Here is a 115,343-nt window from a genome sequence, read left to right as displayed (position 1 = left end):
CGAATATTAGGAAGTGTTAACAACAATCTGCAAGATTTGGGGAAACTTTCTATTCATGAATTGATGAAATTTAAAGGTATTGGTGAGGCCAAGGCAATTTCGATTGCTGCTGCGCTTGAATTGGGTAGGAGAAGAGGAGTGGAAAATGTGGAGCAAATTACCCAAATAACATCTAGTAAACATATAAATGCTTTAATGAGACCTTTGCTGGTCGACCTTGATCATGAGGAGTTTTGGATTATTTATTTAAACCACGCAAATCGAGTGTTACATAAAATGCAGCTAAGTAAGGGTGGTATTAGTCAAACAATTGTCGATACACGTCTGGTACTTAAAAAAGCACTAACATTAAATGCTGTCGGAATTATTTTAGTTCATAACCATCCTTCAGGAACGCTAAAACCCAGTAAAGCCGATATCGAAACTACCCGAAAACTAAAGCTAGCGGCAAAAAGTGTTGATATCAAGGTGCTGGACCACATTATTATTGCCGATAGTGGTTATTGTAGTTTTGTCGATAGTGATTTAATGTAATCTTCAAATTACCCAATTAGCGGGAAGCAGTGACAAATTGCGTAAATACTGTGTTCAAAAGTAGTATTAAGAACAAAAATAGTAAGCAAAACACTATTTTTAAGCTTTCTAAGCCCGTATAGCGCATCTATGCTATTAATATACACACACAAACTAACCCCTCGCCTTCGATATGCTTTTAAGCATGTGTTTACTCGTGTACTTAAAATACCCATTGAATTCACCACCAGAGTTGAAGAGTTTATAGCACATGGCCCTTTAAAAATGACCTATACAAAACAACCGTTGCAAAATGAGTTTTTTGTAAAGAGTCATGAGCTTTTGTTTGATCATGGTGTGGGTGATGTTGAGATCAATGTACAGCAATGGGATCAAGTAGCTTGCTTTTTTTCAACAAATAGTGATAAAAGTATTTTGCCATATGATATTTTTGCCGCTACTTTTTATTTGCTAAGTAGATATGAGGAGTATATACCACATGTTAAAGACGAGCATGGGCGCTATCCGGTAAATGAAAGTTTAGCTTTTAAACATAAGTTTCTTGAACAGCCTGTTATAGATATATGGGCTTATAAACTACTAGGTATTTTACAAGAACGTTTTCCTGAGTTAAACGTAAAACAAACACCTTTTCAATTTACACCTGTTATATCGGTACCGTTGGTGTTTGGGTATCGAAAAGTGGGGATTTTGAGAACTATTTCAGGTACTTTTGGCGACCTGTTTCGATTTCGGTTGCGTAAGGTACTACTTCGATATGCGGTACTATTTGGTATCAAAAAAGATCCCTATGACACTTTCGATGATTTTATTAATCTGCATCTTACGTACAAGGTAAAAGCAATTTATTTTTTCCTGTTTGCAAAGTATGCTACCTACGATAAAAATATATCAGTTTATAGCAACGTATTTCGATCATTAATTAAATCGGTTTCTGATTATGCGATAACCAGTTTGTTGGTTTCTTACGAGGCTTTTTCAAATATCGATGTATTAAAAAAGGAACGTAAACGACTTTCAGACCTTATACATCGGCCAGTTGTTAGGGTAATGCAGCACTATAACAAACTCGATTTTCCCGATACCTATCGCAACTTGATTGATGCCGAAGTGAATGAAGATTATACCATGGGATACCCAAATACTATAGGCTTTAGAGCTGGTACATGTACACCTTTTTACTTTTATGATATAGGCGCTGAGATGCCAACACCACTTAAAATAAACCCTGTGGTTACTACAGATTTTGCTTTAAAAGAGATTGGTAATACCCAACAAATTATTGATAAAATAACAAGAATAGGTGAGGTCATTGAAGCGGTAAATGGTAATTTTGTTTTTAAATTACATAACACCACCTTAATAGAAAACGAGTGGAAAGGCTGGCGAGAAATATATATTAAAACATTACAACGCTTTGGTTCTAAAAAATAGAGTTACTGATATCTTTTTTGATTTGGATCATACCCTTTGGGATTTTGAAAAAAATTCTGCTCTTACGTTTCAAAAAATATTCTCTAAAAATTCATTGTCAATATCATTAGATGACTTTCTTAGAGTATACGTTCCTATTAATTTTGAATATTGGAAATTGTACCGAGAAGAACGTATTACTAAAGAAGATTTAAGGTATAGTCGATTAAAAAAAACATTTGATCTAATTAAATTTCCTGCAACTGATCGTTTGATACACCAACTTTCTCATGACTACATTGAAAAACTACCAGATAACGATCATTTATTTGAAGGTACCTATGAAATTCTAGATTATTTAAAACCAAATTACAAACTACATATTATTACTAATGGTTTCAGGGAAGTTCAACGTGTAAAAATGGAAACCAGTAAGATTAGTCACTATTTTAATATCATTGTAGATTCAGAATCTGTAGGTGTTAAAAAACCAAACCCCAAAATTTTCGAGTTTGCCCTAAAAACTGCTCAAGTACAACCACAAAACGCTGTAATGATTGGAGATAATATCGAAGCTGATATTCAAGGGGCCACTGCTGTTGGGATGCATGCTATTCATTTTGAACCCGATCTAAATAACCAAAGAGCTGATTTTCATGTCTCAAGACTGATACAGCTTAAAAATCACTTCTAATTAAATAGTATTTAATACTATTTTATCATCACGCCCGTTTTAATGCATATGAAGAATTTGCTGCGATCAATTTTAGTGGTACTCATTGTTTTTTGCGCTGCTGCATGTACAAAACAAGTAGATTTTGAACAAGCTAAAGACTTAAGTATTCAACCGGTGTTAACCGCAAGTTTGGTTACTTTTTCTGCTAGCCCATTACAATATGCTCAACCGGGAATCATACAAAACCAATCTATTGTTGATACTTTAGGTTTTGATGTTATCGGTGAAGATTTTTTTACTGAAAATGTTATTAGAGCAGAGCTTGCATTTAATATCGAAAATAGTGTTGAAGCCGATTTTAACCTTAATTTTTTATTGGTTGACGAAGATTTTAATCCACAATACCAGTTTGATATTCCTATACCACAGGGATCTCTTGCAAATCCCATAATTGTTGATAGAACAGAGGTTTTTGAAGATGCTTCATTGCAACAATTTACTTCATCAAGAAACATAATACTTACTGCCACAATTATAAACTCATCAGCAACACAGTTTGATGCTACCACCATGAGCGAGTTTATTTTAAAATCAAAGGCAACTGCCTTTTTTGATTTCGATTTATGAGAAAAATAATAACAGCGCTATTGTTATTAAGTTTTTGGTTTGCAGGTGCACAAAATAAAAACTTATTGTTTGGTTTCAGGGAAATACCACAATCATTAATGGTAAATCCTGGTGAGGAAGTTGATTATAAATGGTATACAGGTATTCCTTTACTTTCTGGGATCTCTGTGGATGGGGGTATCACTGGAGGAGTTTCCGTATATGATGTATTTGCTGTTGATGGCGTTGATATCAATATTAAAATCAGAAATGCAATTGCAAAGTTAGACCGAACAGATTTCACCTCAATTAATCAACAATTGGAAATATTTAATGTTGGCTTTAAGGTAGGCGGTCAATATCGTGATGACGTGCGTTATTCATTTGGAATGTATCAGGAATTTGATTTTTTTGGGTATTGGCCAAATGATTATGTGAAATTGGCTTTTGAAGGTAATGCTACCAACATTAATGTACCGTTTAGTTTAGGAGATTTAAATTTGAAGGCTGATTTACTTACGGTTTTTCATGTTGGGGTAAATAAAAGGGTAAATAACAAACTTACAGTAGGAGGCAGGTTTAAGATTTATTCGAATATTGCCAGTGCTTCAAGCACGAACAACGAAGGAACTTTTATTACAAGAGAATCAGATAATAACTTTTTTGAACATCGAATCAATGCCGATTTACTGGTACAAACCTCGGGAATTGCATCATTAAGAAGTGATAGTGATGCTAATCCACCAGTTGAAGGTGCTGATATCGTACCAACTTTTAGGAAAAGAGCTTTATTGGGTGGAAATCTCGGGATTGGGGTCGATGCTGGGTTTACGTACCGATTTGACGAGCAACTAAGTTTTGCTGCCAGCATACAAGATCTTGGTTTTATCAGGCACAGTAAGGACGTGGAATCTTATCAATTGCAAGGTAGCTTTGTCTATGACGGTTTTGAATTGCTATTTCCCGGTGCTCCAACTGTTAACCAACCAAATGTTGATTATTATGAAGATGTTGCTCAAGCATTAGAAGAAGCACTTCCTATTGATACGATAACAAAAGCATATACAAGATGGCGTGCGCCTAAGTTTAACGCAGCGCTGCGTTATGAATGGGGTGTCGCTAGAACAGGTGAAGATTGCGACTGTCGGCAAACAGCTAAAACAACATATTTAAATCAAGTAGGAGGGCAGGCCTTTATGATAGGTCGATCTAGAGGTCCTAAAGTAGCTGCTAGTTTGTTTTATTATCGTAGACTTTTTAATGGTTTACGTGTAAAGTTGGCCTATACGGCAGACCCATTTTCTGCAACTAACTTAGGTGCGGGGATGTCCGCACACTTGGGACCGGTAAACTTGTATTTAATGGCTGATAATTTATTAGGATATGCTAACTTAGCCGATGCTCAAAAAGTATCGGTACAGTTTGGTCTAAATCTTGTTGTGCCAACAAATAAAAAGTAACATTAATGAAAAAAGCAATCTTAGTATTATTTGCCCTTTTTGTTGGTTTTCCTCTTATAGGACAGACATTAAATAAATACAAATATGTTGTAATTCCCAAGCGTTTTGACTTTGTAAAAAAAGATGATCAGTATTTTACTAGTACCTTGACCAGACATCTTTTTAAACAAAAAGGTTTTGAGGTCTTTTATGATGATGAAATACTTCCGGAAAGCTACATTAAGGATCCCTGTAAAGGACTTCAAGTTTCTGTAGATAATTTGTCAGGCTTGTTAACTACGAGAATGGTGATCAGTTTAAAAAATTGCTATAAAGAACAAGTGTTTGTTTCACAAGAAGGAAAAAGTAAGGAAAAGAATTACAAAAAGGCCTATCACGAAGCAATTAAACAAGCATTCCAATCAGTTGAATTTTTAAGTTACACCTATGAAGAACCTAAAAAGGAAGAACTAAAAGTAGTTGTTGATGAGAAAGCTCCTGATGTTACAACCCCCGTTACAATTGTAGAAGACAATGGTCCTTTTGAGGAAATCGAAGTGCAGCCAAAAAGCGAAACAGGGAAAAAGGATATTGTTAAAGTAACTAAATCGGATAATAACACTACTTCTAAAACAAAATTTGCATTTAATGGTGATGTGTTATATGCTCAAACTATTGATGGAGGTTATCAACTGGTAAATTCAACACCGAAGATAGTTGCTAAAATATTTAAGACTTCTGATAAAAATTCTTTTCTTATCGATAGTGATTTGTATAAAGGGTTACTTAAAAAAGTGGAGAATAAGTGGTTTGTTGAAGTAGTTGAAAATGGAAAAGTGGTTAAAGCACAAGTGAAGATTAAATTTTAATAACCGTATTTTTCTTTCCAGCGATTTTTAAGAAAATCTCGATTTGCTTTCTCACGACTATTGTTTCCTGGTTGGTATATGGTGCTGCCTTTTATGTCTTCAGGTAAAAATTCCATTTCAGCAAAGTTGTTAGCGAAATCGTGTGCATATTGATATTCTTGTCCGTAACCTAGCTCTTTCATTAATTTGGTGGGAGCATTTCTGATGGGTAACGGTACTGGAAGGTCTCCTGTTTCTCTAACCATTTTTTGAGCATTGCCAATAGCCATATAACTCGCATTACTTTTTGGTGAAGTAGCCAAGTAGATAGTGCATTGACTTAGTATAATACGCGCTTCTGGATACCCAATGGTGGTTACTGCTTGAAAGCAATTGTTAGCAATTACCAAAGCAGTAGGGTTAGCAAGTCCTATATCTTCTGATGCGCTAATGAGCAATCTTCTAGCAATAAACTTTACATCTTCCCCACCTTCAATCATTCGTGCCAGCCAATAAACAGCAGCATTGGGATCACTACCCCTAATCGATTTTATGAAAGCTGAAATAATATCGTAGTGTTGTTCACCGGTTTTGTCATAACGCACGGTATTTTGTTGGACTTTTTGCAAGACCATATCATTCGTAATGATTACGGTATCACTTGCTTCTGAATTCACAACAAGCTCGAAAATATTTAGTAGTTTCCTTGCATCACCTCCCGACAACCTTAGCAGGGCATCAGTCTCTTTTAAAGTAATGTTCTTTGCCGCAATTAAAACATCTTCTTTAATGGCGCGATCTAGTAAAAATATCAAATCGGCTTTCCCAAACTCATTTAAAACATATACTTGACAGCGAGAGAGCAAAGCAGGAATTACCTCAAAACTCGGGTTCTCAGTGGTAGCTCCAATTAAAGTCACCCAACCTTTTTCTACGGCAGCAAGTAGTGAATCTTGTTGTGACTTACTAAACCGATGGATTTCATCAATAAATAGAATGGGGTTTTTTGCAGTAAACAGGCCACCACTCTGTTTTGCCTTATCAATTACTTCTCTGATGTCTTTAACACCAGAATTAATGGCACTAAGTGTATAGAATGGCCGTTTTGATTCTTCGGCAATAATATTCGCTAAGGTCGTTTTGCCAACACCCGGTGGTCCCCAAAATATCATCGAAGGAATAAAACCCTGCTTTATTTGATTGGTCAACGAACCTGTTTCACCCACCAAATGTTGCTGACTTATATAGTCTTCTAGTGTTTTTGGTCGTATACGTTCGGCTAAAGGTTCGTTCATTATGATATCATAGTAGACTTCAAAATAACATAAATAATTTGTTTCTATTACAGAGATATTTCATAATAATTAACAACCTGTTTAATGACATTTTTGCAGCAAAAAAACTTTTGGTGCTGTTTTTGGTATTTTTAATTTGTGAAACAAAAGGACCCTTTTCAATTTACAGCGGTAACCATAGCATTTCCCATGCTACTCGTATTAATAATTTGGGTAGTGTATTGGTTAGAGCTGCGCTTTTCTATAAACTTAAGTAGTTATGGGGTACGGCCCAGAACCTTATCAGGTTTGTCAGGGATTATTTTTAGTCCTTTTTTGCACAGTAGTTTATCGCATTTATACCATAATACAATTCCGTTATTTTTATTGTCACTCGGCCTCTTTTACTTTTATAGACCCATTGCAATAAAGGTGCTGGTACTGGGTATTTTAATATCAGGGTTGTTAACATGGTTAATTGGCCGTCCAGCGAATCATATTGGTGCTAGCGGGCTAATTTATGTGTTGGTGAGCTTTATTTTTTTTAAAGGAGTTAGGACAAAATATTACAGGTTAATTGCATTGTCGTTAGTGGTGGTATTCATTTACGGTAGTATGATTTGGTATATTTTTCCAGTAAAAGAGAATATGTCTTGGGAAGGACATCTGGCTGGTTTGATTACGGGAGTGATATTCGCATTTTTTATCAATGCAAAATTGTTTATACCCGAGAAGTATCATTGGGAAGGCGATAACTACAATGAAACCGAGGATCCTTTTTTGCAACATTTTGATGAGAACGGAAATTTTGTTCCTACTTCAGAAATGGAAAATGCTCATGATGAAGGCAATACTTCAATACGGTACAATTATCAATTTATTAAAAGCAAAAAGGAATCTTCTGACGAAGAGTAGTGTTACATTCGTTGTCTTACTGCTTCATACAAAAAGGCGCCACAAGCTACTGACACGTTTAAGCTTTCTATGTCACCTAATAAAGGCAGTTTAGCTCTGCGGTCAACAAGTTTTAAAACCGATGGATTGATGCCTTTTCCCTCAGAACCCATAATAATGGCAGCAGGAACTTTAAAATCAACATCATATACATTGTCATCGGTTTTTTCAGTAGCTGCAATAATTGCTATATCCATTGATTGTAGCAGGAAAACAGCATCTTTTATATGATCTACCTTACAAATAGGAATTTTAAATACTGCTCCAGCACTTGTTTTCACAGTGTCTCCGTTAATTGGCGCTGCTCCTTGTTTTGCAACGATAATTCCGTTAACACCGGTGCATTCAGCAGTACGAATAATAGCTCCAAAATTGCGAACGTCAGAAATCTCATCAAGCAAAAGAAACAAAGGCGTTTTACCAGTGTCTATAACGTTTTGAGCTACCGTTTCAAGATCTTGGTAAGCAATGGGTGAGAGGTTAGCAACAGCACCCTGATGATTTTTGTTGCTAAGTCTATTCAGTTTTTCAATAGGGACATAGCTTACTGAAATCCGATTTTTTCTCGCTGCTTGTTCTAATTCTTTAAAAAGCGATCCGCGAAGTCCTTTTTGTAAAAATACCTTTTCTATAGTATCTCCGGAGTGTATTGCCTCGATAATTGCTCGGAGTCCGAATATTTGAGTTGCCTTATTCATGGTGCAAAAGTAGCTTAAAATGCTTGTTAGAACCTTTTGTTCGCTAGAATATTCAAAAAAAATGAGATATTCGCATTAGATAGTGTACATATGAGATTTGGGATATATTTTTTAGCGGCGATTTTCATTTTTTCTTCCTGTGATTCTAATAAGAAAATGGAAGAGACTGCACCTGAAATGGCGGTTCAAAAAGTGTTTGAAAAAATAACTAGTGATCAATCTAACATTGCTTTTTCAAATACCATTACCGATCATATTGATACCAAAGAAAACTTATTTGACTACGATTTCTTCTATAATGGTTCGGGCGTTGGTGTAGGAGATATTAATAATGATGGCTTGTTAGATGTATTTTTTTGTGCCAATCAACAAGAAAATAAACTGTATTTGAACAAAGGAGATTTTGTCTTTCAAGATATTTCGGAAAAAGCAGGAATAAATAAAGGCAAAGGCTGGTCAAGCGGAGTGACTTTTGCCGATGTGAACAATGATGGTTGGCTAGATATCTACGTCTCTCAAGGAGGGCCTAATCGTGGCGAAGCTAGAAAGAATAGATTATACATTAACCAACATGATCTAACATTTGAGGAAAGCGCCGAGGCCTTGGGGTTAGCCGATTCTAGCATTAGTACACAATCGTCTTTTTTTGATTATGATAAAGATGGGGACCTTGATTGTATCGTTTCCAATGAAAATGAGTTATATGGTACTGATCCTTCGACTTTTTATAAAATTCTTACTGCTGATAAAGTATTGTTGAAGCAAAGTTCGGCTCATTTGTATCAAAATAATAATGGCATTTTTGAAGATATAACCGAGGAAGCTGGGCTGTTAAAACCTGCATTTGGTCTGGGTTTGTGTGTTGCTGATATTAACAATGATGGTTGGCAAGACATTTATATAGCAAATGATTATTATGTTCCAGATGCGATGTATATCAACAATGGAAAAGGAGGATTTAACAATAAGATTAAGGAGTATACAAAGCAACTTTCCTTTTACGGTATGGGCGTAGATATTGCAGATGCTAATGATGATGGTAGAGAAGATTTGTTTGTGCTTGATATGGCTTCGAGTGACCATTACCGGGCTAAAACACTAATGGCTTCAATGAATGTTGAAAACTTCAGCTTACTGGTAGATAGCTTGAAAATGCCTTATCAGTATATGTTTAATTCACTTCAATTAAACGAAGGTAATAATAGATTTACCAATGTGGCTCACATGTCGGGTGTTGCTAAAACTGATTGGAGCTGGGCGGTACTTATTGAAGACTTCAATTTGGACGGAAAAAAAGACATATTTGTCACTAATGGATATCGACGATATGCTTTGGATAATGATCTTAAGAACAAAATAAGGGCTGCTAAGGCCAAGTATAGAGGTCGTGTCCCTTTAAAGGTAAAAAAGGAATTGTACTACCAAATGCCATCTGAAAAACTTTCAAATTTAATGTACAGCGGTAAAGGAAATTTGCAATTTGAGGAAATAGCTAAAGAATGGGGACTTGGCGAAGCAACTTTTTCAAATGGTGCTGTAAGTGCAGATCTTGATAATGATGGTGATTTGGATATCGTTGTCAATAACATCGATGAGGCAGCAGGTATCTATAAAAATTTAAGCATTGAAAACAATAGTGGTAATTATCTAAAGGTAAATCCTCAAGGACGCCTTTCTGAAAGTTTTGCGAGCGTTTCTTTAAAATATCGGGATAAAGAAAAAATTGGAAAGAGTAAAAGAACAAGGGGCTATTTATCTTCCGTAGATCCATCATTGTATTTCGGTTTAGATTCAATAAGGAGTATTGATAGTGTAATAGTGACTTGGCCTTCTGGGAAAAGTCAAATACTTACTTCGGTAAAGACAAATCAAGTATTAGTTGTAAAAGAGGAAGATGCCTCTACAGTGTTATCACGCCCCCCTGTTGCTGCAAGCATTATAAAGCAGCTTGATCCCATCAATATAGGCCTGGACTTTGTTCATAAAGAAAATGTATTTAATGACTTTAAAGAGGAAGTATTGTTACCTTACAAACAATCCACCTTAGGCCCATTCATATCAAAAGCTGATGTTAATGGCGATGGACTTGAAGATGTTTTTTTTGGAGGTGCATCAGGGCAAGCTTCCCAGTTATATATTCAGACCAATAGTGGATTTAAAAATAAACTGATAACTGCATTCGAACAGGATGCTATATACGAAGATATGGAGTCAGTTTTTTTTGATATTGATAATGACGGAGATCAGGATCTTTATGTAGTAAGCGGTGGTAATGAGTGGGAATATAATTCAATCAACTATATAGATCGCTTATATATTAATGATGGTCATGGGAATTTTGAACGAAAAAAGAATTCGAGATTAAATGAGCAACGCCAAAGCGGTAAAGCGGTAAATGCAATTGATTTTGATAAGGATGGGGATCTTGATATTATAGTAGGTAATAGAATAGAGGCAAGACATTACCCAAAACCAGGTATATCACTTATATTTAGAAATGACAATGGAGAACTGAAAGAAGTTGTTGATACTGTTGCACCGGAATTTGCTTCTATGGGAATTGTAAATGATGTTGAAGTTGTAGATGTTGATAATGACGGCTGGGAAGATTTTATTGCCGTAGGCGAATGGGGCGCTCCTGGAATCTTCAAAAACCAAAATGGTAAGTTCGAAAACATTGCCTCTAAAAGTAATTTGGATAATGAAAAAGGGTGGTGGTTTAGTGTTACTGAAACAGATCATAATAAAGACGGATACCCAGATTTTGTTTTAGGTAATGTAGGTCTTAACATTAAGCACTCGGCAAGTAAAAAGAAACCTTTCAAGGTATTTGCGGATGATTTTGATGGTAACGGAACCTTTGATGTGGTGCTCAGTAAGAAATATAATGGAGAATATGTGCCTTCAAGAGGTAAAGAATGCTCTACAGAGCAAATGCCTTTTATTTCAGAGAAATATGGGACCTATGCTGATTATGCAAATGCCAGTATGAGTGATATTTATGAAAATAGGCTAGAGACAGCCTACAAGGCAGAAGTAAACACCTTTAGCTCTATTTTATTAGTAAGCAATGCCAGTGGAACCTATGAGATTAAACATTTGGACAGTAGATATCAAAAATTTCCAATTCTAAATGGTATTTCTACTGAGATGAATAATGACAAAGAAGAAGATATGATTCTCGTAGGTAATATTTATGATACTGAAGTGGAAACACCAAGATTGGATGGTTCTGGTGCTATTTTGGAATATAATAATAACATATTCACAAATTTGGGTGTAGAAGGAAATATTAAATCTGCCTTAGTGATTGATCATCATACTTTAGGGAAGTTGGTATTGTTCGGTATCAATAATGATGCTTTGCAGGTTAGGAGTATAGAATAGGCTATTCTACCCTAAAAGTCTTTCTAAGATGAATAGGTTTTCCGTAAGAAGTGTATCCATTCAGGATAATTTCAAAGTCACCCTTAACGTCAGAGGTATAGCAATCAAAATTTATTTCATCATCTTTTAGATTAAAGTTTGGATTCCAATACAATTGTGTTCTAAAATCAGGCGCTCTATTATCTTCAGTATTATCACTATAAAGTTGATTGAAATAGCGACGATCTTCCTGTGCAAAGTTACCCTTAGCAACTAAAATTGTTTCGTTCGTTATTAATGGTTGATTTTGCTGATCAAAGGTTTCTAAATAGATCATTCCCTTGAAAGCCTTGCTGCCTAATGAAAATCGATCACGTAACAAATAAACAGCTTTAACTTTTGTGGCATCAAAATCGAGAATAGTTTGTTGATCCTTAATATAAATACCATCCACCAGTACCAAAGGTGCTAAATACTCTATTTTATATCTTCTCGAGTTACTCAATGTATTTTCATCGATCCAGATAACATCCTTGCCATCTCTTTTTTTGATAGAGACATTAACAACAATCTCAACAAAAGTTTCCTTCATTGTCTTAAAGCGTTTGTATTCGTCTAATACAAAGCTTTCAGGAATATCGCTGCTAAATGGGTTTTCGGGTTCAGAACTAACCAGTGTATCTTTTTTGTTTATGCGATATGCATTTTGAATTTGATTATGAATACTTCTATTCTTTATGAGTATGCTATCGGTTGTTGATACCTTATGGTTGGCGAAAGTTAGGAGTTTGGTATTAATTAATCGGTCACTAAGTTTAGAATTTTTTAATGTATGAGTACTATTATCTTCAGTGATAAGTTGTACGTAAATATTGTCGCTGGCTATTGGTGATTTATAATACGAATAAAATGTTCCGCTTTGATCGGTTTTCGCATATTTTATCTCATTTCGCTTACCAGGAAGTGATACCGCCAATTCGACATTAGGTTTGGGTTGTTGCCTTTGATTATCGATTAACTGATAAGAAACTAATTCTCCTTTTTGCTCGGGTATTACGAGGGTGTCACCAATTTTTTTTGATATTTTTTTTGAGAGCTTAGCGTATTTATTGCTGTATTGAATGGGGTTTGTAGGGGCTGGAATATTTAGGTCATCTACTTTTCTAACAGAAATCGAGTAACTGCCTGCTCCCAATGTGCCTTTTAGGTTTTGGACAGTAAGTTGTAAATTACTTCGAGGGCTGAAACTATTTTTACCAATACTAATACCTACGATTGAGTCGCTTAAGGAAGCATTAGGTTTTTCTGTCATGCTTTCTTCACTGAGAGTTGTATTAGCATCGCTAAATTGATTTGTGCGATACGGATTCACCAGTAAAATATCAGATTGAAACAATTGATCAATATTTTCATTTGACATCCACCGGGTAAATCCTATGAGTTTATAATTTCCAGAATTTAGAGATGAAGGAATGAATAATTCGCCTTGACCTTTTCCTTTGTTTAAACGAATTTTTTGATTTAATATCGTTTCACCGCTTGAATTGATTAATTGTACATAACCGACTTTACTAATGTTGCTCAATTTGTAGGTGCTAGCGTCAATACAGTAAAAACTGTAGTATAAATATTCTCCAGGAAATAATACATTAGAATTTAAATGTAAATATGCGGTCTCCATTGGTGTGAGTTCTAAACTTCGAAGATCTTCAGCATTATTTATCAATACTTGACCATTTGCTTTGAAAACAGAAAGGCAGATAATTGCGGATGCTATATAAATACGTAATGTCATAGTTAATCAGTCCAAAATTCTGGTTTTACATTCGACCCGAGTGCCGTACAGTCTCCACATTCTCGCGCAGTAACAAAGTAAGGTCCTAATACGTCGGTCGGATTTTCATTTACACCGTAATAAACAATAAGTCCAGCTCTGATAGCGTCAATTAGGGGAGAGGTTGTAACGCCCATTTGGTGGGCTCCAAGGGAAAACAAAGGAGTTGCGCCAATTGCAGAACAGTCTAAAAAATAAGGTCGGTTTTCTTCTTGATTATAGAAATCATCTCTATTTATGAAAACACGCTTTTGTGTTACAGAAGCCACTTCGAAAAAACCGACAACCAAATTATCATCTGATATGCTTTCCAGATTTCCACTAAGAAATCCTGGCTGAACCTGGGAGAAGATGTTTTCTTGATCGGAAAAATCTTGCAATGTTTTCCAATAATTAGCTGCTTTTGCCGATTGGGTGTATTGAACCAAATTAACACTATATCGATGTGCCAGAAAAGGATCTTCGCGGCTTAAAAATCTAAATTCGAAAGCGTCATTACCATCATTAGATACGGTCTCATTTAATATGATGCTAAGTGATGAATTATTTCCAAAACATGTTTGTTGTTCTTCAATTCTGGGCTTAATGCCAACTTCAAAATCAGGGAACTGGTCATTTATAATATCAAATTCAAAAGGATTCCAATTGGGTGCAATAATTTTGTAAGTTTCTTGATATTCATATCTAAAAAACCTGGTAACACCGAACAAGGATGAGGTTGCTACTCGTAAAGCAATGCCTTCAATACCTTTGTCGTTAATAGTCGGTACCGCTAAAATTTCCTCAATATTTGCTGAACCAGCAATTTGTTCTTGTTCAGAGATGATTCTTCGGCCTCCGGGAGTTTCTACGTTAAGTTGATAGGTGCTTTCAGGGTTGGCGCTAAATGTATTTGTAGAGACATATATACCTGGAGATTGCTCGAAAAATGAAAATGAACCACCTTCACTGCTTAAAACAGTTACTTGAGCATTACTCAATGGTAGAAAAGTCTCTTCTTCAAACTTCTTGGAGAACGATAATTTAATGGTTTGCTGTATATTTTGATCAGTAATTGTTGCTTCGACAACCACTAAATTTTCAATTTCAGAATTTTGGGTTTCTAAAGGAACCTCTTCAAGACAAGATACCAAGAAAATAAAAAGCAGAAAATACGCAATGATATGTTTTTGTCTCTGTTTCATTCTGTCCAAAATTCGGGAATTACGTTGCTACCTAAAGCTGTACAATCACTACAGGCTCTTGCCGTCATTAAAAACGGTCCACCATCAGGAATTTGGCCTTCATTTAATGCGAAATATTTTAACCGTCCACTCAGTATCGCCTCTATTAGTGGTGATCTACCACCCGGTGTAACTAGAGGAGGAGAAACCAAATTACAATTGATTGCATATGGAGGAAGTTCTTCTCCTGGAAATAGGTCTTCATAATTAAAAAAAAGACGCTGTGATTGTACTGAGTTAACTTCAAACAGTCCTACTACTTTTTCCTCTTCATTATCTATCGAGCGTATATTTCCTTCGAGAAAACCAGGTTGCGTATCAGTAAAGATACTTTCGGAATTTGACAGGTCTTTCAGTGTTTGGTAGAAGCTTAGGTTTTCTGCGGAAATAGCTTTTTGTTTTACCAGAATGGAGTATCGATGTGAGATTGCATAATCAGTTCTTGGCAAAAAAGTTACCAAAAACCGATTCAGTGAATTACTACTCAAATCACTAGTGCTCCCAAGTATGATTGATCTTGAAAAACGATCCTCGAAGCATATGCGTTCTTCTTTTTCACGCAGCTCTATATCAACTTCTGGTGGACTAGTGGATACAACAATTGCATCAAAAGCATTCCATAAAGGTGCAATTACTTTGAATGTTTCATCGTATTCAAAACGATAATTTTGAGCGTTGAGATTGAGGTTTTCACTATCAACAAATACGCCAACACCTTCGATTCCCTTATCAGATACTATTCGTTCAACGTACAAGCGGTCGATTTTTGCTGTTCCTGAAAGCATTTCAGCACTCGATGTATAACGTAGGTTGTCGTTGGTGTTAATGTTTAATTGATAAGAAACATCAACCGTAGCATTAAATGGTGCTATTGAGTGATATTCTCCGGGGCTAATTTCTTGAAAAGAGAATATATTTCCACTAGAATCTTCTATTGAAACTTGAGCATTTTGCTCAAAGAGTATTTCTTCACTATTTAATAAAGAGCTTCTTGATAAAAAAATCTTTTGAGTGCTTAAACTGTCTGTTAACTCCGCCTGAACCACCAAGAAAGAATTTTGCTCACTTTGTGAAGATATAAGTGGTATTTCTTCAATACATGAACCGATTCCTAAACATATGATTAGGATTATAATTTGTGTTATGTTCTTTTTAAGATTCACTCCAGATTAAAACTTAATATTATAGGTAATTGAGGGAATTGGGATAGCAAAGATAGAGCTTTGCAATGCTTTTACTCGGCCTTCATCGGTAACAAAGAATATTGAGTATGGGTTATTTCTACCTAGCACATTGTATACGGAAAATGTCCAAAAGCTGTGTCCAGGTTTGTTTAGCTTATGATTACCTTCCATATTAAAACTCAGATCAAGTCGGTAAAAATCTGGAATTCTAAACTCATTTCGTTCGCTATAAATAACAAACTCTGAATTATTAAACTGGTAAGTCCCTATAGGGTAAGTGATAGGACGACCTGTTTGATACACAAAATTACCAGAGAAACTAAAGCGTTGAGAGATTTTAAAATTAGTGACAAGGCTTATATCATGGGGTTTGTCAAAATTAGCTGGAAAAAAATCACCATTATTAATTTCTTCTTCAGGAAAAGTACTTTGAAACTGCAATAACGAACGAGAATAAGTATAACTTAACCACCCATTGAGTCTACCCCAATTTTTCTTTACAAGAAATTCAATACCATAAGCCTTTCCTTTTCCTTGAAGCACTTCTGTTTCGATCGTTTCATTTAACAATAAATCAGCTCCAGTTTTAAAATCAAGGGCGTTATCAAATCTTTTGTAGTAACCTTCAAGGCTAATTTCAAATTGGTTTTCCTTTAAGTTTTTAAACAGGCCAAGTGAAACTTGATACCCATTTTGAGGCTTAATATTATTGTCTGATAGCTTCCAGGTATCAAGGGGTGAAGCTGTTGTATTATTTGATAAAGAGTGGATATATTGATATCCACTATTGAACCCTGCTTTAATAGAAAGGGTTGGAGTGACTAAATAACGTCCTGATATTCGAAATTCCGGACCAACGTAAGTTTCGATAATTTCGTTATTGCCTACTTCTTCATTTACGATTCGTGATTCATCACTACGCGGCACACCTTCTAGATATTCTCTTACCGTGGCCGGCCCTAATGAATTGAATATTGAAAAACGCGCACTAGCATCAATTTCAAGTTTATCATTGAGTTTGTAAAGATCACCAATATACAATGCTGACTCTAGTCCTTGTTCTTTAGGTATTGCTCTTGTTTCAACTTGTGATTCTGATCCTTGCGGTGCTATTGTACCAGGCTTTACTTGATATAGTTTAGTAGAAAGGCCATATTGCAATTTGTGTTTAGGACTGATTATATGATTAATGTGATATTTTAATTCAGTTTCGTTCACATTATAGTCCAAAATAAAGTCTGTATTTGAATCTTCCTCAAAATCAATTTCAAAGCGGTAATCACTGTTGTATGCCGATAGGCTTCCACGAGCTTTTTCACCAAGTTTATGATTCCATTTTGCATTGAAAATTCTGTTTTGATATGAAAAAAGAGAGTCCGCTGTAATATTGAATGCATCGCGACTGTAATAAGCTGAAGTACTCAAATTAGAATTTTCATTGAAATTATGGTCATATTTGGCAATAACGTCGAAAAAGTTAGCGCTGCTTCCGTTGAGTTGTGGATCATCTAGGCTTCGTAAAATCCAGTCAGAATAGGTGCCACGCGCGCCAACAACTAATGAACTTTTTTCTTTTTTTATGGGTATCTGTAACGCTATATTTCCGGTAACGGGACCAATTGACGCTTCCCCTTGAAAATTTTGTGTGTTGCCTGTTATTGATTTAATATCGAATACAGATGAAAGTCTACCTCCATATTGAGCTGGGATATTGCCTTTGTAAATATCAACACCTTTGGTTGTATAGGGATTTAAAGCTTGAAAAAGTCCGAAAAAATGGGAGGGATTATACAGTACTGCATTGTCAATCAGAAATAGATTTTGATCAGTTTTTCCTCCACGCACGTTATATCCAGCTGCGCCCTCACCCGCTTTAGAAATGCCGGGTAGGGTGGTGGCGACTTGAAATATATCTCGTTCACCAAAAACAAGCGGTATATTTTTCGATTTTTCACTTTCTACTCTTGTAGTTCCGGGACTTACTTCTTCGACATTTTTTTTGATATTAGCTTCTACAGTAACCTCATCAAGACGTTCTACTTTTTCATTAAGTAGGATATTAAATGTACCCGTACTAAATAAAAGAACTTCGAACGTCGCGTTTTCAATACCGAGTGAACGTGTAGTAATAATATTCTTTCCTAAGGGCAACTCAAGGGAGTAGTTTCCGTTTTGATCCGTTGTTATTTTTTTGTTGGAACCTTTAACGCTAACAACCAAATTGGGAATAGGTTCGTTGGTGTTTTGATTGTATACGGTTCCTGAAAGCTGTGCTGTATTAGAAGAGGCATTTTTTGATGTTTTGCCTACGGTCACCCTTTTGAATTGGGATTTGGTTTGTTCCCTATATTCTTCGACAAAAATAGGATTAGAGTATCTTTTTATCGTTGTCGGTTTAGTACTTGTTGTCGAGTCTGATCTTATAAAAAAGCCATCTGGGAGTTCGTTGTAAATGGCAACACCGTTGGTAAGAATAACTGTCTTATCGTCGTAGAAGTAAAAATTAAGTGAAGTGTCTTTTAATAGTTGTTGCAGCTGTTCATTCAGGTTTCCAGCATTCACTGTCTTAGGCGCGGTCAAGTTGTTTAGCCAATCCTCTGTGTAATAGAATGTAACACCGTATTTATTTTCAAGTGCAAGTAGTTGATCTTTAAATTTAGAAGTATTAGACTGTTCAATTTCTTGCGAATAGGAGGGGGAAAAATTAAAAAAGGAAACCAAAAGGAATAAACCACATAATTTCCAAAGTTGGGTATTCATCAAAATCTAGAGATTGGTTATTTAGCTGCTTAAGTTCACCTAAATATACGTATAAAAAAAGTCACCTTCAAGGTGACTTTTTTAAATTCTTATTGATTTAAGTGGTTGACGACTTTTATCAAATCGTTTTCTTTGGATATGTCAAGTTTATTATCACTTAAATAACTCTTTAAACCATCTTCCTTATTTTTAAGAAGAGCAACCATTTTTCTGTTTTTAAGAGGAATCTCATCAATTCTATTCACTCCTTTTTCCTGAATGTAGTATTCGATAAAGTGAGAAAATCTACTTGGTGAAGCTTTGACAAATGAGTTAGGAGATGCGGAACCTTCCGTAAACTTCACATTAATACGCTTAAATAATTCGTATTTTTTACCGTTGACTAAACTGATTAGATATCCGTTAAGTGTATTGTTCTTTTTGTCAACAAATGTTTTAAAACTCATGGGTTTGTTTTCCACGATTATGTTTATCTTTTTATCGCGACCTAAAGCTCTAATACCCTCAGTAGGAAGATTATTTTGCTTAATTTCTACTTCTTCATTAAGTGCATTATACCGGTAAAATATCGTTCCAACCTTTTCGCCTTCGTAGCTTAGTATTGTTGATTGGAATTCATTATTGGTATAAGGAGAACCTTGAAAATCTTCAGCGCGAAAAGTACGCTTGTTTAACGCCTGATTAACTGGGCCTAAAAATTGAGTTATGGCAGCTGCCGTTGTGCCCTGACTAGAGCCTCCTGAAGAAAGATTAGTTGCAACCTGACCCGAGTACTGAGCCTGTAGCGCTAAAGAGATGAACATTGAACAGCATACAAAAAGTGTTTTTTTCATGATAAAAATTTTTATAAAGATAGTAAATGTATGTTTTTTACAGAGTTGTAAAGTTAAATTCTTTTAGAAAGTAATCTTCGTGTTTTGTATTGCAGTGGCATTTTTGCTATACGCATAGCTTCTCCAATAGAAACCGTCACCTTTAAATTTCCATACTACTTCATGTTCTCTAGTTACCTCCCAAATTCCATCATCACCTTCCGTAATTAATATGTTTCCGTTGGAGAGTTTCACAGCACCCGAAACCTTCGGTGAGTACAAATCAGGATGTGTGAAGCTCCATAGAATAGTTGGCTCGTTATCCGTATCGATTCCTAATTGAAGAACTTCCGGTAACGCTAGTTCGTATACGGTGGATTGTTCTTTGTCATTGCCATTACCGAACACAAGTAATTTTGTATATCCGGATTCAGAATCCAAATTTGGAAAATGATTATTTGTAAAAAGTCTTGTACCCGCTCCATTTTGATATGCCTCCGGATTGCCAAAGCGATATACTAAGTCACCACCTTTATTATAAGTGCCTCCGCTATTTGTTTTGGCTTCTTCGATGGTTGTGCTATGATCAATTACCCATATTTCGTGGTAAAAATTTATACTTAAATATATAAGATCCCTTTGTGGGTCATAAGCAATGGCATTTCCATGGGTAATATCGCCATCTTCACGCTGGTTGTAGTTAATATCTATTTTATGAGGATTTTCACTAACTACTCCATAATTTAATTTCGTTGGGTCGTGGTCTTGTACTAAGTGATGCCATGCTTCCCATTTCCATACAATTTGATTAGTTCTTGGGTCTACTTCGATAATCCCATCAGGAAATAAATCATTTTGGAGTTTGTATCCATTTTCAATAGCGTCTGTTGCTGATTTTCTTTCCCATGTCATAAGCAAAATATTCCCATTAGGCATTATTTCTGCATCATGATGTAAAATTTTGGAATCGTCGCTATAGGTAAATGACCATTCGACATTGCCTTTTGAATCGATGATTTCAATTTTTCCTCCAAAGCCTCCAATCAGAATTTGTGGATCGTCAGATTCAAGCATGGCCAATAGCTTTCCGTTTTCCAATACTTTGCAATCGTTACCTAAGTCTCCGTTGTTTAGAGGCCAATCATATGTTATTTTCCCTTGTCTATCCATAAAGTAAACGCGATTACCACCAGCGTCATTTACAAGGATATGATCTTGACTTATCAAATCGTTGTTAAAAAATTCAACATTCCCAACACGCTCACCTGCATTTGGGTTATCAGTTGGGCCCTCCTCGCCATCGGTTGGGTTAGAATCCGGATTCTCAGGTTCCTCAATTGGATTTTCAGCCTCTGCTTCATTCCCCATCGAATCTTTGTTGCAGGCGGCTAAAATGATTGCTAGAAAAGAAACTAGTATGTATAGCTTTTTGTTATTCATACATTACTGAGTTGTGTGTTATTTTATTGGTGAAAAGATAAATAAAAATTAAAAAAGACCGCACTAAGGCGGTCTTTTTAACTTATTTGAATAATAAATTATTCACAAACTTTAAGTTCAATAACAGTAGCCACAGGTGGCGCGTCATTATCTCTTGGGAATGGACCCTCACTCGCAGCTGAATTTCCGTTCGGAGCAACAATGTTGAATGAGTTTTCATCATCCCAGTCTCCGTTGGTGTATGTCACCACAAGGCTTGTAGCACCGTCAGGTACTGTAAACTTCTGTGTTTCATCTTCACCTTCAGTTACAGAGAATCTAAGTCCTTCACCACCGTCAATAGTTACAGTGATAAAACCACCATTCCATCCATCTCCATAACTGTCATTCATTACAACAGTATATTCTCCAGGTACAGGTGCATCTAAATTAAGCTGAACACACGCTGAGGTATCAATAGTATCAAAATATTCTGAATCTATTTCATCAGTAGTTACAACCCTTCCATCTGCTGTTACCAATTCGTAACGTATTCTGAATTGGTCACCAACAGCTAAATCATCTTCTGTCAAATCATCGCCAAGTAAATCGGCAATCGTGTATGTAAAAGTCGTAGAAAGAACACCATCATCATTAGTCAGATCAGCAGCAGCAACTGTATCAAATAGCGCTTCATCTTCTGAAAGATTGGTACCATCATCGCCGATAGTTCGATCTAAAAATTCACGATACACATTTAACGTTTGAATTTGTACACCATCTTCATCGTCATCAATGGTAATAGTTACTGAGTAGTCTTCAATAACTTCTCCCTCTGTTAAATCAATTTCATTTGTACTTTCTCCGTCATCTATTTCAAAATCAATACCATCATCAACGGTTAAGATATATTGAAACGGCGATGCATAAAATGAACCACCAGTAACGGTTCCTGCTGAATTATCTGATCCAAAAGTACGTCCATCAGTTAAGTACAATACTAAATCAACTAATACTCTATCACCAGGTAGTACATCCGTCAAAGTAATGTTTAACGTTGTCAATGCTTCCTGCAATGTAAATGAGTAATCAGTCTCAGGAAAACCGCGATCGTTAGTATTAAACGCACTTGCCGGAAGTACGGCAATTTGAACTAATTCTGCCGAATCATCGCCATTCTGATCATTATTATCATCATACGTAAGTAATACTTCTACTCTGTCTAGAAGCTCACCACCTTGGCGGTCTTGCTCTTCTAATGTTAGGTTGAACGAATCACCCGTTCTAAACATGTCAAATGAACCGCTGCTTGCACGAGTACGAAGTACAGCACCACGCGTTGTTCCATCTACTACGTCGTCTACTAAAGCATCGCTATCACAAGAGGTAATTATAAGCAATGACCCCGCTAACATGCTAAGCAAACTTTTATTTAAGATTTTTTTCATTTTTTGTACTTTTTTAATTTGCTGATGGGAATGCTGGACCTGCAGGATTGGTATCCCAGAATACTTGCTCGGTCAAGGTTTCCTTTTGCGTTAAGTTTGAATTTGTTATCACCTCGTTTTGAGGATACAAGAAACTTCTTGGGAATACTCCTGGATCTGGCTCCCAATTTGGCAATAGCGTATTCGGATAACCAGTTCTTCTGTAGTAATTATAAGCTTCAGTAGCACCTCCGAATAGAGCTACCCAATATTGTTGTGCCAAGATGTTTTCTTTGTCATCTCCAGGATCTGCATCATTGTAAGCAGCAACAACTAAATCAATAAAACCATTTACATCAGTACCAGAAGGCGCGAATGTTGCATCAGCTGATCCGTCAAGACTTCCAAAGCCTTGAACTTTAGCGATAGATTTTTCTAAACCACTTCTTAAGAATGCAGCTTTTTCAGTTTCTGAGGTAGCAGCTTCAGCTCTCCAAAAATCAATATATGATGCAAGGATAATTGGTTCAATACCAGCTCCACCACCACCTAAACCTAGGCCAACAGATCCGAAAGAATCGTCATCGAAACGGCCTCCAGCAGGATAGACACCTACTGCGGTTCGTGTAAAGTTATCTGGAGGTGTACCTTCATCATTACCATGTGAACGACCCCAGTATCCTTGAGGAACACTACAATAAGTGAATCCGCCATTAATGTAATGCGGTGGAGGTGGTACTAGCGAGCATGCTAGCGTTTCCTCGTTTGGAGCTGCATCAGCACCAGGGGTAGCATTTTGTTGACGGTAGAAATAATACCGTATCCTTGGATCGTTGTTATCTAACATGTACTCCATCAACCAGTTTGATTGGTAGATGTTTGCTCCACTAGGTGTATAATCTGCAGCATAGTCCGGATGTCTAGTATCAGGTTGCAATTCACTTGTTCCGTACTGGAACTCGAAATCAGCAGAAGAATCTGAAATAAAATTGTTGTTTGCGATAACTGTATTAAACGCAGCAGTATTGCCAGTTGTAATGTAGGCTTTTAATCGCAATGAGTTAATTAATCTTATCCAGTTACCGGTATTTCCTCCGTAAAACATATCTGTTGCACCTTGGGTGGCTGGACCTGCAGCAAATAATGCTTCGGCTTCACTTAACAATTGAAGTGCTCCAGCATATACATCTGCACCAGCATCTAAATTAGGCGCTGGAAATTCAACAGGTTGCCCTGCCTCGCTTAAGGCAGCTTCACCTACAAAATCAACTAACAATAAAAGCATGTGGGCTTTTAATGTTTGGCCTACTGCAATGTGAAACGAATAATCGGTTTCAGATGCTGCATCAATTTCCTGAAGAGTAGCAACGTTGGTAAACATACCAACACTTACACCAGCTCCTGGGTCATTTACCCCACTACTGTAGGTTCTTGACCATACACCATTTAATGTAGAACCAGGATAATTATTAAAATAGTTACGCCCTCCCATATAATCGATACGGGTTAACTCAGCTCCTAAGTCGCTCAATACATCCATGTTGGAAACATATGCGAGCTGAACAGAGTTAAGAAGCAAATTGGGATCTGCTTGATCAGCCGCTAAGTCATTCGGACTAATACGACCATCTAATTCCGTGGTTTCACAAGAAGTAAAAATACCTCCTGCTATGACTGCCACGGTTATATATTTTAAAAACTTTTTCATCATTATATCTATTATACTTTTTCGTTATTAGAATGAAGCTCTGATGCTGAATCCATATCTTCTTGAACTTGGTCCGTTCAAGAAATCAAATCCTCTAGCGTTACCAACACCAGCACCTTGTACGTTAGGATCAAAATTAGCTCCATCAGGCGTGTTGTAAGCGTCATACCATAAATTGAATCCTTGTGCTGTAACAGTTAGCGATCCAAATGGTGTTTTGTCCAAGAACTTTTGAGGGAAAGAATATCCTAAAGATACTTCTTGAAGACGAATTACTGATGCATCGTACACTTTTGCCTCTACCGGTCCGAATAACAAGTTACTAAAGTAATAGGTAGAGTTGTTAATTTGAATATCGTTAGGCTGACCATTATCTTGACGTACACCAGGAACGATAAATGTATCAACACGATCTGCAGTTTCCTCAATCAAACCACGACCTAGTAAAGTGGCAACTGTACTTGATACGATGTCTCCACCTTTAATATGTTGTACTTGGAAACCTAAATTCCAGTTTTTGTATCGAATTGAGTTGATGTAGTTCATTGTAAAGTCTGGAACTGCATCACCAATAATTGGCACATTACCGTCATTATCTTGCTCGGCAATTACGTAGTTACCAGCTGCATTAACCAATAAGTTACCATTATCATCTCTTGCAAAAGCGGTACCAACAATACTACCTAAAGATTCTCCTTCAACAGCGGCATTACCACCTACGAACAATGCGGTGCTACCAGCATAGATAATAATGTCTTGCTCTTGTTCAACAACTTCTTCGTTGTTAGCAAAGAAATTCACACTTGTACTCCAAGAGAAATTCTCATTTTTAATCCAATCAATAGAAAGATCTGCTTCAATACCAGAGTTTTTCACTTCACCGATGTTACTGTTTGTAAAAGTAAAACCAGTAGAAGGTGATAACGGTTCGTTTACGATCAGGTCTTTAGTTCTTCTGTCAAAGTAAGTGAAATCTAAAGAAACACGATTTTTTAAGAAACGAGACTCAAATCCGAATTCATATTCTTGTAATAACTCAGGTTTTAAATCGGGATTTGCTCTAAAGTTAGAAATCTGATTTGTTGTGATTGAGCCACCTGCATCAAATACTTGAGTATCTTGTTCTACAACATCCACTGTTGGATAAAATCTTGGGAAGTCAAAGTTTGCAGATGTACCAAAACTAGCACGTAACTTCAAGTAGTTAAGACCATTTTCAGATCGTAATCCATCAAATGCTGCAGTTGGTAAAAATGATACACTGGCACTTGGATAAGTTCTACTCCTATTATCCTTAGTTAAAGTTGATACCCAGTCTGACCTTGTCGATAAATTGACAAATAACTTGTTGTCGTAGTCAAAAGTTGCTTGACCTAGAAGACCTACAATGTTTCGATTAAAGGTTGATTGTATTGGCAGTTGATTTTCGTAGTTAAAATGTCTTTTAACACCAAAAACAATCTGACCTGTACTTGCAACACCTTGTTGGTCAAATGCATCGCGACGTGCTGTTGCACCTACTGTAAAGGTCATGCCAATCTTGTCAGAAATATCATAGTTACCATTTAATGAAAGGAAGTGATCCCAAATGGTATTGTTATTGTCAAATGTATTTAAGAATCCGAAAATAGCTTGATTAAATTCAACTCCACCTTTGTTAGAGCTGTTAATGTTTCTTTCGTTATAAAAGTCGAAACCAGTTCTCCAAGAAAGATTCAAATTTTCGCTTAGTTCGTAATTTAAAGCAGCATTCCAGAAAACACGATTGGTAATTTGTCTGTTGGTAACGTTTTTAGCTGTCCAACGTGGGTTAATAATATCATTACCATTACGATAATAAATACTGGAACCGTCAACAGGGTTTTCAAATGGTAATCCTAATAAGTCAACACTTCTAGGGGTAAATAAAACATTACCATATACGGAAAGTCCTAAAGTACCATTACCTCTACTAGCCGCAATTGGAGGAGATTTATAATCAGATCTCGCATAATTTATTGTGGAAGTTACCGTAAACTTATTAGATAATCTTGAGCGACCACCAACGGAAATATTAAATCTGCTTAATGAGTTACCAGGTGTAAAACCTTCATCATCAAGATAACCCACATTCACGTTGTATGAGGTATTTTCATTTCCTAAACCAGTAATATTGACACTGGTTGTACTAACACCGCCAGGACGGAAGAAATTATCTACAGAATCATACGGTCTCCACTCGTATCTTTGGTTTGCAAATTGTTGCGCCAACGGGCTAGATCCTGTATTTGGTCCATCAGGATTTAAGAATGCTGAACTTGCGTATGGGTGAAGTAAAGTACCATCAGCATTATAACCTCTATTTGGGTCTGCATTTACACTATTTCCCCATCCATCAATTCCACCTTCATCGAAACTTGGTCCCCAGTTACTGAAAAACCAACCGAAGGCTTGATCGAAACCATTTCCGTATTGATCTTGGTAATCTGGAATTGATGCCATCTCATTTACGAAATACGATTGGTTAACTGTAATCTCGGTTTTTTTGGTGCCTCCTGAACTTGAAGCTGCTTTTGTTGTTATCAGAATAACTCCATTTTTTCCTAAAGTTCCATAAAGAGTTGTTGCCGCTAATCCCTTAAGAACTTCAACGCTTTCGATGTTGTTTGGATCAATATCTAAAAAACGTGAAGAACCAGTATTTCCGTTAAGGAAGTTCCCAGAAGCATTCGTGTCGTTACTAAATGGCACGCCATCAACTATAAATAAGGCTTGGTTACTACCACTAAATGAACTCAAACCACGAACGGTTACGTTGGTAGCAGATCCTGACATACCACCGGCAGCAGTAATTTGAACTCCCGATGCCTTACCAGTTAAGATTCTAGCTACATCACCTTCAGCTCTAGACTCAAGAGCTTCGGATCCAACGGAGGATACAGCATAACCTAAAGCTTTCTTCTCTCTTTTGATACCTTGTGCTGTAACAACTACTTCTTCAAGCGCTGTCGCATCTTCGTTTAACTGAACGTTTATGGTGTTTGATGCACCAACCGTACGTTCTTCAGTTTTCTGGCCTACATAAGAAAATACCAATGTCTGGCCTACACTAGCTTGAATGGAATAGTTTCCATCAAAATCAGTTTGAGTACCGGTTGCGGTACCTTTTACAACTACACTAGCACCTGGAAGAGGGAGTCCACTTTGATCGGTGACAACACCGGTTATGGTCTTTTCCTGCGCAAAGGATAGGTGTACTACAAACGCCAATAATAGCGTTAAAAATCCACTAAACTTTGTTTTCATTTTTTAAATTATTTGAATTAGCTATCGCCAAAAATCTTAATTTAATGTTAACCGCACAACTTTTTTTTCATAAAAATTAACTTTCTGTTAAGTATTTGTTATGTTTTGTTCATGTCAACGTGTTTTTTGAGAAAAACAAATATTTCCTATTATAATTTGAAGAATGTGCTAAATCTAACCTTCTTTTTGTTGCTCAGCATATCTTATTAAATGGTATGCTAATGTCTTAAGTAATTAGTGCAAGAATTAGAGGCTACAAAAGGAAGTTTGTGGAGCTTTGAAAAATTAATTTCATAGTGTTTGAATACTTCGAATAAATTTCTACCTTTGCAGCCCTCAAAAAGAGGGTTTTAAAAATATCATAAATTATTTATGCCAACAATTTCACAATTAGTACGAAAAGGAAGGGCCAAAATAACCAAGAAGAGTAAATCGGCTGCTTTAGATTCGTGTCCTCAAAGAAGAGGGGTGTGTACGCGTGTTTACACAACGACACCTAAGAAACCAAACTCAGCAATGAGAAAGGTGGCAAGGGTCCGTCTTACCAACGGTAAGGAAGTAAATGCTTACATCCCTGGGGAAGGTCATAATCTACAAGAGCACTCGATAGTATTGGTTAGAGGTGGAAGGGTAAAAGATTTGCCAGGAGTTAGATATCATATCGTTCGTGGGGCACTTGACACAGCTGGTGTTGAGGGTCGTACACAACGTAGATCTAAATACGGTGCAAAACGCCCTAAGAAATAATAGTATAATATAGTATTATAATAAGGTAATGAGAAAAAGAAAGGCTAAAAAAAGACCGATTCTTCCAGATCCAAGGTTTAACGATCAGTTAGTAACTCGTTTCGTAAACATGATGATGTGGGATGGTAAAAAATCGGTTGCTTTTAAAGTATTCTACGATGCAATTGATATTGTAGAAGAAAAGAAACAAGACGACGAGAAAACATCTTTAGAGCTTTGGAAAGACGCATTGTCAAATGTGATGCCTCATGTAGAGGTAAGAAGCCGCCGTGTAGGTGGAGCTACTTTTCAAATTCCAAGGCCTATACGTCCAGATCGTAAAATTTCTACCGCAATGAAGTGGTTAATTGGTTTTTCTCGTAAGAGAAACGAAAAATCAATGGCTGCTAAATTAGCTGCTGAAATATTAGCAGCTTCTAAAGAAGAAGGTGCTGCGGTTAAGAAAAGAATCGACACGCACAAAATGGCAGAAGCAAATAAAGCATTCTCTCACTTCAGATTCTAATAAAAATGGCTAGAGATTTAAAATTTACAAGAAACATAGGTATTGCTGCGCATATTGATGCTGGAAAAACAACAACTACCGAGCGTATTCTTTATTATACAGGTGTTTCTCACAAGATAGGTGAGGTGCACGATGGTGCTGCAACCATGGACTGGATGGAGCAAGAGCAGGAGCGTGGTATTACCATTACTTCCGCTGCTACAACTTGTACTTGGAATTTCCCAACTGAAAATGGGAAACCAGTTGCAGATACAAAAGGGTATCACTTTAATATCATTGATACTCCGGGTCACGTTGATTTTACTGTTGAGGTAAATAGGTCGTTACGTGTATTAGATGGTTTAGTGTTCTTATTTAGTGCTGTTGATGGTGTTGAGCCACAATCTGAAACTAACTGGAGACTTGCTGATAACTATAAGGTGCCCCGTATTGGTTTTGTAAACAAAATGGACCGTCAGGGTTCTAACTTCCTTGCTGTATGTCAGCAGGTAAAAGATATGTTGAAGTCGAATGCTGTCCCAATCGTATTAAATATTGGTGACGAAGCGGACTTTAAAGGTATTATCGATTTAGTAAAGAATCGTGCTATTGTTTGGCACGATGAAACTCAAGGGGCAACTTTTGATGTGATCGATATTCCTGAAGATATGAAAGAAGAAGCTCGTAAGTATCGTGCACTTTTAATTGAAGAAGTTGCGACTTACGATGAGAACCTTCTTGAAAAATTCATGGAAGATGAAGATTCTATTACTGAAGAAGAAGTGCATGCTGCACTTCGCGCTGCGGTAATGGATATGGCAATCATTCCTATGATCTGTGGTTCGGCATTTAAAAACAAAGGTGTACAATTCTTATTAGATGCTGTATGTCGTTACTTGCCTTCACCAACTGATAAGGAAGGTATTGTGGGTATGAATCCTGATACTGATCAAGAAGAGATTCGTAAGCCAGATGTAAATGAGCCATTTGCTGCACTTGCATTTAAAATTGCTACTGATCCTTTCGTAGGTCGTTTAGCATTCTTCCGTGCCTATTCTGGTCGTTTAGACGCAGGATCTTATGTACTTAATAATAGGTCTGGTAAAAAGGAGCGTATTTCTCGTATTTATCAAATGCACTCTAATAAACAGAATGCTATTGAATATATTGAAGCTGGTGATATTGGTGCTGCTGTAGGATTTAAGGATATTAAGACGGGTGATACCTTATCTGCGGAGAAATCTCCGATCGTATTAGAATCTATGGATTTCCCAGATCCGGTAATTGGTATTGCAGTAGAGCCAAAAACAAAGGCTGATGTAGATAAGTTAGGTATGTCTTTAGCTAAATTGGCTGAAGAAGATCCAACTTTCCAGGTGAAGACCGATGAAGCTTCTGGTCAGACTATTATTTCAGGTATGGGAGAGCTTCACTTAGATATTATTGTAGACCGATTAAAGCGTGAGTTCAAGGTTGAGGTAAACCAAGGGCAACCGCAGGTGGAATACAAAGAAGCAATTACTGCTTCTGCTGATCACCGTGAGGTTTATAAAAAGCAGTCAGGTGGTCGTGGTAAATTTGCGGATATCGTATTTACTATGGAGCCTGCACCAGAAGGTGAAAGCGGATTAATCTTTGAATCAATCATCAAAGGTGGTAACGTTCCTAAAGAATTTGTACCATCAGTAGAGAAGGGTTTCAAAGAAGCAATGAAGAACGGTCCGTTAGCTGGTTACGAAATGGATTCGATGAAGGTGACTTTAAAAGATGGTTCGTATCACGATGTGGATTCTGATCAACTTTCATTCGAATTGGCTGCTAAGCTTGGTTATAAAGCTGCTGCAAAAGCTGCAAAAGCCGTGATTATGGAGCCGATAATGAAATTAGAAGTACTTACTCCTGAAGAAAACATGGGAGATATTGTAGGTGACTTGAACAGACGTCGTGGTCAGGTTTCTGATATGAGCGATCGCGCTGGTTCTAAAGTAGTAAAAGCTACAGTGCCGTTATCTGAAATGTTCGGGTATGTTACAGCACTAAGAACATTGTCATCTGGTAGAGCAACTTCTACTATGGAATTTTCACACTATGCTGAAACTCCTTCAAATATTGCTGAAGAGGTTATTAAAGCGGCTAAAGGAGTTGAAGCTTAAATTAAAAGGAAATGAGTCAGAAAATCAGAATAAAACTAAAGTCTTACGATCACAACTTGGTAGATAAGTCTGCTGAAAAAATCGTAAAAACGGTAAAAACAACCGGAGCTGTAGTAACGGGTCCGATTCCTTTGCCAACACATAAAAAGATTTTTACAGTATTACGTTCTCCACACGTAAATAAAAAGTCGCGTGAGCAGTTTCAACTTAGCTCGTACAAACGTTTACTTGATATTTACAGTTCATCTTCAAAAACGATTGATGCGTTAATGAAGCTAGAGTTACCAAGTGGTGTTGAAGTAGAGATTAAGGTGTAAGTAAACTAAGATGGTACCCTGAGAGCGGTCGAAGGGTCTCATCATTTAAATGTCCCTTACGCTGTGGGCGGGGGAAAAACGGAAACAAAATAATATTCGGGATCGAATTTGTTTTGATCCCGTTTATTTTGGAATATAAGTTTAATAATTATTAATGTAGAGGATAGTATCTAGTACAATATCTAGATGCTAAAATCTCAAATCTAAATTTAAAAATGTCTGGGTTAATAGGAAAGAAAATCGGCATGACCAGCATCTTCGACGAGAATGGTAAAAACATACCATGTACCGTTATTGAAGCTGGACCGTGTGTCGTTACCCAAGTCAGAACCGAAGAGGTTGACGGGTATGAAGCTCTTCAACTTGGTTTCGATGACAAGGCAGAAAAACGTGCTCCTAAAGCGGCTAATGGTCACTTTAAGAAAGCAGGAACATCGCCTAAGTACAAAGTTGTCGAATTTCAAGGATTTGAAGAAGAGTATAAATTAGGTGATACTATAACAGTTGAACACTTTATCGAAGGAGAGTTTGTTGATGTTTCAGGAACTTCAAAAGGTAAAGGTTTTCAAGGTGTTGTAAAACGTCATGGTTTTGGTGGTGTAGGTCAAGCTACTCACGGTCAACATAACCGTTTGCGTGCTCCTGGTTCTATTGGTGCTGCATCATACCCTGCAAGGGTATTTAAAGGTATGCGCATGGCAGGACAGATGGGTAACCAGAAGGTAAAGGTTCAAAACCTACGTGTATTAAAAGTAGTGGCCGACAAAAACTTGCTTGTTGTAAAAGGGGCGGTTCCTGGTCATAAAAACTCATACGTAATCATTCAGAAGTAATGAAAGTAGCAGTAGTTGATATTAATGGAAAAGAAACAGGGAGAAAGGTTGAACTTTCTGATGCTGTTTTCGGAATAGAGCCTAATACACATTCAGTATATCTAGATGTGAAGCAGTACTTGGCTAACCAACGCCAAGGTACGCATAAGGCTAAAGAACGTGCTGAAATTGCGGGAAGTACTCGCAAGATCAAAAAGCAGAAAGGTACTGGTACTGCACGTGCTGGTAGTATTAAATCGCCAGTATTTAGAGGTGGTGGTCGAATCTTCGGTCCAAGGCCTCGTAACTACGGATTTAAATTGAATAAAAACGTAAAGCGTTTGGCTCGTAAATCTGCCTTAACATTGAAGGCAAATGAGAAGGCAATAACAGTAATTGAAGACTTTAATTTCGAAGCACCTAAGACGAAAGAATTTATCAAAGTTCTTGCGAATCTAGGTCTTGAAAACAAAAAGTCTTTGATTGTGTTGGGTGACTCAAATAATAATGTATATTTGTCGTCGCGTAATTTAAAACGCTCAGAAGTTGTAATTAGCTCAGAATTAAGTACTTACAAAATTGTTAATGCAAACAATGTAGTTCTTTTTGAAAGCAGTGTAGAAGGAATTGAGTCTAATTTAAGTAAATAGATCAGCATGAGTATCTTAATAAAACCGATTATTACTGAGAAGGCAAACGCTGATAGCGAGTTGCTCAACAGATATACGTTTTTTGTTGATCCTAAGGCTAATAAGATCGAGATCAAGAATGCTGTAGAAGCAACTTACGGTGTGACGGTTGAGAAAGTTAGAACCTTAAATTATCATCCGGAGCGTAAAGTACGTTATACAAAAACGGGATTACAAAGAGGTAAAACCAATGCAACAAAGAAGGCAATCGTTCAGGTTGCTGAAGGTGATGCTATTGACTTTTACAGTAATATATAAGTAAAGACACAAAATGTCAGTTAGAAAATTAAAACCGATAACCCCAGCTCAGCGTTTTAGAGTTGTAAATGGATTTGACGCCATTACAACTGATAAGCCGGAGAAAAGCTTGTTAGCTCCGAAAAAAAGAACTGGTGGTAGGAACAGTCAAGGAAAAATGACCATGCGCTACATAGGTGGTGGTCATAAGAAAAGGTATCGTATTATCGATTTCAAGCGCGATAGAAAAGATGAAGCTGCTGAAGTTTTATCAATTCAATACGATCCAAACCGAACTGCGTTTATCGCATTAGTTAAGTTCGAAGATGGTGAAAAGCGTTACATCATTGCTCAAAATGGTTTACAGGTTGGGCAAAAAGTAGTTTCTGGTAGCAATGTTGCTCCTGAAATAGGTAATGCAATGCCTTTAAGTGATATTCCATTAGGAACTATTATTTCTTGTATCGAGCTTCGTCCAGGTCAAGGTGCGGTAATTGCGCGTAGTGCTGGGGCATTTGCTCAGTTAATGGCAAGAGACGGTAAATATGCTACTGTTAAATTGCCTTCAGGTGAAACAAGAATGATACTTGTTAATTGTGTAGCCACAATAGGTGCTATCTCTAACTCAGATCATCAATTATTGGTGTCTGGTAAAGCAGGTAGAAACCGTTGGTTAGGTCGCAGACCAAGAACAAGACCAGTAGCAATGAACCCTGTTGATCACCCAATGGGTGGTGGTGAAGGACGTGCTTCAGGTGGTCACCCACGTTCAAGAAAAGGTCTTCCTGCAAAAGGATTCAGAACACGTTCTAAGACCAAAGCGAGTAACAAGTATATTGTAGAACGTAGAAAGAAATAATAAGATATGGCACGTTCACTTAAAAAAGGACCTTTCGTTCGTCACAGTTTAGAGAAAAAAGTACAGGCTAATATCGAGTCTGGAAAAAAGGCAGTTATCAAAACATGGTCAAGAGCCTCTATGATAACTCCTGATATGGTAGGGCAAACTATTGCAGTACATAACGGTCGTCAATTTGTACCAGTATATGTTACTGAGAATATGGTTGGTCATAAGTTAGGAGAATTCTCACCCACAAGATCATTCCGTGGTCATGCAGGTGCGAAGAATAAAGGAAAAAAATAATAAGTAGCTATGGGAGTTCGTAAAAGAGAAAGAGCGCAGCAAATTAAAGAAGCCAACAAACAAGTGGCGTTTGCTAAGTTGAATAACTGCCCTACATCACCAAGAAAAATGCGTCTTGTGGCGGATTTAGTTCGAGGTGAAAATGTAGAAAAAGCACTTGGTATTTTAAAGTTTAGCCAAAAAGAGGCGGCACGTAGAGTAGAGAAATTATTACTTTCTGCAATCGCTAACTGGCAAGCTAAAAATGAAGATGCAAGCATTGAAAATGCGAATCTTTTCGTGCAAGAAATTAAAGTAGACAGTGGTGCAATGTTAAAGCGTTTACGCCCGGCACCACAAGGTCGTGCTCATAGAATAAGAAAAAGATCTAATCACGTAACAATCGTGTTAGGTGCTAACAGTAATACACAAAGCTAAGACGTAGTATGGGACAGAAAACAAATCCGATAGGAAATCGCCTAGGTATTATCAGAGGATGGGAATCTAACTGGTATGGCGGAGACGACTATGGAGACAAACTTGCTGAGGATGATAAAATCCGAAAGTATGTGCATGCTCGTTTATCAAAAGCTAGTGTATCACGCGTAATTATTGAGCGTACGCTTAAACTTGTAACCGTTACTATCACTACGGCAAGACCAGGTATCATTATTGGTAAAGGTGGCCAAGAGGTAGACAAGTTAAAAGAAGAGCTTAAGAAAATTACCAGTAAGGAAGTACAGATCAACATTTTTGAGATCAAACGTCCTGAGCTAGACGCGCACTTGGTAGCTGCTAGTGTTGCAAGACAAATTGAGAATCGTATCTCATACCGTCGTGCAATCAAAATGGCTATCGCGGCTGCGATGCGTATGAATGCTGAAGGAATTAAAATTCAGATCTCAGGTAGATTGAATGGTGCTGAAATGGCACGTTCAGAGTCTTATAAAGATGGTCGTATTCCATTATCTACCTTCAGGGCAGATATTGACTATGCTTTAGTTGAAGCACACACTACTTATGGTAGATTAGGTGTTAAAGTATGGATCATGAAAGGCGAGGTGTACGGAAAGAGAGAACTTTCTCCGCTTGTAGGTATGTCCAAAAAGCAAGGCGGAAAAGGTGGTGATCGTAAAGGTGGCCGTGATGGCGCACGTCGCAGAAAGTAATTTTTAAAGGAAAGTAAGAAATGTTACAACCTAGAAAGACAAAATTCCGTAAGCAGCAGAAAGGTCGCATGAAAGGTAACGCCGGACGTGGACATCAACTTTCAAACGGGATGTTTGGTATTAAATCATTAGACTCAAATTTCCTTACTGCTCGTCAAATCGAAGCAGCACGTATCGCAGCAACGCGTTACATGAAAAGGGAAGGACAGTTATGGATTAAGATATTCCCGGACAAGCCTATCACTAAAAAGCCTCTTGAGGTTCGTATGGGTAAAGGTAAGGGTGCTGTAGAATATTGGGCAGCAGTAGTAAAACCAGGACGTGTATTGTTCGAAATTAGTGGGGTGCCTTATGACACAGCTAAAGAAGCATTACGTCTTGCAGCACAAAAACTGCCTGTTAAAACTAAGTTTATTGTAGCAAGAGACTACGAAGCATAATTTATTTAACGATGAAACAATCTGAAATTAAAGAATTATCAGTAGCTGAGCTTCAAGAAAAGCTTGGTGAGTTTAAAAAGAGTTACGCTGACCTGAAAATGGCTCATGCAATTTCTCCATTAGAAAATCCAATTCAAGTGCGTTCTACTCGTAGAACAATTGCTCGAATTGCGACTGAATTAACAAAAAGAGAACTACAAGCGTAGTCACTTGATCAAATGGAAAAAAGAAACTTAAGAAAAGAGCGTATAGGAGTTGTTACTAGTAACAAAATGATGAAATCAATTGTGGTTTCTGAAGTTAAAAAAGTAAAGCATCCTATGTATGGTAAGTTCGTTTTAAAAACGAAAAAGTACGTAGCGCACGACGAGAATAACGACTGCAACGAAGGAGATACAGTAAAGATCATGGAGACAAGACCTTTAAGTAAATCTAAGTGTTGGAGGTTAGTAGAAATCATTGAAAGAGCTAAGTAATGGTACAAACAGAATCTAGATTAAAAGTAGCAGACAACACTGGAGCGAAAGAAGTACTTACGATCCGTGTTCTAGGAGGTACAAAAAGAAGATATGCTTCTGTTGGTGACAAGATTGTGGTAACCGTAAAAGATGCTACCCCAAACGGTAGTGTTAAAAAGGGGACTGTGTCAACTGCGGTAGTGGTGCGTACCAAGAAAGAAGTAAGACGTCCTGATGGCTCTTACATTCGTTTCGATGATAATGCTTGTGTATTGTTAAACCCACAAGGTGAGATGAGAGGTACTCGTGTATTCGGTCCTGTTGCTCGTGAGTTACGTGACAAGCAATTTATGAAGATTGTATCATTAGCGCCAGAAGTGCTTTAATATTTAGAGAAGATGATAAAGCTAAAGATAAAATCAGGGGATAATGTAAAAGTAATTGCTGGAGATCACAAAGGATCGGAAGGTAAAGTACTAAGCATTAATCGTGAAAAGAACAAAGCAATCGTTGAGGGTGTAAATGTGGTTAAAAAACACACGAAGCCAAGTGCTCAAAATCCTCAAGGTGGTATTATAGAGAAAGAAGCGCCTATTCACATTTCAAACTTATCATTGTTAACCGCTAAAGGCGAAACCACAAGAGTAGGTTACAAAATGGAAGGTGACAAAAAAGTGAGATATTCAAAAAAATCTAACGAAGTTATCTAGTCATGAGTTATACACCTAGATTAAAAAACGAATATAAAGACAGAGTTGTAGCTGCTCTTAAAGAAGAGTTCGGTTACAAAAATGTAATGCAGGTTCCTAAACTTCAGAAGATTGTTTTATCTCGCGGAGTTGGGGCTGCTGTAGCTGATAAAAAGCTAATTGATCACGCAATTGATGAAATGACCAAAATTACAGGTCAGCAAGCAATTGCTACCATATCTAAGAAAGACGTTGCATCTTTTAAGTTGCGAAAAGGTATGCCAATTGGCGCTAAAGTTACCTTACGTGGTGACCGTATGTACGAATTTTTAGATAGATTGGTGACTGCTGCCTTACCAAGGGTGCGTGATTTTCAAGGGATCAAAGCTACTGGTTTTGATGGCCGCGGAAATTACAACTTGGGTGTAACAGAACAGATAATTTTTCCAGAGATTGATATCGATAAAGTAAATCGCATCTCAGGAATGGACATTACTTTTGTTACTTCGGCTGATACCGATAAGGAAGCAAAATCATTATTAACAGAATTGGGATTACCTTTTAAAAAGAACTAGTATATGGCTAAAGAATCAATGAAAGCCCGTGAACGTAAGCGCGCGAAAACAGTTGCTAAGTACGCTGCGAAGCGTAAAGCTTTAAAAGAAGCTGGCGATTATGAAGCGTTGCAGAAATTGCCAAAGAACGCTTCTCCTGTTCGTATGCACAATCGTTGCAAATTAACAGGTAGACCTAAAGGGTATATGCGCCAGTTTGGTATTTCTCGTGTAATGTTCCGCGAAATGGCTAACAAAGGGTTAATTCCTGGAGTTCGAAAAGCAAGTTGGTAATAACGATTTAAAAGGATAAGAAATGTTTACAGATCCTATAGCAGATTTTTTAACAAGAATACGTAATGCCAGCGCAGCTGGACACCGCGTTGTAGAAGTGCCTGCATCAAACCTTAAAAAAGATATGACTAAGATCTTATTTGATCAAGGATACATCTTAAGCTATAAGTTTGATGATAGTGCTGTACAGGGTACTATTAAGATCGCACTTAAATATGACAAGTTCACAAAAGAACCTGTTATCAAAAAAATTCAACGTATAAGTACACCAGGTTTACGTCAGTATGCTGGTGCACAAGAATTACCTCGCGTTTTAAACGGTTTGGGTATTGCAATTGTGTCTACTTCTCACGGAGTAATGACCGGTAAGCAAGCGCAAAAAGAAAACGTTGGTGGTGAAGTATTGTGTTACGTTTACTAATAAGTAAAAGACAAAGAAATGTCAAGAATAGGTAAAAGTCCAATTGCAATTCCTGAAGGAGTTACAATAGATATAAAAGAAGGAGTGATTACTGTAAAAGGTAAGCTTGGTGAATTATCGCAGGAAATTGCTGATATCACTGTAAAGCAAGAAGAAGGTAATTTAGTTCTTGAACGTCCTACGGAATCTAAAGACCATAAAGCAAAGCATGGGTTGTATCGCGCTTTAATTAACAATATGGTTGAAGGTGTATCAAAAGGATTTACAAAAGAACTTGAATTGGTAGGTGTTGGTTACAGAGCGTCTAATCAAGGTCAAAAACTAGATTTGGCTTTAGGATTCTCGCACAATATCATTATCGATCTTGCTCCTGAGGTAAAAGTGGAAACTATATCTGAAAAAGGAAAGAATCCAATAGTAAAGCTTACTTCGCACGACAAGCAATTAGTTGGGCAGGTAGCTGCTAAAATTAGAGGCTTCCGTAAGCCAGAACCTTACAAAGGTAAAGGTGTGAAGTTTGTAGGTGAACAAATAAGAAGAAAAGCTGGTAAATCAGCATAATCAATAGTATTATGGCATTATCAAGAACTGATAGAAGACAGCGTCTTCGTTATAGAATCAGAAAGACAATTTCTGGTACTGCAACTACACCAAGGCTTGCTGTTTTTAGAAGCAATAAAGAAATATATGCTCAAGTAATCGACGATGTAAATGGGGTAACCTTGGCATCGGCTTCGTCTAGAGACAAAGAGATTGCAAAAGCTAAAGGTAATAAAGTTGAAATCGCTGCATTAGTAGGTAAGGCAGTTGCCGAAAAAGCAACAAAAGCTGGTGTTGAAAAAGTAGCATTCGATAGAGGTGGTTACTTGTATCACGGTAGAGTTAAATCATTAGCAGACGGTGCAAGAGAGGCCGGATTAAAATTCTAAGAATTATGTTTCAGAAATATAAAAGCGCAGAGACAGTAAAACCGGGCGGACTTGAATTAAAAGATCGTTTAGTTGGTGTACAACGTGTAACCAAAGTAACTAAGGGTGGTCGTGCATTCGGTTTCTCAGCAATTGTAGTGGTTGGTGATGAAAACGGGGTTGTAGGTCACGGTTTAGGTAAATCTAAAGAAGTTGCTGAAGCAATTGCAAAAGCAGTTGAAGATGCTAAGAAAAACCTAGTACGTATTCCTTTAGTAAAAGGTACACTACCTCACGAACAAAAAGGTAAATATGGTGGTGCACGTGTGTTTATTAAGCCGGCTTCTCCTGGTACAGGGGTAATCGCTGGAGGTGCCGTTCGTGCAGTATTAGAAGCTGTTGGGGTACATGATGTACTTTCGAAATCACAGGGGTCATCAAACCCTCATAATGTGGTAAAAGCAACTTTCGATGCTTTATTACAATTAAGAGATGCACGTACTATTGCTAAGCAACGCGGTATCTCAGTTGAAAAAGTATTTAACGCTTAAGACTAAGAATAGAAATGGCAAAGATCAAAGTAAAGCAAGTAAAAAGCGGAATCGGGCGTCCTCAGAATCAAAAAAGAACGCTAGAGGCTTTAGGTTTGCGTAAAATTGGCCAAGTAGTAGAGCATGAAAACACGCCTAATATTCTTGGTATGGTAAGAACAGTTAATCATCTAGTTTCTGTTGAAGAAACTAAATAATAAGAAATAGAGTTATGAGTTTAAATAACTTAAAACCAGCTGCTGGTTCGGTAAAAAACAGCGGAAAGCGAGTAGGTCGCGGTCAAGGTTCTGGTAAAGGTGGTACTGCTACACGTGGTCACAAAGGAGCTAAGTCGCGTTCTGGTTATTCTCGTAAGATCGGTTTTGAAGGTGGTCAAATGCCTTTACAACGTCGTGTTCCTAAGTTTGGTTTCACCAACATTAACAGAAAAGAATACACAGGTATTAACCTTGATCGTTTACAGGAAATGGTTGATGCAGGTCGTATTAAAGATGTTGTTAATATGGATGTTTTGGTTGAAAACCGTTTGGCATCTAAAAATGACTTAGTGAAGATTTTAGGTAGAGGTGAGTTAAAGGCATCTTTAAAAATAACCGTACATAAATTTACTGCTACAGCAAAAGCCGCTATCGAAAAGGCTGGTGGTGAAGCTGTAACATTGTAATTGATCATTTAGAATGAAGAAATTAGTAGAAACTATATCAAACATCTGGAAGATCGAAGAGCTACGTAATCGTATAATGATTACGTTAGGTCTTTTACTAGTGTATCGTTTTGGTACGCGAGTTGCACTTCCCGGTGTAGATAGCTCTCTTTTAGGGCAAGCTTTTAGTGATAATTTTGATGGTGGTATCGGCGGATTGTTAAACGCATTTACCGGTGGGGCCTTGTCAAACGTATCGGTATTCGCATTAGGTATTATGCCTTATATCTCTGCATCGATCGTGGTGCAGCTAATGGGTATTGCAATACCATATTTGCAAAAGCTTCAAAAAGAAGGAGAGAGCGGCCGTAAAAAAATCAATCAAATTACTCGTTGGTTAACCATCGGTATTTGTTTGGTACAAGCGCCATCATACCTATTAAGTCTTGGTACTTTAGGGGTTGATGAAAGTGCATTTATTATGGGTCGCGGTATTGATTGGTTAATTCCTTCAGTATTGATTCTGGTAACCGGTTGTGTATTTGCAATGTGGTTGGGTGAAAAAATTACTGATAAAGGTATTGGTAACGGTATTTCTATCTTGATTATGGTAGGTATCATTGCTACACTACCTCAATTCTTCGTTCAAGAAGTGGTTGCTAGACTTGGTGCAGGCAACGGTGGATGGATGCTAGTTTTAATTGAAGTTGTTGTATGGTTGATCATCATCTTATTAAGTGTACTATTAGTAATGGCAGTGCGCCAGATACCGGTTCAGTATGCACGTCGAACTGCCTCAGGTGGTTATGAGCGTAACATCATGGGGAGCCGCCAGTACATTCCTTTAAAGCTAAATGCATCTGGTGTAATGCCAATTATCTTTGCACAAGCGATTATGTTTGTTCCTGGATTAATAGGAAGTGCATCATTTTTAAAAGATTCTAATGTTGGTCAATGGTTACAAACCAACTTTGGTAATAATATGTTTGGGTTCTGGTACAATCTGGTATTTGCTTTATTGATTATTGTTTTTACATATTTCTATACTGCAATTACAGTACCTACAAACAAAATGGCTGATGATCTTAAACGTAGTGGTGGTTTTATTCCAGGTATTCGTCCAGGTACTGAAACTTCCGAATATTTAGATAAGATCATGTCTCAAATTACACTGCCGGGCTCGATATTTTTAGCAGCTATTGCTATTTTCCCTGCCTTTGCAGTGAATTTAATGGGTGTTCAGCCCAACTGGGGTCTATTTTATGGTGGTACCTCATTATTAATCATGGTTGGAGTTGCAATCGATACCATGCAGCAGGTGAATGCATATTTGCTTAACCGACACTATGACGGTTTAATGAAAACCGGAAAAAATAGAAAAGTAGTTGCATAATTATGGCTAAACAAGCAGCAATAGAACAAGACGGAACGATCATCGAAGCATTGTCTAACGCAATGTTTCGTGTCGAACTAGAAAATGGTCACGTAGTAACCGCGCACATTTCTGGTAAAATGCGTATGCATTACATTAAGTTGTTACCAGGTGATAAGGTAAAATTGGAAATGAGTCCGTATGACTTGACCAAAGCAAGAATTACTTATAGATACTAATAAGAGATATTACTTTATAAAATGAAAGTAAGAGCATCATTAAAAAAGAGAAGTCCCGAGTGCAAGATTGTGCGTCGTAAGGGCAGATTGTACGTAATTAATAAAAAGAATCCTAGATTTAAACAAAGACAAGGGTAAGTTATGGCTAGAATCGCTGGAGTAGATGTACCAAAGCAAAAAAGAGGGGTTATTGCATTAACCTACATCTTTGGTATCGGTAAAAGCAGAGCGCAAGAGATCTTGAAAACTGCTAAAGTTGATGAAGGTACTAAGGTATCTGATTGGACAGACGACGAAATTGGTCGTATTCGTGAAGCCGTAGGTGCTTACACCATTGAAGGTGAATTACGTTCAGAAGTTCAATTAAACATCAAACGTTTAATGGATATTGGTTGTTACCGTGGTATTCGTCACCGTTCAGGACTTCCTTTACGAGGACAACGTACTAAAAACAACTCACGTACAAGAAAAGGTAAGCGTAAAACAGTTGCTAACAAGAAAAAAGCAACGAAATAATTAGACAGCAGTCATTAGTATTTAGAAGTTAGATGAATCTGTTTGAAATAGCAATGTTTAGGATTCTAACAACTAAAAACTAACAGCTAGAAAATACAAAATATGGCAAAGTCAACATCAAAAAAACGTAAAGTAGTAATCGAGTCTGTAGGTCAGGCGTACGTTACCGCTTCATTTAATAACATTATTATATCACTTACCAATAAGAAAGGTGATGTAATTTCTTGGTCATCTGCCGGTAAAATGGGATTCCGTGGTTCTAAAAAGAACACACCATATGCTGCGCAGCTAGCTGCTGAAGATTGTGCAAAAGTAGCACACGAAGCGGGACTAAGAAAAGTAAAAGTATATGTAAAAGGTCCTGGTAACGGTCGTGAGTCTGCTATCAGAACTATACATAACAACGGTATTGAAGTAACTGAAATTATCGATGTTACTCCATTACCACACAATGGTTGTCGTCCACCAAAAAGACGTCGTGTATAATTAAGTATAAATTGAGTGGAATTCAGATTATCGAAGGACAGACCTTAATTCATAATCCCACTCTTATTAAATTTTAGAAATGGCAAGATATACTGGTCCTAAAACTAAAATCGCTCGTAAATTTGGCGAAGCGATCTTCGGAGACGATAAGTCGTTCGAAAAAAGAAATTACCCTCCTGGGCAGCACGGTAATAACCGTCGTCGTGGAAAAAAATCTGAGTATGCTATCCAGTTAATGGAAAAGCAGAAAGCAAAATACACTTACGGTATTTTAGAACGTCAATTCCGCAACTTGTTTGAAAAAGCAAAGCGTAGTAATGGTGTTACTGGTGAGGTATTATTGCAACTTTGTGAGCGTCGTTTAGACAATGTGGTATACCGAATGGGTTTATCAAAATCTAGACGTGGTGCTCGCCAATTAGTATCACACAGGCACATTACAGTAAATGGTAACTTGGTGAACATTCCATCATATACGTTAAAAGCAGGAGATGTCGTTGCTGTAAGAGAAAAATCAAAATCACTAACTGCAATTGAAGATGCGTTAGCATCAAACAGTAGTGTGTATGAATGGATTACTTGGAATTCAGAGAAGAAAGAAGGTACTTTTGTTACCATCCCAGAACGTCTTCAGATTCCAGAAAACATTAAAGAGCAACTAATCGTCGAATTGTATTCTAAATAATAATTTACCACAACTAAATTATGGCATTACTAAATTTTCAAAAGCCGGATAAGGTTATCATGATCGATTCATCAGAATTCGAAGGCAAATTCGAATTCCGTCCACTTGAACCTGGATATGGATTGACAGTTGGTAACGCTCTGCGAAGAGTGCTGTTATCATCACTTGAAGGATTTGCAATCACCTCAATCCGTATGGATAAGGTAGATCACGAATTTTCAACAATTGATGGCGTGGTAGAAGATGTAACAGAAATTATCCTTAACCTTAAGCAGGTACGTTTTAAGCGTCAAATAGAAGACGTTGATAACGAAGCAGTAGCAATCTCGGTTACAGGAAAAGAGCAATTAACAGCTGGAGATTTCCAGAAGTTTATCTCCGGTTTCCAAGTTCTAAATCCGGATTTGGTTATCTGTAATATGGAACCTTCTGTAAATATCAACATGGACATTACCATCGAGAAAGGTCGTGGTTATGTTCCTGCTGAAGAGAATAAAAAGTCAAGTGCGCCTATCGGTACTATAGCAATCGATTCTATTTACACTCCTATAAAGAATGTAAAGTACAGTATCGAGAACTATCGTGTTGAGCAAAAAACTGACTACGAAAAATTGGTTTTCGAAATCGTTTCTGACGGATCTATCCATCCTAAAGATGCATTAACCGAAGCTGCTAAAACACTTATTCACCACTTCATGTTGTTCTCTGATGAGCGAATTACATTAGAAGCTGATGAAATTGCACAAACTGAAACCTATGACGAAGAATCATTGCACATGCGTCAACTTCTTAAGACGAAGTTGATCGATATGGATCTTTCAGTAAGAGCATTAAACTGTTTAAAAGCTGCTGAGGTTGATACGTTAGGAGATCTTGTATCATTCAACAAAAACGATTTAATGAAATTTAGAAACTTTGGTAAAAAATCATTGACTGAGCTTGAAGAGCTAGTAAATGTGAAGGGCCTTAGCTTCGGAATGGATTTGACCAAATACAAATTAGATAAGGATTAATGTAGAGATGTTGGGGTTTAGAATCTAAAACCTAAAATCTTATATCTAGAGAAAGATGAGACACGGAAAGAAATTTAATCATTTAGGCCGCAAGACTGCTCACAGAAGAGCAATGTTGGCTAATATGGCTTGTTCTTTAATCGAGCACAAGCGTATAAATACTACTGTTGCTAAAGCGAAAGCACTTAAGCAATTTGTAGAGCCTTTGGTAACAAAATCAAAGGAAGATACCACTCACAATCGTCGTGTAGTATTTAGTTACTTAAGACAAAAAGAAGCGGTAAGCGAACTTTTTAGAGAAGTTGCTACCAAAGTGGGTGATAGACCAGGCGGATACACTCGTATCATCAAAATGGGAAATCGTTTAGGAGATAACGCAGATATGGCGATGATCGAGTTGGTAGATTTTAACGAAACCTACACAGCTGGAACACCTGCTAAGAAGAAATCGCGTCGTAGCCGATCTAAAAAGAAGGCTGATGCTCCTGCTGCTGCACCTGCGGTTGAAGAAACTGTAGAAGAAGTAAAAGCAGAAGTTGAAGAAACAGCAACTGAAGCGAAAGCAGAAGCAGTGGAAGAAACAACTGCAGATGAAGCTCCGGCTGAAGAGCCTAAAGCAGATGATAATGCTGAAGAAACAAAAGAGTAATGAACATTATTCGTTAATATCAAAAAGGATAAGCTTTTAAGTTTATCCTTTTTTTTATGTTTTTTTGTAAAGTAGTACGAAGTATTTAGTAGTTAGTATTGAGTACAAAGTACTACTTGGCGATATTAAAATTTAAAAATCATATACTAACTACTAAATACTTTGTACTAAATACTCAATACTCGAAAAGCATATGAAATACCAATCAAGAAAAAAAGCCCTTATTTTATTAGCAGACGGTACCATATTTTACGGCAAAGCCGTAGGAGTTGAAGGTAGCGCTTTTGGTGAAGTTTGTTTTAATACCGGAATGACTGGTTATCAAGAGATATTTACCGATCCTTCGTATTACGGTCAGTTAATGGTTACTACCAATGCACATATTGGTAATTATGGTGTTAAACAAGAGGAGTCTCAGTCTGATGGCTTAAAGATTGCGGGACTTATTTGTCGAAACTTTAGTTATCAATATTCTAGAGAACAGGCAGATGATTCGCTAGAAAATTTCTTGGCAAAAAGTAATTTGGTAGCCATTTCTGATGTCGATACTCGTGCCTTAGTTAGCCATATTCGTGATAATGGCGCAATGAATGGCGTTATTTCAACCGAAGTGTATAAGATTGATGAGTTGAAAAAACAACTGGCCGCAGTACCCAATATGGACGGGTTAGAACTGGCTTCTAAAGTATCAACCAAAGAACCATATTACTATGGCGATGAAAATGCTACATATAAAGTAGCAGCACTTGACATTGGTATTAAAAAGAATATTCTAAGAAATATTGCTAGTCGAGGGGCTTATGTTAAGGTATTTCCATATGATACAAAGTTTGGAGATATGGCGGCATGGAATCCGGACGGATATTTCTTATCTAACGGCCCGGGAGACCCTGAGCCTTTAGAAAATGCGATTAGTGTTGCCAAGCAAATCATTGAGAAAGATAAACCACTATTTGGAATCTGTTTGGGACATCAAGTGATTGCATTGGCCAATGGCGTTTCTACTTATAAAATGCACAATGGTCATCGCGGAATTAACCACCCGGTTAAAAATTTGGTCACTGGTAAAGGAGAAATCACCTCTCAAAATCACGGTTTTGCTGTAAATCGTGAAGAAGCAGAAGCAAATACAGAATTAGAGGTTACCCATATCCATTTGAATGACGATACCGTAGCAGGTATTAAAATGAAAAATAAAAACTGTTTTTCAGTACAATATCATCCAGAGGCAAGCCCGGGTCCTAATGATTCGTTGTATTTATTTGATCAGTTTATGCAAATGGTGAAGCAAAAAGAATTATAGTTTTTTTTCTTATTTTTGATAAAATAAAATAAATAATCATGAAGAAAAAAATCTGTTTTTTAATTTCAATTTTTCTATTTTTCGTAATTTCCTGTGATAAGGATGATAATACTGATCTAAATTCCAATCAATTATTGGAGACTGGCTCTTTGAAAATATCTAAATTAAGTCTAAATTCATCCTACAGCAAAAAGTTAGCTACTACAATTAACGATGTAGAAGAAAACAACCCAGGTTATCAATTTGTTGGTTTTAAGGGTTTCACTAAGAAAGAAGGTCATTTGGTTGATTATCTTGATTTATCCCATAGATCGGTTATAAGAGAAATATTTGAAACTTCTGGAGACCTTAACGGTTTTAAGAAGAGAAGCTATTTAGTTAAAACAACAAATATATTGACCAAAGAATATAGGTTGCATGTTTATCGTGAATTAACAAAAGATGACATTAGTATTGACGAAATAGTAAACCCTTTTTCAGGTAATACCTTGGCTTATAATTTGAAAGGAATAAAAGAGGGTAGTTATTTAGAATTAAGAGGGTTAAACACAAGTAGGACAATATGTTTTACGTCGTTTAATGCGTGCTATAATTTTCATACAGAGGGATTGTCCCCAGCAGATGAGGCTATAACTTCATTTTTGCCTTGGGGAGCAATTGCATATGGTCTATGTTCTATCCAAGAAGGTTCTGGCTATGTAAGGGGTAGTAATAATTATAGAGGAGACAGTAATTGTGATGCTATTTATAACAGCAGTGGAAATGATATAAAGAACCCCGGAAATGGGGCACAATAAGCATTATTTATAATTAATTCTTATGTATCAAAAAAATTTAAATAGAATAGCGAAAGCGAATTAATAGTGTTTTAAATATTAAACAGACCTACAGGATTTCCAAAATCTTGTAGGTCTTTTTGGTTTTGTTTATTTTGGAAGGAAATAAGAATGCTATTGCAAGTTAATCATTAACAATGGAACTAATTTCTAACCCCAAAGTTAAAACAGTATTCGATCAATATCCTAATCATGTTAGGATCAAAATGAATTATCTGAGAACTCTTGTTATAGAAGTTGCAGGTGAAATAGATGGCTTAAAATCACTTGAAGAAACATTAAAATGGGGTGAGCCAAGTTATATTACAAAGCACGGCAGTACATTACGTATGGATTGGAAAGAGAAAACCCCAGACCAATACGCCTTGTATTTTAGTTGCACTACTAAGTTGGTTCCAACTTTTAGAAAAATATATAAAGATGTCTTCAATTTTGAAGGAAACCGTGCAATCGTTTTTTGTCTTGATGAAAAAATTCCGGAAGATGAAGTGAAGCATTGTATTCAATTGGCACTTACATATCATAAAGTGAAAAAAGAACTCTTGCTGGGAGCATAGACGAGTATGGATTGATTATTCTTTAATCAATCCTCTAAAACGTTATCGCAACTTTTATGGCTAGTTTCACGCTTAAATAATCTTTCAAATTTAACGGTTTCGTATCTTTACAGCTCAAAATTAGTTAACCAATAAAAACTTTAAAATGAGTATCATTATTAATGTACATGCACGACAAATTCTTGATTCCAGAGGTAACCCAACAGTGGAGGTTGATGTGGTAACTGAAAACGGAGTATTAGGCCGCGCAGCTGTTCCTTCTGGTGCTTCAACCGGAGAACATGAAGCGGTTGAACTTCGTGATGGAGGAAATTCTTATATGGGAAAGGGTGTTCTAAATGCAGTTAAAAATGTGAATGAGATACTTGCGGAAGAGTTAGTTGGTTTTTCTGTGTTCGAACAAAACTTAATCGATCAAACAATGATCGAACTTGATGGTACTCCCAATAAATCTAAGTTAGGAGCAAATGCTATTTTGGGCGTTTCTTTGGCGACGGCCAAAGCGGCTGCAAACGAACTTGGTATGCCATTGTACAGATATGTGGGTGGTGTAAGCGCAAATACCCTTCCTGTGCCGATGATGAATATCATTAACGGAGGTTCTCATAGTGATGCGCCAATTGCATTTCAAGAATTTATGGTGATGCCTGTGAAAGCGAAAAGTTTTACCCATGCGATGCAAATGGGAACTGAAATTTTTCACAACTTGAAAAAAGTACTACACGACCGCAATTTAAGCACTGCGGTGGGTGATGAAGGTGGTTTTGCACCAACTCTTGACGGTACCGAAGACGCGCTAGATACTATTGCTACAGCAGTAGAAAAAGCAGGATATAAGTTTGGTGATGAAGTGATGATAGCATTGGATTGCGCTGCGGCGGAGTTTTATGTTGACGGGAAATATGATTACACCAAATTTGAAGGAGATAAAGGTGCTGTTAGAACTTCTGAAGAGCAGGCTGCTTACCTTGCAGATTTATGCGAAAAATATCCAATTATCTCTATCGAAGATGGAATGGATGAAAATGACTGGGATGGCTGGAAGGCATTGACTGATAAAGTAGGAGATAAGGTACAGTTAGTTGGTGACGATCTTTTTGTTACCAATGTTGAGCGTTTAGAGCGCGGTATCCAAAATGGTATTGCTAATTCTATTTTGATTAAAGTCAATCAAATAGGTTCGTTAACAGAAACTATTGCTGCGGTAAATATGGCGAAAAATGCGGGTTATACTTCTGTAATGTCGCATCGTTCAGGTGAAACTGAAGATAATACTATTGCTGATTTAGCGGTAGCACTAAATACGGGTCAAATTAAAACAGGTTCCGCTTCAAGATCCGATCGTATGGCCAAGTACAACCAACTACTCCGTATAGAAGAAGAATTGGGTAGTGTCGCTTATTTTCCTAAAGAGAAAGCGTTTAAAATAAACTAAAGAGTAATTTTATTTAAAAATTAAGAACAATTCTCTTCATTTTTAATGGGAGACGGTTTATAAGAAAAGTCGAAATTATATTTCGGCTTTTCTTATAAAGAGCAGCGTCTTTTTAGCGGATGAATTCGCATCAGATTTGTGCCGTTTCATGCCTTTGAAATTTTCATAAAAGTTTAAGGTTTAACAATCTTTTGCGACTTTATAAATCGCAAAGGTTTTCGTAATTTCGTATTCCTTTTAAAAACACACACTTTATATGTCAAATACTGCTACTTTAGAAATAGGTGGAAATAAATATGAATTCCCGATTATAGAGGGAAGCGAAGGTGAAAAAGCAATCGATATCAAAGCTCTAAGAGGGGCAACAGGAGGTGTCATTACTCTAGATCCGGGATATAAAAACACGGGGTCTTGCGAAAGTGGGATTACCTTTCTAGATGGTGAAAAAGGCATTTTACGATATAGAGGATATTCCATTGAAGAGTTAGCAGAAAAAGCTGATTTTTTAGAGGTGGTATATTTATTGATCTTTGGAGAGCTTCCAAATAGAGAAAAGCTAGATAAGTTTCATGCGGATATCAAAGAAAAAGCCATTGTAGATGAAGAGGTTAAAAAAATATTAGATGGTTTTCCTAAATCAGCCCATCCAATGGGGGTATTGTCTTCATTAACAAGTGCGCTGACTGCTTTCAATCCGTCTTCCGTAAATGTAGATTCAGAGGAAGATCTTTATCGCTCGATCGTTAAAATTTTAGGTAAGTTTCCTGTTTTGGTCGCCTGGACAATGCGCAAACAACAAGGCTTACCGCTAGACTATGGTGATAATTCTTTGGGATATGTTGAGAACATTCTTAAAATGATGTTCCGCAAACCGAATCAGGAGTATGTAATGAATCCTATCCTGGTCAATGCGCTAGACAAGTTGTTAATTTTACATGCGGATCATGAGCAAAACTGTTCTACATCAACTGTGAGAATTGTTGGTTCTTCGCATGCAGGATTATTTGCATCTTTATCTGCAGGAATTTCCGCTTTGTGGGGCCCACTTCATGGTGGTGCTAATCAAGCAGTTCTTGAGATGTTAGAAGCAATAAAAGAAGATGGTGGAGATACAAAAAAATACATGGCGAAAGCAAAAGATAAGTCAGACCCTTTTAGACTGATGGGCTTTGGACATAGGGTATACAAAAACTTTGATCCCAGAGCGAAAATTATCAAAAAAGCTGCTGATGAAGTTCTAGGTGATCTCGGTGTCGAAGATCCGATTTTAGATATCGCCAAAGGGTTGGAGCAAGAGGCACTGAACGATGAATATTTTGTGCAGCGCAAGCTATACCCAAATGTTGATTTTTACTCGGGTATCATTTATCGAGCAATGGGTATACCAACAGAAATGTTTACAGTAATGTTCGCGTTAGGTAGATTACCTGGTTGGATCGCACAATGGAGAGAAATGCGTCAACGTAAAGAGCCAATTGGCAGACCACGACAAGTATATATTGGTGAAAACCACCGTGAGTTTGTTGAACTGGATAAACGATAATTTTCATTTAGATAAATACAGCGATATCGGATCCGGTATCGCTTTTCTTTTTTAAATATAATACTGATGTTACAACTTCATGTAAATGATGAAACCTCTAGGTTAAGGGCGGTGGTGCTAGGTACTGCAAAAAGTAATGGGCCTACACCAAAACTAGAAGACGCTTACGACCCAAAATCTGCACAGCACATAAAGCAGGGAACATATCCGAAGGAAGAAGATATGATGAAAGAAATGGAAGCTGTTGCTGAGGTTTTTAGGAAGTATGATGTTACCGTTTATCGTCCTGAGATTATTGAAGATTATAATCAGATCTTCGCCCGAGATATAGCCTTTGTCATAGAAGATAAATTCATAAAATCCAATATTCTACCAGATCGCGAACGTGAAATTCACGCCATTGATTATCTAATCGATCAAATAGATCCTGACAAGGTGGTCACCCTTCCTGAAGAGGCACATGTGGAGGGAGGAGATGTAATGCCTTATCATGACTACATTTTTGTAGGTACGTACACAGGAGAAGATTATCCCGATTATATAACGGCTAGAACAAACATTCAAGCTGTAAAAGCGCTACAAGATATTTTTCCGAATAAAAAGGTCAAGGCATTTGAGTTGCGTAAATCAAATACAGATGCTAAAAATAATGCCCTGCATCTAGACTGTTGTTTTCAACCTGTAGGAAAGGACATGGCAATTATTCATAAAAACGGATTTTTGGTAGAAGAAGAATATAAGTGGTTGGTCGATTTTTTTGGTGAAGACAAGCTCTTTGAAATCACTAAAGATGAGATGTATCACATGAATAGTAATATCTTCTCAATTGCTCCGGATGTGGTTGTTTCTGAAAAAAACTTTATAAGGTTAAATACGTGGTTACGCAGCAAAGGAATTACTGTTGAAGAAGTACCATATGCTGAAATTTCAAAGCAAGAAGGATTATTACGTTGTTCTACAATGCCACTTATCAGAGATAAATCCTAATCAAAAGAATTTGCGATATAAGTACATTAAAAGACTGACGACAGCACTAGCAATGATCATAGAGGTAATAGGAATAAAAATTCGCTTTCTTTCGTCTTGAATGTTGATGTCACCCGGTAGCTTGCCAAACCAGCTAAACAAATTAGGTGCGTATATCAATATCACCCCAATAAGGACTATGAAAATACCAATAGTGATTAATACTCTTCCCATAATAATAGTTAGCTTTTAATTTAAGTAATTAGCTTCAATAGTGTAGTATTCTTGCAAAGAAAAATATATACTTTTGCCGCCAAAATAGAAAGGTAATGAAACAGGTAACAAATACAATACTAATGGTGAGGCCGGTTGCATTCAGGATGAATGAGCAGACGGCAGTTAACAACTATTACCAGAAAGTTTTAGAAGGAATTGATCCTAAAATGGTTAATGCTAGAGCCCAGCAGGAGTTTGATGATTTTGTAATAAAACTTCGGTCAAAAGGTATTAAGGTCATAGTGGTTAATGATATTTTGAATCCGGATACTCCAGACTCAATTTTCCCAAATAATTGGATTTCATTCCACAAGTCCGGTGAAGTTGCTTTGTATCCTATGTTTGCTGAAAATCGTAGAAAAGAACGTCGCGAAGATGTGTTACTTGAGGTTGAAAAGGCAGGTTTTAGAATCGATAGTATCGTAGATTACACGAGTGCTGAAGAAGAGTCGGTTTTTTTAGAAGGTACTGGAAGCATTCTTTTAGACAGGGTGAACAGAAAAGCTTATTGTGCACTATCACCAAGAGCAGATGAAAACTTGTTAGTCGAATTTTGTGAAGATTTTGAATACACACCAGTTGTTTTCACCGCCTATCAAACTGTAAATGAAAAACGTTTGCCTATTTATCATACCAATGTCATGATGTGTTTGGCTGAGAGTTTTTCAGTTATTTGTCTAGATAGCATTGACGATAAAAAAGAGCGGAAAAATGTACTCAAACATTTAAAGGATGATGGTAAAGAAGTGATTGCAATTTCTGAAAACCAAGTAAATCACTTTGCGGGAAATATGATTCAAGTCGTTGGTACTGATGGTAAAAGATATATTGTAATGAGTGAAGCTGCTCATAAAAGTCTAACAGATAGCCAGATACGTACCCTTCAAAAACACTGCGAAATTCTGTCAAGTCCGTTAGATACTATTGAAGCATGTGGGGGAGGTAGTGCACGTTGCATGATGGCAGAGGTTTTTCTTCCGGAAAAATAGTGCTATATTACCACCATGCTTTCTAAGAAAACTAAATACGGACTTAAAGCACTAACTTACATTGCTAAAAAGGGAGGTAATAGTCCAGTGTTGATTTCTGAAATTGCTGAAAAAGAAAATATCTCTAGAAAGTTTTTAGAAACCATTTTACTACTGTTAAAAAATACGGGTTTCTTAGCATCTAAAATGGGAAAAGGTGGGGGCTACTACCTTATCAAAGACCCTAAAGAGGTTACCTTAGCTTCACTTATTAGAATTTTAGAAGGACCCATAGCAATGTTACCTTGTGTGAGTTTAAATTTTTATGAAAAATGCGCCGATTGCCTTGATGAGGAGTCATGTTCTCTACACAAATTAATGATTGAGGTTAGGGATAATACGCTAAAGGTGTTAGAAAACAAATCGCTCCATGATTTAACATTTGAATAAAAAAATTTAACTTATAAATCTACTTATCCGATAGATTAATAGTATATTTGACTCTTCAATTTAATACCATGCTTTAATGATTCTCGATATTTTTAGACCTGATCAATCAAAACATTCGACTGATAGTCAGAAAGTATCATTACTAAAAACAATTTCATGGCGAATTATCGGTACTCTTGATACCATGATTATCTCTTATATATTAACAGGAGACTTGAAAATTGCATTTGGTATAGGCGGCATTGAGGTAGTGTCTAAAATGATATTGTATTATTTCCATGAGCGTGTTTGGAATCGCTTAAAAAAGAATTAGCAAAGAAGATGAATATTGAAACTTTAAATAGTAGTGTCCAAGATAAGTCGGTTGCAGAAGTAATCGCTTATGCCTTGTCCTTAGGTAAAAAACCAGTTGTCACCACTAATTTTCGACCATATGAGGTGGCGATTTTGCACGCTGTTACTCAAGTTATTCCAGAAATTGATGTTATTTGGTGCGATACAGGTTATAATACTCTTGAAACCTACAAACATGCTGAGTACTTAATTGACAGATTACATTTAAATATCGATTTATATGTGCCCAAACAGACTACCGCGCATCGGGATAGTGTTATGGGTATCCCTGAGGTCGATTCTCCGTTACATAAAACGTTTACTAATCAAGTTAAGTTAGAGCCCTTTAAGAGGGCAATGGCCATACACCAACCAGATATTTGGTTTACTAACCTACGTAAGGGACAAACGGCACTTAGAGATTCGTTAGAGGTGTTTTCAAAAGGAAGTGATGGGGTTTTAAAAGTGAGTCCTTTTTATCATTGGACCGACGATCAGTTAGACTCATATTTAAATGAACATGATTTGCCCAACGAGTTTACCTATTACGACCCAACCAAAGTGTTGGAAAATCGAGAATGTGGTTTACACATAGACACGGTTCCAAAATAGATATTATGGATAGTTATAACAAGCACTTACAAACGCTAGAAGACGAGAGTATATACATACTTAGAGAGGTGGCAGCACAGTTTCAAAAACCGGTATTGCTTTTCTCAGGAGGTAAAGATTCTATTACCATGGCACATCTGGCAAAAAAAGCATTTTATCCAGCTAAAATTCCATTTACCTTTTTACATGTCGATACCGGACATAATTTTCCTGAAACAATTGAGTTTAGGGATCAGTTTGTTTCTAAACTTGGTGTTGATCTGGTGGTACGTTATGTACAAGATGCGATCGATCAGAATAAGGTAAAAGAAGAAAGTGGAAAATATGCGAGCAGGAATTCGCTACAAACGGTAACCTTACTGGATGCGATAGAAGAATTTGGTTTTGATGCTTGCTTAGGAGGAGCGCGTCGGGACGAGGAAAAGTCGAGGGCAAAAGAACGCATTTTTTCAGTACGTGATGATTTCGGGCAGTGGGACGCCAAGAAGCAACGCCCTGAATTGTTTCAAATATTAAATGGTAAGATCGAGTTTGGTGAAAACGTAAGAGCGTTCCCTATTAGTAACTGGACTGAAGAAGATATATGGACCTATATTCTTCAAGAAAACCTTGAGCTACCAAGTATATACTTTTCACATAAAAGAACACTGGTAAAACGTGATGGTGCTTATTTAGCTCATTCCGAGTACCTTAATATCGTGGAGTCCGATGAGATCGTTGAAGATATTGTTCGGTTTAGAACTGTTGGCGATATGACCTGCACAGCCGCTTTACCTTCAACTGCAAATACAGTTAAATTGGTTTTAGCCGAGAATAAAGCATCAAAGCATTCAGAACGTGGCGCCCGTATTGATGATCAACGAAGTGAGTCGGCATTAGAACAACGAAAAAAAGACGGTTATTTTTAACGATTTACAACACGTCAGGCTTAGTAAAGTAGAAGCCTTTTACAATAAAATATAATGGATTTATTAAGAATAAGTACCGCAGGAAGTGTAGACGATGGAAAAAGTACCTTAATTGGAAGGCTTTTATATGATACGAATGCACTTACAAAGGAGCAAGAAGCTTTGATTGAGAAAAAGACTGCTGAAAAAGGACTATCAGATTTTGACTTTTCGGTAATTACAGATGGCTTAATAGCAGAACGAGAGCAGGGTATTACTATAGATGTGGCACACATCTACTTTTCAACCAATAGCCGTAAGTTCATTATTGCAGATAGCCCGGGTCATTTAGAATATACAAGAAACATGGTAACCGGTGCTTCAAATGCTGAAGTGTCGATTATTTTAATCGACGCCCGAAAAGGACTGTTGGAGCAAAGTTATCGTCACTTTTTCATTAGTCAATTATTGCGTTTGCATACGGTGGTCTTCTGTATCAATAAAATGGATTTGGTCGACTATGACGAGGATATTTTTCTTAAAATAGCTGCTGATGTTCAGCGAATGACTAATTCATTTGAACATAGTAATCCCAATATTCAAATAATTCCTATTAGCTCGCTAAAAGGTGATAATGTTGTGAATTCATCAAATAATACACCATGGTATCATGGCAATACTTTAAATGAAGTATTACATGAAATCCAAACTGAAAAAGAGAGTATAACTACCTTTAGAATGGATGTGCAGAACGTGTTTCATGTACAAAATCAAGAGTTCACTGATTATCGCGGGTATTCGGGCCGTATAGCAAGCGGCACCGTCAAACTGGGGGATGAACTGACCGTATATCCTTCTGGAAAAACGGCTAGGGTAACAGAAATCAGGAAAGACATTAAAACATTAGAAGAAGCTAGAGCAGGGCAATCGGTTAGTGTAAGTCTTAATACGGAAATTGACGTTAGTAGAGGTGATTTATTAACGAAAACGAATGAAAAACAGCCAATTATTGATAAGAATATCCATGCAAAGCTGGTATGGTTAGATGAACAGGAAGCAAGTGTTAGAGGTAAATTTTTGTTACAGGCAGGAAGCAAGACTGTTCAAGTACGTTTGGACGAGATAAAATCCATTATTCCTCCTGAAAATCCAACTAATTTAGTTGAAGCTTCTAGCTTAAAATTAAATGATATTGCAAATACACGTTTAAAATTGGCAAGATCTATTTTTCTCGATTCCTATTCGGATATTAAACAAAATGGTGCATTTATTTTGATAAATCCGCAAACAAATAATACCTGCGCTGTTGGTTTTGTAGAGTAGCTTGATCACCACTTAAACAGCGATACGATCACTTTCATCTTAAAATGAGCTTGGAAAGGCTCATTTTCTTTGGTAGCAATTGTAGAAGTTTTAATTTTCACAAAATTTAACTGCAAGCAATGCTGTTCAATTCGCTTGACTTTATTTTCTTCTTTCCAATAGCGGTAATCATTTACTATGTGCTGTCTCATAAACACCGATGGGCATGGTTACTAGGATGCAGTTATTATTTTTATATGCAATGGGATATCACATTGGTATTACTTCTCATTACATCTACATTAATTGATTACTTCTGTGGGATGAAAATGTATAAATCCACTAATCAATCAATTAGAAAAACTTACATAACAATTAGTGTTGTCGCTAACCTTGGGATGCTTTTCTTTTTTAAGTACCTAGGATTTTTCTCAGAATCTATTAGTGATGTTATGGCCTACTTTGGTTCTACGGTAGAACTTGATGGTGAGGGACTTGGTTTTAGCTATGGTAACATTTTGCTACCTGTAGGAATTAGCTTTTATACTTTTCAAACTTTAAGTTATAGTATCGATGTATTCAGGGGAAAGATCGAACCGGAGCGTCATTTGGGTAAGTATGCTTTATATGTTGCATTTTTTCCCCAGCTTGTGGCAGGCCCTATTGAAAGAGCTTCAAGATTACTTCCTCAATTTTATAAGAAAATTGAACTTGATATTCCGGAAATTCGTAAAGGAATTATCTTAATGAGTTGGGGTTTCTTTTTAAAAATGGTCGTTGCCGATAGATTAGGTGTTTATGTAGACCACGTGCATGGTGATCCAAGTGCGACTCCTGGCTTGCCTTTAATTATTGGAATGTATCTTTTCGGTTTCCAGATATACTATGATTTTTCTGCTTATTCAATTATAGCGGTAGGTGCAGCCAAAGTATTGGGTTTTGATTTGATGAACAATTTTAATCGACCTTTTTATTCAGCTAATAGCACCCAGTTTTGGCAACGATGGCATCGTTCACTAATGCAATGGTTAAGAGATTACTTGTATAAGCCCTTAACACGGAATCTAAAGCTATCGATTTCTGTATCGCTTTTACTTGTTTTTTTTATTAATGGTCTCTGGCACGGTGCTAACTGGACCTTTGTTGTATGGGGATTGCTTTGCGCAATCTTCTTAATACTTGAACGAGCTACTTTGTCTTTTAGAAACAAGCTAGTTGATGCTTTGCCGTTTAATGTTTCACACAAAATGAGAAATATTTTATGGGGCGCTGTCACTATTAGCTTTCTATGTTTTTCTCTAATATTATTTAGATCTTCCTCCATCGAAAATGCATTTAGGTACATATACCACATGTTTCATATTAATGCATTTTACTTTAATATTCTGAATGATCTTTTTGAAATTGTACTGATCATAATTTGCATTCTATTCGTCCAGATTGTGCATTTTTATAAAGGAAACGATAAGATATACGAGCTTTTTTCTTCAAATAATATAGCGGTACGTTGGAGCCTATATGTGCTTTTTATAAGTATCATGGTGTTATTCGCATTTAATAGGCAAAACAGTTTCATTTATTTTCAGTTTTAAAGATGAAAATGTCAAGGTTTATCATAAAAATAGCGTTCTTAATAGTCATCCTTATAGGGATGTATTTGTCAATAAGTTATTCGTTGATGCAAACTCATGTTGATCGATATTACCATAAGTTTCGATATCCTGCATCTAGTATGATTATAGGACTCTCACGAGCGAATTTTGGTATTGCACCTGAAATTATAGAAGAAGAATTTACCGGATCAGATACTATTGATAAACCAGTTTTAAATTTTTCCTTTGAGCTATATAGATCTTCCTATGGACCTATTTACAAGGAAGATATTGAAGCCAAGATTAAAGAAGGAACCAAAAATGGACTTTTTATTCTATCAGTTTCTCCTGGGAGCTTTTTAATACCCTCATCGGCATCAGATAATAATCTAGAAGAGCTGGATGAAGATACTATATTGGGTAAAATGAAGTGGTTAAATACCGATCCTAATTTTGAGTATATGGCAAAATGCTATGCTAATCCGCTTTACAAAGGAATACTTTTTCCCGATAGTGATATTGTTGTGAAAACGCGTAAAACGGGATGGACCGAATTTACGAGAGGTGACATTACCTATCAAGTAACCGATTCGATGGCCACAAAATGGGAGCGCGAAACTTTGGTTTCTTATAAAAAAATATTGGCAGGGCAGAAGATATCTAAAACCAGATTAAGAGCCTTTAAGGAGACAATCGACATGCTTAAAAACTACGGCAAGGTGGTTTTGGTACGCATGCCTGTAGCTAAATCAGTACGTGATTTTGAAAATGAATTTTGGCCCGAAATGAATAGCTTGATCAATGAGATCTCCAGAGAGTATTCGGTTACTTTTCTTAATTATACAAATGACTATAACCGCTATAAATATTATGATGGGTCACACTTTTTTTCTGAGAGTGCAAAGACATTTACTCATCAACTAGCTAATGATATTAAAAAGTTGAAAAACTAATGATTTGTTGTTATCGGTGACTCTTCAAGTAGAGGAGTATTAAGATTAGTCATCGTACTTGTGGTAATACCGTCTTTTTCAATCTCTAATAAAAGCTGATATTGCTCGTTATTTTTAGGAATAACAACTAGAACATTGGGGTTGGTACTTAAGAGTTTTGTGGCAATTGGAGATTCTGGTCCTGCCATTTTAACCATACTCCATTTATAGGTGATATCTTTTTTTAAATCAGCTGCATATACCCATTGATTATTTACAAGGAACATAGCCTGGTAAAACAAGCTGTTTCCAGTGTAAGTGGGCTTGGCTGGTTTAAGAATGTATGGTAGTAAGGTATTGATCTTAACGGCACCATTATTCCAAATATTTTTTAATTGAAGCGCGAAGGGTTTGGGAACACCATCTTTGTTATACAAACCGTCAAAGCTAAGACGATTATTTTCAAATTGATCTTGCCAGTTACTAATAAAAGTATGTTCATGCTGAAGGTTATTTTTAGTCATGGTATTAACTGCTATGTCAGAAATTATATAACCTACATTGTTTTTCTTTAAATACTTGACCACTTGTTCAACACCATTTGCGTCTTCATTAATATGCAGGGAATAGCAAACAGAAGATGGTAATTTGGCAGCAAGTTTTTCTAATTGGAACAATGTTTTTTCATGCACTTCAATATCAATAAAAACCGGACGATCATCGATGACATTGATTTTTGAAATAAGATCTCTTACCCAATCTAGATATGCTATTTGTTGATGTTGTACTATTGGTTTAGTAAAAGAATTATTGAGATTTCTAAATACATCATTGCCTATATTCCAACCAATTATATGATCATTCTTTTGAAGTCTTCTAACTGTTGAAATAATCTTGTTATTCAAATGATTAATTGATGATCGATCTTCTTTGAAATTTATATCATCTTCAATCCAAAAACTATATATGGTATTAATGCTCTGTTCTTTGGTTATGGTCAATATATTTTTATCATAAACTCCGGGTCCAGTAAATTTAATAGTATTAATTCCTAACGACTTCATCTTTTCAAAGTCCTCAATTAGATTCATTCTGCTTAAAACATAGTGATCTTTATACCAATTACTTCCCTTCTTGTAATTAACACCTTTCAATTGTTTGGTAAATGAGATGCCACTATTGGTATTTGCGGCTCTTAACCTATTGAATGTGACATTTTCGTATGAATATGAAGGTACTTTTGACTTTGAAAAAAACGTATTGAAATCAGAAAAGTTAGTAATGCTCCAGTCTAATATGGTTTCTTTTTTGTATTCAGGAGTATTTTTGTCAAATGAACTATTGAAGTAGACAAGCGCATTGATTTCCGGATGCTTTTCGTTTATATTTCTTAACCCTTGTTGTACCCATTGTTCCTTATAATCTTGTTTGCCTAGCGAACCAAATTCTGCAATCATAATTGGTGCATTGGTGATATAAGATAGTCTTTCTTTAAATGGTTCGTAAAGCTCTTCAAAACTATAGTTATCATAATTAAGTATGGTCAATCCCACCCAATCTACATATTCTTTTCCTGGGAAATAGTCTTCAATAGCATTAGGTTTCCAAGGATTCCATACCCAGATAACATTATTAACATTAAGTTCAGAAAACTTATTATGAATGTATTTCCAAGCTTCTCGAAACTCATTTGCAGTATTATTTCCTATACTTGACCATGGATAAGCAGGATTGTCAAACTCGTGTGCGAAACGCAGAAAAAAAGGCTTTTTGTATGCTTTTAGCTTCAGTGCAAAACTGGTTATATACTGATCAAAAACACCATTGGTGATATGCTTAAATATCTTTTGCTCATTCTTAAGTAATATGATACTATCACTACGTTCAAAATTACTGGACCAAGGTTCCCATGTAATCATCGGTATCCTTTTATTAGTAATTATTGAATCTATTATATTGGTTGGAAACTGACTAGAACCTTTATCTCCCCATGCCAGATACAACGAGTGAATATTAAACTTAGTCTTTTGATTGTTTTCCACCTCCTTGATCATGGCTACATCTGAGAGGCCACTATCATTTGAAGGAAGAAATATCCCCGTATAATTAGGTTTTAAGCTGTATTGATTATCGGGTTTAACACCTTCCCACTGATTGTATTGATGTACTTTTAAAAATACTGCGGATAAAAAAATTATGGTTATCAGAATAGCTACCGCGTAAGATCGGGATATCTCATATAAGCGGTGTCTTGTTTCCCATAGAAACAATTTAATACTCATTTTAGTTTCCAACAATTTTTCCTTAAATACACTTCTATCGGGATCATATTCGGGATGACTATGGTGTGCTAAATACACTGAAAAAATCATGAAAAAGGTATTTAGCAAAGCGAAGCCAGCCATGAATACACTAAATGGTGTCCAGTCCTTTGATAAGCCGAAATGAATGGCATAAACAGAAACAGCGGCAATAATCAGGTTTGGAAATACAATTGGCCAATTATTTTGGTCCTTATCGTCTTTGGGAGTGGGTAGGTATGGTACTCTTTTTCTTATTAAGGTATAAAAAAGACCAACGCAATATACCCACCAGGTACTAATTTGTAGTAACCCACCCACAATATGATAACCACGTTCCCTCTTGTTCATTACCCAACGTTGCACATATGATCTTATAAGGAGCACACTAAATATTAAGGGCAGTATAATAATGCTAAACATAATCATATTCCCTTTCCAAGGAGAAGTACAGGTAAGTAAGGAAATGATAGGTATTAGGAAGTTGATTAAGTAAATGACCCCTATTAGATAATGAAAAGGAATTAAACCATAATGCAATTTTTGTCGCAGATTTAATTTTCTGAAAATTTTAGGATAAGTGGTTACCAAAAGTTCTAAGGTACCTCTTGACCATTTTAGCTGCTGCTTGTAATAAGCGGTAATGTTGGAAGGTACATACCCTAAGGTGAATACTTTTGGGACATAAATTGATTTCCAACCCTGAGCATGTAGTTTCATAGCTGTGTGCATATCTTCAGATAATCCCGCGGCATGCCCACCAATAGAATCTAAAGCGGCTCTTCTAAACATGCAATTTGCGCCAATAGCGTTTACTGTACCGTATGAGTTCATGCACATCATCATAGGGCCATAAAACTGAAAAGTTTGTTGCGCCGCACCCTTAGCAACATATGATTCATTAAGGTTTGAATATGCTTGCACGGTCTGCACGTATCCTAATGCTGAATTTTCAAAATATGGGACAATTTGATCTAAAAAATTTGGTTGCGGCATATGATCTGGATCTAAGATCAAACATATTTCACCGGTGGCTTGTTTTAAAGCGTTGTTTATATTACCGGCTTTTGCATCAATACGATTATCACGTGTTACGTGAATCACTCCAAGTTTTTTACACTCTTCCATAAGAAAAGGATCGTTGGCTTCATCACATAAATAGGTCGTATGTGGATATGGCATTTTTTGAATAGCAGTAAGCGTATCAATAATCATGTCATAAGGCTCGCCGGGGAAATAGGTGGTCAATACATCTACCGTAAATCTTTTTTCGCCCTTAGGCTCATCTGGTACTGATATTGACCAATAATGATACCACTCATAAATTAGTTTAGAATACGAATACACCATTGCCGCAATCAGTAGAATATACACCGGTTTGTAGCCTACTAGGTCGGGGTTTAAAAACCAATAGAAGAAATTAATGGTCGAAAGGACACCAATCACAATCATAAATCGCAAGGCGCGCTTTTGCTTTTTGGTGGGAGCTGTGACCATTACTTATAGTTTTTGATTTGGTTTTAGAACGTAAAACGGAATATTGGTCGTGGCAGCTTGACCATTTTTATTCTTAATAGCACAAAAAATTCTGTATGGCCCTTCTTTTTTTGGAGTTTTAAAGGTAGTTGTTAAGCTGTTACTACTTACATAATTAAATAGTGTAGTCGGTCTTTTTTCAACATCATGCCAGCGATAATACCAATTTTCTGGGAGTATTTCCCATTCAATTAGAGTATAATCTCCTGTATTATCTTCTAAGACTAATTCAATATCGTGAGAAGTTTCAGGTTGAAATACCAGACTTTTATTGGCCCCTTTTTCTTCTATAAGTAAGTATTTTATACGGGGTAAATCAATATCAACTTCAGATTGTTTCCAAATATTGGTCATTTCTAATGCGGTTTGGGTCATAGTACTATCATCCAAAAATGTACTATACCATGTATGTGTACGTTCTTGCTTTTTACCCCAGTAAAAGAATATGTCTCCTAAGAATCTGCCGTTTTTTAAATTTATATACCGTTGATAACGTTCAACATATTGCTCCGCTTTTTTTGTGCTGTTATCTTCAATTTGCGCCCCCCATTTGGTATAGGCTGCCGCTTCCCACGGACCATTGATACCCCATTCTGTTATAATAAAAGGCCCTTTCCACAATAATGAGGTTTTGCTTAGGTCATTTTCCATATTACCTAAGCCCCCAAAACTATTAAATCCAATAGCGTCTAGGGGTTCACACCAAAGAGCAATTCGCGTTATTTGAGTTTTAGAGGAATTGGATATTGCTGTGGTGAGCGGATGATTTGGGTCGCTATTTCTAATACTTCGCACCAATCGATTGAAAAAACTATAGAAGTTTTTGCTTTCTGAACGTTTCGGAAATTTAATCTCATTACCAAGTACCCACATTAATAATGCAGGATGATCTTTGTATCTACTTACAAATTTGGTGAATGTATTAATGTTACTTTCGATAAAAGTTTCGTCCTCGTAAAAGTCACACAATTCTCTTAGGCAACGTTGAATCGGCAGATCGATCATAACACTTAAATTATTGGCATATGCATCATCAAGTATTTGCTTTATTCCTAAAGTGTCATATACCCGAATGGTATTTGCCCCTGCTTGTGATAATTCTTTAAGAAATAATGAATCAGTAGCAGCTCCCTTTATAACAAAAGGTTTGTTGTTTTTAAGCAACTGATATCCATTAGCAGTATGCTCAATACGTACTTTTGCAGTTGAGTAAGCTAAATGATCACTTTTATGGGCAAGTACAAAGTATGCCAACGGTAAAAGAATAATCAATACTAAAAACCATTTAAAAAAACGAGTTTTAAAAATCATATCGCTAGGGGGAGATTAGCGGAATAAAAATAGTAACATTTACTATTCAGTTAGCCTTTTTCCGGTTTTTTCAATCTAAATTCTACTATCGACAACAAATTATCTTTTAACGGTATTCTGAAAAAAATTTCAGCGAAAAAACAGACAGATAATCGTTGTTACCAGAACTCGAATCTTGATTTAATAATTTCAAAATCAAAATTTACAGTTTAGTTAATTAGTTGATCGATCTACTTTGCATATATTTCTGATCATACCTCCAAAAATAAAAAAGTGAAATGGTAGCATGCTATACCAGTAGAGCCTACCAGCCAGTCCTCTTGGTCTAAATGTAGCAGTTTGGTGTAATACGTTATTCTTGTCTATATTAAATTCGAGCCACGCTTCTCCAGGAACACGCATCTCCGCAAATAGCAGTAATCTTTTGTTATTTTTATCAGCTAATAGTACACGCCAAAAGTCTAATGCGTCTCCTTCATAAATAATATCGGGACTTGTTCTCCCGCGACGTAAACCTACTCCGCCAATAAGTTTATCAATGAAGCCTCTAATTTTCCAAAGCCAATCGCCATAATACCACCCCGTATCACCTCCAATGCGCCAAATGTTCTTTAAAACAAGTTCTGGGTGTTTAACCTTTTTAGTTTTCTCATCTTTTAAACAACCATAGGTAGGTACTTCTACATATTTCTTTAGCTCTTTTTTAAACCGGCCACTTATCATACTATCTTTCCAACTACTTACAACGCGATTCTGTTTTATTTTAGAAAATGCCATTTCAATGGCTTCTGTATAAGTATGTGGTTTGATACTTAAAATTTCTTGTAGTCTTTTATCTTTTGTAATTACCTCGATCTTCATGCTATCCACCAAATTTAAGGCCAATTTGTACGATGTAGAAGTAACAAAGTACAACCAATATGAAGATAATTTTGGTGTCATCAAGGGTAAGGCAATAATCCAATTTTTAAAACCGCGTACCTTGGCATATTGATGAAGCATTTCTTTATAGGTTAAAATGTCTGGGCCTCCAATATCGAATGATTCATTATAGCACTTTTGATTTCCGATAACGCCAAGTAGAAAATTAATAACGTCTCTTATAGCAATAGGTTGACTTTTGGTAAGCACCCATTTTGGAGTGACCATAAAGGGTAATTTTTCACATAAATCTCTAATAATTTCAAATGATGCACTTCCAGAACCTACAATGATTGCAGCCCTTAGCACGGTAAGATTGTAACTGCCTTCATACAGTGTTTCTTCGACATTTTTGCGGGACCACAGATGTTTAGAAAGGTTGTTTTCATTTACAATCCCGCTCAAATAAATTACTTGATTTACCCTAGTATGTTTCATGTAGCTATTGAAATTACGGGCAGATACTTCCTCTTTTTCATCAAAATCGGTCGTGGATGAACTCATTGAATGAATCAAGTAATAGGCAATATCAATGTCTTTTGGGATTTTTCCAATCTGAGGTTCTTCTAAAAAATCAATTTCAATAATTTTTATTTTACTTAAAGTTTCGGCATCGACTGATAGTCGTTTGGCATTACGAACGCAACATATTACGTTATGTCCCATATCGAGTAGTCTTGGCAACAAGCGCATACCAATATACCCATTCGCTCCGGTAAGTAAAATATTCATAATCAGAAATTTAAAACACTAAATTACAAATAATCAGTGCTATTGTTTGCTGAAAACTCCGCCTTTTTATTGAGTATTTTTTTAATAAACTTGTGCACGTTTTTGTCGGTGGGTGCCGCTTTTATTTTTATGAAATAGTGATCTCGATAAATAGAATATTCATCTTTTTTCCCTTTATATAAAGAAAGTTTATAGTAAGGTATGACCAGGGCAAAAGTTTCTAAAAGAGATCTAAATCGTATAATAACCCCTTTAGGTCTTATTTCAATATTACATGAATTTATGTACTTGTCTAAGATGAGTAAATTGTGAATTTCAATACTGCTACTGGTAATAAACAATTTGGGAGAGCCAACCCCCTTCAGATTCCATCGCTCTTTTAAAGTAAAAGGTTTTCCGACTTCGTTTTCAATTTTTTCTTTTATAGTGGGGTCGTTATAGGATACGTTTAATAGCATTTTCAAAGCGATCAATTACCTATTAAAGATACTACTTAAATCACTAATGATAGCTTTCAGAATCTTATATCAATATCAGTTTAATAGTTATCTTTGCAGGCTTAAAAAGACTATCAATGCTGCAAGAGTTTATTACAACAGCCATAAAAGAACTGATAAGTGACCAGTATGAAGTTGCTATTGATGAGGTTGAGTTTCAAAGTACACGCAAAGATTTTGAAGGAGATATTACAGTGGTAATCTTTCAACTATTGAAGTATGTAAAAACCAATCCAGTTCAACTTGGTGAAACTATTGGTGCTTACTTAAAAAAACATGTTCAGGAAGTTGTAGACTATAATGTGGTAAAAGGTTTTTTGAATTTGGTGATTAGTGATCAGTATTATCTGAACTTCTTTAATACAATACAGCTCGACGAAGAGTATGGGCATGTTAATCCTGATCTTTCAAATGGTGCTGTTTTGGTTGAATATTCATCTCCTAATACCAACAAACCATTACATTTAGGGCATATTCGTAATAACTTACTAGGATATTCCGTTGCTCAAATACTTAAAGCCTCTGGGAAAGAAGTGGTTAAAACCCAAATAATAAATGATCGTGGGATTCATATATGTAAGTCGATGTTGGCTTGGCAGAAGTTTGGAAATGGAACAACACCCGAGTCTGAAAATATAAAAGGAGACAAGCTAGTTGGCAACTACTATGTAAAGTTCGATCAAGAATATAAAAAGCAGATAGAAGACCTGATGGTCAACGGTCTATTAGAAGAACAAGCAAAGAAAGAAGCCCCCATTTTGCAAGAAGCTCAGAAAATGCTACAAAAATGGGAGCAAGGAGATGAAGAAGTAGTCGCACTTTGGAAAAAGATGAATCAATGGGTTTATGATGGTTTTGATGTTACTTATAAAGCGTTGGGGGTTGATTTTGATAGTTATTACTATGAAAGCAATACCTATTTATTGGGTAAAGATGTTGTAGAAGATGGATTAGAAAAAGGAGTTTTCTTTAAAAAAGCTGATGGAAGTGTATGGATAGACCTTACTGATGAGGGACTTGACGAAAAAATAGTACTTCGTAGTGATGGTACTGCGGTTTATATGACACAAGATATTGGGACCGCCATACAAAGGGTAAAAGACAATCCCGATATTAATAGTATGGTTTATACCGTTGGTAATGAACAAGATTATCATTTTAAAGTACTGTTTTTAATCCTAAAAAAACTTGGCTTTAGTTGGGCAGAAAATTTGTACCATCTTAGTTACGGAATGGTTGACTTACCTTCAGGAAAAATGAAAAGTAGGGAAGGTACTGTAGTTGATGCAGATGATCTTATTAGAAATATGGCGGAAACGGCTGGTATTATTTCAGAAGAATTAGGGAAACTAGAAGATTATACCGATGCTGAGAAATTGATTCTTTATCGTCAAATAGGATTAGCAGCATTGAAGTATTACATTTTAAAAGTTGACCCTAAAAAACGAATTTTGTTCAATCCCGAAGAATCGATCGATTTCCAAGGAAACACTGGTCCATTCATTCAATATACGTACGCAAGAATTCAGTCTATTTTAAGAAAGGCTTCAGTAACAGAAGTACAGGAAGTCGAAACAAATGTGAACCTTCATATTCGGGAAAAAGAGTTAATAAAAGGTTTGGTACAATACCCTGAAATAGTGCAGCAAGCGGCAAAACAATATAGCCCTGCACTTATTGCTAACTATACCTATGACTTGGTGAAAGCATTTAATTCTTTTTATCAAAATGTTCAAATATTAGGTGAGGATAAAACTGATTTTAGGGTGCAACTTGCCGCTAAGGTGGGTAAAACAATCAAACTTTCTTGTGGTTTGCTAGGTATTCAAGTGCCTGATAGAATGTAACTTCATTCTTATTAAATTAATTTAGTTTTTTCCTGTTTTTTTGGTAGGGTTTTTTGCCTTCAAATTGTTTTGTATATGCTGACACCGATTGTTGGCAGTATAATTTGATATCCATGAAAACGAAACCTAAACACTCAGAAAGTGTTACTTTTTATAGCGAAACATTTAAGCAACTCGTTATCAAAGAGTACGAACGAGGTTTGCTTAGTATCGACGGGCTTCGAAATAAATATGGAATTGCTACTTCTCATGAGATTTTGAGCTGGATAGGTCAATACACACCACAGCCTGTATCCTTTAAACAACAACAATTAAGAACAATAGAAAATCAATTAGTACTTAAAAAGCATAAGCTACAGTACTCTTAATAAATTCACCTAGAACAAGCCCATTTTGAGGTTTGTATAACTGGGAGGCCCCGGCAATTATTTGTTGGGGTTTTTCATTTTAACACTTTTATGGGTAGGGTTTTTAGCGTACTTGTTGTTTTATTTATGAAGACTATTTGTTTTCATGCCCTTCTCCTTACCTAATTTTTTGATTATTACAAAACGAGTTGATACTCGGACAACAACATTGACAAAAAACAACATGCTTACTAAAAAATCGAAAAAAACACGTATTTACAGCCAGACATTTAAAAGCCGCGTTATTGAGGAATATAAAAATGGGTTTTTAAGTATTGAAAAATTGCAACGTAAGTACGGAATTACAAAAAGCGGCACTATCCTTAAATGGATTAAGGAAGATGGAAGCATTGAAGCCATTTATACTACCGAAAACCACTTCCCTTTTAAAATTCATTAAAAATGTAATCTAAAGCTAAAGTTAGGTGTAATTCCTAATGAAAGTTGCTCTACTTGCTGTACATCCTCAGATTGAGGAGTTTCTAACCTGTAATAGATATTCAAAGTATTGCGTTTATCAAAAATGTTTAGTAATGCTGCACCTATTGTAGCTCTCACCCGATCATTCAAACTAAATTTATAATTCGCGGAAAAGTCAGTACGCCAATAGTCTGGGAGGTTAGCCCCATTCGGAATATCGTAATTAACAGTGTTTATAAGTCCACTTGTGTTTACCTCATTTCCTTCAAGCGGCAGCGTATAGGGTCTTCCGGTTCTCCAGTTTGTTCCCAATGCAAATCTTATTTTTTTCCAGGTGTATGTGGCTGCGACAGTTACCGCATGTCGTATATCAAGGTTGTTTCTAAAAGATCCTGGGTCAAGGTCGGTAAACTCATAGTTGTTCACATTATAGCTATAGCCAAGCCAAGCACTAAAATTCGCAGCTTTCTTGTTTAATAAAAACTCAACACCTGATAAACTGTAACCACCTTCACGGCGTTCAAATTGATTTTGATTTTGAAAGCCTTGATTGGAGGTTGTGATGCCGGTTACATCTTTATAAAAACCACTTAATGAGACCAACCAATTATTTTTGTTATAACTAAATTCGGTTGATACTTGTGTACTTTGGGTAACGGGGCGTGTACCATCATTAGAAAGCTCCCAACGTCTTTTTTCAACCCCTAAAAAGTTATCCTGGAGATCGATTTCCTGTGTTGCGGTTTGGCTTTTCATTTCAGCACGAAGCTCGCCGGTAATTTCTGGCGAAAATTTGTAAACGACATTAAGCCGAGGTTCGATTACTAATTTATCGAAATTAGAAAAGTAGTTTGCCCGCAGTCCTACTCTGGCTCCAAGGTCTCCCGTTTCTGATGAAAAATTATACTCACCAAAAATAGCATGGTTGCGTAGTACGTCTTTCCGGGTTTCATTAAAACTTGGAATATTAATGTCGGTTATGTTGGTAACCCCGATTTCAGAAAAGTGGTATCCGCCGGATATGTATACGCGTTCCCCTTGCAGGTCATACGTGGCGATTAACTTGGTGCCCGTTTCAAGCACTTCGTTTAATTGCAATAAACGTTGATCAGAAAATAAGGTGAAGTTTAAGGCATCTAAATCGTAATTAGTATAATAACCAGAAAGGGTAGTGGTAAGGCGGTCCGTCCATTTTGCTGTCCAATTTCCGCCAAAGGCTAAACTTTTTTGATCAAGAGAACTTTCCTTTTTTTCATCAAATGGATTTCCTGTTATTTCAGCGCGTTCTTCGTAAGTAAGTTTATTAGCAATATTGATAAAACTAACTCTAAATGAGTGCTTGTCATCTAAATCGTATAACAGCTTGGCTGAAAGATCGTAAAAGAAAAACTTCTCTTCTCCTTCAACATCTTCAACATCTTCGCTTGTGGTAAGATCTGTTATTTTTGAATCTTGAAATGCCCGAGTAAAATACTGGTCATATGTTGGAGAACGTAAGAAATCAGTTGCTGAACGACGAGCCGATATCTGTGCTGAAAGTCCATCTCTTATCGGTAGATTGGCATATGCATCTGCGCCGATAAAGTTAATGCCGCCTCCACCGCTAAATTCTTCCTTAACGTCATTGTCGGTTTCCATTTTAATGACACTACTAACACCGTCGCCATACTGCGCATCGGTACCATTTTTGATAACAGCAATATTATTGGTCACGTAAGGATTAAATGCAGATATTAAGCCAAAGAAATGTCCTAACTGAAACATTCTAATATCATCCCATAATACAAGATTTTGATCATTAGTACCTCCGCGAATATTAATGTCAGAAATAGTTTCATCTATGCTTTTTACTCCAGGTAGCGCTTGAATGGTTTGTAGTACATCAGGTTCTGCAAGACCAGGTAAAATTCCGAAATCATCAGGATTCATGCTAATTACCCCGTCTTTCTTTTTCTGAATACCGACAGTCAAGAATTCGGTTAAAACCACTTCATTTAGAGTTTCGTACTTTCTTTCTAGCTTAATGAGTGGACAATTGGTTAAATCCAGCATATCCTTGGCATATACTCCGACCGATTTATATCCCAAATAACGTACTTCGAGTGAGTCCGTGCGTTTTATTTTTGAAAGTTTAAAACTACCGTCTTCAATACTTAGAGCCCCTTGACTCTTATTGACCACAACAATGGTGGCTCCAAAAATACGATCATCATTCTCTGCGTCGATGATGGTTGCGCAAACAGTTAATTCAGGATTTTCACTAATAGTGTAATTACCTTTTGTGAGTTCGTTAAAGACCAATTGCGTTTGGCTTGAAATGTTTTGGAGAAGTTTGCTTAAGTAGGTTTTTTTTACATCAAAAGACCTAACATAAACATTATCAAGCACTTCGTCTACGTAGGTAAATGAAACAGAAAATTGCTGCTCTATTTGAGGTAGTACCTCAACGAGCAGCAATTTGTTGTTTTGTTTTAAGTCTTGCGAAAAACTTACCTGAAAATTATGTAATAAAAAGAGGAGTATTAATAGGTGCCAACTCCTACTTATTATTTTCTGCATATAATATTACCTTCTTATCTTGAATATCAAATATAAGATTTAAAGGAATACTGATGCTCTTCAAAGCTAAATTTACGTCGTTATTACTGAAATTTCCTGTGAAATTCTTATTCAAGTCTAAATTTTCAGTTTCAATAACGATGTCATGCTGTCTTTCAAGTTCAGCGATAACGATACCTAATGGCATACTCTTAAATGAGCTTTCATTAAGTGTCCATGAAGGAACTTGTGTAGTTGGCGCTTCTTTTGATACTACTTCACCATTTAATACAGTAAAAGTAGTTCCAGCGGGTAATTTAGTTACCTCTCCTTTGTGCGCTACACTCACTAAACCTTCGTAACAAGTTACTTGGAAAAGTCCTTCGCGGTTATTTACATTAAATTGAGTACCTAGCACTGATACAATACCATCAGAAGTAACTACGTCAAATTTTTGTCCTTTTTCTACTTTAAAAAATGCCTCACCTTTAAGGTTTACTTGACGTTCTTCGCTCCACTTACTTTTGCTAAATGAAATTTCAGAACCGGCATTTACAATAACTTCTGAGTTATCAGGAAGTCGTACTTCAGTCATTTCGGCTAAGTCAGTCGTAACTGAAGTATCAAGGGTATTGATATATGTGTAGAAACCTACTGCAAGCACAACCACAGCTGCTATGCGTAAAACTGGTTTCCAAACGTTCATTTTAATGACCTTGGTTTCTTTTTCTTCTTTAATCTGGGGTGTAGCAAGATAGTTGGATTTAAAAGAAGCAAATGCCGCTTTTTCATCAAAAGCTGGGGCATCCAACTTATCTAACGTACTAATGATTTTGTTATACGACTCAAACTCGGGAGTTTGTTGTAACTCCTGAAGCTCTGAGTTTTCTAACTCGTCATTTAGCCATTTTGCTAAAAAATTGTCTTTCATGGTAAAACTTTCTTAAACTTTAAACTTGTTTTGCAAACTATGTATCACTTTAAAATCTCGTCGCAAACTCGAAATTATCTAGTTCTACATACATATAACAACTTGTTTTAAGTTTACCCTACCCTTTTTTCAAAAAAAAATTAAAAAAAAAATTAAAAAACTAGATTCCATCAATGGTTACGCGTAGTTTTTGTAGGGCTTTATGTATTCTTTTTTCTACTGCTTTTACAGATATGTCCAGCATTTCGGCAATTTCTTTATACTTTTTGCCATCAATTCTATTTAATAGAAATGCGGTGCGTTCAGCTTCAGTTAAATTGGCTAATGCCCGTTCTAATTTATCTTTGTATTCTTTTTCTTCTAAAACATACTCAGGAGATTGGTTGTCAACGTCCTCACTTTGCTTAGCATACTTAAGCGCAATTTTTTGTGATTTTACATCATTTAAAAATAAATTGTTGGCAACTCGATATAAAAAGGCTTTTGCCTTGTCGCTTGCTACCTTTTTACAATTCTCCCAAAGTTTTAAAAATGATTCTTGAGCGACATCATTGGCTTTTGCCTCGTCACCACACTTATAGTATATATATCGGTAAATGGCTTTTGAGTTTGCCATATAAACATTCCCGAACACTGCTTCTTCGCAAACATCTGGAGTAACTACCTCACTCAAAATAGATCTTGTTTATTTTTAATAAATTAATTTAAAACTACCCAAAATTAACGTTTTTGAGTGCATTTGAAGAAAACAATTTTTAAAATAGAAAATAAAGGTGGTAATTTACACATTAATTTAAGTATTACAGTGACGTTTCAATTTATGATTAACCCTTCAAAGTTTAGTATCTATATTATAGGTGTTTTTTTACTGCTATTATCTGGCTGTCAGGATGATATACCGGATATTGAGGAGCGTCCTGTTATCAGTTTAGAAACTATCACTGTTGATTCTGATTTGTTTAGACTAATAAAAAGCACCGCTGCAAATGACGGGCGTGTCGATAACTTGATTGATGATTATGATTGCGGTGAATTAGTATATCCAGTGACAGTTATGGTGAATGGGGAACAACTTACGCTTACATCGGATGCCGGTATTGCTGAAGTGCAAGCAATTTTTGATCAAAGTACTACGGATTACGATTTTGTTACTTTTAATTACCCTATATCATTCATTAACGATGATCATACCATTGCTGAGGTGGCAACCGAAGCAGATTTTGATGCATTGATTCAAGAATGTGAAAATGATTTTCAATTAGGTGCGTTAACTTGCCTTGATTTTACCTACCCTTTATTTATGATCACTTTTGATCAAGCAAAACAAACTTCTGATAATTTTAGGTTAGAAAATGATAAAGAGTTGTTTGATTTTATGGTTGCTTTGGCTGATGATAATGAGGGCTTGCCATTAAACCAACAGGAAATAGCAAGTTTGTTGTACCCGGCAGAGGTTACTTTGGAAGATGAGGAAATGAGAAATATTGCAAATGGTACCGATCTGGAGACTCTTTTAGAGGGCATTGCCACCGATGATTGTTTTACTCCTGCTGGATTGGTTTTGGACGATACTGCTTTTAGAGCGTTGCTTGATGCTGATGACTTTGTTTTTAAAAGCTACATAGAAGGTACTAATGATCGTACAGCAGAATTTTCAGCGAACGTAATTTCTTTTAATAACGATGAAACTTCACAAATCACCGATGGTAGTTCTAACAGTTCGGGTAATTGGGGTTTAGAAAGAGACTATAGCGCTTTAGAATTAGATCTCGATTTTAACAATGCTACTTTAAATAACGAATTTGATAGAGATTGGGATCTTATACAACTAAACGATCTTGAATTTGATATTCGCTTTAGAAATCAATTTTTAACATTAAGAAGGGTTCGTGCAACCACTCCTACAGAGTTAAATGTTTTATTGGCTAGTGCGGGATGGACGGTAAGTAATTATACGACAACAGCAAGCGGCGATCAAACAAGTCTTTTTAATCAACGTGTTTTCACATTTAGCTCAAATGGCGAATTGCGAGCTGCTATAAACAATGCAGGAGTAGAAGGCACATGGCAAGTAGCTGTGCGAGACCAGTTTGACTTGTCTTTAAATATGACTTTTGAAGACGTGCCTCCTTTTACTCAAATAGCCACAAGTTGGCAGGTACTTAATTACAACGACACTCAAATTACACTTCAACTTTTTAATGCAACTAACTTGATAGCGACTTTAGTCTTCGATAAGCTATAGTTATTCGTTTGATTACAAGCTGTTTATGTTAAAAATCAATTTTTTTTACGCAGAAATGGTAGGGTTTTTTTGTTTGTAATTGTCTTATAAACATGAAAGCACAAACACGATTATTAAGCCCCCGAAAATTACGCCAAGAAACTAACTTTATGTTAAGTGGTATTGCACTTACCATGATTACTATAGTAGGTTTGTTAGTAGCAACTACGATAGTTTAATTTCAAAAAAGATTTTTAAGTCTTATTGATCCAACAAAAAAGATTGGATTAATAAATACAATTTACATTAGGTTTTTGGTTGGGAAAAAAGGTTGTATTTCTTCGGAAATGCAGCCTTTTTCATTTTATTAAATTAATTGCTTTATAATCAAAACGTCAATTAGAATAATTAGAGCAAACTAATCCTGATTGCAGTGCGAACATGAAATCTTTTTGTGTTGGTAAAAAGTTGCAGTACTCCCTTCAAACCTAAGTTTTGTCTTATTTTATTAGATAGCTTGATTTACTATTTAAAATGTTCAAGGTGGGGTTTTTTGATTACAAATTGTTTTATAATAGACAAACTATACCAAACTAATGTTTTTAATGCATTTAAAAACATACGATATGAAGTTTCAACTCCCCCTATACCTGTTTAGAATTCTGTTGATACTCTTCCTATTTGTTTCATGCCAAGATAATTTGAATGAAACAGCTGGGGTCGATGAGCGCGAACAAGTTGAAGAGGAAGTGTCTGAAGCGGCATTTACTAAAAACGACCCCTTAATGGATGATATTTTAAGTCTGGCGGTCAATGATGGTGCAAAAGATGACGTTTTAGATGGGCTGTCTAAATCGCAAATAGTTTTACCTGTTGATCTTACTATGAACAATCAATCTTTCAAAGTAGAAATGGAAGATGATCTTTTTATTGCTAAGGCTGTAGCCAACTATTCAAATCAAGATGATGATAAGGTTACGTTTCAGTACCCTATTACAATTCGCCTTGACGATTATTCTGAACAGATTTTAAATAATGAAACGGAGTTTCTGGCAATGAAAGAAGAATTGCAAAATGAACCGATGGTTAATAGAATTAGCTGTTCAGAAATCATGTATCCTTTTAATATTGCTTTTTTTAACAAGGTTTCTGGAGATCGTGGGATTATAAGAATTACTACTGATCAAAAACTAATGGAAACTTTTAATAGTATACTTGATTCCGATGTTCTTGAGATTGAGTATCCGGTTGAAATCAAAAATACTTTTGATTCTGAAACAGTATTCATTGAAGATAACGATCAATTTAAAATTGAGGTGACAACTAGTCAAACTACATGCGATGCACAACCTGAAGTGCAACCTACGGGCATGGTTACAGTTTGCCATAATGTTTCGAACAATCCAAGAAATTTAGAGATTAATATATCTGCCTTAGAAGCACATTTGCGACATGGTGACATTTTAGGAGGTTGCAATTAGAGTGTGCTAATAGACTTATAAAATATTTTTAATTTTTTAAAATATTAGGTAGGGTATTTAGATACTTAATTGTTTTATATATGTAAACAAACAAGAACAATCATCAGTTAAAAATGCCCCTTTTAACTAATGAGTTTTAAAAAATATAGAAACTGATTTTAGTGATGTTTGATCAGTTTCACATGAACAATTTACATTAGGTTTTTGGTTGGGAAAAAAGGTTGTATTTCTCCGGAAATGCAGCCTTTTTCATTTTAGCAAGACTACCATTACTCAGCTACTTTACAATATGATGGTGAGAACAAACTAATCCAGATCGACCTGTGTATTGTGAATATCCAGCCGTATTAAAATAAGTCTAGTTGGGTTAAATAAATGTTCCCTAAACTGCAAATAATAAGTTTTCAAAACAAACTTTAAACTTTGAACTTGAAACTTTAAACTATGCATTATCTTTGCAACTTTCAATAAATTTTTTGAATTGTTGTCATTATGTTCAATAATCTTTCAGATAAACTAGATAAGGCCTTACACGTATTAAAAGGGCATGGTAGTATTACCGAGGTAAATGTTGCTGAAACGCTTAAAGAAGTTAGGCGTGCTTTGTTAGATGCCGACGTAAACTTTAAAATTGCTAAACAGTTTACTAATACTGTTAAAGAAAAGGCTTTAGGTCAAAATGTGTTGACCACGCTGCAACCCGGTCAGTTAATGGTCAAGATCGTAAAAGATGAACTTACCCAGTTAATGGGTGGCGATGCTGAAGGGATTAATCTATCTGGTGCGCCTACGGTCATTTTAATGTCAGGATTACAAGGGTCTGGTAAAACGACTTTTTCCGGAAAACTTGCTAATTATCTTAAAACAAAGAAGACCAAGAAACCGTTATTGGTAGCCTGTGATATTTATCGCCCTGCAGCGATTAACCAGTTGCATGTAGTGGGCGAACAAATTGGTGTCGAGGTATATTCAGAAGAAGGAAACCAAGATCCAGTAGCGATTTCTCAAAATGCAATTAAGCACGCCAAAAGTAATGGCCACAACGTGGTCATTGTCGATACCGCTGGTCGTTTGGCAGTTGACGAAGAAATGATGAATGAAATTTCCAACATTCATAACGCCATTAATCCGCAAGAGACTTTATTTGTAGTCGATTCAATGACTGGTCAAGATGCTGTAAATACAGCGAAGGCTTTTAATGATATTTTAAACTTCGACGGGGTTGTATTAACAAAATTAGACGGTGATACTCGAGGTGGTGCTGCCTTATCAATAAAATCGGTAGTTAATAAACCCATTAAATTTATTGGTACTGGTGAGAAGATGGAGGCGATTGACGTGTTTTATCCGGATCGTATGGCCGATCGTATCTTGGGTATGGGCGATGTTGTATCGCTTGTTGAACGTGCACAAGAACAATTTGATGAAGAAGAAGCACGAAAACTTCAAAAGAAAATTGCCAAAAACCAGTTTGGGTTTGACGATTTCTTAAAGCAAATCAACCAAGTGAAGAAAATGGGTAACATGAAAGACCTTATGGGCATGATACCTGGTGCTGGAAAAGCATTAAAAGATGTAGATATTGATGATGACGCATTTAAACATGTCGAAGCAATCATCCATTCAATGACTCCGGCAGAACGCACTAAACCCGCTTTATTAGACGCTAGCAGGAAGAAACGAATTGCCAAAGGTTCGGGAAGAACTATTCAAGAGGTAAATCAGCTGCTGAAGCAATTTAACCAAATGAGCAAAATGATGAAGATGATGCAAGGTGGTGGTGGCCGCAAAATGATGCAAATGATGAAGGGAATGCGTTAATTTAGTCGGCAGTTTACAGTTGGCAGTCTTCAGTAATATTTTTCGTTTCTTGAAAATGTATGGGATTCAAAACATTAATTGCATATCAAAAAGCATTTGATTTAGCGATGGAAATTTTTCAAATCTCGAAGAACTTTCCTCAAGAAGAAAAATATGATTTGACCAGCCAAATCAGAAGATCTTCTAGATCAGTCTGTGCCTCAATAGCAGAAGCCTATAGAAAAAGACAGTATGAAAAGCATTGGAAAAGTAAATTGTCAGATGCTGATAGCGAAAATTCTGAAACACAGCTTTGGTTAGATTTTGCTTTAGCGTGCGAATACATTTCAATTGAAGAAAAGAAAAAATTTAATAATCTAAGCGAAGAAGTTGGCAAATTGCTCAACTTTATGATCAATAATCCAGGTAAGTTTGGTTTGTAATTACTGACGACTGAAGACTGCCAACTGAAGACTTTAAACTATGATATTACTAGACGGAAAAAAAACAAGCAATGACATCAAAGCTGAAATAAAGGTTGAGGTTGATAAAATGAAAGAGCGCGGGGAGAAGGTTCCTCATTTAGCAGCAGTTTTAGTTGGTAATGATGGGGCAAGCTTGACGTATGTCGGTAGCAAAGTACGAGCTTGCGAACGACTTGGTTTTGAATCGACCTTGGTGAAGTTGCCAAATACTACTTCGGAAATCGAGTTGCTTAAAAAAATTCACGAGCTTAATGAAGATGATAATATCGACGGATTTATCATTCAGCTTCCATTACCACCGCAAATCGACACTCAAAAAGTACTAATGGCAGTTGACCCCGATAAAGATGTTGATGGCTTTCATCCCATGAACTTTGGTAAAATGGCCCTTGATATGAGTACGTTTATTCCGGCTACTCCTTTTGGAATACTAGAGTTATTGGAACGTTACAATGTAGAAACTACTGGCAAGCACACCGTTGTTATAGGTCGTAGTCATATCGTAGGACGACCAATGAGTATTTTAATGGGTAGAAAAGGATTCCCTGGAAACTCTACCGTGACATTAACACATAGTCGCACTAAGAATATCACCCAAATTACGAGTCAAGCAGATATTATTATTTCAGCGCTGGGTGTTCCTGGATTTTTGAAAGCTGAGATGGTTAAAGATGATGTTGTAATTATCGATGTTGGTATCACACGTGTACCAGACGAAACTCGGGAAAGAGGGTATTACATAACAGGAGATGTCGATTTTGAAAATGTTAGTAAGAAAGCAAGTTATATTACTCCAGTACCTGGTGGTGTAGGACCTATGACCATAGCAATGTTATTAAAAAACACGTTGCTTGCAAGAGAACGACATAGGACTAAAAAATAAGATATGTTTACCTCGCTAGAGGTAATAATAAAGATTTCATTAAATTTAAATGTTAGTTCATTGCCCATTTTTTGGGTAAGTAAGCTTGATTTTAATAATGAAATCTTTGACCTCCAAAATTGGTGCGTGCTTATTCTTTTTTCTGATTTGTGGTATAACTCCTTCCCGTAGTCAAGAACAGTCGGTTGCGCGTAAATGGAACGAAGTCTTGTTAGAGGCTATTAGAAATGACTTTGCAAGACCTACAGTACATGCTAGGAATTTATTTCATATTTCGGCGGCAATGTATGATGCATGGGCGCTTTATGATGAAGTATCAGTTCCGTATTTTATTAATAGAAAAAGAGACAATCAAACAATATCCATCGATAGATCATTAAGCGATGAGCAGTTAAGAGCTGACCAGGAACGCGCAATAAGTTATGCGGCCTATTACCTAATGAAAAATCGATTTTCTAAATCGCCTGGCTGGAATACTACAGAAGAATTGATGGATGAACTAATGTTTTCTCTGGGCTTTTCGTCCAGCTTAGGTTTTCAACAATCCAACTATTCTGAACCGCGTTCAGCTTATATTGGTTATGAAATAGCGCAAAAAATAATAGATGCCACTATTAATGACGGTTCAAATCAGGAAAATGATTATACCAATCTATACTATGAGCCCGTAAATGGCGCTTTCAATATTGATAGAACCGAACAAGATGCAATTATTCAAGATCCTAACAGATGGCAACCTCTCAGATTCGGAATCCGCTTCACTGATCAGTCGGGAAATGTTTTCGGAGAGAATACCACCCCAGATTTTTTGAGCCCCGAATGGGGTAACGTTACTCCTTTTTCTCTGACTATTGATAATATGTCAGCATTTTATCGTGATGGTCATCAATATAGAGTCTATCATGATCCAGGAGCCCCTTGCTATTTATTTGAAAATGATGAGGAAGCGTCATCAGAATTCAAATGGGGTTTTGGTTTGGTATTGAGATGGTCTTCTCATCTCGATCCAAATGATTCTGTAATATGGGATATTTCACCTGCAAGTATAGGGAATATTAATACTGATCAATTTCCTAAAGATATCCCTTCGCTACGTGATTTTTATAAAGAGGAGGGAGGAGATATTGGGATAGGCTATTCAATGAACCCTATAACGAACCAGCCATATACGCCACAGATGGTGCCAAGAGGTGATTACGCTAGGGTTTTGGCAGAATTTTGGGCAGATGGACCTGATTCTGAGACGCCACCTGGGCACTGGTTTGTGATTTTAAATTATGTTAATGATCATCCGCTTCATCAAAATCGTTTTCAAGGAGAAGAAGTACTCGATCAATTAGAATGGGATGTAAAAGCATATTTCACTTTGGGCGGGGCTATGCATGATGCTGCAATTAGCGCTTGGAGCATAAAAGGATATTATGATTATGTTAGGCCTATGACAATTTTAAGGTATATGGCAGACAAAGGACAATCATCTGACGCTAGTTTACCAAGCTATCATCCAGACGGATTGTCTCTAAACCCTGGTTTTGTTGAAATCGTCACAGATGATGATCCTTTGTACATGTTGGACTTTAGAAATGAAGGGAAAGTTAAAATAAACGCTTGGCAAAGACCGTATTTTAGCTCAGTTACCAACCAAGAGATTACCGGTGTTAATTGGTTTTTGGCAGAAAATTGGTGGCCTTATCAACAACAGACTTTTATAACTCCTCCCTTTGCAGGATATGTTTCTGGGCACTCGACTTTTTCTCGAGCAGCTGCCGAAGTCCTGACAGCGTTTACCGGCAACGAATACTTCCCCGGTGGGCTTGGTGAATTTGAAGCAAAAAAAGATGAGTTTTTGGAATTTGAAACCGGCCCAAGTATCGATTTCACATTGCAATGGGCAAAATACTATGATGCATCTGATCAATGTAGTTTATCGCGAATTTGGGGAGGTATTCACCCTCCAATTGATGATATACCAGGTCGTTTGATTGGCAAAAAAGTTGGAAAGCAGGCTTTCAAGTTTGCCCTTAGATTTTTTGAAAATAAAAACGTTCCCGATCTGAATATGGGAAACGATCAATCACTTCGACTATTTCCAAATCCAATTTTTCAAGGGCAGCAAATTAATATTCAATTATCGAGTATTGAAGCTCCTTTAGAAATAAAAATAGTCGACCTAAGTGGTAAGATTTATCAAATTGAAAAGATGAATGAGGTTATTTCAAGAACTATTCCATTTACTCCTAAAAATTTATCCCAAGGGTACTATTTTATAAATGTAAGTAGCAACAGTTTTTCAGTAACTAGACCATTTATTGTAAGGTGAGTGGTGTAAGTATATAGAATTAAAAATCAAAACCAACCAATATGAGAGTTTTAACCAAACTAGTATTATGTTTCAGTATGCTCTTTATGAGCTGTACTGAAAATGAAAAGGGACTTGAGGTAAACATAAGTTTTTCAGATCAGATAAGTAATGAAGCCAAAGATGGAAGATTATTGTTGATGCTATCAACCAATGATGAAAAAGAACCTCGATTTCAAATTTCAACAGGACTTAATACTCAGCTTATTTACGGAATGAATGTTGAAGGATGGAAACCAAATGAAAAAACAACTTTTGATAAAAATGTATTTGGTTTTCCTATTGAATCCTTTAGTGAGATACAACCTGGTGAATATTTTGTACAGGCGCTACTTCACACATATGAAACATTCAATTTGTCCACAGGTCATACAGTAAAACTTCCAATGGATAATGGCGAAGGTCAACAGTGGAACCGATCTCCTGGAAATTTTTATAGCAAACCGGTTAAAGTAAAAATTGATCCAGATAACAATGGCCCAATTGAAATTGTAATGGATCAGATAATTCCTGAAATTGAAGAACCTGAGGACACAGATTGGATTAAGCATATTAAGGTTAAATCAGAAAAATTGTCCAAATTTTGGGGAAGAGATATCTACCTAGGGGCGCATATCTTGTTACCAAAAGGTTTCGATAAACACCCGGAAGCAAAATATCCACTAATGGTTTTTCATGGGCATTTCCCTTCAAATTTTGACGGGTTTAGAACTACACCTCCAGATCCTAATGTAGCGCCGGAATATTCTGATCGTTTTAAATTAGAAGGATACAACATCACACAACAACAAGAAGCCTACGATTTTTACAAACGTTGGAACGAACCTGATTTCCCAAGGTTTTTGATCATAGAAATTCAACATCCTACACCGTATTATGACGATAGTTATGCAGTTAATTCTGAAAGCCAAGGTCCTTATGGCGATGCCATTACTTATGAGCTGATCCCTGCCATCGAAAAACAGTTTAGAGGTATTGGTGAAGGCTGGTCCAGATTTCTGTATGGAGGTTCAACCGGAGGATGGGAGGCATTAGCTGTACAAGTAAAATATCCTGATGAATACAACGGATGTTTTGCCGCTTGTCCTGACCCCATTGATTTTCGCGCATATTGCCTTGCTAATATTTATGAAGATGAAAATGCATATTATTATAAAAGTGAACATAAGAAAATTCAAGTGCCCATGCACAGAGATTATTTAGGTCATGTCGATGCTACGGTAAGAGAAGCCAATCACTTAGAATTAGTTTTAGGTGATCAGTCCAGAAGCGGACAACAATGGGATATCTGGGAGGCAACGTATTCACCTCAAGATGAGGACGGATATCCAAAAAGAATATGGGATAAATATACAGGTGATATTGATCATGAAGTGGCCGAATTTTGGAAAGAAAATTATGACCTGCGACATATCATGGAGCGTGATTGGGATAAGTTAGGAGATAAGTTAAAAGGAAAGATTCATATTTACTGTGGTGATATGGATAACTACTACCTGAATAATGCCGTATACTTGATGGAGGATTTTTTAGAAAACACTACGAATCCTTACTATGATGGAGAGGTTGCTTATGGTGACCGAGATGAGCATTGCTGGAATGGCGATCCGGATCTACCAAATGCCATTTCCAGACTGAGATACAACAGTATGTATGTGCCAAAAATAATGAAACGAATAGCCCAAAGTGCGCCCAAAGGAGCTGATTTAACAAGTTGGCGCTACCAATAGAAATTACTACTTAATGAATCGGCCTAAAATTGAACTTGAAAAAGATACCCTTGATCTATTCGTTGAAGCGACAGGAGTTGTGTTATTATTGGCATTAATTGTACTACCAATAGTCTTTTATAGTCAACTACCAGAAAAAATACCGACACATTTTGGTGCTGATGGTACTGCTGACAATTATGGAAGTAAAGATTCGATTTGGTTTCTCCCTGTTATTGGTACTATTTTATTTGTTGGAATGTTTATTTTAAATAAACATCCTCATATATTTAATTACCCCACTAGAATTACGGTTGATAATGCAAAAAGGCAGTATAAAAATGCTACGAAACTCATACGTTTTTTGAATACAACTGTGGTACTGGTATTTACATATATTACCTTTAGTACAATTAATATAGCCCTAGGAAAACAAGAAGGCTTGGGTACCTATTTCTTACTTGCTTTTTTAGCACTAGTTTTTGTACCTGTTGTATATCATTTGTTCAAAGCCTTTCCCAAAAAATAAAAGTCTATAATAAATAAATTTAAACCAACCATATGACCGACATCCAGATTGCAAATAGCGTGCAGCCAAAACATATTCGTGAAATCGCATCGAAACTTGATATTAAAGAAGATCAACTTGAATATTATGGTTCTGATAAAGCAAAACTTCCTCTTGATTTAATTGATAAGAATGCCGTGAAGGAAAGTAGTCTTATTTTGGTTACTGCGATCACGCCAACACCTGCGGGTGAAGGGAAAACAACCACATCGATCGGTCTTGGAGATGCATTAAACCATATTGGTAAAAAAACAGTAACAGTATTAAGAGAACCGAGTTTAGGTCCTGTTTTTGGTATTAAAGGTGGCGCTGCCGGAGGTGGTTGGAGTCAGGTGATACCCATGGTAGATATTAATCTGCATTTTACAGGTGATTTTCATGCGATTGAAAAGGCAAATAATCTACTTGCCGCGCTTATTGATAATAACATTCAAAGTAAAACCAAAAGCTTAGGGATTGATCCAAGAACTGTTATTTGGAAACGGTGTATGGATATGAATGATCGCGGCCTTCGTAAAATTATTGTGGCGTTAGGAGGTAAAGCAGGTGGGGTTCCCAGAGAAACTGGGTTTAATATTACAGCGGCATCTGAGATTATGGCATTGTTATGTTTATGTAAAAACATGGAAGATCTTCAAGAAAAATGCGGAAATATATACGTCGCCGACACTTGGGAAGGCAAACCGGTATATGCTAAAGATTTACACGCGCAAGGAGCCATGGCGGTGCTGTTAAAAGATGCAATAAAACCAAATTTAGTACAGACTTTAGAAGGTAATCCGGCTATTATTCATGGAGGTCCTTTTGCGAATATAGCACAAGGCACCAATTCAATTTTAGCAACAAAAATGGGACTTAGTCTCGGTGATTATGTGGTGACTGAAGCCGGTTTTGGTTCTGATCTTGGAGCAGAAAAGTTTTTAAATATTAAATGTAGAATGGCCGGACTCTCTCCAAAAGCGGTTGTTTTGGTTGCAACAATAAGAGCTTTAAAATATCATGGAGGAAAAAATATTAAGGAACTAACAAATGAGGATGTAGGTGCTCTTGAAAAGGGGTTGCCAAATTTAGAACGGCATATTGCAAGTCTTAAAAGTTTTGGTTTACCTATTGTTGTTTCTATTAACGCTTTTAGCAGTGATACAGATGCAGAAAAGAAATTTTTATTCGACTACTGCAAGAATAATAATATTCCGGTCGCTTTAAGTTATGGCTGGGCTAATGGTGGTAAGGGGTGCGTTGATCTTGCAAACAAGGTGGTGGATGTAGCAGAAGGATGCACCAACGAATACACTCCAACTTATGAATTAGAGGATGCCATAAGAACCAAAATGGAAAAGATTTGTAGAACTATCTATGGCGCAGAAAATGTGATTTTAAGCAACAAGGCTAGTAAGCAGTTAAAACAATTTGAGTCAATGGGATATGGAAATTTACCAGTATGCATCGCAAAAACTCAAAAAAGTTTAAGTGATGATGAAAAGCGACTTGGACGTCCTGAAAATTTTGACATCCACATTCGGGAATTCGAAATAGCAACGGGAGCCGGGTTTATTATCCCAATCGCCGGAAACATTTTACGTATGCCAGGATTGCCGGCTACACCGTCTGCAAATCATATTAAAATGGATGAAAAGGGAGAGATTACTGGATTGTTTTAACCGGATAAGGTCTTTGAAAACCTGTGACCAACCTACTATTCGTTTAAATTTAATACAGGCATTTATGGTGTTCGTGTTTTTTATTTCCATAATCTTATTTTGATTTTTATTGGGTTCTAAATGAATTAATAATAGATGTGGAAATGTTTCCATGAAAATCTATGCTTAGTACTTTCCAATAATAAGTCGTATTGCTGTTTACATTGATTGATAAACTTGGTTGATTACTAGTGCCAACTAAAGTTGCAGGATTCTGATTAGTATCTAGATACACTTTAAACTCGTTGATGTCATTGTCTACATCACTTGCAGACCACTGTAAGTTAATGGTACCTGCATTTATATTAGTGGCACCATTTTGTGGGCTATTAATAATTGCCGGAAACGGAGCATAATTTTCAATACCCGGACCTTCATTATAAAATCGCCAGGTATCACTTTGGGCCGTTTCCCCAGATGCAGACGTTGAAATAATATACCATTCGTAGGCTTGCCCCCTTGTTAATGTAATATCAACAGTTGTATTATCAGTAGTCGCATCACTTATAAGATTTGTTTCTAGGTTAATGATTTTAATTTGGTATTGAGCGGTATTTTGCGATGTATTCCATTGGAAAGGTATCACACTTTCGTCATTATCAAGTACTGTTCCTTCTGTACACTCTTTGTTGTTTTCAGGAAAGGATAAAAGAGCGGCAGTCGGGGATCCTTGAGTATCTTCTTCAGGATCCCCATCTTTGCCGCAACTAAAAAACAAACCCAATAGTAAAGTGAAAACAAAGACTGACTTTTTCATTGTTTGATGATTTTATGTGATGAGGTATGATTTGATGCTTTTACTTGAACCATATAAACGCCACTAATTAGTTCATCAACTGGTATTTTTAATGGTTGATTTGTAGGATTGTTGAAAGTAAATTGTTTGATAAGGGTTCCGTCTAAGTTGTAGATAATTACTTCAGATGTGTCTGCAGGTTGGGGTAGATTGATAAAAATGAACCCGCTTTTAGTTGGATTTGGATATACCCTTGCCATATTATTTAATAAAAATGTTTCTTCGTAAACCCCTTGACAATTCTTATCTGTTGACACTATTAATTTGTTAACTTCATCTCGCAGTGGAATCTCAATTGTTGATTGTTGGGTTTCGAAGGTTTGATTGTTTAGTTGAATAGTATAGCGTTTTCCTCCTGAAAGATTCAGTTTTACTGTTTTTGCTGAGGTATCCAAACGAGCACTAACACTTAGGGGTGTAGGTTCTACTATAACTACATCAAAACAATATTCTTGATTAGGCAATTCATCAATAGTGATACAGACGGAATATGTGCCAGCTTGCAAATTATTTACCGCAGTTTGATTATTAAAACGTCTATTTTCATTCAGACCATTACCTGAAATAAAAGCATTATAGGTGTAGGAGGTATTTTTTACCGAGATTGATATACTCCCATTATTACTATTTAAGCAACTTTCTCCTGTACTTTTAACCAAAAAGTTATCGGATGGTATCCCATCTGCAGCTTCTCGTTCACCTTGAGTATACCAAATACCCCATTTACCATTATTGATTATAGGTTGTGGGCTGCCATCAGGAGAAATCCGATCAGCTTGTATGTTAATAGAAGCGATAATGGGGGTGCCCGAGGTGTCCTCACCATCAAAAATAAGCTGACGGTCGTTTACCGCGTAGTTAGGAAATCCAAGCGTTAGGTTATTCCATATAGTTTGTACCTCGTTCCTTTCGATATCAGCGGTAAGCACTAAATATTCATTGGTATTCGCATTAAAAAAATCAAAAGCTAGAATATTGTTAGATGTTTTTGACAATGAGGGGTTACCAATGCTTACTCCGTCAGGCAAATTGGTAAATAGTTTTTGAATAGTCCCATCCCCATAATCATCGCTATTATTATCCCATGCTTTGAGTACACCAACATCCCAATAGTCAATGATACTTCCATTGATATTGGTGACTCGATTGAATGCATCATAAATAAGATATTCCCCGGTGTAATCCCATTCTAAAGCATCGGGATAGAGTACTTCACCTGTTGTATTTCCTTCAGTTGATGTAGTTGGATTGTATAGTTGAAATTCCCGATTGGTACCTCCTTCTAAATCTAAGATAAAAATGCTATTACGTTGTTCTTTTAAGGTAACGGCTAGTCGGTTTCCATCTTTTGAAACGGCAATAGCCCCCCATAAGGGTTCACCAGACACTTCAGTTTCCTGTGGATTATTAGGATCGAGGGTTATAAAATTTATGGTGTTGTTTGAGGTAACAAAAAGTGCAGCTAGACCATCATCTCGTACAGTTGGCTTTCTAAATAATCCGGTTGATGATATAGGAGTGAAGTTTTGGGCGTTTTCATCGGTTATGAATAAGGTATTCGTTGCGTTTGTCTCACTAGCCGCTACCAAAATGAATTGTTCACCAATAAGGGGCGGTAAGTCCTCGTCGGTATCTGTTGGATTTCCATCGGTAATACCGACGGTATCGAACGCAGCTATAGCTGCATTTACTTCGGGGCTATTATTGCCATGTAAGTCCGTTGCTGATTGAATAATCGACAACCTTAAATCAATAAATTGAGATGAAACGGTTAAATACCGAGTTAATGCTCGGTAGTAAATCTGTTCGGCTTTGCTTTTTCCAATGTCTGTTGCTATTAAGTAATAAGCACGGTTAACAATTCCACTATTAATATGGACACCTCCGTTGTTTTCTGTTCCGGTGTAGAACTCATTCATATCCTTAGGTTGCCACCCTGGATCACCTAATTGGTTTCCGCCGTTATTTGGGTTTTGCATATTTCTAAGTGCCCCTCCAACAAAAACCTGTGGGTTTACTACATCTTCCCCAATTAACCAATCGTCACGATCAATCATTGCGCCAAAAATATCAGCAAACGATTCATTAATAGATCCTGATTGACCTTGATATTCTAAGTTTGCTGTATTCTGAATGACACCATGTGACATCTCATGTCCACCAACATCTAATCCACCTGCAAGGGGGGCAAAAGCTGTTCCCCCATTACCGTAAAACATGGCGCGACCATTCCAAAATGCATTTTGCAATGAACTGCCATCATCATCTGCCACGTTAATAAATGAAATAATAGTGCCACCTTGACCATTGATGGAGTTTCTATTATGTGTATTTCTGAAGTATTCATACGATACATCAGCATTATATTGTGCTGAGATTGCGGTAGGATTGTTCCAATTATTACTATTATTAGTTACCCTATAAATTGGGGTATCTTGAGCTAAAGGTTCATTTCGGAGGTCAAGTGTCATTAATACGCCATTACCATTATCGGGAAGATTGGCTGTGTTACCATCAAACATGGGTTTTGAAGTATCTACCATGACTTGAGTACCATTAGTTTCGTATGTGCCAACCTGTCTTGTAACACCATTTAAATCTTGCCCACTTCCTACAGTTGGAGGTCGATAGGGATGAACTTTGTTATGTATTTCATGTGAATGATGATTGTGTATGGTACAAGTGGCATGTACCTTATCTAATATTTCACCGGTTTTTCCATCAACATAATAAATCCAACGATCTTTGTAATTAGAATACGCCTCTACCTGATAAGCTACATGCAACTTTCCTGATGGTCCTTTATAAATAATAGGCTCGGGTTTGAATGCCTGTTCGGTCATTAAATGGCCGTTCTCGATCCTTGCTATTTTGCTAATGACAGTTCCAATATCCTTTTCAACAATTTGCAATGCCTTATTTTCATTAAGCTCAAAGTTTGTGTTTACCTCTGTGATATTCGGAATACTATGTCCGTTGAATAGCACTACTTGATTATTGGTATTTAAGTGCACAATTACTTGCTGTCCGAAAACCTTGATCCCTTGATGATATTGTTGATATTTTAAATGTGTTGCTCCATTTTTATCCTGTTCAAGATTTACTAGCTCAAAACTGTCATTATTTTTTAACTTGAGTATCGGCTTTAAATTATGTAGGTAAGTGCTGGCTATTTCGTGAGGTGTCCCTACATTTTTACTGCTGCTAACGGCAGTCTGCGGTTCGCTTTTAATAAAAATAGGCTGTCCGTTTTTTCCATAAACGATTCGTGCCTTTTTCGTTTTACCTTTCTGAATAACATTGAGTAAATCAGCAGTTAGGGTGAATGATGTATTCGTATTTTTTCGAACTGAAGTACGCTTACCTGGTGAACTTTTAGCAGCTTGATAATTGAAATTTTTAAACGTAGGATTGATTCCAGTATTGGGAATTGTTCGTTTTTTACTTAAAAACGGATTTTGCGCCTGAATACTACTTATAAATCCAAAAAGTATTAGGAGTATACATATAGATTTTTTCATCGGTTTATTGTTTAGGTATAAGTTGCATCAAATCGGTATGAAGTACTTTAATAACCTCAGGAACTTCCACGCCTTGCTTTCCCCAACTAATTCTACGTTGACTGCTATCTTGTTGTTTTTCTAAAAAGAAATAGTTGTTTCCAGGCTCGTTTAGGTTAATGTTTTTAAGATCGATCTTGTTAAATCGGTCGAATAACGATCGAGTACGATCTGCTGAAATTGAGTTAATTGCTTTAAAGTTCTGGCCTATGCTTTCTTTCAGCATTAAAACACCGTCGGTTGACAACACATAGGTAATTTGCTGACCAGTAAATCCACCTCCTTTTCCAAAAGCAATTCGCTGTCCGGGAAATTTTTTTGACAAAGAGCGATTTGATCCGCAAGCGAATAACATGATCGTTAGTAAACTATATACCGTGATATTTCTTACCATTTTTATTATGTATTTATGGTGTTGAAATAGGAGGGGAACATGATGATTCAAAGTTATTTAAAAGAGTACCTTCATAAAATACCGTAGATACTGTATTTTTTTCTACTGGTATTCCGGTATATTGCCGTAGACCCTTGCATGTCATTGACTATTAATACTATATTGTTGATTGTTATATTCACGTTATGTATAGAGTAGTTATCGGCGTTTTGTTGTTCTGGAGCTCTTTTTGCTTTGCTCAAAGACAAACAAAATCTGAAATTGATAGTGTGTATCGACTGTTAAAAACGGATATACCTGATACGACTAGAATACATTCTTTAGCCAGACTTTCTAGAGCTTTTAATGGTTTTGATTCGATCAAGACATTTCAATCTGCCAATGATGCCATTAAACTGGCTAGGGATATCGAATATGAGAAAGGTATTGCCCACGCTGAGATGGCTCTTGGTAATGCCTATTTGCATTATTATGACTTTGAAAATACCGAGCTACATTTATCTGAAGCGACAAAAATTGCAGAGCGATTAGTGAAGGAAGAATCGTCAAAACTCATTTTGGACATACTGCAAAATTCAAAGTATAACCTTGCTGTTTCCGCCATGATACAGGGTAAGGCTCAACTTGGGGTTGAATTAACGAAAGAGGTGATACCCATAGCAGAACAATTAAAAGATTCACTCACCTTAGGTGTTATTCATCAAAATCTAGGTACGTATCATTTGAATTCTGAGCAACAGAGTTTAGCCATTGAATATTATCAGAAGGCACTGGCATTTTATAATCCGAAAGAACACCTTGATGAGGTGATAGCAACTAATAACTCATTAAGCTTAATCTTTTACAACCTAGATTCTATTGATCAAATGCGCCATAAGTTGGACGTAACGGAACAATTGTTAAGGACATATCCCCAATCTCCCAGTACGTGGTCATATTATAAAAATGAGGCCCTATACAATACAAAAAAAGGAGACTATAACAAAGCGTTGGAATTTTTAGATAAATCAAAAGCTCTTGTGCAAGAGTCAGGTCAATCTAGAGCGCTAGCCTTAATTTATCAAAGCTATGCTTTTGTTTATGAGGATATGGGCAATTACCAGAAAGCGATTAATAGTATCAATACGTTTATTGAGATGTCAAAAAAGTACAATTCTCCGGTAAATGTGAGTAAAGGTCTGGTAAGAAGATCAAAGTTTCATGAAAAAACAAACAATTTTCAATCAGCCTATAATGACTACAAAAGGTCTATTGAATTACGAGATAGTCTAGAAATTTCTAAAACAACAGCCCGTGTTAAAGATGTTGAGTTGAAGTATGAGACGGAAAAAAAAGAAAATGAAATTCTGCAACTACAGAATTCAAATACTGAAAAAGCACTAGCCCTTGAAAAAAGGAAATCTCAAGCTTATTTATATGGTATCATCATTGGTATTTTAGCCGTTGGACTATTATTTGGCTCGCTATGGTATCGAAATAAAATGAAACAACAACAAAAAAAAGAGCGTATGCATGAGCAAGAGCTTTTAGCGCTAAAGCACGAACAAGAAGCTAATGTATATGCCGCCATGATCGAAGGCCAGGAAAAAGAAAGAAAGCGATTAGCGATTGATCTACACGATGGATTAGGAGGGCGATTATCGGGAATTAGCCTGAACTTATCAAAACTGGACAAAGATAAGCCGGTTAACTATCCTAAAAGAGAGTTGCAAAAAGTTATTAAAGACCTTGATAAATCGCTTGTTGAATTAAGAGGAATAGCCAGGAATATGATGCCTGAAACGCTGTTGAAATTCGGTTTAGAAGCTGCTTTAAAAGACTATTGTAGTAGTATGAAAAACCATCAAACTGCTATTTCGGTGCAGTTTTATGGAAAGGAAGATGATATTGAAATCAGTCAAAAAGTAACCATCTATCGGGTTATTCAAGAATTAATTAATAATGCCGTCAAACATGCAAAGGCGAGTCAAATATTAGTTCAGTTTATGCGTGAAAATGATCAAGTCGATATCACCGTTGAAGATAATGGGATCGGTATGAGTGATGAAATGATAAAAGTCGGCGCAGACGGTATGGGACTGGCGAATCTTAGAACTCGCGTAGCTTTTTTAAAAGGGAATCTGGAATTTAATTGTGAAGCTAATGAAGGTACAACGGTCAATATCAATTTAAACATCAACGCAGCTTAAACACACAACCTTAGATAACCATGAAAAACATTGTATTTTTTTGTTTATTACTGTCCACTTTTGCTAGTAAAGCCCAAAGAGCATCTGACTTAAAAATCGATAGTTTACAAAATGAACTTAAGCAAGAAATTGCCGATACTACGCGTATACATAGCCTTGCAAGATTAGGGCAGGCCTATGAGGGTATTGATTCCATTCAATCTTTTAAAAATGCATTTGAAGCATTAAAATTAGCTGAAAGTATCAATTATGAAAGAGGAATCGCTCATGCAAAAATGGCTATTGGAAATGCGTACATGGACTATTACGATTTAGATAAAGCGATGCAATATCTAAAGGAAGCCATTGAGATCGGAGAACGTGTGTGGCACGAAAACCCTTCGGTAGAAAATACCAAATTACTTGCTACATCAAAATACAATCTGGCGGTAAATTATATGAATACCAACCGCCATGAGGAAGAAACTAAGTTGGTGGAAGAAGTGATTCCTATGGTTCAACAATTGAGGGATACCGCTTTTTTGGCAAATATCCATAACAATTTAGGGATCACCTATATGAATTTGGCGCAATACCCACAAGCATTAAGTAACCTCATAAAATCAGAGAATCTTTTTAGTAAAACAACCGACACCAAAAAGGCAATTTTTAATAAGTTGATATTTGTCAATTTGTATTACAATATGGATTCTATCGAGGCGATTCCTCAAAAATTAAAGGAGGCTAGAATGCTGTTAGAGATTACTCCACAGTCGACTGATTGGCATTTGTATCATACCCAAAAGGGACTATATCATCTTAAGAAAAAAGAATATAACAATGCGATTGCTGAGTATGATCAATCCATGCAACTGCTAAAAGAAAATAAACTTCATGTTAACGTAGCACCATTGTTGCAAAACTATGCCAAAGTCTATGAATTATCTGGTCGTTATAAAAAAGCCATTGAGTACATGAATCGGTATATCGAAGATGCTGAATCCAACAGTAAATTAATTAATACATTTCAAGGGTATTATAAGCGCTCTCAGTATGAAGCGGCCTCCAATAATTATGAAAACGCATATAATGATTTACTGTTTGCCATTGATGTATACGATAGTATCGAAGTGCAAAAATCAGTAAGACAGTTAAACGAATTTGAGCTCAAATATGAAACTGCTAAAAAAGAAAAAGAAATATTATCCCTTCAAAAGGAGAATAGTGAAAAAGCACTAGCGCTAGAAAAAAGAAAATCACAGACGTACTTGTACGGAATTATAATAGCTGTATTAGCCTTTGTCCTGTTTTTAGGGTACCTGGGTTATCGATCAAAATTAAAACAACAACGTCGTAAGGAACGTAAATATGAGCAAGAAATGGTTGCTTTAAAACACAAACAAGAAGCTAACATTTATTCGGCTATGATCGAAGGCCAGGAGAAAGAACGAAAAAGACTGGCGATCGATTTGCATGATGGGCTAGGAGGTCGTTTATCTGGGATTAGTTTAAATTTATCAAAACTTGATAAAGATGAACCAAATAACTATCCAAAGAAAGCGCTACAAAAGGTAATCAAAGATCTTGATACATCACTTTCAGAGCTGCGAAGTATTGCCCGTAATATGATGCCTGAAACCTTAATGAAATTTGGTTTAGAAGCAGCCTTAAAAGATTATTGCAGTAGTATGAATAATGCCCAAACTACGACTACCTTGCAATTTTATGGTGAGGAAAACGATATTGAAATCGGTCAAAAAGTTACCATATATCGGGTAATACAAGAATTGATTAATAATGCAATAAAACATGCAAAAGCAAGTGAAATTTTAGTGCAGTTTATACGTGAAAATGATCAAATTGATATAACCGTTGAAGATAATGGTGTGGGTATGAGTGAAGAGGTTATTGAAATTGGCACTGATGGGATGGGATTGACTAATCTTCGAACACGAGTTGCATATTTAAAAGGGAATTTAGAATTTCATTCAGAATTAAATGAAGGAACCACAGTTAACGTTAACCTAAATATCAATGCAGCCTAACCCAATTGAAGTTTTAATTATTGATGATCATCCAATGGTCATTGAAGGTCTTAAGATGCTGTTACAAGATGATGACCAAGTAGAGGTATCAGGGTATGTGACAACGGGTAATGATGCGCTTGAGTTTTTAAAATCAAATAAAGCAGATGTGGTTTTACTTGATGTGAACCTACCGGATATTAATGGAGTTGAAATGGTTGGATTGATATTAGAATTACAAGCCACCATCAAAATACTTGGATTGAGTACCTATAGCGAACCTAGCATTATCAATCAAATGATTAAAAATGGCGTTAAGGGGTATTTGTTGAAAAATGCGACGGCTAAGGAACTAGTCGATGCAATTACCACAGTACACACAGGGGGATTTTATTTTGGCGCTGAGGTGCAAAAAATTCTAGCAGAGAATGTTGCTCAGGAAAAAGAGATGCCAAAATTAACACGACGAGAAAAACACATTCTTCAGTTAATCGCTGATGGAAAAACCACGAATCAAATTGCCGAGCAACTTTTTATAAGTCCACTAACCGTAGAAACGCACCGACGAAATTTGATGCAAAAAATGAAAGTATCAAATGCTGCGGCATTGGTAAAAATTGCAGTAGAGAAAATGCTTATTTAGCAAATAGCTGATCCATATCTTTAAAAGCTTTAAACTCTAAAGCATTACCTGCAGGGTCTTTGAAGAACATGGTGGCTTGTTCACCAATTTGACCTTCAAACCTAATATATGGTTCAATAATAAACTCAATATTTTTCGATTTCAAGTCAGCTGAGAATGTTTGAAAAGTTTCCCAAGGTAACACCACCCCATAATGAGGTACTGGTACCGCTTTACCATCCACTGCATTATGAATTGTCTCTCCGATATCTTCCTTTGCTTTATAATGAATGACAAGTTGGTGTCCAAAAAAATTAAAATCAACCCAATGATCGCTGCTTCTGCCTTCTTCACAACCCAATACTTCTTTGTAAAAGGTTCGGCATTCAGCTAAATTATGAACGGGTATCGCTATGTGGAATGGTGATACTGCTGACATGGTTAAAAGCATTTATTCGTTACTCAAATATCGAACTTATAATCCTCTTTAAACACTAATTTATTGCACTTTAACACAACTAATTTTCCAAGTTGGAAAAACAAAGGTTTCTCCTTCATTAACCCATTCTCCTTTCCATTTATAACCTTTTTCATTAATGTCATGAAAAGTCAATCGACTATAGCCATCCATTCCATTTGGTGCTTTCTGTTTCCTGTATAAAATTATATTGCCATTTTCTTTCTTAACACCTTCCCACGATGGTAAATTAGCAGGCGTTGATCCTGATGAATAATAATGTACATTCCATTTCAGACTATCCTTACTAAATTGTCTAATACTACCTGAGTGAATACCATCCTCCTTTAAAGTTTCATCTTGAATTGCGGTACCATTCATAATGTATTTAAACGTCCATATCATTTTTACAGGTTTGGCCCATGTTTGGTCGCGATTTCGTTTTTCAGATTTGCATTCACATCTACCAATTAACTGTTGAAAATCTGCTACTTGCTTTGGGGCATTAGGATTAAGTTTCCCGAATGGAAATTGTTCGTTTGCTTCAAATTCATATGAATTCTGCCCATCAATAGTAAAACACGTAAATATGAAAATAATGATTAGAAAACTCTTCATTACCTATCTTTTAATTGGTTAGTAAAGTAAAAGGTAATGAACCTAAACAAGTGATGATTATCAATTATGAAATTCTTAACATGACTTAGTGAATCTTACTACTACCGGAGACTAGCCTGTTAATTTCAGCCAGTTCTTTCTCAGTGAGTTCTCGCCATTTACCGATTGGTACATCAAGTTTCACGTTCATAATGCGAATGCGCTTTAATTTTGTTACGCCGTAGCCCAAATACTCGGCCATGCGACGTATTTGCCTATTTAAGCCTTGCGTAAGTACAATTCTGAAAACAAACTTGCTCACTTGAGAAACCTCGCATTTTCTTGTAACTGTGTCCAAAATAGGAACGCCATTTCCCATTTTTTTTATGAAGTCAGCGGTAATAGGACGATCGACTGAAACAATATATTCTTTTTCGTGGTTGTTTCGGGCCCGCAATATTTTGTTTACAATATCACCATCATTAGTTAGAAAAATGAGCCCTTCGCTTGGTTTATCAAGTCTTCCTATGGGAAAAATTCGAGTTGGATAGTTGATGTAGTCAATAATGTTATTTTTTTCTACTCGGGTATCAGTAGTACAAACAATCCCTATAGGTTTATTAAATGCCAGATACACCTTCTTATCTTGGTCTTGCTTTCCTACTTGTTTGCCATCAACTTTTACCACATCACCAGAAGAAACTTTGGTGCCCATTTCTGGTTTTTTACCATTAATGGTAATGCGTCCTTGATCAATTAGCTTATCAGCAGCTCGTCTGGAACAGTATCCAATCTCACTTAGGTATTTGTTAATGCGTGTTTGTTTTTCTTCTGACATGGGGCAAAGATATACTTATCTTTTCTTTTAAAATTAAGAAGTTAAGCCCCCTTAACGAAGTCATAAATATATTTAGCAACTTCAATTGTATTGACAGAATGCCCCAAATGCTCTGTAGCTATAAACTGAGCATTTGTAATGCTGTTTGCTATTGCAACCCCTTCTTCGTACGCTATTACATCATCGTACTTATCGTGAATAATAAGTGTGTCAAGCTCAAAAGAGGCGGCAAAATTAGCAGCCGAAAATTCGTAAGGATCAAAATTGTATTGCTGGCGGATATAAGAATAGATGGCCTGCATCATTTTATCATTAAACCCAATAATGTTTTGATAGTTATCCATCAGGTGGGTAAACTCTGATGGTGCTGCAATCGATACAATTTTTTCCAAACCCGCAAACTGATATTTGTAGTAAGCGTAGATAGCACTCATTCCTCCAACCGAATGTCCGATGATGACGTTTGGCTTGTAAAAGGCGACTACTGTTTTAATACATTCTGCATATAAAATACCATCAAAACGAGCGCCGGTTGATTGACCATGTGCTGGTCCGTCAAAAGCAACGATAGAGTATCCCGTTTCCTTTAGTTTTAAAATAGTCTCTTTCCAACGACCTGAGTTACTTTCCCAGCCATGTACCAAAAGAATGGTCTTTTCTCTACCTGGCCATAGATAACTATTGAGATTTAGTTCTTTATGTTGAATTGGTTGTTTAGTTGCTGATGATAAAAAGTCATTTTGCTCTTTGTTAAGTTTTCCAGCTCTTGGCGTAGTATAAAGCTTCATTGCAGTTTTGGCCGCAAATGTTGGGAAAACATAAACGATGTTGTTAAGGTAGGTGCGATAAAATAAAATAAGTAGGTTTTTAATCATAAGCTACCTTAATTATTCAGCTTCTCTGTTAACAGAATCAATTGAAAAAGCAGGTTTGCAAATAGCGATATATTCACATTCTGAATTGAATGGGTTTGAGTATTGCACTCTGGTATTCTTTTCTATTTTTATCGATTGTCCCGCCTCTAAAACAACCGTTTCATTTTCAATAATGAATTGCTTTTTACCTTTTATAATATAGGTATATTCATCAAACTCTGGTGTTTGAAAAGGTTCACTCCATCCGGCAGGTGCAATCATGTGAGCAATACTGATGTCACTGTTTCCATCGGTAGCGAGTCCCCAGTGTTCTTCAATTAATTTACCGTCAGTTGTAGGAACAATAAAAGGTGTCTTCTGTATGTGAAATTTTTTACTCATAAAACTACCAACCCAACATAAAATATTTAAACTTTGCAGTATCTGGTATTTGTACTTCCTCTATTTTAATACTTGAATCATAGCGGAGGTTAGCGGGTAATTCCTTTTTGTCGATGGTTATAAATGCATCTATTTCGTTAACAAAAACCACGACTGAATTGATGCTATTTTGAATGCTTGAAATAGTATAGTTATCCCGTATATCTTTAAATGTGCTCTCAACACTTAGCCCTTTTTCGGTTTTAAATCGGGGATCAATCACCCGTATAGTTTCAATAGGCTTTAAGCTGTCTTTAGATGCAGGAGTAGCGGTAAACAAATGACTTCCTCCTTTTTCATAGATCAAAAATGAATCACCCCCAACATATACAATATCATCTTTACTGCTTCTAGTTACTACAGAATCAGCAGCGAATAAAGAATCTAACTGTGATGCGTAATTGAGGTTTGTTAAATCTCCTATTTTGCCCTTCGCGATTAAAAAACGACTATCATTTTTGGCACAACTTGTTATAGCAAAAATAATGGTGCATAAAGTAAAGGCTTTGACAAGTGATTGCATGTAATTAGGTTTGTTTAGTTCTAAAAATATTTAAGCCTACAAAACTATAGTATCTTACTAAGATTAAATAACCTTTTTTAAGATTCCGAAGACACTTCGAATAAATGTAGCGCTTGTTAATACTTTTACCACCGGATTCATAGCAGTGCTGCGTCGTCTACTACTACTACGGCTTCTTTTCTTTTCTTCTTTTTCTTTGGCAACACGTTCTTCTTCTTTCGCTTTTACTTCTTCGGCCTTTTTTATTTTCTTATCCAATAGTTCGTAAGCGCTCTCCCGATCAATATCCTCATTATATTTTTTGATAAGTTTCGATTTGCTTAACAAGTCTTTTAGTTCACTGTCAGTCAAAATATCCATACGACTCATCGGAGCCCGAAGCATAGTAGCCGCAAGTGGAGTAGGGCGCCCCTTTTCATCTAAGGCTGATATTAACGCCTCACCAATACCTAAAGAAGTTAATACTTCTGCGGTATCGTAATAATCAGTATCTGGATAATTTTGCGCAGTCAATTTGATTGCTTTTCGATCTTTTGCAGTAAAAGCCCTAAGCGCATGCTGTACTTTTAGTCCTAATTGACTTAGTACTGCTTCGGGAACATCAGTTGGGTTTTGCGTCACGAAATACAAACCAATTCCTTTTGACCGTATTAATTTAACAATACTTTCTATTTGAGACAGCAATGCCTTTGAAGCCTCGTTAAAAATGAGATGCGCTTCATCAATAAACAAGATTAGTTCAGGTCTACCACTATCCCCTTGCTCTGGAAAAGTTTCGTAGATCTCAGCTAATAGGCTTAACATAAAAGTTGAAAATAGTTTGGGCTTATCTTGAATGTCAGTAAGTCTGATGATGTTGATATAACCCATTCCATTTTCATCAACTCGAACCAAATCTTCTACATCAAAAGAGGTTTCACCAAAAAACAAATCGGCTCCCTGTTGTTCTAGCTCAACTATTTTGCGCAAGATAGCACCTGTTGATGAGGTGGAGATACGACCATATAACTCGGCAATTTCCTTTTTACCCTCTCCTGTTGCGTATTGCAATACCTTTTTAAAATCTTTTAAATCTAATAGTGGTAGTTTATTATCATCACAGTATTTAAAGATAACCGCAATAATACCTGCTTGTGTTTCGGTAACGTCTAAAATTCTGGACAACAAAATAGGTCCAAATTCAGATACGGTAGCGCGTAAACGCACACCATTTTGTTCGGAAAGGGACATGATTTCTACAGGAAACTTTTTTGCATTAAAAGGCAATCCTATTTTTTCGTGACGTTCATCAATTTTGGGATGACCAGGGCTTGGTTGCGCAATACCACTTAAATCACCTTTTATATCCATTAGTAAAACCGGTATTCCCTTTTCCGATAGGTTTTCCGCAATTACCTGAAGTGTTTTTGTTTTACCTGTACCAGTCGCACCAGCGATAAGTCCATGACGGTTCATTGTTTTTAAGGGAACTTTTACATGGGCATTAGTTACTGTTTCACCATTTAACATGGCCGCTCCCATTGTAATATATTCACCTTTAAAAGTGTTACCGTTATTGATATAATCGAAAAATTCGTCCTTTCTGCTCATCGAATTAAATTTTGTTAAAAATAGCGATTCCCATGATAGTTATGAAGCTAGAAAGTTGAAATATTCATATATCGGTAAAGTGTAAAGATTGACGAGTAATGTTAATTATGACTAATCTTGGTTCTAAGATTTCTTCATTTCCACTACTTTTAAGATCGTTTAACAAAACCAAAAAAAATGAGATTTTCAGGACCTAGGCTAATAGCCATTAGCTTTTTATTACTTGTTTCATGCACAAATAACACAAATACGACTTTTCATGCCTCTCATGAAGAGCGTAAGAAAGATGCACCCTTTTCTGATGCAGTTCAGGTAGGAAACTTATTTTTCCTAGCGGGACAAGTAGGTATTGACGGCGCAACAAGAAAGCTGGTAGCTGGTGGTATACAGGCGGAAACCAGACAGGTTTGCGATAACATTGTGGAGGTGTTGGCACACCACCAAATGACTACTGATAATGTTGTAAAATGCACTGTTATTTTAGCCGACATTAAGGATTTTGCAGCATTTAATGAAGTTTACAAAGAGTATTTTCCTAACAAACCTGCTCGCACAACCTTTGCTGCTAGCGGCTTGGCGGTAGGAGCTAAGATTGAGATAGAATGCATTGCAGCTAGGTAGCAAAAAACTATCTTTGCGGCATGGTTACCGCTGAAACACATGAGTTAGTCAAAAAAGGGGAGATGCTCCCTTTGATGGAGGAGTTTTATACTATTCAAGGGGAAGGTTATTACAAAGGCACCGCAGCTTATTTTGTTAGAATCGGAGGTTGTGATGTTGGTTGCCATTGGTGCGATGTAAAGGAAAGTTGGAATGCAGACGTGCATCCGCCTACCTTAACTTCGCAAATTGTTGCTAACGCTTTGAAGTACAGTGATACCGTTGTGGTAACCGGAGGAGAGCCATTAACTTGGGATATGACCAAACTTACTCAAGGACTTAAAGAACGAGGAGCAAAAACTCATATTGAAACATCAGGGGCATATAAATTGACTGGTGTTTGGGATTGGATTTGTCTATCTCCCAAGAAGTTAAAACTTCCCACTAAAGAAGTATATGAAAATGCAAATGAATTAAAAGTCATCGTATACAATAAAAGTGATTTTGAATTTGCAGAAGAACAAGCAAGTAAGGTTTCAGAAGATTGTATTTTATACTTACAACCTGAATGGAGCAAGCGCGATAAAATGATTCCGATTATTGTGGATTATGTAATGAAACATCCTAAATGGAAGGTATCTTTGCAGACACATAAATATTTGAATATTCCTTAGATCAGCTTGAAGGTTAACAGCTAGAATTCAAGAGTTTTATATGTTGTCTTTCACTTTAACAACTATTTTCCACCGTTCGCTTGCAAATCAGCAATGCAAAGCGGGTCTAATTCTGGTATAGTGCTTCCCATCATGTTCATTGCTCCAGAGGTAAAGGTAATTTGAAAATTCATTAAGCAGTTCGGTACATCACAGTGTTGCCCATTTTCTTCATCTAAATGGTCTTCTACCATCGGGCTTCCCAAATCAACCAAACCCAATAGATGAGCGAATTCATGGTTTAATGTTGCGCTTTCAATTTGCGCGGTACTAACGCCATTATTGCTAGTTCCTAAGTCCTGAATTACCGACCCAAACAATACAAAACTCGTGTTTCTATATGCAGCGCCAAGGGTAAAACTATCTGGATCCGTGTCTTCTTCAGATTTTCTATTTGCCATGAAAAGATAAACAGCAATTTCATCTTCAGAATTGTAAATTTGCCGTTGGTCACGTTCAATATTAGCAATTTGCTGTAAAGAATAATCTTCATTTTGGGGTGCATCGATGGAGCGTTGTACAATTCTGATACCCCCAGGTTTATTTATGCGTGCGTTTAAAAAGGTAGTTAAATTTTGCACTGAACTTGGTCTTAGTTCGAATCCTCTAACCGATACAATTTCTAAAGCAAGACTAGTGTAGGTGGTATCACTTAAAAGGTCGTTTGCGGAATCACCCGTGGCTTGTAAGTTGGCTGTACGATCGATCATAGGATCGTTGCCACCATCATCTTCTTTACATGATGAAACTATTAACAGACTAAAAAGTGCAATACTTAAAAGGATTCTTTTTCCGATCATTTGATGATTCTTTTACTCGATAATCGATATTAAAATTCTCCGAGGCTTAGCTCGAAACCTAAATTATTTTCAATCATAAGCCTTATGGACTTGCTCATATGCAAGTTTACCAATGGCTATGAACTATAACTGTTAAATAATCGAATTATTTTAACATTGTTCTTAGTTGTAAAAATAAACGGATGCTTACGCAACCATTAAAGACAAATGCATCTTTAAGAAAACAATAACAGATGAAGAAGATTTTAGTGATCCTGTTTCTACTACTCATTTCTTGTAATAACGATGATGATTTTAATACCGATACTGTTGTTGGCACTTGGGAAATAACCGATAGGTTAGCTGACCCAGGAGATGGTAGTGGTGTTTTTAGACCACTTTCATCTGGAAAAAGACTTCAGTTTAATGCTGATGGAACCTTTTCCGTTACAAGGGGAACACTCTGTGGTATTGCAAATGACGAAAATGGAAATCAAACAGGAACTTACTCCTTAGAAGATAGTACTATTTCCATTTCATGCGAAGGTTTTCCTGAACAGTACGGTGTAGTATTTGAATTGATATCAGGTAGGCTAGTACTAAATTATTTATGTATTGAACCTTGCGCGGAACGCTACCGTAAAATAGGTGACTAATTTTAATTATCTAACATCAATTTGGCCAAATAATCATAGTGCTCACCTGCTTGTACCATTTCACAACTAAAGCCATTATAGCTTGCAGCACGTTGTAGCGTATTAAAATCTAGATACAACCAGTCAAAGGGCTCACCTACGGCGTCTTTATAATAGGTTCTAAATTGAAGCTCACCATAATATCCTTGACCAGCTTCTAAAAGTATACTACCATCTTCTTCTTGATCAAACATATAAATAAGATCACTACTATCTAACAGCACTTGACCATCAATTGTCAGTAGGTTTTTAAGTTGTTTGAATAGCGCATCAATTCCGGCAAGTGTTTGGCAAATACCCAATCCGTTCATTAACAATAAAATGGTATCGAACTTCTCATTTTTTATATTGAAAAAGTCCTGGTCAACAACGTTTTTTACTCCTCGCTTAATACAAGTTTCAATGGCACCTCTTGATATATCAATTGCTTTTACTTCTAAATTACGTTTTTCTTGAAGATATAAGCTATGACTACCCGCTCCACAGCCTACATCTAAAACTTTTCCATACGATAGGTCCAATGCTTTCTTTTCAATTAATGGCATCTCATGATAATCTCGAAACAAATATGGGATCGATAAGACATCTTTTTCTGAGATAGAAGTTTCTGTTATAATGTCTTCGGAATAATTTCCGTTGATATAATCGAGCATGGCCATGCCTAAAATATCCATAGTACTAAATGGTTAACTTTGTATAAAAAAAGAATGGACGAACTGTTGAAAGAACTTCCAGAGCGAGCCAAAGATAAGCATACTGAAAACAAGAAGTTTTTTACAAAGCTTAAAAAAAAGCCACCCAAAAAATTGGACTTCATCATGCAAGAATTACATGATGAAGAGTTTGAGCAAACAGATTGTTTAACATGTGCTAATTGCTGCAAAACTACCGGTCCGTTATTTACTGATAAAGATGTTAGTCGTATTGCCAAGCATTTTAAAATGAAGGATCATCAATTTGTAAGTCAGTTTTTACGTATAGATGAAGATAATGACTATGTGCTTCAGTCGGTTCCTTGTACATTTTTAGGTGCCGATAATTATTGTTCAATTTATAATGTTCGACCAAAGGCATGCAAAGAGTTTCCGCATACTGATAGGAAGAAATTTCAGCAAATAACCAACCTTACATTAAAAAACGTAGCCATTTGCCCAGCGGCTTTTAATATTGTTGAAAAGATGAAACAGCGATTGCTATAAATAAATTATATTGCTAAAAAAAGTAAAAACATGGAAGAGATTATTTCATATTTTGAGACCATTCCTTCTTCTCACCGAAGTATCATATTGGTTGGCGGAATTACATTTTTCTTTTTATTAGAGTATGCTGTCCCTTTATTTAAAATGAGGTACAAAAAGTTTAAACATGCTTGGACCAACATCTTTTTTACAATTACCACTATTCTCGTCAATTTTGTTTTGGCTTTTTTGCTTTTAAAAACAGCGGATTGGGTCGTGGCCACTGATTTTGGAATACTACAATGGTTACCTAATATGCCGCTCTGGGCTTATGTACTATTAGGTATCGCACTATTGGATTTGATAGGTGCATATACGGCTCATTGGGCCGAACATAGGATTAAGCCTTTGTGGATGTTTCATATTATTCATCATACCGATACCAATGTAGATACCACTACAGCCAACAGGCATCATCCTGGCGAAAGTGTCATTCGTTTTGCATTTACACTAGCCGGTGTTTTTATAGTGGGGGCACCTATCGGAGTGGTAATGCTGTACCAAAGTTTGTCAGTTGTTCTTTCTCAATTTAACCATGCGAATATCAAAATGCCAAAGTGGTTGGATACCGCAATTAGCTGGGTAATAGTGTCTCCCGATATGCATAAAGTGCATCATCACCATGTTATGCCATATACCGATACCAATTATGGTAATATTTTTTCCATTTGGGATCGATTATTTGGGACGTTTGCTAAAATGAATAATGAGGATATTGTGTACGGTGTAGATACGGTTCCAGATCCTAAAGAGAACGCAGAGATAGGCCCATTATTGAAAATCCCATTTCAAGGCTATAGAAAAGTCACAACCAGTGAATAAAAAGCTAGTCATTGTTGTACTACTGTTAAGTGCTTGTAGTCAACCTAAAAAATCATTAATGATTGATATACAGGGTCACCGTGGTTGTAGAGGATTATTACCTGAAAATACCATTCCAGCATTTAAAAGAGCGATCGATTTGGGTGTAACGACACTGGAACTTGATCTGGCTGTTTCTAAAGATCTTAAGCTTGTCGTTTCACATGAGCCTTTTATGAATCATGAAATTTCTACCGGACCTAGAGGGGAAGAAATTACGGAAGAAAATGAAAAGTCTTTCAATCTATATCATATGGATTATGCCGAGATTCAACAATTTGATGTTGGACTTAAAGTACACCCTCGATTTCCTGATCAACAAAAATTGAAGGTACATAAGCCGTTGTTATCAGAAGTTTTTGATGTAGCTGAAAAAAAGACTAAAAGCGCCATTTTATACAATATTGAAATAAAAAGCCTTCCTTCTTATGACGAGGTGTTTTCGCCTAAAGTGACAGAATTCGCAAGATTGTTGGTGGAGATGGTTCAAGAAAGAAGGCTTGTAGATCGGGTGACCATTCAATCTTTTGATATTCGTGCATTAGAAGTGGTTCATCAAATGAATCCCAAAATTAGTACTGCGTTATTGATAGATGAAAATGAAGCTATCGATCTAAAATTGAAACAGCTTTCCTTTAGGCCAAGGATAATTAGCCCTTACTTTGCTCTTCTTGATCAAGAAAATGTTGGTCATTACCAAAAAGAAGGTTATCAAATAATTCCATGGACGGCAAATGAGGAAGAAATCATGTGGCAGCTCATTAAACTAAAAGTTGATGGAATCATTACTGATTATCCAGATCGATTGATAAAACTGCTTAAAGATTAAACTACACATATCGTTTTCTAAAAGCACTGGGGTTTTCATTAGTCACCTTTTTAAAAATTCGATTATAATAAGACAAACTTTCAAAGCCGTTGCTGTAACAAGCGTCGCTTACACTTTTTCCAGACATTAAATATCGTTTAGATTGGCTAACTCTGTATCTATTTAGAAATGTAGTAAACGTGTATCCGGTTTCCTTTTTAAAATATCTACAGAATGCCTCTTTAGTCATGTTGCTAATAAGTGCAATCTCATTTAATTCAATTTTTTTATGGTAATTTTTATCTATAAAAGCGTAAATAGCTCGCATGCGATTTTGTTGCCGTTCACTGATTCTTCTCGTATATGGTCTTTCGTGTAGTAGGCTAAAAGAATCGGTTTCACTAAGTAATTGTAGTACTTCTAAAAGCTGAATGTACTGTTCAAATGGTTGTAATTGTTCAAAACCAAATAACTGCTCGCCTATTTTTTTCTTAAGTTGTCCGGCAAAAGCAAGACCATGTTGCGATCTTTCAAATAAACTTTTGATAGCGGAGAGTTCAGGAGATTTCTCTATGTGACGCTCAATAAAATCTCTTTTTAAATGAACAACAACTTTTCTATAGTCCGTTTTTAAGCCATAGTCAAAATTCAAATGGGGAATATTTGAGCCGATCAATACAAGATCACTTTTTTGATAAGTGCTTATGTGATCGCCTACGTGCCGAGGTCCGCTTTCGGCTTCTATATATACCAATTCATACTCTTCATGAAAATGCCAATAAAATAGATCGCTTAATCTCGGATTATATATCATTGAAAACGAGCGATTCGTTTTATTACTTATTGTTTCTAGTTGAATTTTCATAAGTATTACTAAATTAAGACAAAATGTGTCCATAAATCATCAAAATATCAATTTTGTACAATTATTGGTTAACTTCCGTAAACTATCACACCGTATTATGCTTCAACTTTGTAGTATTAATAATTAAAATTACTGGGTTATGAATGATGATAAAAAGACGATGGCGGCTACGATGGCTCCAAAAAATGAGCACACGGATATTCCTGGGAATCCGTCCACTGCAAAGAGTAGTAATGTGCAATTACGCAAAGAAGCTACATATGATTCATTACGTGTTTTAACGATAGATCAGTGGGAATTTTGGAAGGAAAACGGCTATGTAGTTGTGAAGAATGCTATACCAAAAACTCAAGCTCAAGCAACTGCTAATTTTCTGTGGGAGTTTGAAGACAAAAACCCTGAGGATAAAAGTACATGGTACACTGCGCCACGAGCTGAAATGCAAATGAAGGAGTTGGCAGGTACTGGAATGGTAGAGGTATATAATAACCAGCATTTGTGGAATAATCGCCAAGCACAGAAAGTTTATGATGCATTTGTTGATATTTGGGGTACGGAGAAACTTTGGGTGACCATTGACAGAGCGAACTTAAATTTCCCAATTAGACCCGGTTTTGAATATAAAGGTTTTATTCATTGGGACTATGATCCAGAAACGAAACCTCAGAATGTGCAAGGCGTTTTAGCATTGGCTGATCAAACTGATGAGAATATGGGGGGCTTTCAATGCATTCCTTGGTTGTTCAAAAATTATGATACTTGGAAGCTAACGCAACCTGATGATCGCGACCATTTTAAACCCGACGTATCTGATTTACAAGATAAGTTAGTAAAAGTGCCTTTAGAAGCCGGAGATCTTCTTATTTTTAATAGTGCTGAGCCGCATGGAATACGACCTAATTTATCTGAGGATAAGGTGCGAATTGCTCAATATATTGCTATGATGCCTGCTCAAGAAGATGATAAAGCGTTAAAAGAATGGCGCATTAATTCCTGGAAAAATAGAATAGCTCCCGAGGGATATGCGTTTCCCGGAGACCCAAGAAATTGGGAACAAACTAAATATGATACCGCTAAGCTTACAACACTTGGGGAGAAGTTATTAGGTTTGAGAAACTGGTAGTATAGATATTGAATGGATTTAAAACTAAAAGGAAAAACTGCATTTATTTCCGGATCGACCGCGGGTATTGGTTTTGCAACTGCAAAGGCTTTAGCTAAAGAAGGAGCCAATATTATAATTAATGGTAGAAGTAAAAATAGTGTTACTGATGCTGTGAAACGACTTGAAAAAGAAGTGCCAAGTGGTTTGGTTTCAGGTGTTGAAGCGGACTTTTCTTATAAGAAGGAAGTAGATAATCTTTTAAAGAAACTGCCTGAAGTTGATATTCTAATTAACAATGTAGGCATCTACAAATCACAAAGCTTTTTTGAAACTACAGATGATGACTGGCAACAGCAAATAGAAGTAAATGTAATGAGCGGCGTTAGCTTATCTAGGTATTTTCTACCAAAAATGCTGAAACAAAATTGGGGTAGAATCTTATTTATATCTAGCGAATGCGCGACCTTAGTGCCAGAAGATCTCATTGCGTATAGCACTAGTAAGGCTGCTATGTTAGCACTATCAAGAGGATTGGCCCAGTTAACAAAGGGTAGTGGTGTGACGGTAAATGCTATTGTTCCTGGATCGACATTAACAGAGGGTGCTGAAGAGTTTCTTAAGATGACTGCAGAGAAAGAGGGGAAGAGCAAAGACCTTGTTTCGGCCGACTTTTTTAAGAAAGTAAGAACGTCATCCTTATTACAACGATTTGCATCGGTAGATGAGGTTGCTAATACTATTGCTTATTATACCAGCCCATTGTCAGCTGCAACGAACGGAGCGGTAATTAAAGTTGATGGTGGCAGTATAGGAGGAATTTTATAAAACTATATTAAATGAAAAAGAATGTAATTATTAGATTATTTGCACTAGTCCTGGTAGGATCTTATTGGCTTTCGTGTAAGGAAACTAATCAACAAAAAAAAGAAATAGCATCAATTAAAGAAGAAGTTATGCCAGAGAAATTGCTACGCCATGTAGTACTTTTTAAATTTAAAGATGAAGCCCCGAAAGAGGAGGTTGAAAAGCTAAATGATATGTTTAATACATTACCTACTTCAATTCCGGAAATAAAAGATTTTGAATGGGGGCTGAATGACAGCCCTGAAGATTTTCACCAAGGATTTACACATTGTTATTTGGTGACTTTTTCTTCTGAAAAGGACAGAGATTCGGTATATGCACCACACCCTAAGCATCAAGAGTTTGTAGCTGCTTTACAACCACATTTAGAAAAAGTATTTGTTGTTGATTATTGGACCAACTGAGGTTTTGGTAGTTGTTTTAATCCTTTGCTATCATGGCTGCTCAAAAATACTCCCCAAAAGAATGCTATCATCAATCGGGGAGTTGGTATTGGTTGGTTTTTAAGATAGTAAAGCTCTTGGATACGTAATGTTGTTGCCACGCATTTACTTAATTGTTTTTAGCTGTTGTATGGCATGTTCATTTTCAGAATTTAATTCAAGACTTTTTTTGTAATTCTCAATCGCTTTATCTTTTAAACCCGCTTGTAACTGAAAGTCGGCAAGAAAGCTATAGGGATGCCACTCATTTGGGTAAGCTTGAACAATAAGTTTTAAAATGTCAATAGCCATATTTACTTGCCCTTGTTCAGCATATTGCTGGGCAAATCTAAATGTATTTCTATCAGAGATTTTATTGTCCAGCTTTGTAAGTAGTTTACGTGCTTCTTCAAAGCCTTTTTCCTTATAAGTTTTAACAACCGCTTCAGTATTTAAAAACTCTGTGGTTTCTGGAGTACTGCCAAAAAACTCTTTTCTAATGTTGGTTCTTAGCTGTGCCCAACCTTCCATCGGGCTTCTATTTGATAGTGTTATGATTATGAGCGAATCTCCCTTTACCATATCTAGTTCTCCTGACGTGCCTGGCGCTCCACCATTATGCCCATAAATCGCCTTGCCATTTAAATTTCTTAAACTCATGCCATAACCATATCCGTTGCCATAATGATCAATGGTCATTTGTGAAAATGATTCTTTGCTGATAAGCGTGTTATTTTTAAGCGCTAGTGCAAATTTGTGAAAATCATCTATCGTAAGATCGCCACCACCTGCAGAGCTTGATAATGATACTTTTGATGACATGCCGGAAGGGGCTAATATGTTCTTTGCGACATAAGAATTATGATCAGTTCCAGTAATTTTTTCAATAATCAAACCTAAAACAATATAACCGGCATTACTATAGCGCATTTGGTCGCCAGGGGTAAATTCTAAAGGGTCATTAACAAAAAATGGTAAGAAATCTTTTAAATTTTTTATGGAATCCTGATGTTGGTCAAACTCAGGCCCGAAGAAGTCACCGAGCCCAGAAGTATGAGAGAGTAGTTGCTTTACAGTGATTTTTTTTGCCTGTTCATTTGGGTAGTCCTTCAAGATATCCCCAATAGTTTGCTCAAGAGAAATTTGTTCTTTCTCTGCCAACTGCATGATGGCAATGGCGGTGAACATTTTACCCATGGATGCGATACCATATTTTGTATCTACTTTGTTAGGTTCCTTGGTTATCCCGTTTATCCCATATGCTTTTTTAAATAGAATTTCATCGCCATCTGCAATTAAAATTGAGCCGTGGTAGTTTTTACCTAAGTCAGTACTATCAAGAAGTTTTTTTACTGTTGATGTAGTTACAGAGTAAGGAGATTGCGATTTGCCGTTTGTTTTGCATGCAACTAAGCAAACAAAAAATAGCACTTTCATTAACTGTTTCATTTTTTTGATGTATTGATGATGATTTTATTTAATAATTTAAAAAGGTTCTGTACTTCTTCTTTGCTCATATTTTTTTGAGCAATAGCTCTGTTTTTTGAGATTATTGGGATTGCTTGTTCCAAAAGTATCTCACCTTTTTTAGTGATTTTGAGGTCCTTTTTTCTTCGGTCGTTTTTATTTTCTGCCCGTTCAATTAGATTTTCTCTTACCAATAATTCAATCATTCTGGTTATTGATGCTACATCCTTAAATAAAAGATTGGCTAGTTCAACTTGAGTGATGTCTGCTTGTCTTTTAATTTGAATCATCAAAAGGATTTGATTAATAGTTACGTTGTAGCCTAGCACATTTAAATTTCCTTGCGCCATAGTGCGATATTGCTTTATAGCTTTTTCAATTTGGTAAAAAATGGTTTCCGAAGGATCTTTAAATTGCATGGTTGATCAATTAATTGATACAAATATAATTGATATATCAAATAAATAATAAAAATTATATTTTTTTTATGAAATAGGGATTCTTAATGATTAAAAGAAAATAGTAGGTGCTCCTTTTGGTCGTCGTCGGGGGAGATGAATCCGACTTGTTGAAGGCCAATTTTTAAAAGTAAATTTTGAGACTTTATGTTGCCCGGTGTTGTAATACCCAAAATTTGTTCCATTCCCAGCGTTGATAGTCCATAGTTAACGATTTCTTGAGCTGCTTCAAACGCAAAGCCATTTCCTTCATATTTGGGTAAGATGGCAAAGCCAATGTCTGGATGGTTTAAGTAATCGCGTTTTACAAAGCCACAAATACCAACCGGGATATTATTTTCTTTTAACACAACCTTATATAAACCGAAACCAAAAGTGTTGTAGGAGTGAATAAGACTATTCTTAATGTAGTTTAATGCATCTTCTTCATTATTTATTCCTCTATCACCAATGAACTGAATCCAATTCGGGCTATTTAAAAGTTTATAAAAAAAGCTAGCATCCTTTTCAGTAGCTTTATCAAGGCTTAATCTTTCGGTTTGTAGTATACTCATTAATCCCAAACAAATCGCCAATTACCATCTTTTTGTCGTTTCCAAACAGTATGGAAAATACCTTTGTTTTCTTTTTTGTTTCCTAAAGAGTCTAATGAAGTAAAAACATAATCACCATATGTGTATGCTAAATCTCCGGATACACTGACATCAACAAAAGTAGGTTTCCAGGTCAATGTTTCGTTGGGTCTAACATCATTTTGATACCATTTAGCAATTGATTCTTTTCCCTTAATAACTTTTTTACCTCTTCGTATTACACCATCTTTTGCAGCATAATACTCAAAAGCTTTGACTAGGCCTTCTTTTTGTGCCATATCATTAAAGTCTTTTTCAACTTGTATGATTTCTTTCTTCCATTTTTCATCATTTTGGTAGCTATTGTTGCAACTCGTTAAAATTAGCAGTAACATTGCTAATACTTTAAAATGTTTCATAGCTTTTATTATCTGCTGGTTAGTCATGGTATCCTTTTTCAACTAGTCTTTTCGATATCCACCAATAGTTTCCAGCAGGATCGATAATCCCGGATTGCCTATCACCATAATCCATATCAGCTGGCATAAACTCAACTTTTGCACCATGCGATACGGCTCGATCGTGTATTTCATCTACATCATCAACATATAAGTAAAGCGCCGTTCTCATATTTAAGAACGATTCAGTTGCTTGACTGATCATGATACATGAATCTCCAATTTTTAATATACAATTTGAAATAACTCCGCTTTTCGGGTGTAACGACCTGCCGATTTCTTCAGCATAAAATACATGTTTTAAAAAATCGATTAGCTCTAGTGGATCCGCAGTAAATAAATATGAATTTACCGTATGGAATCCTTCAGGACGATAGGTGTTAAAAATCTCATTCATGATTAATCATATAGTAAGTACTTCTTTCTTATTTGCAAAAAGCGGTTAATATCTTCTTTCCATGTCTCACGAATTTCATCAGAAGTCATGCCAGTCTCAATTTGCTTACGTAATTGTTCGTTACCCGCATGTATAGTGAAGCCCCGATCTTTAAAAAACAAGCTTTTGTCAGTAGTGTTATTGTAAGCATCTATTACCCAGCTTAAATCAACCTCTGATAAATATGCAGAATTCGTCAAGTCTTTGCCATAACATACTCCACCTGAATGCTTGGGGTACTTCGATCCAAAATTAGGCCGCGGCCAATATTTAAAATCATATTTTGTACTATCTAAAAATGGTGCTCCATACCGTTGAAATTGAAATTCAGTACCACGACCAGCGTTGATATAAGTACCTTCAAAAAGTCCCAGGCTTGGATATAGGTTAATCGCTTTATCGTTTGGTAAGTTGGGAGACGGACGTATTACAAGGCTATATGGAGTTGCATGATTATAGTTCGCAACAGTAATTATTTCTATGTCACATTGCAAACCATTTTTCAGCCAACCTTCACCGTTAATCATCTGCGCATATTCACCAATCGTCATTCCATGAACTAATGGAATGGGATGTTTACCTAAAAAAGTACTATGTTCTTTTTCTAATGTTGGACCGTCTACGTAGTGTCCATTCGGATTCGGCCGATCAAAAATGAGAAGCTTTTTGTTTTGTTCAGCACAAGCCTCCATTACATAGTGCAGGGTTGATATATAGGTGTAAAATCGAACACCAACATCTTGTATGTCAAAAACGACAAGATCGAGATCTTCTAGTTGTTCTTTGGTAGGCTTTTTATGTTTTCCATGCAACGAAAAAATGGGTAGTTTGGTTTTTTTATCAATCCCATCTTCTACATCTTCCCCGGCATCGGCAGCACCGCGAAATCCATGTTCGGGAGCAAATACCTTAGTTATATCAATGTTTAATGTCAGTAATGAGTCAATCAAATGGGTATACCCATTATCTTTAAAAATAACAGAGGTCTGGTTGGCTACGATTCCAACGTGTTTTCCTTTCAATTTGTTTAGATAGATTTCTGTTTGGTTGGCCGCTGTTGTTGGCTTTTTTTGCACAGTGGCTTGCGGATGAGAAGTGGTATTGTTCCGTCCATTACTGCCACAGGATATTAATAAGAAAAGACAAGCTAAAAGCGTATTTTTGAAAAGTTGTAACACAGTTTAATCCGTTGAATTTAGAATATTTTATTGCCAAGCGAATAATAGGTAGCAAGCATTATAAAAGTAGCATATCAGGGCCGATTATAAAAATTGCGATTAGTGCTATTGCGTTAGGGCTAATTATGATGATGGTTGCCATCGCCGTTGGTGTTGGTTTACAGCAAAAAATAAGAGAGAAAGTTGCTGCTTTTAACGGTCATATACAGATCGTTAATTTTGATAATAATAATTCACAGAGTTCGATTAAACCTATTTCGACTAATCAAGAGTTTTACCCTGAGTTTAAAACTATTGATGGTATTAAACATATACAGGCTATAGCTACAAAAGCCGGAGTAATTAGGACAGAAACGACTTTTGAAGGAATTGTTTTAAAAGGAGTCGGACCGGAGTATCACTGGGGAAATTTCACAGAGTTTATTGTTGAAGGGAGGCATCCAAATGTCGATGGCGATAAGGAGAATAAAGAGGTGATGTTGTCATCCTATATGGCGAATCGACTTCAATTAAAAGTGGGAGATTCGTTTGGTTCATTCTTTCTTAGAGAAAATTCAGATATCCCAAACAAAAGAAACTTTACCATTGTTGGGTTATATGACAGCGGTTTTAAAGAGTTTGATGAGAAGTTTGTTTTTGCTGATATAAGGCATATTCAGCGTATGAATCGTTGGAAAGCAGATCAAGTGGGAAGTTTTGAGGTATTTATTAGTGATTTTTCTGAACTAAAAGAAAAAGGAAACGAAGTGTATGGTAGTATTTTATCTACCTTGAATACGACGACCATTGCTGATCAGTTTTTTACCATTTTTGAATGGCTTGCTATTTTCGATTTCAATATCATTATTATAATGGTCATCATGATATTAGTGGCGGGTATTAATATGATTACTGCCTTACTTGTTCTCATTTTAGAACGTACCCCGATGATTGGTATTTTCAAGGCAATGGGTATGCAAGATTGGAGTATTCGTAAGATTTTTCTATACAATGCTGGTTACTTAATTATTATGGGATTATTGTGGGGCAATATTATTGGGATAGGACTTTTATATCTACAAAAGAAATTCGGATTTATTAAGTTGGACCCCGCAAATTACTATGTTTCAGAAGCTCCTGTTTATATTGACGGTGGATACATCATTGCCTTAAATCTGGGGATTCTGGTTCTTTGTTTATTAATGCTCTTACTTCCATCAGTAATAATCGC

General features: G+C 36.4%; 117 protein-coding genes (2 of these 117 only partly in view). 79 read left to right on the top strand and 38 right to left on the bottom strand.

Translation table 11 applies throughout. The features are described from left to right. The 6 genes from radC to ABN763_RS09780 form a co-directional block, all read left to right on the top strand. A protein-coding gene (radC, locus tag ABN763_RS09805) for a RadC family protein (protein ID WP_410485281.1) crosses the window boundary here: on the top strand, positions 1–534 show its 3' portion. 165 nt of this gene lie to the left of the window's left edge; the window shows 534 of its 699 coding nt (coding positions 166–699); its start codon lies off the left edge, out of view; it ends in the stop codon at positions 532–534. Positions 535–663: 129 nt separating this feature from the next. Further along, complete coding sequence (locus tag ABN763_RS09800; protein ID WP_410485280.1) at positions 664–1,968, top strand: polysaccharide deacetylase family protein; 1,305 nt, start codon at positions 664–666, stop codon at positions 1,966–1,968. Further along, positions 1,952–2,641, top strand: a complete 690-nt coding sequence (locus tag ABN763_RS09795; protein WP_410485279.1) for a YjjG family noncanonical pyrimidine nucleotidase — start codon at positions 1,952–1,954, stop codon at positions 2,639–2,641. Before ABN763_RS09800 ends, ABN763_RS09795 begins: the two co-directional genes overlap by 17 nt. 48 nt (positions 2,642–2,689) lie before the next feature. Beyond that, positions 2,690–3,250: a hypothetical protein gene (locus ABN763_RS09790; RefSeq protein WP_410485278.1), complete on the top strand. Its 561-nt coding sequence runs from the start codon at positions 2,690–2,692 to the stop codon at positions 3,248–3,250. Next, on the top strand, positions 3,247–4,689 hold the full coding sequence (locus ABN763_RS09785) for a DUF5723 family protein (protein WP_410485277.1): 1,443 nt from the start codon (positions 3,247–3,249) through the stop codon (positions 4,687–4,689). Before ABN763_RS09790 ends, ABN763_RS09785 begins: the two co-directional genes overlap by 4 nt. A 5-nt stretch (positions 4,690–4,694) precedes the next feature. Beyond that, positions 4,695–5,537 carry a hypothetical protein gene (locus ABN763_RS09780; protein ID WP_410485276.1) on the top strand — a complete coding sequence of 281 codons (843 nt, stop codon included), beginning with the start codon at positions 4,695–4,697 and terminating at the stop codon, positions 5,535–5,537. Here ABN763_RS09780 and ABN763_RS09775 read toward each other — a convergent pair. Further along, the gene (locus tag ABN763_RS09775; protein WP_410485275.1) at positions 5,534–6,811 is read right to left on the bottom strand and encodes a replication-associated recombination protein A; all 1,278 of its coding nucleotides are present in this window, start codon (positions 6,809–6,811) and stop codon (positions 5,534–5,536) included. The genes ABN763_RS09780 and ABN763_RS09775 overlap by 4 nt on opposite strands. 138 nt (positions 6,812–6,949) lie before the next feature. Between ABN763_RS09775 and ABN763_RS09770 the strand changes: the two genes are divergently transcribed. Continuing rightward, positions 6,950–7,705, top strand: coding sequence for a rhomboid family intramembrane serine protease (locus ABN763_RS09770; protein WP_410485274.1), 756 nt, complete (start codon positions 6,950–6,952; stop codon positions 7,703–7,705). Between the two features lie 2 nt (positions 7,706–7,707). Here the strand turns inward: ABN763_RS09770 and rlmB are convergent, their stop codons facing one another. Next, complete coding sequence (gene rlmB, locus ABN763_RS09765) at positions 7,708–8,442, bottom strand: 23S rRNA (guanosine(2251)-2'-O)-methyltransferase RlmB (RefSeq protein WP_410485273.1); 735 nt, start codon at positions 8,440–8,442, stop codon at positions 7,708–7,710. 90 nt (positions 8,443–8,532) lie between these two features. Here rlmB and ABN763_RS09760 point away from each other — a divergent pair, with 90 nt between their 5' ends. Beyond that, positions 8,533–11,829 (top strand): VCBS repeat-containing protein, encoded by a 3,297-nt coding sequence (locus ABN763_RS09760; RefSeq protein WP_410485272.1) that lies wholly within the window; start codon positions 8,533–8,535, stop codon positions 11,827–11,829. Position 11,830: 1 nt separating this feature from the next. Here ABN763_RS09760 and ABN763_RS09755 read toward each other — a convergent pair whose 3' ends face one another. The 9 genes from ABN763_RS09755 to ABN763_RS09715 form a co-directional block, all read right to left on the bottom strand. Beyond that, positions 11,831–13,603: a hypothetical protein gene (locus ABN763_RS09755; RefSeq protein WP_410485271.1), complete on the bottom strand. Its 1,773-nt coding sequence runs from the start codon at positions 13,601–13,603 to the stop codon at positions 11,831–11,833. Between the two features lie 2 nt (positions 13,604–13,605). Further along, complete coding sequence (locus tag ABN763_RS09750; RefSeq protein WP_410485270.1) at positions 13,606–14,826, bottom strand: DUF4249 domain-containing protein; 1,221 nt, start codon at positions 14,824–14,826, stop codon at positions 13,606–13,608. After that, positions 14,823–16,028 (bottom strand): DUF4249 domain-containing protein, encoded by a 1,206-nt coding sequence (locus ABN763_RS09745; protein WP_410485269.1) that lies wholly within the window; start codon positions 16,026–16,028, stop codon positions 14,823–14,825. The genes ABN763_RS09750 and ABN763_RS09745 overlap by 4 nt, the downstream gene beginning before the upstream one ends. Before the next feature lie 6 nt (positions 16,029–16,034). Then, the gene (locus ABN763_RS09740; RefSeq protein WP_410485268.1) at positions 16,035–18,809 is read right to left on the bottom strand and encodes a TonB-dependent receptor; all 2,775 of its coding nucleotides are present in this window, start codon (positions 18,807–18,809) and stop codon (positions 16,035–16,037) included. Between the two features lie 89 nt (positions 18,810–18,898). Further along, positions 18,899–19,642, bottom strand: coding sequence for a hypothetical protein (locus ABN763_RS09735; protein WP_410485267.1), 744 nt, complete (start codon positions 19,640–19,642; stop codon positions 18,899–18,901). A gap of 63 nt (positions 19,643–19,705) precedes the next feature. Beyond that, positions 19,706–21,061 carry an aryl-sulfate sulfotransferase gene (locus ABN763_RS09730; RefSeq protein ID WP_410485266.1) on the bottom strand — a complete coding sequence of 452 codons (1,356 nt, stop codon included), beginning with the start codon at positions 21,059–21,061 and terminating at the stop codon, positions 19,706–19,708. Between the two features lie 98 nt (positions 21,062–21,159). After that, positions 21,160–22,488: a hypothetical protein gene (locus ABN763_RS09725; RefSeq protein ID WP_410485265.1), complete on the bottom strand. Its 1,329-nt coding sequence runs from the start codon at positions 22,486–22,488 to the stop codon at positions 21,160–21,162. 13 nt (positions 22,489–22,501) lie between these two features. Further along, on the bottom strand, positions 22,502–24,175 hold the full coding sequence (locus ABN763_RS09720) for a SusD/RagB family nutrient-binding outer membrane lipoprotein (protein ID WP_410485264.1): 1,674 nt from the start codon (positions 24,173–24,175) through the stop codon (positions 22,502–22,504). Between the two features lie 27 nt (positions 24,176–24,202). After that, complete coding sequence (locus tag ABN763_RS09715; protein WP_410485263.1) at positions 24,203–27,460, bottom strand: SusC/RagA family TonB-linked outer membrane protein; 3,258 nt, start codon at positions 27,458–27,460, stop codon at positions 24,203–24,205. Between the two features lie 372 nt (positions 27,461–27,832). Here ABN763_RS09715 and rpsL point away from each other — a divergent pair, with 372 nt between their 5' ends. The 38 genes from rpsL (at position 27,833) to ABN763_RS09525 (ending at position 51,770) form a co-directional block, all read left to right on the top strand. Continuing rightward, complete coding sequence (gene rpsL, locus ABN763_RS09710; protein ID WP_010230128.1) at positions 27,833–28,207, top strand: 30S ribosomal protein S12; 375 nt, start codon at positions 27,833–27,835, stop codon at positions 28,205–28,207. 28 nt (positions 28,208–28,235) lie between these two features. Beyond that, on the top strand, positions 28,236–28,712 hold the full coding sequence (gene rpsG, locus ABN763_RS09705; RefSeq protein ID WP_410485262.1) for a 30S ribosomal protein S7: 477 nt from the start codon (positions 28,236–28,238) through the stop codon (positions 28,710–28,712). Between the two features lie 5 nt (positions 28,713–28,717). Then, complete coding sequence (gene fusA / locus ABN763_RS09700; protein ID WP_410485261.1) at positions 28,718–30,844, top strand: elongation factor G; 2,127 nt, start codon at positions 28,718–28,720, stop codon at positions 30,842–30,844. An 11-nt stretch (positions 30,845–30,855) separates the two neighbouring features. Then, positions 30,856–31,161: a 30S ribosomal protein S10 gene (gene rpsJ, locus ABN763_RS09695; RefSeq protein ID WP_007094989.1), complete on the top strand. Its 306-nt coding sequence runs from the start codon at positions 30,856–30,858 to the stop codon at positions 31,159–31,161. A gap of 215 nt (positions 31,162–31,376) precedes the next feature. Next, positions 31,377–31,994, top strand: a complete 618-nt coding sequence (gene rplC, locus ABN763_RS09690) for a 50S ribosomal protein L3 (protein WP_410485260.1) — start codon at positions 31,377–31,379, stop codon at positions 31,992–31,994. Continuing rightward, complete coding sequence (gene rplD / locus ABN763_RS09685; protein ID WP_410485259.1) at positions 31,994–32,623, top strand: 50S ribosomal protein L4; 630 nt, start codon at positions 31,994–31,996, stop codon at positions 32,621–32,623. Before rplC ends, rplD begins: the two co-directional genes overlap by 1 nt. 6 nt (positions 32,624–32,629) lie before the next feature. Beyond that, on the top strand, positions 32,630–32,920 hold the full coding sequence (gene rplW, locus ABN763_RS09680; protein WP_410485258.1) for a 50S ribosomal protein L23: 291 nt from the start codon (positions 32,630–32,632) through the stop codon (positions 32,918–32,920). A gap of 13 nt (positions 32,921–32,933) precedes the next feature. Continuing rightward, positions 32,934–33,758: a 50S ribosomal protein L2 gene (gene rplB, locus ABN763_RS09675; RefSeq protein ID WP_410485257.1), complete on the top strand. Its 825-nt coding sequence runs from the start codon at positions 32,934–32,936 to the stop codon at positions 33,756–33,758. A 6-nt stretch (positions 33,759–33,764) separates the two neighbouring features. Next, positions 33,765–34,043: a 30S ribosomal protein S19 gene (rpsS, locus tag ABN763_RS09670; RefSeq protein WP_410485256.1), complete on the top strand. Its 279-nt coding sequence runs from the start codon at positions 33,765–33,767 to the stop codon at positions 34,041–34,043. A gap of 9 nt (positions 34,044–34,052) precedes the next feature. Then, positions 34,053–34,460: a 50S ribosomal protein L22 gene (gene rplV / locus ABN763_RS09665; protein WP_410485255.1), complete on the top strand. Its 408-nt coding sequence runs from the start codon at positions 34,053–34,055 to the stop codon at positions 34,458–34,460. 8 nt (positions 34,461–34,468) lie between these two features. Beyond that, positions 34,469–35,191 (top strand): 30S ribosomal protein S3, encoded by a 723-nt coding sequence (gene rpsC / locus ABN763_RS09660; RefSeq protein WP_410485254.1) that lies wholly within the window; start codon positions 34,469–34,471, stop codon positions 35,189–35,191. A gap of 20 nt (positions 35,192–35,211) precedes the next feature. Further along, complete coding sequence (rplP, locus tag ABN763_RS09655; RefSeq protein WP_410485253.1) at positions 35,212–35,631, top strand: 50S ribosomal protein L16; 420 nt, start codon at positions 35,212–35,214, stop codon at positions 35,629–35,631. Positions 35,632–35,642: 11 nt separating this feature from the next. Further along, a complete protein-coding gene (rpmC, locus tag ABN763_RS09650; RefSeq protein WP_410485252.1) occupies positions 35,643–35,837 on the top strand; it encodes a 50S ribosomal protein L29 in 195 nt (64 codons plus the stop codon). A 12-nt stretch (positions 35,838–35,849) separates the two neighbouring features. Beyond that, positions 35,850–36,107 (top strand): 30S ribosomal protein S17, encoded by a 258-nt coding sequence (gene rpsQ, locus ABN763_RS09645; RefSeq protein WP_410485251.1) that lies wholly within the window; start codon positions 35,850–35,852, stop codon positions 36,105–36,107. Further along, positions 36,107–36,475, top strand: coding sequence for a 50S ribosomal protein L14 (gene rplN / locus ABN763_RS09640; RefSeq protein WP_164029442.1), 369 nt, complete (start codon positions 36,107–36,109; stop codon positions 36,473–36,475). Before rpsQ ends, rplN begins: the two co-directional genes overlap by 1 nt. Positions 36,476–36,487: 12 nt before the next feature. Further along, positions 36,488–36,799: a 50S ribosomal protein L24 gene (gene rplX, locus ABN763_RS09635; protein WP_410485250.1), complete on the top strand. Its 312-nt coding sequence runs from the start codon at positions 36,488–36,490 to the stop codon at positions 36,797–36,799. A gap of 2 nt (positions 36,800–36,801) precedes the next feature. Further along, a complete protein-coding gene (gene rplE / locus ABN763_RS09630) occupies positions 36,802–37,353 on the top strand; it encodes a 50S ribosomal protein L5 (RefSeq protein ID WP_410485249.1) in 552 nt (183 codons plus the stop codon). 3 nt (positions 37,354–37,356) lie between these two features. Then, positions 37,357–37,626, top strand: a complete 270-nt coding sequence (gene rpsN, locus ABN763_RS09625) for a 30S ribosomal protein S14 (protein WP_164029439.1) — start codon at positions 37,357–37,359, stop codon at positions 37,624–37,626. Positions 37,627–37,648: 22 nt separating this feature from the next. Continuing rightward, the gene (gene rpsH / locus ABN763_RS09620; protein ID WP_410485248.1) at positions 37,649–38,047 is read left to right on the top strand and encodes a 30S ribosomal protein S8; all 399 of its coding nucleotides are present in this window, start codon (positions 37,649–37,651) and stop codon (positions 38,045–38,047) included. An 18-nt stretch (positions 38,048–38,065) separates the two neighbouring features. Continuing rightward, on the top strand, positions 38,066–38,608 hold the full coding sequence (rplF, locus tag ABN763_RS09615; protein WP_410485247.1) for a 50S ribosomal protein L6: 543 nt from the start codon (positions 38,066–38,068) through the stop codon (positions 38,606–38,608). 11 nt (positions 38,609–38,619) lie between these two features. Further along, positions 38,620–38,976, top strand: a complete 357-nt coding sequence (rplR, locus tag ABN763_RS09610) for a 50S ribosomal protein L18 (protein WP_410485246.1) — start codon at positions 38,620–38,622, stop codon at positions 38,974–38,976. Between the two features lie 5 nt (positions 38,977–38,981). Continuing rightward, positions 38,982–39,506 carry a 30S ribosomal protein S5 gene (gene rpsE / locus ABN763_RS09605; RefSeq protein WP_410485245.1) on the top strand — a complete coding sequence of 175 codons (525 nt, stop codon included), beginning with the start codon at positions 38,982–38,984 and terminating at the stop codon, positions 39,504–39,506. A gap of 14 nt (positions 39,507–39,520) precedes the next feature. Further along, positions 39,521–39,703: a 50S ribosomal protein L30 gene (rpmD, locus tag ABN763_RS09600; RefSeq protein ID WP_410485244.1), complete on the top strand. Its 183-nt coding sequence runs from the start codon at positions 39,521–39,523 to the stop codon at positions 39,701–39,703. A 14-nt stretch (positions 39,704–39,717) separates the two neighbouring features. Beyond that, on the top strand, positions 39,718–40,170 hold the full coding sequence (gene rplO / locus ABN763_RS09595; protein WP_410485243.1) for a 50S ribosomal protein L15: 453 nt from the start codon (positions 39,718–39,720) through the stop codon (positions 40,168–40,170). Between the two features lie 13 nt (positions 40,171–40,183). Continuing rightward, positions 40,184–41,542, top strand: a complete 1,359-nt coding sequence (gene secY, locus ABN763_RS09590) for a preprotein translocase subunit SecY (RefSeq protein ID WP_410485242.1) — start codon at positions 40,184–40,186, stop codon at positions 41,540–41,542. A gap of 2 nt (positions 41,543–41,544) precedes the next feature. Continuing rightward, positions 41,545–41,760 (top strand): translation initiation factor IF-1, encoded by a 216-nt coding sequence (gene infA / locus ABN763_RS09585; RefSeq protein ID WP_011710675.1) that lies wholly within the window; start codon positions 41,545–41,547, stop codon positions 41,758–41,760. Between the two features lie 21 nt (positions 41,761–41,781). Next, complete coding sequence (ykgO, locus tag ABN763_RS09580; protein ID WP_074978891.1) at positions 41,782–41,898, top strand: type B 50S ribosomal protein L36; 117 nt, start codon at positions 41,782–41,784, stop codon at positions 41,896–41,898. A gap of 3 nt (positions 41,899–41,901) precedes the next feature. After that, the gene (gene rpsM / locus ABN763_RS09575; RefSeq protein WP_410485241.1) at positions 41,902–42,276 is read left to right on the top strand and encodes a 30S ribosomal protein S13; all 375 of its coding nucleotides are present in this window, start codon (positions 41,902–41,904) and stop codon (positions 42,274–42,276) included. Between the two features lie 102 nt (positions 42,277–42,378). After that, positions 42,379–42,762, top strand: a complete 384-nt coding sequence (gene rpsK / locus ABN763_RS09570) for a 30S ribosomal protein S11 (protein WP_410485240.1) — start codon at positions 42,379–42,381, stop codon at positions 42,760–42,762. A 79-nt stretch (positions 42,763–42,841) separates the two neighbouring features. Then, positions 42,842–43,447, top strand: coding sequence for a 30S ribosomal protein S4 (gene rpsD / locus ABN763_RS09565; RefSeq protein ID WP_410485239.1), 606 nt, complete (start codon positions 42,842–42,844; stop codon positions 43,445–43,447). Positions 43,448–43,467: 20 nt separating this feature from the next. After that, the gene (locus ABN763_RS09560) at positions 43,468–44,460 is read left to right on the top strand and encodes a DNA-directed RNA polymerase subunit alpha (protein WP_410485238.1); all 993 of its coding nucleotides are present in this window, start codon (positions 43,468–43,470) and stop codon (positions 44,458–44,460) included. Between the two features lie 55 nt (positions 44,461–44,515). Next, a complete protein-coding gene (gene rplQ, locus ABN763_RS09555; protein WP_410485237.1) occupies positions 44,516–45,109 on the top strand; it encodes a 50S ribosomal protein L17 in 594 nt (197 codons plus the stop codon). A gap of 193 nt (positions 45,110–45,302) precedes the next feature. Next, a complete protein-coding gene (carA, locus tag ABN763_RS09550) occupies positions 45,303–46,412 on the top strand; it encodes a glutamine-hydrolyzing carbamoyl-phosphate synthase small subunit (RefSeq protein ID WP_410485236.1) in 1,110 nt (369 codons plus the stop codon). A gap of 38 nt (positions 46,413–46,450) precedes the next feature. Next, positions 46,451–47,209, top strand: coding sequence for a hypothetical protein (locus ABN763_RS09545; RefSeq protein WP_410485235.1), 759 nt, complete (start codon positions 46,451–46,453; stop codon positions 47,207–47,209). Positions 47,210–47,385: 176 nt separating this feature from the next. After that, complete coding sequence (locus ABN763_RS09540; protein WP_410485234.1) at positions 47,386–47,805, top strand: DUF1801 domain-containing protein; 420 nt, start codon at positions 47,386–47,388, stop codon at positions 47,803–47,805. A gap of 145 nt (positions 47,806–47,950) precedes the next feature. Continuing rightward, positions 47,951–49,240, top strand: coding sequence for a phosphopyruvate hydratase (gene eno, locus ABN763_RS09535; RefSeq protein ID WP_410485233.1), 1,290 nt, complete (start codon positions 47,951–47,953; stop codon positions 49,238–49,240). 256 nt (positions 49,241–49,496) lie between these two features. After that, complete coding sequence (locus tag ABN763_RS09530) at positions 49,497–50,783, top strand: citrate synthase (protein WP_410485232.1); 1,287 nt, start codon at positions 49,497–49,499, stop codon at positions 50,781–50,783. A 66-nt stretch (positions 50,784–50,849) separates the two neighbouring features. Then, positions 50,850–51,770, top strand: a complete 921-nt coding sequence (locus ABN763_RS09525; protein ID WP_410485231.1) for a dimethylarginine dimethylaminohydrolase family protein — start codon at positions 50,850–50,852, stop codon at positions 51,768–51,770. Here the strand turns inward: ABN763_RS09525 and ABN763_RS09520 are convergent, their stop codons facing one another. Next, complete coding sequence (locus ABN763_RS09520; protein WP_410485230.1) at positions 51,771–51,983, bottom strand: DUF2905 domain-containing protein; 213 nt, start codon at positions 51,981–51,983, stop codon at positions 51,771–51,773. It abuts the gene before it with no gap. Between the two features lie 95 nt (positions 51,984–52,078). On the opposite strand from ABN763_RS09520, the gene ctlX reads away from it, so the two are divergent. From ctlX to ABN763_RS09480, 8 genes are all read left to right on the top strand, one after another. Next, positions 52,079–53,014 (top strand): citrulline utilization hydrolase CtlX, encoded by a 936-nt coding sequence (gene ctlX / locus ABN763_RS09515; RefSeq protein ID WP_410485229.1) that lies wholly within the window; start codon positions 52,079–52,081, stop codon positions 53,012–53,014. Between the two features lie 15 nt (positions 53,015–53,029). Beyond that, positions 53,030–53,443 carry an RrF2 family transcriptional regulator gene (locus ABN763_RS09510; protein WP_410485228.1) on the top strand — a complete coding sequence of 138 codons (414 nt, stop codon included), beginning with the start codon at positions 53,030–53,032 and terminating at the stop codon, positions 53,441–53,443. A gap of 76 nt (positions 53,444–53,519) precedes the next feature. Further along, positions 53,520–53,756: a DUF2061 domain-containing protein gene (locus ABN763_RS09505; RefSeq protein ID WP_410485227.1), complete on the top strand. Its 237-nt coding sequence runs from the start codon at positions 53,520–53,522 to the stop codon at positions 53,754–53,756. Positions 53,757–53,764: 8 nt separating this feature from the next. Next, on the top strand, positions 53,765–54,388 hold the full coding sequence (locus ABN763_RS09500) for a phosphoadenosine phosphosulfate reductase family protein (protein WP_410485226.1): 624 nt from the start codon (positions 53,765–53,767) through the stop codon (positions 54,386–54,388). Between the two features lie 5 nt (positions 54,389–54,393). Further along, positions 54,394–55,296: a sulfate adenylyltransferase subunit CysD gene (gene cysD / locus ABN763_RS09495; RefSeq protein WP_410485225.1), complete on the top strand. Its 903-nt coding sequence runs from the start codon at positions 54,394–54,396 to the stop codon at positions 55,294–55,296. Positions 55,297–55,350: 54 nt separating this feature from the next. Beyond that, positions 55,351–56,598 (top strand): sulfate adenylyltransferase subunit 1, encoded by a 1,248-nt coding sequence (locus ABN763_RS09490; RefSeq protein WP_410485224.1) that lies wholly within the window; start codon positions 55,351–55,353, stop codon positions 56,596–56,598. A gap of 119 nt (positions 56,599–56,717) precedes the next feature. Next, positions 56,718–58,169, top strand: coding sequence for an MBOAT family O-acyltransferase (locus tag ABN763_RS09485; RefSeq protein WP_410485223.1), 1,452 nt, complete (start codon positions 56,718–56,720; stop codon positions 58,167–58,169). 86 nt (positions 58,170–58,255) lie between these two features. Beyond that, positions 58,256–59,122 (top strand): hypothetical protein, encoded by an 867-nt coding sequence (locus tag ABN763_RS09480; protein ID WP_410485222.1) that lies wholly within the window; start codon positions 58,256–58,258, stop codon positions 59,120–59,122. On the opposite strand, the gene ABN763_RS09475 is transcribed toward ABN763_RS09480, so the two are convergent. The 4 genes from ABN763_RS09475 to ABN763_RS09460 all read right to left on the bottom strand — a co-directional run bounded on the left by ABN763_RS09475 (position 59,119) and on the right by ABN763_RS09460 (position 66,359). Then, entirely contained in the window at positions 59,119–62,898 is a 3,780-nt protein-coding gene (locus ABN763_RS09475; protein ID WP_410485221.1) for a glycosyltransferase family 2 protein, read from the bottom strand. The two genes, ABN763_RS09480 and ABN763_RS09475, sit on opposite strands and share 4 nt — an antisense overlap. Before the next feature lie 3 nt (positions 62,899–62,901). Next, positions 62,902–64,248 carry a glycoside hydrolase family 2 TIM barrel-domain containing protein gene (locus ABN763_RS09470; RefSeq protein WP_410485220.1) on the bottom strand — a complete coding sequence of 449 codons (1,347 nt, stop codon included), beginning with the start codon at positions 64,246–64,248 and terminating at the stop codon, positions 62,902–62,904. A gap of 213 nt (positions 64,249–64,461) precedes the next feature. Next, positions 64,462–65,901, bottom strand: a complete 1,440-nt coding sequence (locus ABN763_RS09465; RefSeq protein ID WP_410485219.1) for an SDR family oxidoreductase — start codon at positions 65,899–65,901, stop codon at positions 64,462–64,464. Between the two features lie 23 nt (positions 65,902–65,924). Continuing rightward, positions 65,925–66,359 (bottom strand): hypothetical protein, encoded by a 435-nt coding sequence (locus ABN763_RS09460; protein WP_410485386.1) that lies wholly within the window; start codon positions 66,357–66,359, stop codon positions 65,925–65,927. Positions 66,360–66,475: 116 nt separating this feature from the next. Here ABN763_RS09460 and argS point away from each other — a divergent pair, with 116 nt between their 5' ends. The 3 genes from argS to ABN763_RS09445 all read left to right on the top strand — a co-directional run bounded on the left by argS (position 66,476) and on the right by ABN763_RS09445 (position 69,052). Further along, a complete protein-coding gene (gene argS / locus ABN763_RS09455; protein ID WP_410485218.1) occupies positions 66,476–68,245 on the top strand; it encodes an arginine--tRNA ligase in 1,770 nt (589 codons plus the stop codon). A gap of 113 nt (positions 68,246–68,358) precedes the next feature. Further along, complete coding sequence (locus ABN763_RS09450; RefSeq protein WP_410485217.1) at positions 68,359–68,613, top strand: hypothetical protein; 255 nt, start codon at positions 68,359–68,361, stop codon at positions 68,611–68,613. A gap of 223 nt (positions 68,614–68,836) precedes the next feature. After that, positions 68,837–69,052, top strand: a complete 216-nt coding sequence (locus ABN763_RS09445; RefSeq protein WP_410485216.1) for a hypothetical protein — start codon at positions 68,837–68,839, stop codon at positions 69,050–69,052. On the opposite strand, the gene ABN763_RS09440 is transcribed toward ABN763_RS09445, so the two are convergent. From ABN763_RS09440 to ABN763_RS09430, 3 genes are all read right to left on the bottom strand, one after another. Beyond that, positions 69,049–71,631, bottom strand: a complete 2,583-nt coding sequence (locus tag ABN763_RS09440) for a carboxypeptidase-like regulatory domain-containing protein (RefSeq protein ID WP_410485215.1) — start codon at positions 71,629–71,631, stop codon at positions 69,049–69,051. The genes ABN763_RS09445 and ABN763_RS09440 overlap by 4 nt on opposite strands. Further along, positions 71,612–72,541: a FecR family protein gene (locus ABN763_RS09435; RefSeq protein WP_410485214.1), complete on the bottom strand. Its 930-nt coding sequence runs from the start codon at positions 72,539–72,541 to the stop codon at positions 71,612–71,614. The genes ABN763_RS09440 and ABN763_RS09435 overlap by 20 nt, the downstream gene beginning before the upstream one ends. Before the next feature lie 160 nt (positions 72,542–72,701). Beyond that, positions 72,702–73,214 (bottom strand): RNA polymerase sigma factor, encoded by a 513-nt coding sequence (locus tag ABN763_RS09430; protein ID WP_410485213.1) that lies wholly within the window; start codon positions 73,212–73,214, stop codon positions 72,702–72,704. Between the two features lie 66 nt (positions 73,215–73,280). On the opposite strand from ABN763_RS09430, the gene ABN763_RS09425 reads away from it, so the two are divergent. The 9 genes from ABN763_RS09425 (at position 73,281) to ABN763_RS09385 (ending at position 85,711) form a co-directional block, all read left to right on the top strand. Then, positions 73,281–74,786, top strand: a complete 1,506-nt coding sequence (locus tag ABN763_RS09425) for a hypothetical protein (RefSeq protein ID WP_410485212.1) — start codon at positions 73,281–73,283, stop codon at positions 74,784–74,786. A 605-nt stretch (positions 74,787–75,391) separates the two neighbouring features. Continuing rightward, positions 75,392–76,246, top strand: a complete 855-nt coding sequence (locus ABN763_RS09420; RefSeq protein WP_410485211.1) for a hypothetical protein — start codon at positions 75,392–75,394, stop codon at positions 76,244–76,246. Positions 76,247–76,738: 492 nt separating this feature from the next. Beyond that, positions 76,739–78,067: a signal recognition particle protein gene (gene ffh, locus ABN763_RS09415; protein ID WP_410485210.1), complete on the top strand. Its 1,329-nt coding sequence runs from the start codon at positions 76,739–76,741 to the stop codon at positions 78,065–78,067. A 59-nt stretch (positions 78,068–78,126) separates the two neighbouring features. After that, positions 78,127–78,489: a four helix bundle protein gene (locus tag ABN763_RS09410; protein WP_410485209.1), complete on the top strand. Its 363-nt coding sequence runs from the start codon at positions 78,127–78,129 to the stop codon at positions 78,487–78,489. A 40-nt stretch (positions 78,490–78,529) separates the two neighbouring features. Then, a complete protein-coding gene (locus ABN763_RS09405) occupies positions 78,530–79,414 on the top strand; it encodes a bifunctional 5,10-methylenetetrahydrofolate dehydrogenase/5,10-methenyltetrahydrofolate cyclohydrolase (protein ID WP_410485208.1) in 885 nt (294 codons plus the stop codon). A 106-nt stretch (positions 79,415–79,520) separates the two neighbouring features. Beyond that, entirely contained in the window at positions 79,521–81,734 is a 2,214-nt protein-coding gene (locus tag ABN763_RS09400) for a DUF6851 domain-containing protein (protein ID WP_410485207.1), read from the top strand. A gap of 41 nt (positions 81,735–81,775) precedes the next feature. Further along, positions 81,776–83,503 carry an alpha/beta hydrolase-fold protein gene (locus ABN763_RS09395; protein WP_410485206.1) on the top strand — a complete coding sequence of 576 codons (1,728 nt, stop codon included), beginning with the start codon at positions 81,776–81,778 and terminating at the stop codon, positions 83,501–83,503. Between the two features lie 13 nt (positions 83,504–83,516). Further along, positions 83,517–84,011 (top strand): DUF1648 domain-containing protein, encoded by a 495-nt coding sequence (locus tag ABN763_RS09390; RefSeq protein WP_410485205.1) that lies wholly within the window; start codon positions 83,517–83,519, stop codon positions 84,009–84,011. A 32-nt stretch (positions 84,012–84,043) separates the two neighbouring features. Then, on the top strand, positions 84,044–85,711 hold the full coding sequence (locus tag ABN763_RS09385) for a formate--tetrahydrofolate ligase (RefSeq protein ID WP_410485204.1): 1,668 nt from the start codon (positions 84,044–84,046) through the stop codon (positions 85,709–85,711). A gap of 106 nt (positions 85,712–85,817) precedes the next feature. Here the strand turns inward: ABN763_RS09385 and ABN763_RS09380 are convergent, their stop codons facing one another. From ABN763_RS09380 to ABN763_RS09370, 3 genes are read right to left on the bottom strand one after another with little or no spacing between them, the layout of a single operon-like run. After that, a complete protein-coding gene (locus ABN763_RS09380; protein WP_410485203.1) occupies positions 85,818–86,507 on the bottom strand; it encodes an Ig-like domain-containing protein in 690 nt (229 codons plus the stop codon). Beyond that, a complete protein-coding gene (locus ABN763_RS09375) occupies positions 86,504–90,067 on the bottom strand; it encodes a M4 family metallopeptidase (protein ID WP_410485202.1) in 3,564 nt (1,187 codons plus the stop codon). The genes ABN763_RS09380 and ABN763_RS09375 overlap by 4 nt, the downstream gene beginning before the upstream one ends. A gap of 4 nt (positions 90,068–90,071) precedes the next feature. Beyond that, entirely contained in the window at positions 90,072–90,500 is a 429-nt protein-coding gene (locus ABN763_RS09370) for a hypothetical protein (RefSeq protein WP_410485201.1), read from the bottom strand. 185 nt (positions 90,501–90,685) lie between these two features. On the opposite strand from ABN763_RS09370, the gene ABN763_RS09365 reads away from it, so the two are divergent. From ABN763_RS09365 to ABN763_RS09355, 3 genes are read left to right on the top strand one after another with little or no spacing between them, the layout of a single operon-like run. After that, complete coding sequence (locus ABN763_RS09365) at positions 90,686–92,689, top strand: tetratricopeptide repeat protein (RefSeq protein WP_410485200.1); 2,004 nt, start codon at positions 90,686–90,688, stop codon at positions 92,687–92,689. Between the two features lie 20 nt (positions 92,690–92,709). Beyond that, complete coding sequence (locus ABN763_RS09360; RefSeq protein WP_410485199.1) at positions 92,710–94,713, top strand: ATP-binding protein; 2,004 nt, start codon at positions 92,710–92,712, stop codon at positions 94,711–94,713. Next, on the top strand, positions 94,703–95,335 hold the full coding sequence (locus tag ABN763_RS09355; RefSeq protein WP_410485198.1) for a response regulator: 633 nt from the start codon (positions 94,703–94,705) through the stop codon (positions 95,333–95,335). The genes ABN763_RS09360 and ABN763_RS09355 overlap by 11 nt, the downstream gene beginning before the upstream one ends. On the opposite strand, the gene ABN763_RS09350 is transcribed toward ABN763_RS09355, so the two are convergent. The 7 genes from ABN763_RS09350 to ABN763_RS09320 all read right to left on the bottom strand — a co-directional run bounded on the left by ABN763_RS09350 (position 95,328) and on the right by ABN763_RS09320 (position 100,614). Further along, complete coding sequence (locus ABN763_RS09350) at positions 95,328–95,753, bottom strand: VOC family protein (protein ID WP_410485197.1); 426 nt, start codon at positions 95,751–95,753, stop codon at positions 95,328–95,330. The genes ABN763_RS09355 and ABN763_RS09350 overlap by 8 nt on opposite strands. A gap of 60 nt (positions 95,754–95,813) precedes the next feature. Then, positions 95,814–96,389, bottom strand: a complete 576-nt coding sequence (locus tag ABN763_RS09345; RefSeq protein ID WP_410485196.1) for a hypothetical protein — start codon at positions 96,387–96,389, stop codon at positions 95,814–95,816. Between the two features lie 85 nt (positions 96,390–96,474). After that, on the bottom strand, positions 96,475–97,206 hold the full coding sequence (gene rluF, locus ABN763_RS09340) for a 23S rRNA pseudouridine(2604) synthase RluF (RefSeq protein ID WP_410485195.1): 732 nt from the start codon (positions 97,204–97,206) through the stop codon (positions 96,475–96,477). A gap of 41 nt (positions 97,207–97,247) precedes the next feature. Then, on the bottom strand, positions 97,248–98,081 hold the full coding sequence (locus ABN763_RS09335; protein ID WP_410485194.1) for an alpha/beta hydrolase: 834 nt from the start codon (positions 98,079–98,081) through the stop codon (positions 97,248–97,250). A gap of 12 nt (positions 98,082–98,093) precedes the next feature. Then, on the bottom strand, positions 98,094–98,462 hold the full coding sequence (locus tag ABN763_RS09330) for a cupin domain-containing protein (RefSeq protein ID WP_410485193.1): 369 nt from the start codon (positions 98,460–98,462) through the stop codon (positions 98,094–98,096). Positions 98,463–98,466: 4 nt separating this feature from the next. Beyond that, positions 98,467–99,024 carry a hypothetical protein gene (locus tag ABN763_RS09325; RefSeq protein ID WP_410485192.1) on the bottom strand — a complete coding sequence of 186 codons (558 nt, stop codon included), beginning with the start codon at positions 99,022–99,024 and terminating at the stop codon, positions 98,467–98,469. Between the two features lie 63 nt (positions 99,025–99,087). Beyond that, positions 99,088–100,614, bottom strand: a complete 1,527-nt coding sequence (locus tag ABN763_RS09320) for a helicase HerA-like domain-containing protein (protein WP_410485191.1) — start codon at positions 100,612–100,614, stop codon at positions 99,088–99,090. Positions 100,615–100,791: 177 nt separating this feature from the next. Here ABN763_RS09320 and ABN763_RS09315 point away from each other — a divergent pair, with 177 nt between their 5' ends. Continuing rightward, on the top strand, positions 100,792–101,235 hold the full coding sequence (locus ABN763_RS09315) for a RidA family protein (protein WP_410485190.1): 444 nt from the start codon (positions 100,792–100,794) through the stop codon (positions 101,233–101,235). 20 nt (positions 101,236–101,255) lie between these two features. Then, a complete protein-coding gene (locus ABN763_RS09310) occupies positions 101,256–101,888 on the top strand; it encodes a 7-carboxy-7-deazaguanine synthase QueE (protein ID WP_410485189.1) in 633 nt (210 codons plus the stop codon). Positions 101,889–101,950: 62 nt separating this feature from the next. Here ABN763_RS09310 and ABN763_RS09305 read toward each other — a convergent pair whose 3' ends face one another. Further along, complete coding sequence (locus ABN763_RS09305) at positions 101,951–102,727, bottom strand: membrane metalloprotease (protein WP_410485188.1); 777 nt, start codon at positions 102,725–102,727, stop codon at positions 101,951–101,953. Between the two features lie 233 nt (positions 102,728–102,960). Here ABN763_RS09305 and ABN763_RS09300 point away from each other — a divergent pair, with 233 nt between their 5' ends. Next, a complete protein-coding gene (locus tag ABN763_RS09300; protein ID WP_410485187.1) occupies positions 102,961–103,362 on the top strand; it encodes a lipocalin family protein in 402 nt (133 codons plus the stop codon). Positions 103,363–103,364: 2 nt separating this feature from the next. Here the strand turns inward: ABN763_RS09300 and ABN763_RS09295 are convergent, their stop codons facing one another. Continuing rightward, a complete protein-coding gene (locus tag ABN763_RS09295; RefSeq protein ID WP_410485186.1) occupies positions 103,365–104,075 on the bottom strand; it encodes a class I SAM-dependent methyltransferase in 711 nt (236 codons plus the stop codon). A gap of 33 nt (positions 104,076–104,108) precedes the next feature. Here ABN763_RS09295 and ABN763_RS09290 point away from each other — a divergent pair, with 33 nt between their 5' ends. The 3 genes from ABN763_RS09290 to ABN763_RS09280 are packed head-to-tail and all read left to right on the top strand — an operon-like array spanning position 104,109 to position 106,329. Further along, positions 104,109–104,600 (top strand): YkgJ family cysteine cluster protein, encoded by a 492-nt coding sequence (locus tag ABN763_RS09290; RefSeq protein ID WP_410485185.1) that lies wholly within the window; start codon positions 104,109–104,111, stop codon positions 104,598–104,600. 30 nt (positions 104,601–104,630) lie between these two features. After that, positions 104,631–105,461, top strand: a complete 831-nt coding sequence (locus tag ABN763_RS09285) for a sterol desaturase family protein (RefSeq protein ID WP_410485184.1) — start codon at positions 104,631–104,633, stop codon at positions 105,459–105,461. A gap of 58 nt (positions 105,462–105,519) precedes the next feature. Next, positions 105,520–106,329, top strand: a complete 810-nt coding sequence (locus ABN763_RS09280) for a glycerophosphodiester phosphodiesterase family protein (RefSeq protein WP_410485183.1) — start codon at positions 105,520–105,522, stop codon at positions 106,327–106,329. Between the two features lies 1 nt (position 106,330). Here the strand turns inward: ABN763_RS09280 and ABN763_RS09275 are convergent, their stop codons facing one another. Continuing rightward, entirely contained in the window at positions 106,331–107,173 is an 843-nt protein-coding gene (locus ABN763_RS09275) for an AraC family transcriptional regulator (RefSeq protein ID WP_410485182.1), read from the bottom strand. A 139-nt stretch (positions 107,174–107,312) separates the two neighbouring features. Here ABN763_RS09275 and ABN763_RS09270 point away from each other — a divergent pair, with 139 nt between their 5' ends. From ABN763_RS09270 to ABN763_RS09260, 3 genes are read left to right on the top strand one after another with little or no spacing between them, the layout of a single operon-like run. Next, the gene (locus ABN763_RS09270) at positions 107,313–108,296 is read left to right on the top strand and encodes a phytanoyl-CoA dioxygenase family protein (RefSeq protein WP_410485181.1); all 984 of its coding nucleotides are present in this window, start codon (positions 107,313–107,315) and stop codon (positions 108,294–108,296) included. 12 nt (positions 108,297–108,308) lie between these two features. After that, entirely contained in the window at positions 108,309–109,103 is a 795-nt protein-coding gene (locus tag ABN763_RS09265; protein ID WP_410485180.1) for an SDR family NAD(P)-dependent oxidoreductase, read from the top strand. A gap of 11 nt (positions 109,104–109,114) precedes the next feature. Beyond that, the gene (locus ABN763_RS09260; protein WP_410485179.1) at positions 109,115–109,546 is read left to right on the top strand and encodes a Dabb family protein; all 432 of its coding nucleotides are present in this window, start codon (positions 109,115–109,117) and stop codon (positions 109,544–109,546) included. Between the two features lie 144 nt (positions 109,547–109,690). Here ABN763_RS09260 and ABN763_RS09255 read toward each other — a convergent pair whose 3' ends face one another. The 6 genes from ABN763_RS09255 to ABN763_RS09230 form a co-directional block, all read right to left on the bottom strand. Then, a complete protein-coding gene (locus tag ABN763_RS09255) occupies positions 109,691–111,013 on the bottom strand; it encodes a serine hydrolase (RefSeq protein WP_410485178.1) in 1,323 nt (440 codons plus the stop codon). After that, the gene (locus tag ABN763_RS09250) at positions 111,010–111,450 is read right to left on the bottom strand and encodes a MarR family winged helix-turn-helix transcriptional regulator (protein WP_410485177.1); all 441 of its coding nucleotides are present in this window, start codon (positions 111,448–111,450) and stop codon (positions 111,010–111,012) included. Before ABN763_RS09250 ends, ABN763_RS09255 begins: the two co-directional genes overlap by 4 nt. Before the next feature lie 83 nt (positions 111,451–111,533). After that, positions 111,534–112,043 (bottom strand): GNAT family N-acetyltransferase, encoded by a 510-nt coding sequence (locus ABN763_RS09245; RefSeq protein ID WP_410485176.1) that lies wholly within the window; start codon positions 112,041–112,043, stop codon positions 111,534–111,536. Then, on the bottom strand, positions 112,043–112,480 hold the full coding sequence (locus tag ABN763_RS09240; RefSeq protein WP_410485175.1) for a YybH family protein: 438 nt from the start codon (positions 112,478–112,480) through the stop codon (positions 112,043–112,045). The genes ABN763_RS09245 and ABN763_RS09240 overlap by 1 nt, the downstream gene beginning before the upstream one ends. A gap of 19 nt (positions 112,481–112,499) precedes the next feature. After that, positions 112,500–112,916 carry a VOC family protein gene (locus ABN763_RS09235; protein ID WP_410485174.1) on the bottom strand — a complete coding sequence of 139 codons (417 nt, stop codon included), beginning with the start codon at positions 112,914–112,916 and terminating at the stop codon, positions 112,500–112,502. 2 nt (positions 112,917–112,918) lie between these two features. Then, a complete protein-coding gene (locus tag ABN763_RS09230; RefSeq protein WP_410485173.1) occupies positions 112,919–114,133 on the bottom strand; it encodes an exo-beta-N-acetylmuramidase NamZ domain-containing protein in 1,215 nt (404 codons plus the stop codon). 11 nt (positions 114,134–114,144) lie between these two features. Between ABN763_RS09230 and ABN763_RS09225 the strand changes: the two genes are divergently transcribed. Beyond that, positions 114,145–115,343: the 5' portion of an ABC transporter permease gene (locus ABN763_RS09225; RefSeq protein ID WP_410485172.1), read on the top strand. 37 nt of this gene lie beyond the right edge of the window; 1,199 of the gene's 1,236 nt are visible here — the first part of the coding sequence; its start codon is at positions 114,145–114,147; the stop codon falls past the right edge of the window.

Source organism: Spongiivirga sp. MCCC 1A20706 (assembly GCF_046524175.1).
In the GTDB taxonomy this organism is placed as follows: domain Bacteria; phylum Bacteroidota; class Bacteroidia; order Flavobacteriales; family Flavobacteriaceae; genus Spongiivirga.
This window is presented reverse-complemented; position numbering and strand designations above follow the sequence as displayed.

Coding starts and splice junctions, on each gene's coding strand:
- ABN763_RS09800 (WP_410485280.1), top strand. CDS start 664: ATGCTATTAATATACACACACAAACTAACCCCTCGCCTTCGATATGCT.
- ABN763_RS09790 (WP_410485278.1), top strand. CDS start 2,690: ATGAAGAATTTGCTGCGATCAATTTTAGTGGTACTCATTGTTTTTTGC.
- ABN763_RS09785 (WP_410485277.1), top strand. CDS start 3,247: ATGAGAAAAATAATAACAGCGCTATTGTTATTAAGTTTTTGGTTTGCA.
- ABN763_RS09780 (WP_410485276.1), top strand. CDS start 4,695: ATGAAAAAAGCAATCTTAGTATTATTTGCCCTTTTTGTTGGTTTTCCT.
- ABN763_RS09775 (WP_410485275.1), bottom strand. CDS start 6,811: ATGAACGAACCTTTAGCCGAACGTATACGACCAAAAACACTAGAAGAC.
- rlmB (WP_410485273.1), bottom strand. CDS start 8,442: ATGAATAAGGCAACTCAAATATTCGGACTCCGAGCAATTATCGAGGCA.
- ABN763_RS09760 (WP_410485272.1), top strand. CDS start 8,533: ATGAGATTTGGGATATATTTTTTAGCGGCGATTTTCATTTTTTCTTCC.
- ABN763_RS09755 (WP_410485271.1), bottom strand. CDS start 13,603: ATGACATTACGTATTTATATAGCATCCGCAATTATCTGCCTTTCTGTT.
- ABN763_RS09750 (WP_410485270.1), bottom strand. CDS start 14,826: ATGAAACAGAGACAAAAACATATCATTGCGTATTTTCTGCTTTTTATT.
- ABN763_RS09740 (WP_410485268.1), bottom strand. CDS start 18,809: ATGAATACCCAACTTTGGAAATTATGTGGTTTATTCCTTTTGGTTTCC.
- ABN763_RS09735 (WP_410485267.1), bottom strand. CDS start 19,642: ATGAAAAAAACACTTTTTGTATGCTGTTCAATGTTCATCTCTTTAGCG.
- ABN763_RS09730 (WP_410485266.1), bottom strand. CDS start 21,061: ATGAATAACAAAAAGCTATACATACTAGTTTCTTTTCTAGCAATCATT.
- ABN763_RS09725 (WP_410485265.1), bottom strand. CDS start 22,488: ATGAAAAAAATCTTAAATAAAAGTTTGCTTAGCATGTTAGCGGGGTCA.
- ABN763_RS09720 (WP_410485264.1), bottom strand. CDS start 24,175: ATGAAAAAGTTTTTAAAATATATAACCGTGGCAGTCATAGCAGGAGGT.
- ABN763_RS09715 (WP_410485263.1), bottom strand. CDS start 27,460: ATGAAAACAAAGTTTAGTGGATTTTTAACGCTATTATTGGCGTTTGTA.
- rpsL (WP_010230128.1), top strand. CDS start 27,833: ATGCCAACAATTTCACAATTAGTACGAAAAGGAAGGGCCAAAATAACC.
- rpsG (WP_410485262.1), top strand. CDS start 28,236: ATGAGAAAAAGAAAGGCTAAAAAAAGACCGATTCTTCCAGATCCAAGG.
- fusA (WP_410485261.1), top strand. CDS start 28,718: ATGGCTAGAGATTTAAAATTTACAAGAAACATAGGTATTGCTGCGCAT.
- rpsJ (WP_007094989.1), top strand. CDS start 30,856: ATGAGTCAGAAAATCAGAATAAAACTAAAGTCTTACGATCACAACTTG.
- rplC (WP_410485260.1), top strand. CDS start 31,377: ATGTCTGGGTTAATAGGAAAGAAAATCGGCATGACCAGCATCTTCGAC.
- rplD (WP_410485259.1), top strand. CDS start 31,994: ATGAAAGTAGCAGTAGTTGATATTAATGGAAAAGAAACAGGGAGAAAG.
- rplW (WP_410485258.1), top strand. CDS start 32,630: ATGAGTATCTTAATAAAACCGATTATTACTGAGAAGGCAAACGCTGAT.
- rplB (WP_410485257.1), top strand. CDS start 32,934: ATGTCAGTTAGAAAATTAAAACCGATAACCCCAGCTCAGCGTTTTAGA.
- rpsS (WP_410485256.1), top strand. CDS start 33,765: ATGGCACGTTCACTTAAAAAAGGACCTTTCGTTCGTCACAGTTTAGAG.
- rplV (WP_410485255.1), top strand. CDS start 34,053: ATGGGAGTTCGTAAAAGAGAAAGAGCGCAGCAAATTAAAGAAGCCAAC.
- rpsC (WP_410485254.1), top strand. CDS start 34,469: ATGGGACAGAAAACAAATCCGATAGGAAATCGCCTAGGTATTATCAGA.
- rplP (WP_410485253.1), top strand. CDS start 35,212: ATGTTACAACCTAGAAAGACAAAATTCCGTAAGCAGCAGAAAGGTCGC.
- rpmC (WP_410485252.1), top strand. CDS start 35,643: ATGAAACAATCTGAAATTAAAGAATTATCAGTAGCTGAGCTTCAAGAA.
- rpsQ (WP_410485251.1), top strand. CDS start 35,850: ATGGAAAAAAGAAACTTAAGAAAAGAGCGTATAGGAGTTGTTACTAGT.
- rplN (WP_164029442.1), top strand. CDS start 36,107: ATGGTACAAACAGAATCTAGATTAAAAGTAGCAGACAACACTGGAGCG.
- rplX (WP_410485250.1), top strand. CDS start 36,488: ATGATAAAGCTAAAGATAAAATCAGGGGATAATGTAAAAGTAATTGCT.
- rplE (WP_410485249.1), top strand. CDS start 36,802: ATGAGTTATACACCTAGATTAAAAAACGAATATAAAGACAGAGTTGTA.
- rpsN (WP_164029439.1), top strand. CDS start 37,357: ATGGCTAAAGAATCAATGAAAGCCCGTGAACGTAAGCGCGCGAAAACA.
- rpsH (WP_410485248.1), top strand. CDS start 37,649: ATGTTTACAGATCCTATAGCAGATTTTTTAACAAGAATACGTAATGCC.
- rplF (WP_410485247.1), top strand. CDS start 38,066: ATGTCAAGAATAGGTAAAAGTCCAATTGCAATTCCTGAAGGAGTTACA.
- rplR (WP_410485246.1), top strand. CDS start 38,620: ATGGCATTATCAAGAACTGATAGAAGACAGCGTCTTCGTTATAGAATC.
- rpsE (WP_410485245.1), top strand. CDS start 38,982: ATGTTTCAGAAATATAAAAGCGCAGAGACAGTAAAACCGGGCGGACTT.
- rpmD (WP_410485244.1), top strand. CDS start 39,521: ATGGCAAAGATCAAAGTAAAGCAAGTAAAAAGCGGAATCGGGCGTCCT.
- rplO (WP_410485243.1), top strand. CDS start 39,718: ATGAGTTTAAATAACTTAAAACCAGCTGCTGGTTCGGTAAAAAACAGC.
- secY (WP_410485242.1), top strand. CDS start 40,184: ATGAAGAAATTAGTAGAAACTATATCAAACATCTGGAAGATCGAAGAG.
- infA (WP_011710675.1), top strand. CDS start 41,545: ATGGCTAAACAAGCAGCAATAGAACAAGACGGAACGATCATCGAAGCA.
- ykgO (WP_074978891.1), top strand. CDS start 41,782: ATGAAAGTAAGAGCATCATTAAAAAAGAGAAGTCCCGAGTGCAAGATT.
- rpsM (WP_410485241.1), top strand. CDS start 41,902: ATGGCTAGAATCGCTGGAGTAGATGTACCAAAGCAAAAAAGAGGGGTT.
- rpsK (WP_410485240.1), top strand. CDS start 42,379: ATGGCAAAGTCAACATCAAAAAAACGTAAAGTAGTAATCGAGTCTGTA.
- rpsD (WP_410485239.1), top strand. CDS start 42,842: ATGGCAAGATATACTGGTCCTAAAACTAAAATCGCTCGTAAATTTGGC.
- ABN763_RS09560 (WP_410485238.1), top strand. CDS start 43,468: ATGGCATTACTAAATTTTCAAAAGCCGGATAAGGTTATCATGATCGAT.
- rplQ (WP_410485237.1), top strand. CDS start 44,516: ATGAGACACGGAAAGAAATTTAATCATTTAGGCCGCAAGACTGCTCAC.
- carA (WP_410485236.1), top strand. CDS start 45,303: ATGAAATACCAATCAAGAAAAAAAGCCCTTATTTTATTAGCAGACGGT.
- ABN763_RS09545 (WP_410485235.1), top strand. CDS start 46,451: ATGAAGAAAAAAATCTGTTTTTTAATTTCAATTTTTCTATTTTTCGTA.
- ABN763_RS09540 (WP_410485234.1), top strand. CDS start 47,386: ATGGAACTAATTTCTAACCCCAAAGTTAAAACAGTATTCGATCAATAT.
- eno (WP_410485233.1), top strand. CDS start 47,951: ATGAGTATCATTATTAATGTACATGCACGACAAATTCTTGATTCCAGA.
- ABN763_RS09530 (WP_410485232.1), top strand. CDS start 49,497: ATGTCAAATACTGCTACTTTAGAAATAGGTGGAAATAAATATGAATTC.
- ABN763_RS09525 (WP_410485231.1), top strand. CDS start 50,850: ATGTTACAACTTCATGTAAATGATGAAACCTCTAGGTTAAGGGCGGTG.
- ABN763_RS09520 (WP_410485230.1), bottom strand. CDS start 51,983: ATGGGAAGAGTATTAATCACTATTGGTATTTTCATAGTCCTTATTGGG.
- ctlX (WP_410485229.1), top strand. CDS start 52,079: ATGAAACAGGTAACAAATACAATACTAATGGTGAGGCCGGTTGCATTC.
- ABN763_RS09510 (WP_410485228.1), top strand. CDS start 53,030: ATGCTTTCTAAGAAAACTAAATACGGACTTAAAGCACTAACTTACATT.
- ABN763_RS09505 (WP_410485227.1), top strand. CDS start 53,520: ATGATTCTCGATATTTTTAGACCTGATCAATCAAAACATTCGACTGAT.
- ABN763_RS09500 (WP_410485226.1), top strand. CDS start 53,765: ATGAATATTGAAACTTTAAATAGTAGTGTCCAAGATAAGTCGGTTGCA.
- cysD (WP_410485225.1), top strand. CDS start 54,394: ATGGATAGTTATAACAAGCACTTACAAACGCTAGAAGACGAGAGTATA.
- ABN763_RS09490 (WP_410485224.1), top strand. CDS start 55,351: ATGGATTTATTAAGAATAAGTACCGCAGGAAGTGTAGACGATGGAAAA.
- ABN763_RS09485 (WP_410485223.1), top strand. CDS start 56,718: ATGCTGTTCAATTCGCTTGACTTTATTTTCTTCTTTCCAATAGCGGTA.
- ABN763_RS09480 (WP_410485222.1), top strand. CDS start 58,256: ATGCAAACTCATGTTGATCGATATTACCATAAGTTTCGATATCCTGCA.
- ABN763_RS09475 (WP_410485221.1), bottom strand. CDS start 62,898: ATGGTCACAGCTCCCACCAAAAAGCAAAAGCGCGCCTTGCGATTTATG.
- ABN763_RS09470 (WP_410485220.1), bottom strand. CDS start 64,248: ATGATTTTTAAAACTCGTTTTTTTAAATGGTTTTTAGTATTGATTATT.
- ABN763_RS09465 (WP_410485219.1), bottom strand. CDS start 65,901: ATGAATATTTTACTTACCGGAGCGAATGGGTATATTGGTATGCGCTTG.
- ABN763_RS09460 (WP_410485386.1), bottom strand. CDS start 66,359: ATGCTATTAAACGTATCCTATAACGACCCCACTATAAAAGAAAAAATT.
- argS (WP_410485218.1), top strand. CDS start 66,476: ATGCTGCAAGAGTTTATTACAACAGCCATAAAAGAACTGATAAGTGAC.
- ABN763_RS09450 (WP_410485217.1), top strand. CDS start 68,359: ATGAAAACGAAACCTAAACACTCAGAAAGTGTTACTTTTTATAGCGAA.
- ABN763_RS09445 (WP_410485216.1), top strand. CDS start 68,837: ATGCTTACTAAAAAATCGAAAAAAACACGTATTTACAGCCAGACATTT.
- ABN763_RS09440 (WP_410485215.1), bottom strand. CDS start 71,631: ATGCAGAAAATAATAAGTAGGAGTTGGCACCTATTAATACTCCTCTTT.
- ABN763_RS09435 (WP_410485214.1), bottom strand. CDS start 72,541: ATGAAAGACAATTTTTTAGCAAAATGGCTAAATGACGAGTTAGAAAAC.
- ABN763_RS09420 (WP_410485211.1), top strand. CDS start 75,392: ATGAAGTTTCAACTCCCCCTATACCTGTTTAGAATTCTGTTGATACTC.
- ffh (WP_410485210.1), top strand. CDS start 76,739: ATGTTCAATAATCTTTCAGATAAACTAGATAAGGCCTTACACGTATTA.
- ABN763_RS09410 (WP_410485209.1), top strand. CDS start 78,127: ATGGGATTCAAAACATTAATTGCATATCAAAAAGCATTTGATTTAGCG.
- ABN763_RS09405 (WP_410485208.1), top strand. CDS start 78,530: ATGATATTACTAGACGGAAAAAAAACAAGCAATGACATCAAAGCTGAA.
- ABN763_RS09395 (WP_410485206.1), top strand. CDS start 81,776: ATGAGAGTTTTAACCAAACTAGTATTATGTTTCAGTATGCTCTTTATG.
- ABN763_RS09390 (WP_410485205.1), top strand. CDS start 83,517: ATGAATCGGCCTAAAATTGAACTTGAAAAAGATACCCTTGATCTATTC.
- ABN763_RS09385 (WP_410485204.1), top strand. CDS start 84,044: ATGACCGACATCCAGATTGCAAATAGCGTGCAGCCAAAACATATTCGT.
- ABN763_RS09380 (WP_410485203.1), bottom strand. CDS start 86,507: ATGAAAAAGTCAGTCTTTGTTTTCACTTTACTATTGGGTTTGTTTTTT.
- ABN763_RS09375 (WP_410485202.1), bottom strand. CDS start 90,067: ATGAAAAAATCTATATGTATACTCCTAATACTTTTTGGATTTATAAGT.
- ABN763_RS09370 (WP_410485201.1), bottom strand. CDS start 90,500: ATGGTAAGAAATATCACGGTATATAGTTTACTAACGATCATGTTATTC.
- ABN763_RS09365 (WP_410485200.1), top strand. CDS start 90,686: ATGTATAGAGTAGTTATCGGCGTTTTGTTGTTCTGGAGCTCTTTTTGC.
- ABN763_RS09360 (WP_410485199.1), top strand. CDS start 92,710: ATGAAAAACATTGTATTTTTTTGTTTATTACTGTCCACTTTTGCTAGT.
- ABN763_RS09355 (WP_410485198.1), top strand. CDS start 94,703: ATGCAGCCTAACCCAATTGAAGTTTTAATTATTGATGATCATCCAATG.
- ABN763_RS09350 (WP_410485197.1), bottom strand. CDS start 95,753: ATGTCAGCAGTATCACCATTCCACATAGCGATACCCGTTCATAATTTA.
- ABN763_RS09345 (WP_410485196.1), bottom strand. CDS start 96,389: ATGAAGAGTTTTCTAATCATTATTTTCATATTTACGTGTTTTACTATT.
- rluF (WP_410485195.1), bottom strand. CDS start 97,206: ATGTCAGAAGAAAAACAAACACGCATTAACAAATACCTAAGTGAGATT.
- ABN763_RS09335 (WP_410485194.1), bottom strand. CDS start 98,081: ATGATTAAAAACCTACTTATTTTATTTTATCGCACCTACCTTAACAAC.
- ABN763_RS09330 (WP_410485193.1), bottom strand. CDS start 98,462: ATGAGTAAAAAATTTCACATACAGAAGACACCTTTTATTGTTCCTACA.
- ABN763_RS09325 (WP_410485192.1), bottom strand. CDS start 99,024: ATGCAATCACTTGTCAAAGCCTTTACTTTATGCACCATTATTTTTGCT.
- ABN763_RS09320 (WP_410485191.1), bottom strand. CDS start 100,614: ATGAGCAGAAAGGACGAATTTTTCGATTATATCAATAACGGTAACACT.
- ABN763_RS09315 (WP_410485190.1), top strand. CDS start 100,792: ATGAGATTTTCAGGACCTAGGCTAATAGCCATTAGCTTTTTATTACTT.
- ABN763_RS09310 (WP_410485189.1), top strand. CDS start 101,256: ATGGTTACCGCTGAAACACATGAGTTAGTCAAAAAAGGGGAGATGCTC.
- ABN763_RS09305 (WP_410485188.1), bottom strand. CDS start 102,727: ATGATCGGAAAAAGAATCCTTTTAAGTATTGCACTTTTTAGTCTGTTA.
- ABN763_RS09300 (WP_410485187.1), top strand. CDS start 102,961: ATGAAGAAGATTTTAGTGATCCTGTTTCTACTACTCATTTCTTGTAAT.
- ABN763_RS09295 (WP_410485186.1), bottom strand. CDS start 104,075: ATGGATATTTTAGGCATGGCCATGCTCGATTATATCAACGGAAATTAT.
- ABN763_RS09290 (WP_410485185.1), top strand. CDS start 104,109: ATGGACGAACTGTTGAAAGAACTTCCAGAGCGAGCCAAAGATAAGCAT.
- ABN763_RS09285 (WP_410485184.1), top strand. CDS start 104,631: ATGGAAGAGATTATTTCATATTTTGAGACCATTCCTTCTTCTCACCGA.
- ABN763_RS09280 (WP_410485183.1), top strand. CDS start 105,520: ATGATTGATATACAGGGTCACCGTGGTTGTAGAGGATTATTACCTGAA.
- ABN763_RS09275 (WP_410485182.1), bottom strand. CDS start 107,173: ATGAAAATTCAACTAGAAACAATAAGTAATAAAACGAATCGCTCGTTT.
- ABN763_RS09270 (WP_410485181.1), top strand. CDS start 107,313: ATGAATGATGATAAAAAGACGATGGCGGCTACGATGGCTCCAAAAAAT.
- ABN763_RS09265 (WP_410485180.1), top strand. CDS start 108,309: ATGGATTTAAAACTAAAAGGAAAAACTGCATTTATTTCCGGATCGACC.
- ABN763_RS09260 (WP_410485179.1), top strand. CDS start 109,115: ATGAAAAAGAATGTAATTATTAGATTATTTGCACTAGTCCTGGTAGGA.
- ABN763_RS09255 (WP_410485178.1), bottom strand. CDS start 111,013: ATGAAACAGTTAATGAAAGTGCTATTTTTTGTTTGCTTAGTTGCATGC.
- ABN763_RS09250 (WP_410485177.1), bottom strand. CDS start 111,450: ATGCAATTTAAAGATCCTTCGGAAACCATTTTTTACCAAATTGAAAAA.
- ABN763_RS09245 (WP_410485176.1), bottom strand. CDS start 112,043: ATGAGTATACTACAAACCGAAAGATTAAGCCTTGATAAAGCTACTGAA.
- ABN763_RS09240 (WP_410485175.1), bottom strand. CDS start 112,480: ATGAAACATTTTAAAGTATTAGCAATGTTACTGCTAATTTTAACGAGT.
- ABN763_RS09235 (WP_410485174.1), bottom strand. CDS start 112,916: ATGAATGAGATTTTTAACACCTATCGTCCTGAAGGATTCCATACGGTA.